The 115,343-nt window shown below is 72.6% G+C and carries 86 protein-coding genes and 4 pseudogenes (1 of these 90 cut by a window edge); 30 read left to right on the top strand and 60 right to left on the bottom strand.

What is annotated here, in order from left to right:
- Window positions 1-279 precede the first annotated feature (279 nt).
- Both CP984_RS37100 and CP984_RS37095 read right to left on the bottom strand, forming a co-directional pair.
- Complete coding sequence (locus CP984_RS37100; RefSeq protein WP_003983812.1) at window positions 280-2,163, bottom strand: hypothetical protein; 1,884 nt, start codon at window positions 2,161-2,163, stop codon at window positions 280-282.
- A 280-nt stretch (window positions 2,164-2,443) separates the two neighbouring features.
- Window positions 2,444-3,100 carry a maleylpyruvate isomerase family mycothiol-dependent enzyme gene (locus tag CP984_RS37095; RefSeq protein ID WP_030312049.1) on the bottom strand — a complete coding sequence of 219 codons (657 nt, stop codon included), beginning with the start codon at window positions 3,098-3,100 and terminating at the stop codon, window positions 2,444-2,446.
- A gap of 71 nt (window positions 3,101-3,171) precedes the next feature.
- Between CP984_RS37095 and CP984_RS37090 the strand changes: the two genes are divergently transcribed.
- Window positions 3,172-4,089 (top strand): LysR family transcriptional regulator, encoded by a 918-nt coding sequence (locus CP984_RS37090; protein ID WP_003983810.1) that lies wholly within the window; start codon window positions 3,172-3,174, stop codon window positions 4,087-4,089.
- Window positions 4,090-4,133: 44 nt separating this feature from the next.
- On the opposite strand, the gene CP984_RS37085 is transcribed toward CP984_RS37090, so the two are convergent.
- Together CP984_RS37085 and CP984_RS37080 are read right to left on the bottom strand one after the other, a co-directional pair.
- Entirely contained in the window at window positions 4,134-5,540 is a 1,407-nt protein-coding gene (locus CP984_RS37085) for a lamin tail domain-containing protein (RefSeq protein WP_030177716.1), read from the bottom strand.
- Window positions 5,541-5,931: 391 nt separating this feature from the next.
- Window positions 5,932-6,282 (bottom strand): hypothetical protein, encoded by a 351-nt coding sequence (locus tag CP984_RS37080; RefSeq protein WP_003983808.1) that lies wholly within the window; start codon window positions 6,280-6,282, stop codon window positions 5,932-5,934.
- Between the two features lie 770 nt (window positions 6,283-7,052).
- Here CP984_RS37080 and purB point away from each other — a divergent pair.
- The 3 genes from purB (at window position 7,053) to proP (ending at window position 10,928) form a co-directional block, all read left to right on the top strand.
- Window positions 7,053-8,486: an adenylosuccinate lyase gene (gene purB / locus CP984_RS37075; RefSeq protein WP_003983807.1), complete on the top strand. Its 1,434-nt coding sequence runs from the start codon at window positions 7,053-7,055 to the stop codon at window positions 8,484-8,486.
- Between the two features lie 12 nt (window positions 8,487-8,498).
- Entirely contained in the window at window positions 8,499-9,074 is a 576-nt protein-coding gene (mug, locus tag CP984_RS37070; protein ID WP_003983806.1) for a G/U mismatch-specific DNA glycosylase, read from the top strand.
- 321 nt (window positions 9,075-9,395) lie between these two features.
- Window positions 9,396-10,928, top strand: coding sequence for a glycine betaine/L-proline transporter ProP (proP, locus tag CP984_RS37065; protein WP_197049382.1), 1,533 nt, complete (start codon window positions 9,396-9,398; stop codon window positions 10,926-10,928).
- A gap of 314 nt (window positions 10,929-11,242) precedes the next feature.
- Here the strand turns inward: proP and CP984_RS37060 are convergent, their stop codons facing one another.
- Entirely contained in the window at window positions 11,243-11,695 is a 453-nt protein-coding gene (locus CP984_RS37060) for a hypothetical protein (protein WP_003983804.1), read from the bottom strand.
- Window positions 11,696-11,899: 204 nt separating this feature from the next.
- On the opposite strand from CP984_RS37060, the gene CP984_RS37055 reads away from it, so the two are divergent.
- The 3 genes from CP984_RS37055 to CP984_RS42375 all read left to right on the top strand — a co-directional run bounded on the left by CP984_RS37055 (window position 11,900) and on the right by CP984_RS42375 (window position 14,049).
- Window positions 11,900-13,057 (top strand): ROK family transcriptional regulator, encoded by a 1,158-nt coding sequence (locus tag CP984_RS37055; protein WP_003983803.1) that lies wholly within the window; start codon window positions 11,900-11,902, stop codon window positions 13,055-13,057.
- Between the two features lie 168 nt (window positions 13,058-13,225).
- Window positions 13,226-13,909: an alpha/beta fold hydrolase gene (locus CP984_RS37050; protein WP_003983802.1), complete on the top strand. Its 684-nt coding sequence runs from the start codon at window positions 13,226-13,228 to the stop codon at window positions 13,907-13,909.
- Window positions 13,897-14,049, top strand: coding sequence for a hypothetical protein (locus tag CP984_RS42375; RefSeq protein WP_226048742.1), 153 nt, complete (start codon window positions 13,897-13,899; stop codon window positions 14,047-14,049). Before CP984_RS37050 ends, CP984_RS42375 begins: the two co-directional genes overlap by 13 nt.
- A 49-nt stretch (window positions 14,050-14,098) precedes the next feature.
- Here the strand turns inward: CP984_RS42375 and CP984_RS37045 are convergent, their stop codons facing one another.
- The 3 genes from CP984_RS37045 to CP984_RS37035 form a co-directional block, all read right to left on the bottom strand.
- Window positions 14,099-14,467 carry a VOC family protein gene (locus CP984_RS37045; protein WP_003983801.1) on the bottom strand — a complete coding sequence of 123 codons (369 nt, stop codon included), beginning with the start codon at window positions 14,465-14,467 and terminating at the stop codon, window positions 14,099-14,101.
- 124 nt (window positions 14,468-14,591) lie between these two features.
- Window positions 14,592-15,344, bottom strand: a complete 753-nt coding sequence (locus tag CP984_RS37040; protein WP_003983800.1) for a GntR family transcriptional regulator — start codon at window positions 15,342-15,344, stop codon at window positions 14,592-14,594.
- A gap of 329 nt (window positions 15,345-15,673) precedes the next feature.
- Window positions 15,674-16,561, bottom strand: coding sequence for an RNA polymerase sigma-70 factor (locus CP984_RS37035; RefSeq protein WP_003983799.1), 888 nt, complete (start codon window positions 16,559-16,561; stop codon window positions 15,674-15,676).
- Between the two features lie 252 nt (window positions 16,562-16,813).
- On the opposite strand from CP984_RS37035, the gene CP984_RS37030 reads away from it, so the two are divergent.
- The 3 genes from CP984_RS37030 (at window position 16,814) to CP984_RS37020 (ending at window position 20,902) form a co-directional block, all read left to right on the top strand.
- The gene (locus tag CP984_RS37030; protein ID WP_030177725.1) at window positions 16,814-17,644 is read left to right on the top strand and encodes an alpha/beta fold hydrolase; all 831 of its coding nucleotides are present in this window, start codon (window positions 16,814-16,816) and stop codon (window positions 17,642-17,644) included.
- 128 nt (window positions 17,645-17,772) lie between these two features.
- Complete coding sequence (locus tag CP984_RS37025) at window positions 17,773-19,389, top strand: alkaline phosphatase D family protein (RefSeq protein ID WP_003983797.1); 1,617 nt, start codon at window positions 17,773-17,775, stop codon at window positions 19,387-19,389.
- Between the two features lie 121 nt (window positions 19,390-19,510).
- Window positions 19,511-20,902: a GNAT family N-acetyltransferase gene (locus CP984_RS37020; protein ID WP_003983796.1), complete on the top strand. Its 1,392-nt coding sequence runs from the start codon at window positions 19,511-19,513 to the stop codon at window positions 20,900-20,902.
- 159 nt (window positions 20,903-21,061) lie between these two features.
- Here the strand turns inward: CP984_RS37020 and CP984_RS37015 are convergent, their stop codons facing one another.
- Both CP984_RS37015 and CP984_RS37010 read right to left on the bottom strand, forming a co-directional pair.
- On the bottom strand, window positions 21,062-22,444 hold the full coding sequence (locus CP984_RS37015; protein ID WP_003983795.1) for a carbohydrate-binding protein: 1,383 nt from the start codon (window positions 22,442-22,444) through the stop codon (window positions 21,062-21,064).
- 76 nt (window positions 22,445-22,520) lie between these two features.
- Window positions 22,521-23,603: a LysR family transcriptional regulator gene (locus tag CP984_RS37010; protein ID WP_003983794.1), complete on the bottom strand. Its 1,083-nt coding sequence runs from the start codon at window positions 23,601-23,603 to the stop codon at window positions 22,521-22,523.
- Window positions 23,604-23,789: 186 nt separating this feature from the next.
- On the opposite strand from CP984_RS37010, the gene CP984_RS37005 reads away from it, so the two are divergent.
- Both CP984_RS37005 and CP984_RS42865 read left to right on the top strand, forming a co-directional pair.
- Window positions 23,790-25,484 (top strand): DUF885 domain-containing protein, encoded by a 1,695-nt coding sequence (locus CP984_RS37005; RefSeq protein WP_003983793.1) that lies wholly within the window; start codon window positions 23,790-23,792, stop codon window positions 25,482-25,484.
- 5 nt (window positions 25,485-25,489) lie between these two features.
- Entirely contained in the window at window positions 25,490-26,881 is a 1,392-nt protein-coding gene (locus CP984_RS42865) for a GNAT family N-acetyltransferase (protein ID WP_063604291.1), read from the top strand.
- Window positions 26,882-26,899: 18 nt separating this feature from the next.
- Here the strand turns inward: CP984_RS42865 and CP984_RS36995 are convergent, their stop codons facing one another.
- A complete protein-coding gene (locus CP984_RS36995; protein WP_197049381.1) occupies window positions 26,900-27,730 on the bottom strand; it encodes a class I SAM-dependent methyltransferase in 831 nt (276 codons plus the stop codon).
- Between the two features lie 102 nt (window positions 27,731-27,832).
- Entirely contained in the window at window positions 27,833-28,330 is a 498-nt protein-coding gene (locus tag CP984_RS36990; RefSeq protein ID WP_003983789.1) for a rhodanese-like domain-containing protein, read from the bottom strand.
- A gap of 94 nt (window positions 28,331-28,424) precedes the next feature.
- Between CP984_RS36990 and CP984_RS36985 the strand changes: the two genes are divergently transcribed.
- The gene (locus tag CP984_RS36985; RefSeq protein WP_003983788.1) at window positions 28,425-28,871 is read left to right on the top strand and encodes an Lrp/AsnC family transcriptional regulator; all 447 of its coding nucleotides are present in this window, start codon (window positions 28,425-28,427) and stop codon (window positions 28,869-28,871) included.
- 17 nt (window positions 28,872-28,888) lie between these two features.
- Here the strand turns inward: CP984_RS36985 and CP984_RS36980 are convergent, their stop codons facing one another.
- The 3 genes from CP984_RS36980 to CP984_RS36970 all read right to left on the bottom strand — a co-directional run bounded on the left by CP984_RS36980 (window position 28,889) and on the right by CP984_RS36970 (window position 34,442).
- Window positions 28,889-32,074 carry an AAA family ATPase gene (locus CP984_RS36980; protein ID WP_030177728.1) on the bottom strand — a complete coding sequence of 1,062 codons (3,186 nt, stop codon included), beginning with the start codon at window positions 32,072-32,074 and terminating at the stop codon, window positions 28,889-28,891.
- Window positions 32,071-33,237: an exonuclease SbcCD subunit D gene (locus CP984_RS36975; protein WP_003982889.1), complete on the bottom strand. Its 1,167-nt coding sequence runs from the start codon at window positions 33,235-33,237 to the stop codon at window positions 32,071-32,073. Before CP984_RS36975 ends, CP984_RS36980 begins: the two co-directional genes overlap by 4 nt.
- Before the next feature lie 332 nt (window positions 33,238-33,569).
- On the bottom strand, window positions 33,570-34,442 hold the full coding sequence (locus CP984_RS36970; RefSeq protein WP_003982890.1) for a LolA-like protein: 873 nt from the start codon (window positions 34,440-34,442) through the stop codon (window positions 33,570-33,572).
- 378 nt (window positions 34,443-34,820) lie between these two features.
- Here CP984_RS36970 and CP984_RS36965 point away from each other — a divergent pair, with 378 nt between their 5' ends.
- Window positions 34,821-36,104 (top strand): hypothetical protein, encoded by a 1,284-nt coding sequence (locus tag CP984_RS36965; RefSeq protein WP_003982891.1) that lies wholly within the window; start codon window positions 34,821-34,823, stop codon window positions 36,102-36,104.
- Between the two features lie 87 nt (window positions 36,105-36,191).
- Here the strand turns inward: CP984_RS36965 and CP984_RS36960 are convergent, their stop codons facing one another.
- Window positions 36,192-38,183: an ABC transporter ATP-binding protein gene (locus CP984_RS36960; protein ID WP_003982892.1), complete on the bottom strand. Its 1,992-nt coding sequence runs from the start codon at window positions 38,181-38,183 to the stop codon at window positions 36,192-36,194.
- Between the two features lie 313 nt (window positions 38,184-38,496).
- Here CP984_RS36960 and CP984_RS36955 point away from each other — a divergent pair, with 313 nt between their 5' ends.
- The 4 genes from CP984_RS36955 to CP984_RS36940 all read left to right on the top strand — a co-directional run bounded on the left by CP984_RS36955 (window position 38,497) and on the right by CP984_RS36940 (window position 43,190).
- Window positions 38,497-39,900 carry a DUF5685 family protein gene (locus tag CP984_RS36955; protein ID WP_003982893.1) on the top strand — a complete coding sequence of 468 codons (1,404 nt, stop codon included), beginning with the start codon at window positions 38,497-38,499 and terminating at the stop codon, window positions 39,898-39,900.
- Between the two features lie 307 nt (window positions 39,901-40,207).
- On the top strand, window positions 40,208-41,677 hold the full coding sequence (locus CP984_RS36950; protein ID WP_202480042.1) for an amino acid permease: 1,470 nt from the start codon (window positions 40,208-40,210) through the stop codon (window positions 41,675-41,677).
- 48 nt (window positions 41,678-41,725) lie between these two features.
- Complete coding sequence (locus CP984_RS36945) at window positions 41,726-42,727, top strand: SMP-30/gluconolactonase/LRE family protein (RefSeq protein WP_032921056.1); 1,002 nt, start codon at window positions 41,726-41,728, stop codon at window positions 42,725-42,727.
- Window positions 42,728-42,941: 214 nt separating this feature from the next.
- Complete coding sequence (locus CP984_RS36940) at window positions 42,942-43,190, top strand: WhiB family transcriptional regulator (RefSeq protein ID WP_003982896.1); 249 nt, start codon at window positions 42,942-42,944, stop codon at window positions 43,188-43,190.
- A gap of 79 nt (window positions 43,191-43,269) precedes the next feature.
- On the opposite strand, the gene CP984_RS36935 is transcribed toward CP984_RS36940, so the two are convergent.
- Window positions 43,270-43,800, bottom strand: a complete 531-nt coding sequence (locus CP984_RS36935) for a DinB family protein (RefSeq protein WP_003982897.1) — start codon at window positions 43,798-43,800, stop codon at window positions 43,270-43,272.
- 215 nt (window positions 43,801-44,015) lie between these two features.
- Here CP984_RS36935 and lepB point away from each other — a divergent pair.
- A pseudogene (gene lepB / locus CP984_RS36930) lies at window positions 44,016-44,750 on the top strand (signal peptidase I); the annotation flags it as partial.
- 147 nt (window positions 44,751-44,897) lie between these two features.
- On the opposite strand, the gene CP984_RS41640 reads toward lepB, so the two are convergent.
- From CP984_RS41640 to CP984_RS36920, 3 genes are all read right to left on the bottom strand, one after another.
- Window positions 44,898-45,047, bottom strand: a complete 150-nt coding sequence (locus tag CP984_RS41640) for a hypothetical protein (RefSeq protein ID WP_156100329.1) — start codon at window positions 45,045-45,047, stop codon at window positions 44,898-44,900.
- Window positions 45,048-45,253: 206 nt separating this feature from the next.
- Entirely contained in the window at window positions 45,254-49,483 is a 4,230-nt protein-coding gene (locus tag CP984_RS36925; RefSeq protein ID WP_003982899.1) for a Pls/PosA family non-ribosomal peptide synthetase, read from the bottom strand.
- 395 nt (window positions 49,484-49,878) lie between these two features.
- Entirely contained in the window at window positions 49,879-50,517 is a 639-nt protein-coding gene (locus CP984_RS36920; protein ID WP_003982900.1) for a rhomboid-like protein, read from the bottom strand.
- Window positions 50,518-50,786: 269 nt separating this feature from the next.
- Between CP984_RS36920 and CP984_RS36915 the strand changes: the two genes are divergently transcribed.
- Window positions 50,787-51,137 (top strand): hypothetical protein, encoded by a 351-nt coding sequence (locus CP984_RS36915; RefSeq protein ID WP_003982901.1) that lies wholly within the window; start codon window positions 50,787-50,789, stop codon window positions 51,135-51,137.
- A 140-nt stretch (window positions 51,138-51,277) separates the two neighbouring features.
- Here the strand turns inward: CP984_RS36915 and CP984_RS36910 are convergent.
- The 3 genes and pseudogenes from CP984_RS36910 to CP984_RS36900 all read right to left on the bottom strand — a co-directional run.
- Window positions 51,278-51,538, bottom strand: a pseudogene (locus tag CP984_RS36910) (CHAP domain-containing protein); the annotation flags it as partial.
- Window positions 51,539-51,597: 59 nt separating this feature from the next.
- Window positions 51,598-52,056: an OsmC family protein gene (locus CP984_RS36905; RefSeq protein ID WP_003982903.1), complete on the bottom strand. Its 459-nt coding sequence runs from the start codon at window positions 52,054-52,056 to the stop codon at window positions 51,598-51,600.
- A gap of 216 nt (window positions 52,057-52,272) precedes the next feature.
- Window positions 52,273-52,816 (bottom strand): annotated as a pseudogene (locus CP984_RS36900) (aldo/keto reductase); the annotation flags it as partial.
- A 714-nt stretch (window positions 52,817-53,530) separates the two neighbouring features.
- Here CP984_RS36900 and CP984_RS36895 point away from each other — a divergent pair.
- From CP984_RS36895 to CP984_RS41635, 3 genes are all read left to right on the top strand, one after another.
- The gene (locus CP984_RS36895; RefSeq protein ID WP_003982905.1) at window positions 53,531-54,376 is read left to right on the top strand and encodes a DUF1684 domain-containing protein; all 846 of its coding nucleotides are present in this window, start codon (window positions 53,531-53,533) and stop codon (window positions 54,374-54,376) included.
- Between the two features lie 38 nt (window positions 54,377-54,414).
- The gene (locus CP984_RS36890; RefSeq protein WP_003982906.1) at window positions 54,415-54,819 is read left to right on the top strand and encodes a nuclear transport factor 2 family protein; all 405 of its coding nucleotides are present in this window, start codon (window positions 54,415-54,417) and stop codon (window positions 54,817-54,819) included.
- 83 nt (window positions 54,820-54,902) lie between these two features.
- Window positions 54,903-55,070, top strand: coding sequence for a hypothetical protein (locus CP984_RS41635; protein ID WP_156100330.1), 168 nt, complete (start codon window positions 54,903-54,905; stop codon window positions 55,068-55,070).
- A gap of 284 nt (window positions 55,071-55,354) precedes the next feature.
- On the opposite strand, the gene CP984_RS36885 is transcribed toward CP984_RS41635, so the two are convergent.
- From CP984_RS36885 to CP984_RS36870, 6 genes and pseudogenes are all read right to left on the bottom strand, one after another.
- Complete coding sequence (locus CP984_RS36885) at window positions 55,355-55,903, bottom strand: serine integrase family protein (RefSeq protein ID WP_003982907.1); 549 nt, start codon at window positions 55,901-55,903, stop codon at window positions 55,355-55,357.
- On the bottom strand, window positions 55,792-56,109 hold the full coding sequence (locus CP984_RS42360) for a recombinase family protein (RefSeq protein WP_165417076.1): 318 nt from the start codon (window positions 56,107-56,109) through the stop codon (window positions 55,792-55,794). Before CP984_RS42360 ends, CP984_RS36885 begins: the two co-directional genes overlap by 112 nt.
- 241 nt (window positions 56,110-56,350) lie before the next feature.
- Window positions 56,351-57,343 (bottom strand): aldo/keto reductase, encoded by a 993-nt coding sequence (locus CP984_RS36880; RefSeq protein WP_003982908.1) that lies wholly within the window; start codon window positions 57,341-57,343, stop codon window positions 56,351-56,353.
- A gap of 345 nt (window positions 57,344-57,688) precedes the next feature.
- Window positions 57,689-57,832, bottom strand: coding sequence for a hypothetical protein (locus CP984_RS41630; protein ID WP_156100331.1), 144 nt, complete (start codon window positions 57,830-57,832; stop codon window positions 57,689-57,691).
- Between the two features lie 32 nt (window positions 57,833-57,864).
- A pseudogene (locus CP984_RS36875) lies at window positions 57,865-58,236 on the bottom strand (aldo/keto reductase); the annotation flags it as partial.
- A 287-nt stretch (window positions 58,237-58,523) separates the two neighbouring features.
- Window positions 58,524-58,955 carry a hypothetical protein gene (locus CP984_RS36870; protein ID WP_003982912.1) on the bottom strand — a complete coding sequence of 144 codons (432 nt, stop codon included), beginning with the start codon at window positions 58,953-58,955 and terminating at the stop codon, window positions 58,524-58,526.
- A 404-nt stretch (window positions 58,956-59,359) separates the two neighbouring features.
- Between CP984_RS36870 and CP984_RS36865 the strand changes: the two genes are divergently transcribed.
- A complete protein-coding gene (locus CP984_RS36865) occupies window positions 59,360-60,031 on the top strand; it encodes a hemopexin repeat-containing protein (protein ID WP_030190257.1) in 672 nt (223 codons plus the stop codon).
- Between the two features lie 131 nt (window positions 60,032-60,162).
- Here the strand turns inward: CP984_RS36865 and nirB are convergent, their stop codons facing one another.
- Window positions 60,163-63,048: a nitrite reductase large subunit NirB gene (gene nirB, locus CP984_RS36860; RefSeq protein ID WP_003982914.1), complete on the bottom strand. Its 2,886-nt coding sequence runs from the start codon at window positions 63,046-63,048 to the stop codon at window positions 60,163-60,165.
- 221 nt (window positions 63,049-63,269) lie between these two features.
- Between nirB and CP984_RS36855 the strand changes: the two genes are divergently transcribed.
- Window positions 63,270-64,073, top strand: a complete 804-nt coding sequence (locus CP984_RS36855; protein ID WP_158182436.1) for a sirohydrochlorin chelatase — start codon at window positions 63,270-63,272, stop codon at window positions 64,071-64,073.
- 113 nt (window positions 64,074-64,186) lie between these two features.
- Entirely contained in the window at window positions 64,187-64,435 is a 249-nt protein-coding gene (locus CP984_RS36850) for a hypothetical protein (protein ID WP_003982916.1), read from the top strand.
- A gap of 13 nt (window positions 64,436-64,448) precedes the next feature.
- On the opposite strand, the gene pflA is transcribed toward CP984_RS36850, so the two are convergent.
- Both pflA and pflB read right to left on the bottom strand, forming a co-directional pair.
- Complete coding sequence (pflA, locus tag CP984_RS36845) at window positions 64,449-65,282, bottom strand: pyruvate formate-lyase-activating protein (protein WP_003982917.1); 834 nt, start codon at window positions 65,280-65,282, stop codon at window positions 64,449-64,451.
- Between the two features lie 107 nt (window positions 65,283-65,389).
- On the bottom strand, window positions 65,390-67,648 hold the full coding sequence (gene pflB, locus CP984_RS36840) for a formate C-acetyltransferase (RefSeq protein ID WP_003982918.1): 2,259 nt from the start codon (window positions 67,646-67,648) through the stop codon (window positions 65,390-65,392).
- A gap of 238 nt (window positions 67,649-67,886) precedes the next feature.
- Here pflB and CP984_RS36835 point away from each other — a divergent pair, with 238 nt between their 5' ends.
- Complete coding sequence (locus tag CP984_RS36835) at window positions 67,887-68,756, top strand: universal stress protein (RefSeq protein ID WP_003982919.1); 870 nt, start codon at window positions 67,887-67,889, stop codon at window positions 68,754-68,756.
- A 140-nt stretch (window positions 68,757-68,896) separates the two neighbouring features.
- The gene (locus tag CP984_RS36830; protein ID WP_003982920.1) at window positions 68,897-69,397 is read left to right on the top strand and encodes a pyridoxamine 5'-phosphate oxidase family protein; all 501 of its coding nucleotides are present in this window, start codon (window positions 68,897-68,899) and stop codon (window positions 69,395-69,397) included.
- Window positions 69,398-69,926: 529 nt separating this feature from the next.
- On the opposite strand, the gene CP984_RS36820 is transcribed toward CP984_RS36830, so the two are convergent.
- Window positions 69,927-71,645, bottom strand: a complete 1,719-nt coding sequence (locus CP984_RS36820) for a sensor histidine kinase (RefSeq protein ID WP_003982922.1) — start codon at window positions 71,643-71,645, stop codon at window positions 69,927-69,929.
- Window positions 71,646-71,902: 257 nt separating this feature from the next.
- Here CP984_RS36820 and CP984_RS36815 point away from each other — a divergent pair, with 257 nt between their 5' ends.
- Window positions 71,903-72,595 carry a CBS domain-containing protein gene (locus tag CP984_RS36815; protein ID WP_226048741.1) on the top strand — a complete coding sequence of 231 codons (693 nt, stop codon included), beginning with the start codon at window positions 71,903-71,905 and terminating at the stop codon, window positions 72,593-72,595.
- Window positions 72,596-72,693: 98 nt separating this feature from the next.
- On the opposite strand, the gene CP984_RS36810 is transcribed toward CP984_RS36815, so the two are convergent.
- From CP984_RS36810 to CP984_RS36760, 11 genes are all read right to left on the bottom strand, one after another.
- Window positions 72,694-73,428 carry a response regulator gene (locus tag CP984_RS36810; protein ID WP_003983817.1) on the bottom strand — a complete coding sequence of 245 codons (735 nt, stop codon included), beginning with the start codon at window positions 73,426-73,428 and terminating at the stop codon, window positions 72,694-72,696.
- Between the two features lie 138 nt (window positions 73,429-73,566).
- A complete protein-coding gene (narI, locus tag CP984_RS36805) occupies window positions 73,567-74,286 on the bottom strand; it encodes a respiratory nitrate reductase subunit gamma (RefSeq protein WP_003983818.1) in 720 nt (239 codons plus the stop codon).
- Window positions 74,283-74,939 (bottom strand): nitrate reductase molybdenum cofactor assembly chaperone, encoded by a 657-nt coding sequence (gene narJ, locus CP984_RS36800; RefSeq protein WP_003983819.1) that lies wholly within the window; start codon window positions 74,937-74,939, stop codon window positions 74,283-74,285. Before narJ (CP984_RS36800) ends, narI (CP984_RS36805) begins: the two co-directional genes overlap by 4 nt.
- A complete protein-coding gene (narH, locus tag CP984_RS36795; RefSeq protein ID WP_003983821.1) occupies window positions 74,936-76,690 on the bottom strand; it encodes a nitrate reductase subunit beta in 1,755 nt (584 codons plus the stop codon). Before narH (CP984_RS36795) ends, narJ (CP984_RS36800) begins: the two co-directional genes overlap by 4 nt.
- Before the next feature lies 1 nt (window position 76,691).
- Window positions 76,692-80,405, bottom strand: a complete 3,714-nt coding sequence (locus tag CP984_RS36790; RefSeq protein WP_003983822.1) for a nitrate reductase subunit alpha — start codon at window positions 80,403-80,405, stop codon at window positions 76,692-76,694.
- 123 nt (window positions 80,406-80,528) lie between these two features.
- A complete protein-coding gene (hemG, locus tag CP984_RS36785) occupies window positions 80,529-82,058 on the bottom strand; it encodes a protoporphyrinogen oxidase (RefSeq protein ID WP_003983823.1) in 1,530 nt (509 codons plus the stop codon).
- An 80-nt stretch (window positions 82,059-82,138) separates the two neighbouring features.
- Complete coding sequence (locus CP984_RS36780) at window positions 82,139-83,386, bottom strand: MFS transporter (protein ID WP_003983824.1); 1,248 nt, start codon at window positions 83,384-83,386, stop codon at window positions 82,139-82,141.
- A 167-nt stretch (window positions 83,387-83,553) separates the two neighbouring features.
- Window positions 83,554-84,348, bottom strand: a complete 795-nt coding sequence (gene narI, locus CP984_RS36775; RefSeq protein WP_003983825.1) for a respiratory nitrate reductase subunit gamma — start codon at window positions 84,346-84,348, stop codon at window positions 83,554-83,556.
- A complete protein-coding gene (narJ, locus tag CP984_RS36770) occupies window positions 84,345-85,106 on the bottom strand; it encodes a nitrate reductase molybdenum cofactor assembly chaperone (protein ID WP_003983826.1) in 762 nt (253 codons plus the stop codon). Before narJ (CP984_RS36770) ends, narI (CP984_RS36775) begins: the two co-directional genes overlap by 4 nt.
- Window positions 85,103-86,647 carry a nitrate reductase subunit beta gene (gene narH, locus CP984_RS36765; protein WP_003983827.1) on the bottom strand — a complete coding sequence of 515 codons (1,545 nt, stop codon included), beginning with the start codon at window positions 86,645-86,647 and terminating at the stop codon, window positions 85,103-85,105. The genes narJ (CP984_RS36770) and narH (CP984_RS36765) overlap by 4 nt, the downstream gene beginning before the upstream one ends.
- Window position 86,648: 1 nt before the next feature.
- A complete protein-coding gene (locus CP984_RS36760; RefSeq protein ID WP_003983828.1) occupies window positions 86,649-90,341 on the bottom strand; it encodes a nitrate reductase subunit alpha in 3,693 nt (1,230 codons plus the stop codon).
- Between the two features lie 230 nt (window positions 90,342-90,571).
- On the opposite strand from CP984_RS36760, the gene CP984_RS36755 reads away from it, so the two are divergent.
- On the top strand, window positions 90,572-91,789 hold the full coding sequence (locus CP984_RS36755) for a TIGR04053 family radical SAM/SPASM domain-containing protein (RefSeq protein WP_043977289.1): 1,218 nt from the start codon (window positions 90,572-90,574) through the stop codon (window positions 91,787-91,789).
- On the opposite strand, the gene CP984_RS36750 is transcribed toward CP984_RS36755, so the two are convergent.
- The 16 genes from CP984_RS36750 to CP984_RS36675 form a co-directional block, all read right to left on the bottom strand.
- Window positions 91,767-92,729 carry a GNAT family N-acetyltransferase gene (locus CP984_RS36750; RefSeq protein ID WP_003983830.1) on the bottom strand — a complete coding sequence of 321 codons (963 nt, stop codon included), beginning with the start codon at window positions 92,727-92,729 and terminating at the stop codon, window positions 91,767-91,769. The two genes, CP984_RS36755 and CP984_RS36750, sit on opposite strands and share 23 nt — an antisense overlap.
- Window positions 92,730-92,800: 71 nt before the next feature.
- Window positions 92,801-94,714: a CocE/NonD family hydrolase gene (locus CP984_RS36745; protein ID WP_003983831.1), complete on the bottom strand. Its 1,914-nt coding sequence runs from the start codon at window positions 94,712-94,714 to the stop codon at window positions 92,801-92,803.
- A complete protein-coding gene (locus tag CP984_RS36740; RefSeq protein ID WP_003983832.1) occupies window positions 94,711-95,904 on the bottom strand; it encodes a lactate 2-monooxygenase in 1,194 nt (397 codons plus the stop codon). Before CP984_RS36740 ends, CP984_RS36745 begins: the two co-directional genes overlap by 4 nt.
- Window positions 95,901-96,233: a chorismate mutase family protein gene (locus CP984_RS36735; RefSeq protein ID WP_003983833.1), complete on the bottom strand. Its 333-nt coding sequence runs from the start codon at window positions 96,231-96,233 to the stop codon at window positions 95,901-95,903. The genes CP984_RS36740 and CP984_RS36735 overlap by 4 nt, the downstream gene beginning before the upstream one ends.
- Complete coding sequence (locus tag CP984_RS36730; RefSeq protein ID WP_003983834.1) at window positions 96,230-99,322, bottom strand: non-ribosomal peptide synthetase; 3,093 nt, start codon at window positions 99,320-99,322, stop codon at window positions 96,230-96,232. The genes CP984_RS36735 and CP984_RS36730 overlap by 4 nt, the downstream gene beginning before the upstream one ends.
- Window positions 99,319-100,650 (bottom strand): MFS transporter, encoded by a 1,332-nt coding sequence (locus CP984_RS36725; protein ID WP_003983836.1) that lies wholly within the window; start codon window positions 100,648-100,650, stop codon window positions 99,319-99,321. The genes CP984_RS36730 and CP984_RS36725 overlap by 4 nt, the downstream gene beginning before the upstream one ends.
- Window positions 100,647-100,907 carry an acyl carrier protein gene (locus CP984_RS36720; protein ID WP_003983837.1) on the bottom strand — a complete coding sequence of 87 codons (261 nt, stop codon included), beginning with the start codon at window positions 100,905-100,907 and terminating at the stop codon, window positions 100,647-100,649. The genes CP984_RS36725 and CP984_RS36720 overlap by 4 nt, the downstream gene beginning before the upstream one ends.
- A 4-nt stretch (window positions 100,908-100,911) precedes the next feature.
- Window positions 100,912-101,823: a beta-ketoacyl-[acyl-carrier-protein] synthase family protein gene (locus tag CP984_RS36715; RefSeq protein ID WP_003983838.1), complete on the bottom strand. Its 912-nt coding sequence runs from the start codon at window positions 101,821-101,823 to the stop codon at window positions 100,912-100,914.
- Window positions 101,820-102,785, bottom strand: a complete 966-nt coding sequence (locus CP984_RS36710) for a beta-ketoacyl-[acyl-carrier-protein] synthase family protein (RefSeq protein WP_030177760.1) — start codon at window positions 102,783-102,785, stop codon at window positions 101,820-101,822. The genes CP984_RS36715 and CP984_RS36710 overlap by 4 nt, the downstream gene beginning before the upstream one ends.
- Entirely contained in the window at window positions 102,782-104,140 is a 1,359-nt protein-coding gene (locus tag CP984_RS36705; RefSeq protein WP_030177761.1) for a condensation domain-containing protein, read from the bottom strand. Before CP984_RS36705 ends, CP984_RS36710 begins: the two co-directional genes overlap by 4 nt.
- Window positions 104,137-105,168, bottom strand: coding sequence for a MupA/Atu3671 family FMN-dependent luciferase-like monooxygenase (locus CP984_RS36700; protein WP_003986988.1), 1,032 nt, complete (start codon window positions 105,166-105,168; stop codon window positions 104,137-104,139). Before CP984_RS36700 ends, CP984_RS36705 begins: the two co-directional genes overlap by 4 nt.
- Before the next feature lie 2 nt (window positions 105,169-105,170).
- Complete coding sequence (locus CP984_RS36695; RefSeq protein WP_050498765.1) at window positions 105,171-109,946, bottom strand: type I polyketide synthase; 4,776 nt, start codon at window positions 109,944-109,946, stop codon at window positions 105,171-105,173.
- Window positions 109,939-111,855 carry a non-ribosomal peptide synthetase gene (locus tag CP984_RS36690; protein WP_050498764.1) on the bottom strand — a complete coding sequence of 639 codons (1,917 nt, stop codon included), beginning with the start codon at window positions 111,853-111,855 and terminating at the stop codon, window positions 109,939-109,941. The genes CP984_RS36695 and CP984_RS36690 overlap by 8 nt, the downstream gene beginning before the upstream one ends.
- Window positions 111,852-112,976, bottom strand: coding sequence for a 3-hydroxyacyl-CoA dehydrogenase NAD-binding domain-containing protein (locus CP984_RS36685; protein WP_003985611.1), 1,125 nt, complete (start codon window positions 112,974-112,976; stop codon window positions 111,852-111,854). Before CP984_RS36685 ends, CP984_RS36690 begins: the two co-directional genes overlap by 4 nt.
- Window positions 112,973-114,223 carry a Coenzyme F420 hydrogenase/dehydrogenase, beta subunit C-terminal domain gene (locus CP984_RS36680; protein ID WP_003985610.1) on the bottom strand — a complete coding sequence of 417 codons (1,251 nt, stop codon included), beginning with the start codon at window positions 114,221-114,223 and terminating at the stop codon, window positions 112,973-112,975. Before CP984_RS36680 ends, CP984_RS36685 begins: the two co-directional genes overlap by 4 nt.
- Window positions 114,220-115,343 carry the 3' portion of an aspartate aminotransferase family protein gene (locus CP984_RS36675; RefSeq protein WP_003985609.1) on the bottom strand. The gene runs 151 nt beyond the window's last position, so 1,124 of the gene's 1,275 nt are visible here — the last part of the coding sequence; its start codon lies beyond the right edge, outside the window; it ends in the stop codon at window positions 114,220-114,222. Before CP984_RS36675 ends, CP984_RS36680 begins: the two co-directional genes overlap by 4 nt.

Below are 115,343 nucleotides of genomic sequence, written 5' to 3'. Positions count from 1 at the left end.
AGGCGGATGGGTTCCGAAAAAACGGACCTGCGCCTTCCGTTTGACCGCGAGCTCCAGCCACGCGCCCCCTGGCCCCCAGGCATCGCTCGCGGGGCCCATAGGGCGTGCGTCACGGGCAACTGCCCGCCGTGCGGCCGCCCCCTGAAGAGCGCAGCAGCAGGTGGTACAGGACGAGTCCGCCGGTGTCGGACAGGGCGTGGACGAGCAGGTCGTCATCCGTGAATTCGCGTCGGCTCGCCAGGAGATGGGCCCCGTACGGGGCGGCCGGATGGGAACCGGTTATTCGCGGTCGATCTCCACGGTCGCGGTCCCGCCCGGCGGTATCCGTACGTTCACGCAGGTGTGGACGCTGCCGTGGAGCGCTCTCCGCTGGAACTCGTGCGGCCGTCCGTCGGCCCTTACGGTGCGGTGGTCGCCCGGGAAACGGGCCTGCCACGTGTACGCCTTCGAGGTGGCGTTCGTGAGCGTGGACCGGTGGGTGCCGTCGTGCCGCAGACCGAAGAAGCCGTCGCCGACGGGGATGTTGTCGGCCCGCACCCAGTCGATGTCGCGGGGCAGGTGGGAGCGGGTGCTCACCCTGGCGCGGGGCGCGTCCGGGCGGAATCCCATCAGTCCCTCGACGGTCTGTGAGACGAGGGTGAACGCGACTTCCGGATAGTCGCCGTTGATGCCCTGCGCGGCGACGGGATGGCGGTCGTTGCGGTGGTCGTAGACATGGCGCATCCACTTCCACGCCTGCTCGTCACGGTCGTTGGCGAAGAAGGTGTCCGGCAGATACGTGATCGCCTCGATGTTCACCGGTTTCCCCGCTCCCCCGGCCATTTCATCGATGTAGTCGAGGTAGGCGTCATTGCGCGGCCCCGGCAGCAGCAGACGTTTCATGGGCATGAACCAGCTGTTCTCCCTGCCCCAGCCGGACAGCGGGGCACCGGAGAGGTCATAGGCGCGTGTCATCGCGGCCCCTTGGTTCGCGACCCAGCCGTGATGGAAGTACCTGCGCAGTTCCACTGCCCGGTCGGCATACCGCGCCGCTTGTTCCTCCTCACCCCGGGCCGCCGCGAGGGCCGAGGCGGCCAGATAGGCCCGGTACTGGGAGGCGAACGCGTCGCCTGCCTCGACCAGTTGCTCGCCGCTGCCCTCGTTGTAGCTGGCCGCCCCCTGGAAAATTCCCCGCCCCGTGCCCTCGGCGACACCGTTGGGTTTGAGCCGGTCGTGTTCTTCGACGAATTCCATGGTGGTGTGACGGCAGAAATCCCACATGGCGTCGTCGATGTAGAAGGCGTCACCGCTCCACCGGTACGCCTGTTCCGTCTTCTCCACCAGTTCGAAGGGCGCGGGCACCTCGCGCACGAAGAAGTCGGGGCTGTGATAGTCGATGCTCAGATACGTCCGGGCGTCGAAGTTGTACGCCCACACCGGGTAATACACATGGGCGGCGACCGCCGAAGCGGCGAAAGAGCCCAGCATGGTCTTGTTCTCTTCGATCAGCCCCAGAATCTGGGCTCCGGCGACCTGATGGGCGGTATCGCGCGCGTAGTAACCACTCCGGTGCGCGTACCCGGCCCAGTACGAGGGAGCATAGGCCGCGGTGCCGGAACCGCTGGGCTGCCTCTCGTCCACGTTCAGGGGCCCGACGGTGCCGGGCAAATGAACCCAGCTGTTGGCCTTGCGCTTGGCCCACTCGAACATCTCCGCCAGCAGGGGATCGGAGGACGTGACCCGCGGATCGGCCGGGGCCGCGGGGGACAGCATGACGTCATCCACATTGACCCACGCGCCACCGGACGCGAACACGATCTCCATCCGGTCCCCTTTTCTCAGGGCGACCCGCGAGACGGTGTGGCGGGAATAGAAAGAGCGGTCCGCGACGGCGACCTCACCGGCCGGCGCGCCGTTGACCCGTACCTGGAACGCACCACGCGGCCCGCCCGCGGCGATCCACGCGGACACGTCGTACATGCCCTTCCCGCTCGCGGTGACCACCTGCCGCACCTGCCGTTCCCGCCCGGCATCCAGGTACGCGTTGCAGCGTCCGGTGTGCGGATTACCGGTGGCGACGCCGGTGCCGTCGCCCCAGACCCACCCCTGCTCGCCCTGCTCGAATCCGGGATTGGCCACCGCCAGGAACGACGGGCCGACGTAACAACCGTTCGGTGATGGCACGAGCGAACCGTCCTCTCCTCCGATGGGCCGGCCCGGCCACGCTCCGGGCACCGTGTACGGCAGGCCCGGCGGGCCCGGTCCACGCGCACGCCCCCGCGGCATCACGTCGGCGGCCACGTCCCGCAAGCTAGGGGCCCTGAGCCGCCGCACCGTGCCCGGAAAGGCGGGCCACCACACCAGAGTCGTGGCAGCACCGGGTACGCACAAGACTCCGGGGCCACGAACGCCACCGGCGGGAAGCGGGGACGCGGACGGGCGGAGCCGGTAGCACGGTTTGTGCTCACCCGGCCGGCAGGGTGAAGCGGCTGCTCGGCTCTCCTCGTAGCCGGCTGCCTGGAACCCTGCGCCCGTATGCCAGCAGCAGGAGGTCCTGGGCGGAGCCGTACAGCGGCGAGCCCGAGCCGTACGACCAGTCGAGGTCCTCGGCATACAGCCGCACCCCGTCGAGGTCGGCGCCGAAGAACTTCAGGCTGCTGGGCCGGATCGCGTCGAGCAGGATGCGCAGCCGGTCCTCGGGGACCCGCCGGTCGAGGCCGAGCGCGACGGTGATGTCCAGCCCGTGCACCACGTCGTGGCCGAGCGCCGCCGCGAGCCCGCCGACCGGTGGGGCCCAGGGGTGATCGGCGTTGTCCCGGAGGAAGGCGGCGAGTGCGGCGGTGGAATGGGCGGCCGCGTCCTTGCGCGCGACCCGGTCGGTCATCCGGTGGAGGTTCCCGCGCGCCTTGGCCAACTCGCCGAGCATCGCGGGCAAGCGGAGCCGGAACCCCATCGACATGTGTGCTGCCACCTCACGCACCCGCCATCCCGCACAGAGGCTCTGCCCCTCCCACTGGTCGGCCCGGAGAGTGTCCAACAGGTCGGCAAGTTCGCGGCGTTCCGCCGAAATCGCGGCTCTGATCTCGGACTTGTTCCCTTTGCGCGGTGTCGCGTTCTCCATGTGATCAAGCCTGCCGCCGACAGGGCCATATCTCCAATAGATGGTTCTGCTGGCACCTAGAATCACTGGTTATGGAACTGCGTCAGCTGCGCTACTTCGTCTCCGTGGTCGAGGAGGGAGGCTTCACCCGCGCCGCGGCCCGGCTGCACCTGGCGCAGCCCGGCTTGAGCGCCCAGATCCGCCAGTTGGAGAAGGAAGTGGGGCAGCCGCTGCTCGACCGCTCCGGACGGTCGGTGACACCGACCGAGGTGGGCCGGGCGGTCCTGCCGCACGCCCGTGCCGCACTGGCCGCGGCGGAGGCGGTGCGGCAGACGGTGGACGCGTACACGGGACTGCTACGCGGCCGGGTCACGCTCGGACTGGTCTCCGGCGCCACCGGCCACGTCTTCGACATCGCCGCTTTGCTCGCGGACTTCCACGACGCCCACCCCTCGGTCGAGTTGACGCTCACCGAGGACACCACGGAGCGAATGCAGGCCGCCCTCCTGGCCGGCGAGCTGGACATCGCCATCCTCGGGACGGCGGAAGAGGTACCACCACCGGGAATGGCCTTCCAGACCGTGATCGACGTCCCGCTGGTTGCCGCCGCCGCGCCCAACGTTCCGCTTCCCGACCGTACGTATGGCACGACCATCCCGCTCGCCGATCTCCGCGACAGACCGCTGATCTGCCTGCCGCACGGTACCGGGGTACGCGCGGCACTCGAACGCGGCTGCTCGCAGGCCGGATTCCGGCCCCGCGTCGCCTTCGAGGCGGCCGCCCCGCACGTGCTCGTACGACTCGCCGCGCGGGGCCTGGGCATCGCCGTACTACCTGCCGGGGAGGACGAATCGCCCCTCGACGGGCAACTTCGCACCATGCGGATCGTCCGCCCCGAAATGCGGGCACGCATCGCGCTCGCCTGGCAGGCCACCGGCCCCTCCAGCCCCGCGGCCCGGGCACTCCTCGACCGCCTGCGCGAAGCTCTCCCGAAGCCGCCCGAGACATAGTCCGCACTGCTGCGCGCGGCGCGACCGGCGGGTCGGGGCAAGGGTCAGCAGGTGATGCTGCCCTCGCGCAGTGCGTGGCCGTCGTCGTTGGCGTCGTCGGCCCAGTAGACGGGCTTGGATCCGGCAATGCACTCGTCGGCGCCTGCCAGGGCGAAGCCCTCGTTGTTGTAGTTGGGCATGCCGGTGGGGCGGTTGTAGACGGCGGTGGTGGTGAAGGCGCCGGCCTTGTCGACCTGCAAGGTGCGGTGCTGGCCGCCGCAGGTGTCGTCGCAGACGGCCCACAGGCGGGCGGCCCGGGGTTCCCACTGGAGTTCCATGACGCCACGCATGCCGCTGTTGACGGACGCGACGCGGGTGAAGGCGCCGGAGTCCTGAAGGACGTAACCGTAGATCGTCCCCGTACCTTCGACTCCGGCGAAGAACACGCCCCCACTGTGGGCGCCGTAGCGGGCCGGGTCATAAGCGGCGCCGGTGGAGGCATCCTTGAAGGCGGCCCGGGTCAGGTAGGTATCGGGGACCCAGGTGATGCCCTCGAAGCCGAGGTTGGAGCCGACCGGCGGCAGGTCGGAGGTGAGGTTCCACTCCTTGACGGCGGTCAGCGCGGAGCCGGTGCCGGAGACGTCGTACTTCAGGACGGACAGGCGGCTGGTGCCGGAGACGTCACCGTTGCGTTCACTGGCGACGAAGACGCCGCCCGCGGAACCGTTGCCGGTCACGGTGACGCCCTCGCTGTCGGGGTGCCCGGAGCCGCCGGGGAAGCGCAGGGCCTTGCCGGATCTCCAGCCGCTGCTGGTGTCGGGGGTCCAGCCGCCGGAGCCGTTACGGACCAGGCGCCACAGCTTGCCGCTGTTCTGGGCGCCCCACATGATGTTGCCGTCCTGGTAAAGGCCGCTGAGGTCCTCCCCGAAGACATTGGAAGCGTCAGCGTCCGTCACGGAGTTGCTGCCGGGCCACGGCACGGGCGTGATGCCGTCACCGCCACAGTCGTTTGGGGCCCCCAGCGTCATTACGACCGTCTGGAAGGCCCCGATGCCGTCGGGGCAGCGTGACCAGGAAGGGCCGGAATGCTTGCTCCAGGAGAAACTGTCGACCAGCGTCTTGCCGTCCGGCAGGTACAGACGAGCCTTGTCATCCGCTCCCAGCCCGAACGCGTCGTGGACGTCGAAGGCACGAAAAGCGCCCGCGGCCAGCGTGGTTCCGGAGGCGATCTTGTACTTCGAGCCGTCCTTGTCGTCCTTGAGAATCCAGCCCGAGATGTCGACCGTAGCGGTGCCCTTGTTGTACAGCTCGACCGAGTCCTCGACGTCCCCGGTGGTCACCACTTCGTTGATACGGATGTCACCGGCCGGGGCCGCGCCGGCAGGTGAGGCGACGAGCGCACCGGCCAGTGCCGCCCCGACGGCAAGGAGAGCGAGAGCACGAGGCCGACGGCGCGTACGTAATGCGGTCACGGTATACGTCCAGGGGTCGCGGAGGATGGGGCGGCACGACGCTCCCGACGCAATCCAAACGAAGTGCCTCCTGATGTGCAGACGGCACGTGAACGACGGCAGAACGGTTTGTGGGGAGGTGGGCAGGTGGTTGATGCTGTGGGGCGCCGGGGGCGTCTGATCTTCTCCGCGCGGGTCAGGGGGGAGTCGCGGAAGGGGGGTGGGCCGACCGACCGGTGAACCGGCCCTGGGTCCCTGCGGGTTCGCCGCATCCCATCCTCGCCAAGCCGAACCGAGCCGTGGGCCACTGCCTGGTCCGGCTCGCCGATGTCCTCCGTGCGATCGGGCAGAGCGCCGCTCAGCAGCCGCCACAGGCCCTACGTGCGCGGAACTACGAAGTCACGCTGGAGTATCAGGCGTCGCTGGTGCCGTCGTGAAGGAAGCGTTGCGGGCCTTCGAGGTCGGCCAGTGGTGTTGTCCGGGGCCAGGGGGACTGTTCCTGGCGGCCGCTCCAGGTCAGATGAACAACTGCCCAGCGGAAGGAACGGTCGGTGACACGGAACAGGACGTCGTCGCAGGCTTCGCAGCGTGCCGCCGCGCGGACCCGGGCACCGTGCAGCGGGTGGTCCGGCGGCAGTTCCCGGCGGAGTTCCTGTTCCAGGGCGTGCAGGACGCCGTCATCAGGGACCCACCAGGGGGCGGGGAGCCGGCCGGGATCGTCTGGCGTGGGCGGTGTGGGCAGCACCGTTTCAGTGTGGCCCATGCTTCTTTCCGTTCCGGGCGAGGCCCCACTGGCACGGAGGCCCATGACTTGGCTGAGAGGCGTGGGTGCCTGCAGGGCCCGGCGACAGTCGGGGCACCGGCTCGCAGATCTTCGCGAAACGACAGCTGGAGGCGCCGGGCCTTGGTGCGACGATCGGCGCCGGACGAGTCGCTGCGTCATCTTGCCGGATCCAGCGCCCGGACGGGGGGTGGTCCGAAGCGAGAGGGATCGGAACCAGGAGGGGTCGGGGCGCCGTCGCGCCGCCCCCCGACCGAGCCACGCCGTCGGGCAGTAGCGAGCACCCAGACCATCATCATGGTGCCCGGGCCGTCGAAAGCCAGGCCGATGCCGGCCCCCGGACGCCGCCTCCAAGGGCAGGCCCCGCCGGATGAGCCCCGGCCGCAGGGCGAGGATGTCGGCGACCGGTCGGAAACCCCGGCCCGCTCCGGCCATGATCATTCTGCGAGCTCCCCGCCACCGAAGAGCACGGGCGCGCCATACCACCCGTTCCTTCGGTGAAGGAGTCCGCGCTGCGCGGCCGGCCGATCCGACGGCTCCGGCCCTGGATGAAGGAGTGCCTCAACGCGGAGGGCCACTGCGCCACCATCACCAAGCCCCACACCACACACAAGATCACCAGGACTCACCAGGCCGCGGGCCCCTCCGGTCGCCCCGCCCCCACCCCTTCCAGTTGATCAAGGAAGAAGCCAGTTCCCCAGGTCACAGGGCTGGATGTCGAGGCTGTCACGTGACCAGTAGACTCTCGTCACGTGACTGCCAAGCCCCGCATTCCGAATGTTCTGGCCGGCCGCTACGCCTCCGCGGAGCTCGCCGTCCTGTGGTCCCCCGAGTACAAGGTCAAGCTGGAGCGCAAGCTGTGGCTCGCGGTGCTTCGTGCGCAGAAGGATCTCGGGGTGGAGGTGCCGGAGCAGGCGCTCGCCGATTATGAGCGGGTGCTGGAGAGTGTCGACCTGGCGTCGATCGCCGAGCGGGAGAAGGTCACCCGGCACGATGTGAAGGCGCGGATCGAGGAGTTCAACGCGCTCGCCGGGCATGAGCAGGTCCACAAGGGCATGACCTCGCGCGATCTGACCGAGAACGTCGAGCAGCTGCAGGTCCGGCTGTCGCTGGAGCTGATGCGGGACCGTACCGTCGCCGTGCTGGCGCGGCTGGGCCGGCTTGCCGGTGAGCATGCCGAGCTGGTGATGGCGGGGCGCTCGCACAACGTCGCGGCGCAGGCGACCACGCTGGGCAAGCGCTTCGCGACCGCCGCCGACGAGCTGCTGGCCGCGTACGAGCGGCTGACGGACCTGCTGTCCCGCTATCCGCTGCGCGGCATCAAGGGCCCGGTCGGCACCGCGCAGGACATGCTGGACCTGCTGGGCGGCGACGCCGCGAAGCTGGCGGAGCTGGAGCAGCGGATCGCCGGGCACCTCGGCTTCGGCCGGGCGTTCACCTCGGTCGGCCAGGTCTACCCGCGCTCGCTGGACTACGACGTGGTCACCACCCTGGTGCAGCTGGCCGCGGCGCCGTCCTCGCTCGCCAAGACGATCCGGCTGATGGCCGGCCACGAGCTGGTCACCGAGGGTTTCAAGCCCGGCCAGGTGGGCTCGTCCGCGATGCCGCACAAGATGAACACCCGCTCCTGCGAGCGCGTCAACGGCCTGATGGTCATCCTGCGCGGCTACGCCTCGATGACCGGCGAGCTGTCCGGCGACCAGTGGAACGAGGGCGACGTGTCCTGCTCGGTGGTGCGCCGGGTCGCGCTGCCGGACGCCTTCTTCGCCCTGGACGGCCTGCTGGAGACGTTCCTGACCGTGCTGGACGAGTTCGGCGCTTTCCCCGCCGTCGTCGCGCGGGAGCTGGACCGCTATCTGCCCTTCCTCGCCACGACCAAGGTGCTCATGGGCGCCGTACGGGCCGGGGTGGGCCGCGAGGTGGCGCACGAGGCGATCAAGGAGAACGCGGTCGCCGCGGCGCTCGCCATGCGTGAGCAGGGCGTCGAGCGCAACGAACTGCTGGACAAGCTGGCGGCGGACGAGCGCATCCCGCTCGACCGTGCGCAGTTGGACGCGCTGATGGCCGACAAGCTGTCCTTCACCGGCGCCGCCGCCGACCAGGTGGCCACCGTCGTGTCCCGTATCGAGGAGATCGCCAAGCAGCACCCCGAAGCCGCGGCCTACGCGCCGGGCTCCATCCTGTGAGGTCCCGCTGACATGGGATTCACTCCCGAGGAACTGCAGGCCGCGCGCGGCCGCCTCGTCCCCGACGTGGCGGCGCCCGGCCTGCGGGTGCTTTTCTGTGGCATCAATCCGGGGCTGATGTCGGCCGCCGCCGGCCACCACTTCGCCCGGCCCGGCAACCGCTTCTGGCCCACCCTGCACGCGGCCGGGTTCACCCCTCGCGTGCTGAAGCCCGCCGAGCAGGAGGAACTGCTGGCGTACGGCCTCGGCATCACGAACGTCGTGGAGCGGGCCAGCGCCCGGGCCGACGAGCTGACCGCGGAGGAGTTCCGCGAGGGCGGACGGCACCTCGTCGAGAAGGTGACGCGGCTGCGGCCGCGGTGGCTCGCCGTGGCCGGGGTGACGGCCTATCGGGTGGCTTTCGACGACAAGCGGGCGCAGGTCGGCCCGCAGGAGCGGACGATCGGCGACACCCGGATCTGGGTGCTGCCGAACCCCAGTGGCCTGAACGCGCACTACCCGCCGGCCGCGCTGGCGGAGGCGTACGCACGGCTGCGAGCTGCGGCTTTCGACGAGGAAGCCGAGGAAGGTGACGTCCGGGACGTGTGAGTCCCGCGTTACGGGTAAGGCGTGCGTTGTGTGTAGGACGCACGGGATGGTGGGGCTGTGCGAAGCGTTTGAGCCATTCGGTGGTGTTGTGCCGTACGGGTACGGCCAGTGAGCCGATAAGACGTCAAACGTTGCGTTCGCCCCATTCGTGTCGTTCCTATGCTGGTTATGCCGATTTCGACCTTTGCGTCGATACTCGGAGTTACCGATGTGCCGCTCAGCCCCTAGCGACAGGACGAGATGACTACCGGTCAGCCTCAGCCGCCGCGCGTCCGGCGGAACAAGCGGTCGGACGGAGGAAGAAACTCCGAAACCGACCGGCTGCTGCGCACCCTGCTGCGCCGCCGCAAACGCCAGCTCAGTGTCGAGGAAGTCACCGTCACCGACAGACCGCAGGTGCGCCGCGCGGTCACGGCGGCCGCCCTCGGCAACATGATGGAGTGGTTCGACTTCGGGGTCTACGCCTATCTGGCGGCCACGATGGGCAAGGTCTTCTTCCCGTCCAGCTCCCCCGGCGCCCAGCTCGTCTCCACCTTCGCCACCTTCGCCGCCGCCTTCCTCGTGCGGCCGCTCGGCGGTCTGGTCTTCGGGCCGCTGGGCGACCGCATCGGACGGCAGCGGGTGCTCGCCGCCACGATGATCATGATGGCGATCAGCACCTTCGCGGTCGGCTTCCTGCCGGGCTACGAGTCCATCGGCTTCGCCGCCCCGCTGCTGCTGCTCGTCTGCCGGCTGGTGCAGGGCTTCTCCACCGGCGGCGAGTACGCCGGCGCGACGACCTATATCGCCGAATACGCGCCGGACAAGCGCCGCGGCTTCCTCGGCAGCTGGCTCGACTTCGGCACCTTCGTCGGCTACTCCCTCGGCTCGGGCCTGGTCACCGTGCTGACCGCCGTACTGGGCACGGACGGCCTGGAGAGCTGGGGCTGGCGCATTCCGTTCATGGTCGCCGGGCCGCTCGGCCTGATCGGCCTCTATATGCGCATGAAGCTGGAGGAGACCCCGGCCTTCAAGCAGGAGGCGGAGGCGGCGCGGCAGCAGGCCGAGGCCGCCGGTCCCGACGACGCGCCCGTCGAGGAGGCGCGGCAGTCGGGCAAGGGCCGCCTGAAGGAGATCTTCACGGGGCACTGGGAAGCCGTGCTGATCTGCATGGGGCTGGTGCTGCTGTACAACGTCACCAACTACATGGTGACCTCCTATCTGCCCACCTTCATGACCGAGACGCTGGGCGAGGACGCCACGACCGCGCAGCTGCTGGTGCTGGGCACCATGGTCGTCGTCGCGCTGACGATCACGACCGTGGGCCGTACGTCCGACAAATGGGGCCGGCGCCCGGTGTTCATCGCGTCCAGCGTCGCGCTGGTGGCGCTCTCCTATCCGGCGTTCCTGCTGATCCGGCAGGGCGGGATCCTCTTCCCGGCGTTCGGCTGCCTCATCCTGGGCCTGCTGCTGGTCTGCTTCGCGGGCACCTCCGCCTCGACACTGCCGGCGCTCTTCCCCACCCATCTGCGCTACGGGGCGCTGTCGATCGCGTTCAACATCTCCGTGTCGCTCTTCGGCGGCACCACGCCGCTGGCCGCGTCCGCGCTGGTGGAGGCCACCGGCAGCCATATGATTCCGGCGTACTACCTGATGGTGGCGGGTGTCATCGGCTTCATCGCGGCCTTCTTCCTGCACGAGACGGCGGGCAAGCCGCTGCGCGGTTCCGGACCGATGGTCGAGACCCCGGAGCAGGCCCGTGAGCTGGTGGCCCAGAGCCGTGCCGAGGCCGGGCGCCATGCCCGCGACATCTGGATCCGGCTGCGCCACCCGTGGGCACACCACCGCGACAAGCAGAACAACAGGGAGAAGTAGACCGGGCAGGAACGACGGGACGGCCGCGCCCGTACGGTACGCGCGCGGCCCCCGCACCCGACGGCCCCCGCACGGGTGGCGGGCCCGACAGCCCCCGCACGGGTGGCGGCGACGGTGCGGCCGGCCCACGGCGGGCGGGCGGCACCGTCGCCGCCACCCGTTCCGCGTACGGAGCCCGATGCCCGTACCAAGCCCGATGCCCGTACCAAGCCCGTTCCGCGTACGGAGCCCGATTCCCGCACTGAGTCTGCTCCACGCACAGACCCCGATTCCCGCACCGAGCCCGCTCCGCGCGCAGACCCCGTTCCCGGACCTCAGCGCACCGCATCCGCCCGGCCCACCGCCGCCAGCAGCCGGAAGGCCGGCATCTCCGGCTCGCCCTCCCCCAGCCCGACCGCGATCCACCTCCCGTCGGCGCGCCAGGCGTGCACCCGCGGGACCTGGCCGCACAGCACGTCGAGCGGCGGCCGGACGGGCATGCCCATCGCGACCCGCTCCAGATGGTCCGCCAGGTCCAGCACCTCGGGCTCGCCCCAGCGTAAGCAGAGAGCCGATATGAGTCCCTCCAGCTCGGCGCGGTACTCCCGCGCCGTCTCCTCGACGTCGGCGGGGTCGGCGTCCCACAGCTGCTCGTCGGCGCGCAGCTGGGCGACGTGGAAGCCGGGGCCGCTCTCGACCATGGCGGAGGCGACCGGCTCGGCCGGGAACGCACGGCCGCGGAGGAGGTCGATGGCGGTGAGGTGCTGTGCTGTGGTCGCATGCGTCATGCCGTCAGTAAACCGCCGGGGTCTGACAATTGGCCCCGCGTCAGGCGCCGCCGGGCGCTCCCGGGGCGGACGATCAGCGGGCAGGGGCCGGGCCCGCGGCCCCCGCGCCGCCTCCCGGCCCTCCCCCGCCCGCCGCCCGGGACTCGCCGCACACCGGCTGACCGGCTACGATCCGCCACACACGCAATGCGAGGGAGACGGACGTTGGGGCGGCTAACCGGCGGGGACCCCTCCCTGCTGCGACGGATCAACTCCGCGGTGGTGCTGCACGCGCTGCGCGCCGCCGACTCCCCGACGCTCACCCACCTCGTGGAGGTGACCGGGCTGTCCCGGCCCACCGTCGAGGGGGTCGTCGAGGGTCTGATCGAGACGGGCCTGGTCGCCGAGGCGCCCGCCGACGAGGGCGCCGCCCGCCGCCAGGGCCGCCCGGCCCGCCGCTTCCGCTTCCGTACCGAGGCCGGGCACCTCCTGGGCATCGAGATCGGCCCGCACCGGGTGGCCGCGCTGCTGTCCGACCTCGGCGGGCGGGTCCTCGGCTCCGCGCAGCGCGCGGTCGAGGAGACCGCGCCCGCGGACGAACGGCTGGAGAAGGTGCGGGCCGCGGTGGCAGAGCTGCTGCGGCGGGCGGGCGTGGCCCGCAGTTCGCTGCGCGCGGTCGGGGTGGGCAGCCCCGGCATCGTCGAGGCGGACGGCACCGTACGGCTGGGTACGGCCCTGCCGGACTGGACCGGGCTGCCGCTCGGCGACCGGCTGCGCCGCTCGTTCCGGTGCCCCGTCCTGGTGGAGAACGACGCGAACACCGCCGCCGTGGCCGAACACTGGAAGGGCGCGGCCGCCGGCTCCGACGACATCGTGTTCGTGCTCGCGGGCCTCAGCCCCGGGGCCGGCGCCCTGATCGGAGGGCGGCTGCACCGCGGCTTCGGCGGCGCGGCCGGGGAGATCGGCGCGCTGCACCTGCTGGGGCGCGAGGCCACGCCGGAGAAGCTGCTGTCCACGACCGGGCAGCCGCTGCATCCCCTGGACGAGGCGCAGGTGGCCCGGGTGTTCGCCCTCGCGCGCGAGGGCGACGCGCGGGCCCGGGACGCGATGGATCGTTTCATCCGGCGGCTGGTCCACGATGTCGCGGCGCTGGTGCTCGCCCTCGACCCGGAACTGGTCGTGGTCGGCGGCTGGGCCGCCGGTCTGGACGACGTACTGGAGCCCCTGCGCGCCGAACTGGCCCGCTACTGCCTGCGCCCGCCCCAGGTGGCCCTGTCCGTACTCGGGGAGGCGGCGGTGGCCACGGGTGCGCTGCGGCTGGCGCTGGACCACGTCGAGGGCGAGCTGTTCGCGGTGGAGGGTACGGTCACGGCCCGGCGCTGAGACGGGGCCCGCAGCGGCGGACCCGCCGGCTTACCCACCTGCGCACGGCGCGATGCGCGGGCGTTGTCACACCCCCCGGCTAATGTGCTGAGCAGTCGCCCCGGGACCGGGCCGAGCAGGGCCAGGGGGCCGGTCGTCAGGTGCGCCGCAAGCCATGGAGGCAGGGTCATGAGCGAGGGCCAGGAATCCACCACATACCCGTCGTCCGCGGGGTACGCGCAGGTCAACGGGCTGGACCTGTACTACGAGATCCACGGCACCGGACAACCGCTGGTCCTCCTGCACGGCGGCATGCTCACCATCGACCTGACCTTCGGCGGCATACTGCCCGCGCTCGCCACCACGCGGCAGGTCGTCGCCGTCGAAATGCAGGGCCACGGACACACCGGCGACATCGACCGCGAGTCCACGCTCTCCTGTCTGGCCGACGATGTGGTGGGGCTGCTGGACCACCTCGGGATCGACCGGGCGGACGTCTTCGGCTTCAGCCTCGGGGGCCTGACCGCCCTCCAGCTGGCGGTCACCCGCCCCGAGCGGGTGGACCGCCTGGTGCTCGCCTCCACGCACTACCGGCGCGACGGCTATCACGCCGAAATCCTCGACCCGCACGCCCGCCCCGGCTCCCCGCGGATGCCCACCGAGAGCGACTTCCAGGAGATGTACGAGGCGTACGTCCAGGTCGCGCCCGACCCGGGCCGCTTCGAGGCGTTCGCCGAGAAGCTGCAACCGACGGTGCACGGCTTCGAGGGCTGGTCCGCCGAGACGCTGGCCGCCATGGAGGCGCCGGTCCTCCTGCTGGTCGGGACACCGACTTCGTCCGGCTGGAGCACGCCGTCGAGATGCACGGCCTGATCCCCGGCTCCCAGCTCGGCGTACTCCCCGGCACGACCCACCACAACCTGCCACGGCGCGCCGACCTCGTCGTACCGATGGTGAAGGCGTTCCTCACACCGACGACACCGACGGCGTCGGCTCTATCGTCGGCCGCCTGAGCCACGCACGGCCACGAGGCCCCGGCCGGCGGCGGGAGCAGGCCCGTCCTCAGCCGCGCGACGTGTCGATGACGCAGAACCGGTTGCCCTCGGTGTCGGCGAGCACGACGAAGTCGGGGTCGTCCGGGTAGAGGTCCCAGTCGACCCGCCGGGCGCCCAGGGAAACCAGCCGCTCGACCTCGGCGGCCTGGTCGGCCGCGTCTCCGGCGTACAGGTCCAGGTGGACGCGCGGATGCTCCTGTACGGGCGTCCCGCTCAGTCCGACGGCGATCTGTACGCCGGGCCCGTCCGCGGGCACCAGCACCACCCAGTCGTCCTCGATGTCCTCGCGCGGGACGTACCCCAGCGCCTCCATCCAGAAAGCGGCCGCCCGCCGCACATCCGAAGCACCCAGCACCACCGACCCGACCTTCAGCATGCGGTCATTCTCGCGCAGAGGCGGGGCGGCAGCTGCCACACGGACACGCGTGACGTGGCCTGTTCATACCGGGACAGCAGGCGGACGATGGCGCCGTAGAAGCTGACGGCAACCGAGCGGCGCCCTACCCGGCCAGAACCGGCACCCCCGCCTCGCTCTCGTTGTCGCCGAAGGTGAGGCGGCAGGTGTCGGCGCGGTAGGTGGACAGGGCTACGGCGGCGGTGCGGCCGTCGGTGAAGTAGCGGGTGGTGACGACGAGGACGGGGGCGCCGGGCAGGCGGTCCAGTTCCCTGGCGTCGTCGGCGCGGGCGGAGCCCAGTTCCACGGCCCGGTCCTGGCCTTCCAGTTCGCGCTGCTGGAGCGCGCGGAGCACGGCGCGGGCGCGGGCCGGAGCGTCCGTGCCGGTGACGGCGGCGTCCGGCACCGTACGGACGGGTACGTACAGCTGCTCGGCGGCGACCGGCTGGCCGTGGGTGACGCGGCTGCGGTGCACGATGTGCACGCGCTCGCCGGGCGTCAGCTCCAGCAGGCGTGCCACGGCCGCCGGCACCTCCGACGACTCGACGGCGTCGACGGGCTGCCAGTCGTCACCGGGGGCGCCCGGCCAGGTGTGCCGCGCCGGGTCGACGGCCACGCCCACGCGCGGGGGCGCGACGGTGGTACCCACACCGCGGCGGCGCTGCAGACGGCCTTCCAGTTCGAGCTGTTCGAGCGCCTGTCGCAGCGTGGCCCGGGCGACCCCGAACCGCGCCGCCAGCTCCCGCTCGTTGGGCAGGATCTCGCCGACCGCGAACTCCGAGTCGAGCGCCTCGCTGAGCACGGTCTTGAGGTGCCAGTACTTCGGCTCCGGAGCCGTTTCGAGCTGCGTGGTCCCCACCCTGTCCTCCGCCGTGGCCGTCTTCCCGACGGGGCTGGTCCCCGTCGGCCGCGGGCCTGTCCCTGGCCCCGCACGCGCTCTTCGGATATGAGCGCTTCTTTATTAAAGGTTGTTGCAGTATCCCTGTGACGATATGGCCGCCCCCACCCTTGGTCAAGACCAATGCGCCGATCCGTCGTCGGCCGGCGCCCGGCGGCCGGGGTCGATGCGGTGGTACGGGACGCGCGGCGTGCGGTGGGCCCCGGCCCGTGGTGCGGCAGGTACGGGAAGAGCCGCGGACGGCGTCGGACGACGCCTGACCGCGGCTCTTGCCGCACCTCCTCAGCCACTCAGCCCGCGGCGTCCAGCGCCCCCAGCTTGTCCGGATTGCGAATGATGTAAACGGTCTGGATCCGGCCGTCCACGACATCGACCTGGAAGACCGAGTCGGGCTTGCCCTCGGAGAGCACGAGCAGCGCGATGCCGCCGTTGAGCTCCGTGAAGACGAACTCCGCCGCCGGGATGCCGCCCCGGGCCACGCCGAGCAGGAAGCGGCCGACCTTGTCGGCGGTCTCGATGACCCGCAGCGGCGCCTTGGCCTTGCCGCCGCTGTCGCCGACCAGCCGTACGTCCTCGGCCAGCAGGTGCAGCAGCCCGTCCAGGTCGTCGCCCGCGGCCGCCGCGAGGAAGCGTTCCGTCAGGTCGCGCTGCCGGTCCGGGTCGACCTCGAAGCGCGGACGGCGTTCCTCTACGTGGCGCCGTGCGCGGCCCGCGAGTTGGCGCACCGCCGCCTCGCCGCGCTCCAGTACGGTGGCGATCTCCGCGTACGGGTAGCCGAACGCCTCGCGCAGGACGAAGACCGCGCGCTCCAAGGGCGAGAGCGATTCCAGGACCACCAGGACGGCGAGGGTGACGGACTCGGCGAGGACCGCGCGGTCGGCGGAGTCGGGGGCGGCCGTCACGAAGTCGGTGGCCAGTGGCTCGGGCAGCCAGGGGCCCACGTATGCCTCGCGGCGCGCCTGGACCTGCCGCAGGCGGTCGATGGCCAGCCGGGTCGTGACGCGCACCAGATAGGCGCGCGGTTCGCGTACCTGCTCCCGGTCGGCGGACGACCAGCGCAGCCACGCCTCCTGGACCACGTCCTCGGCGTCGGCCACCCGGCCGAGCATGCGGTAGGCCACGCCCATCAGGACCGGGCGGTGTTCCTGGAAGACATCGGTTGCGGGGTCGGTCTGCACGCCTTCATCCCAGCGGGCCGACCGGTCGTTGTCCAGCGGAAACGGTCGGAAAGAGACGCGTTCGGACGTGGTGTGCGGCACAGAGTGCGCAACGCGCGGACCCGTGCGATCACCACGTCGCCGGAGCACCGTCCCGGCCACCATCCGGCCCCCGCCCGGTCTCCCGAAGAAATCACTACCGCCCAGTAGTCATCCCCGGACTTCGCTGCCATGGTGTCCCTGCCCGTCGTCCCGCCCGAGGAGCCCCCCACCATGGCCGCACCGGTCTCCTTCGCCCGCGTCACCCCGCCGGACCGCCCGCCCTTCACCGTCGCCTACCAGCGCAAGGGATCGGGCCCTCCCCTCGTCCTGCTGCACGGCATCGGCCACCACCTCCAGGCGTGGGAGCCGGTCTCCGACATCCTCGCCGCCTCCCACGAGGTCGTCGCCCTGGACCTGCCCGGCTTCGGCGCCTCGCCCGCGCTGCCGCCGGGCGTGGCCTACGACCTCGACTCGGTCGTCCCGCTGCTGGCCGCCGCGTTCGGCACGCTCGGCCTCGACCGGCCGCACATCGCCGGGAATTCGCTCGGCGGTCTGCTGGCCCTGCAGTTGGGCCGGGTCCGGCGCGTACGGTCGGTGACCGCGCTGTCCCCCGCCGGGTTCTGGACGCAGGCCGAACGGCGGTACGCCTTCGGGGTGCTGCGCGGCATGCGGGCCGGTGCGAAGGTGCTGCCGCGGCCGGCGGTCGGGCTGCTGGCCCGTTCGGCGGTCGGGCGGGCCTCGCTGACGAGCACCATCTACGCGCACCCGGGCCGCCGTTCGGCGTCGGCGGTGGTCGCCGAGACCGGTGCGTTGCGCAACGCGACCGGTTTCGCACCGACTCTGGCGGCTGGGCGCACCGTACTGTTCACCGATGACGTACCGGATATCCCGGTGACCATCGCCTGGGGCAGCCGCGACCGGCTGCTGCCGCGGCGGCAGGGGGTGCGGGCGAAGTACGCGATACCGGGCGCCCGGCTCATACGGCTGCCGGGCTGCGGCCATGTGCCGATGAACGACGACCCGGCGCTGGTCGCCCGGGTCATCCTCGACACGGCGCGCTGAGAGCCGGCCGGGCGGACCGTCCGGCCCGGGCCCGCCCCCTGGAGTTCACCACCCGTTCGGCCGCGTGGCACCGGGCCCCGGTACGAACGGGAGGTCACCAAGATCGGTCGTCACACGGGAGGTTTCACATGGCGCAGGGACCCGGCAGAGCCGTCAACCGGCGGTCACTGCTGCACGGAGCGGCAGCCGGTACCGCGGCGCTCGCCCTCCCCGGCGTCGCCGGCGTAACGGAAGCCAGGGCCGCGTCCCGGGTCGCGGACGCGCCCGCACTGGCGCGCGCCGGGCGGCCGGGTGCCCCGTGGGGCGTGCAGGCCGGGGACGTGACGGCCTCGTCCGGGCTGGTGTGGGTGCGCTCCGACCGGCCGGCGCGGATGATCGTGCAGACCGCGGCGACCGAGTCGTTCCGCAATGCCCGTACCTGGCACGGCCCGCTGCTCGGCCCCGGTACGGACTTCACCGGCACCACCGCGCTGCACGGGCTGCCGTCCGGCGAGCAGATCCACTACCGGGTGGTGCTCGCCGACCCGCACGACCACCGGCGTACGGGCGAGCCGGTCACCGGCACCTTCCGTACCGCCTCGGACCGGCGCCGGGACGGGGTGCGCTTCACCTGGTCGGGCGATCTCGCCGGGCAGGGCTGGGGCATCAACCCGGACCTCGGCGGCTACCGGATCTATGAGGAGATGCGCCGCCGGGACCCGGACTTCTTCCTGTGCAGTGGCGACAACATCTACGCGGACAATCCGATCGAGGCCAGTGTGCGACTGCCCGACGGCCGGATCTGGCGCAATGTGACCACTGAGGAGAAGTCGAAGGTCGCCGAGACGCTGGCGGAGTACCGCGGCGCTTTCCGCTACAACCTGCTGGACGCCAACCTGCGCCGCTTCAACGCGCAGGTCCCCACCATCATCCAGTGGGACGACCACGAGGTGCGCAACAACTGGTACCCGGGCCAGATCCTCGACGACGCCCGGTACACGGAGAAGAACGTGGACGTGCTCGCGGCGCGTTCGCTGCGCGCGTTCCGGGAGTACTTCCCCATCCGTACGCTCCGCTCGGACCGGGGCGGCCGGGTCTACCGGGTGCTGCGCCACGGGCCGCTGCTGGACGTGTTCGTGCTGGACATGCGCACGTACCGCAACGCCAATTCCCCCAACCGGCAGCCCGACGACCGGCAGGGCATCCTCGGCGCCGAGCAGCTGGCCTGGCTGAAGCGGTCGCTGGCGCGCTCCCGCGCGGTGTGGAAGGTGATCGCCGCCGATCTGCCGCTGGGCCTGGTGGTCGCGGACGGCAAGACGGACTTCGAGGCGGTGGCGCAGGGCGATCCGGGCGCGCCGCTGGGCCGGGAGCTCCAGATCGCGGAGCTGCTGCGGTTCATCAAGCACCGGCGCGTCACCGGCACGGTGTGGCTGACCACGGACGTCCACTACACCTCGGCGCAGCACTACGACCCGTCGCGCGCGGCGTTCAAGGATTTCGCGCCGTTCTGGGAGTTCGTGTCGGGTCCGCTGAACGCGGGCGGCTTCCCGGCCGTGCCGCTGGACGGTACGTTCGGGCCCGCGCAGCCCTTCGTCAAGGCGCCGCAGCGGGCGAACGTCTCCCCCGCCGAGAACCCGCAGTTCTTCGGCGAGGTGGACATCGACGGCGACAGCGGCGAGCTGACCGTACGGCTGCGGCAGGACGACGGGCAGGTACTGTTCCGCAAGGTGCTGCAGCCCGGGCGGGTGGGGCAGCCCGGCAGCTAGGCGCCACCTCGCCGGACGGATGAACAGACACACCCGGTCGCTTTGTGCCTCGAATGTCTCCTTTACCCATCGGTCACAGAGCGTTCGCGATCACGCAACACCGGTCGGTGAGGCTGGCCGTATGACTGACGCGACATCTGCCAAGAGTTCCCACCGCCACCACTGGCGGCGGGAGCTGGTCGAGCTGGCGGCCCTGTTCACCGCGGTGGCGGTGGCGGACGCCGTGGCCAACACCATCGCGCACGGCCCGTCCGGGCCGGTGCTGCTGTGCTGCTCGGCGGTCGTACTGATCGCCACGGCCGCGTTCCACACCTGGTGGGCACGCCGCCACGAGAACGCGCCGCCGCCGACCGATACCGGCGCCGCAGCGCCGAGGTCCCCCGGCGCTCCCCAGGAGGAGCGGCGGGAGACGGCGCTGTGGCGGATGCGTACGACCGTACGGGACGAGCCGGGCAGCCTGGCCGCGCTGTGCACGGCGCTGGCCGAGCACCGCGTGGACATCCTGAACCTGCAGACCCACCCGCTGTCGGACGGGACCGTGGACGAGTTCCTGCTGCGCGCCCCCGCCGCGCTGCTCCCCGCCGACCTGACCCGCACGGTCGCCGCGGCGGGCGGCGCGCACACCTGGCTGGAGCGGGCGGACGCGCACGATCTGGTGGACGCCCCCACCCGGATACTCGGCATGGCCACCCGTACGGCGCTGGATTCCGCCGAACTTCCGCTCGCGCTACGCCAGTTGCTGGGCCGCTGCACCATCCGTTCGGTGCCCGCGCGGACCCGGAACGCACAGCGGGACACCGAACCGGTGCCGGAGGAGGGCATTCTCGAAGAGCACACCATGACGTTCCGTGATCCGTCCGGGGGCTCCGTCACCATCGAACGCCCGCACCTTCCCTTCACGCCCACCGAGTTCGCGCGGGTACGGGCGCTCGTCGAGCTGGACGCCCGGCTCGGCCAGCGGGTGCCGCCGCTCCGTGACGTGCTCACGCTGCCCGAGGGCAACCCCATCACGGTGCGCCGCGCGGACCCCTCCGACCTGGCGGCGGCCCGCGCGCTGCACGACCGCTGCTCGGCCCGGACGCTGGCGATGCGCTACCAGGGCCCGGTCGCCGACGCCGAGCGCTATCTGAACCACCTGCTCAGCCCCCGTTTCGGCCGTACGCTCGCGGTCGAGACGGCGTCCGGGCGGCTGGTGGCGCTCGGCCATCTGCTGTGGGACGGCGAGGAGACCGAGGTGGCGCTGCTGGTGGAGGACGCCTGGCAGCGGCGCGGCATCGGCGCCGAACTGCTGCGCCGGCTGGTCCAGATGGCCGCGGACGCGGGCTGCACGAGCGTGTACGCGATCACCCAGGCGTCCAACACCGGGATGGTCGCCACCATGCGCGGCCTGGGCCTGCCGCTGGACTACCAGATCGAGGAGGGCACGCTGGTGATCACCGCCCGGCCGGCCGGGGCGCCCGTACGGCCGGCGGCGGCCCGGACCGCGCCGGACGCCGGACCGCGGACGCAGTGACGGGGCGACCACACGCGGACGACGCAGATACAGGAGTGGGGCCGGCCGGTACGCGAGCGCTCGTACCAGCCGGCCCCGGGCGGTACGGGGACCGGTGCGGATCGGTGCCGTACCTCAGTGGCCTGCGGTGGCTTCAGCCACCGTCGGTCGCCGTGGTTCTCAGACCTGCTCCCAGAGGGACGGTGTGTTCGCCGGTTCCCAGCCGGGCTGGGCCTGGTGGCCCTGCAGGCAGCGGTAGGTGATCCCGTCGTACGTCACCTGGGCGCCCGCCTCGTAGACGGTGCCGGCGGCCCAGGTGGTCTCGCCCGGCTCGCTGGGGCCGGGGTCCTCGGAGCCGCTGGTGCCGGTCTTCAGGGTGAGGCCGTAGCCCTGGAGCAGCGGGTTGATGGGCTGGTAGAAGGTCGTGCCGCCGGAGCTGCAGTTGCCGGAGCCGCCGGAGGTGACGCCCTGGGCCTGGCTGCCGGAGATGAAGGAGCCGCCGGAATCGCCCGGCTCGGCGCACACCGAGGTCCGGGTCACACCGCTGACGGTGCCCTGCGGGTAGGTGACGCTGGTGTTGTGCTGCTGGATGGTGCCGCAGTGCCAGCCGGTGGTGGAGCCGGAGCGGCAGATGGAGGCGCCGACCGCCGCCTGGGTGGAGCCGGCGACCCGTACGTTCTGGCCGCCCTGGCCCTTCACGTACGGCGTGGAGGTCCAGTTGTTGTTGGCGGCGACCCAGGCGGTGTCCCGGCCCGGGAAGGTGGATGCCTGGAAACTGCCCTGGGCCACCTGGTTGTAGCCGGTGGTGGAGGTTCCGGCGCGTCCGCAGTGGCCCGCGGTGGCGAAGCCCTGCTGGCTGCCGCGGGTGATGGGGAAGCCCACGGAGCAGCGGCCGCCGCCCATGTAGTACGCGTCGCCGCCGCGGAGGTCGTAGAGGGGACGCGGGCGTTCGGCGGTGGCGCCCACGTTGACCAGGGAGCGGTCGGCGCCGCTCGAGGCGACGAACGTCCGGGCCGCCGCGGGATCGGCGGCCCGCAGCTGCACCGTGTTCGTCCGGACGTCCACGGCCCACGAGGACGCCTCGGGAGCCGTGCGGTGCTGTGCCGCGCGGTCCAACTTAACTTTGGCCGCGTCCAGTTGGGCGAGCGAGTGGGAGGCGTGGACGGCCCGGGCACCGGCCGCGCGGACGGCCGCGAGGCGCGCGGTGTCGGTGGTGGCCACGGTCAGCGTGCCGGATTCGGTGCCGCTGACCCAGGCGCCGGCGAAGGACGTGCCCAGCGCGTTCTTCAGGTGCCCGGCCACGGCGCCGGCTTCCGCCTCGTTGGCGAGCCGCCGTTCGGCCTGCGCCCGGTTCAGGCCGAGGTCGCGCTGCATCGCCCGGTACACGGCGTCGGACGTGGCACCGACGGACAGGGTCTCGGCGGCCGACCGGTGGGGGGTCCGAGGGGTCGTCGAGTCCGGCCGTATCTGGGCCGCCGCGGAACCGGGCAGCGCGGTCAGGACCAGTGCGCCGACGGTGGTGATGACGGCACACGCGCCCGCTCGGGCGTGTCTGTGGCGCATGGGGGAGGTCTCCTCGGTCTCGGGGGGGGTGGAGGTGCGGAAACCGTAGGAGCCGTGCGGCGGCCCGCAGAAGATGTCAGTTGTCCTTCTGCGGAATGTTATGGATATCTCCCGGAGGACCTGGGTAGCCGGTCGGTTTCGGTGGCCCTGGATCGGCCTCCTCATGGCCGGACGATTGCGGACCGGCGCCGTCCGGCATCGGCCCGGCACCGGCCGCCGTCCGGTGGTCGGCGAGCCACCGCGTATAACTCTCGCTGCGCGCGGCGGCGTCGGCGTGCGCGGCGCGGGCCTGGGCGACGACCTCGGCGGCGGAGTTCGCGGCGGGGGTCGCCGGGTGCCAGCCCACCAGGTGGCGCCAGGTCAGCGGCGTACCGGCCAGGGGTCTGGTGACCATCCCGGGGGTGGGCGGCAGGGTCGCCCTGCACAGGCCCGCGGCGCGGCCGACCTGCACGAGGTGGATACAGGACGCGGTGTCCGTCTCGTACACCCGGGCCGGGGTGAAGCCGGCGCGGGCGCAGGCGAGGGTGAAACAGTCCGCGAAACAGCCGTCGCCCGGCACGTCCGCCCACGCCTCGGTGGCCAGTTCCGCGAGGCCGATCTCGCGCCGTCCGGCCAGCGGGTGGCGGTCGGCGAGCATGACGAAGACCGGGTCCACCGCGATCTCCCGCCAGCTGAGCCGCTGCGGCTCGGGCGCCGGCGCCTCCCCGCAGGCGCCGATCAGCGCGAAGTCCAGGCGTCCGGCGGCGACCGAGGCGGCGATCTCGCGCTCGGACCAGGTGGTGAAGGTGGTCACCGGCACGCCCGGGTGCGCGGTCGCGAGCCGGTCCACCAGGCCGCCCAGCAGCGGGCCGTGGGTGCCGCCGAGCCGGAAGCCGGTCATCCTGCTGCCCGCGCTGCCGAACCGTACGGCCTCCTGCTGGAGCTCGCTGATCGCGGGCAGCACCACGCGCGCCCGCTCCAGCACGAACTCGCCGAGCGCCGTGGGCCGTACCCCGAAGCGCCCGCGTTCGAAGAGCTTGCCGCCGAGGGTGCGCTCGATCCGTTTCAGCTGGGCGCTCAGGGCGGGCTGGGCCAGGCCGAGCTGTGCGGCGGCCTTGGTGAGGCTGCCCGCGTCGGCTATCGTCCGGATCGCCGTTAAATGCCGCAATTCCAGGTCCATTCTGTGAGCTTGGAGCGTCGGCTCCGGCGGGAGCAATAGTCCGGTCCGGACCAATGAAGGCGGCCTTCCGCTCCGGCGGGCCGGGCGCGTTCCCGCGTTCGCCCTGCGCGGACGCGGCGCTCCGGAGGCGGATGTACGGCGCGCTGCTGATGACGTACCGGGGGCTTCCGTACGAGGATGGGGCGCATGTCCCACACCACTGCTTCCGACAGCGCTCCTCTCCCCCGCCAGGTCGCCGACGCCTATGTCGACGCCCTGGTCGAGCTGGACCCCATCACCGGCACCTTCCTCGGCGTCCCGGAGAGTTCGAGCCGCCTGCCCGACTTCTCGCCCACCGGCCAGGAAGCGGTGGCGCAGCTCGCCCGTACGACGCTGAACCGGCTCGCCGAGGCCGAGCGGCGGCCGGGCGCGGACAGCGAGAGCGAGCGGCGCTGCGCCCGGCTGCTGCGCGAGCGGCTGACCGCCGAGCTGGCGGTGCACGAGGCGGGCGAGGGGCTGCGCACGGTCAGCAACCTCCACTCGCCGCTGCACGCGGTGCGCGAGGTCATGACGATCACGCCGGTCGAGACGGACGACGACTGGGCGGCGCTCGCCCAGCGGCTGCGCGCGGTGCCCGCCGCGCTGGAGGGTTACCGCGCCTCGCTGGAGGCGGGCCTGAAGCGGGACCTGCCCGCGGGGCCGCGCCAGGTCGCCACGGTCATCGGCCAGTTGGACACCTGGATCGGTACGGACCGCAGCTGGTTCGCCGAGCTGACCGAGCCGGGCCCCGACGCGCTGCGCGGGGAGCTGAACGCCGCCGCCGCGCTCGCGACCGGCGCCCTCGTGGAGCTGCGCGACTGGTTCCGCGGCCGGTACGCGCCCGCGATCGAGGGCGCTCCGGACGTGGTGGGCCGCGAGCGCTACGCCCGCCTCGCCCGCTACTTCAACGGCGCCGACCTGGATCTGGACGAGGCGTACGCCTACGGCTGGTCGGAGTTCCACCGGCTGCACGCCGAGATGGTCCAGGAGGCGGAGAAGGTGCTGCCCGGGGCGAAGACCCCGTGGGAGGCGCTGGCCTGGCTGGACGAGAACGGCGAGGCCGTGGAGGGTGTCGAGGAGACCCGCCAGTGGCTCCAGGCGCTGATGGACCAGGCCATCGAGGCGCTGGACGGCACCCACTTCGACCTGGCGGAGCGGGTCAAGCACGTGGAGTCGCGGATCGCCCCGCCCGGCGGCGCCGCCGCGCCGTACTACACCAGCCCTTCGCTGGACTTCTCCCGCCCCGGCCGCACGTGGCTGCCGACCATGGGCCGGACCCGCTTCCCTGCGTACGATCTGGTCTCGACCTGGTACCACGAGGGCGTGCCGGGCCACCACCTCCAACTGGCGCAGTGGGCGCACGTGGCCGAGGACCTCTCGCGCTACCAGACGGGGGTGGGCATGGTCAGCGCCAACGCCGAGGGCTGGGCGCTGTACGCGGAGCGGCTGATGGACGAGCTGGGCTTCCTGACCAGCCCCGAGCGCCGGCTCGGCTATCTCGACGCGCAGATGATGCGCGCGGTCCGCGTCATCATCGACATCGGCATGCACCTGGAGCTGACCATCCCGGACGACTCGCCCTTCCACCCCGGCGAGCGGTGGACGCCCGAGCTGGCGCAGGAGTTCTTCGGCCGGTACTCCAGCCGCTCCGCGGACTTCGTCGAGAGCGAGATCATCCGCTATCAGGGCATGCCGGGCCAGGCCATCGGCTACAAGCTCGGCGAGCGCACCTGGCTCCAGGGCCGGGAAGCGGCCCGGCAGCGGCACGGCGCCGACTTCGACCTCAAGGCGTGGCACATGGCCGCGCTGTCGCAGGGCTCGCTGGGTCTGGACGACCTGCTGGCCGAGCTGTCGCGTATCTGAGGCCGGTGGACCGCGTGTTCCTCTTCCCCGGCGATCCGCTGCGCCCCGGCCGCACGGATCCGGAGTTCGCCCGGGACGCCGCCGCTGTACGGGCCATCGGTGTGCGCGGCGCGGTGATCGACCACGAGGCGCTGGTCGCCGGGGACGCGGTACGGGCGGTGGCACGGGTGCCCAGCGGGGCCGGGGCGGCGTGGTACCGCGGCTGGATGCTTCCGTCCGAGCGGTACGCCGCGCTCGCCGCGGCCCTCGGCGAGCGCGGCTGCCTGCTGCTGACCACGCCCGGGAGTTACCGCACCGCCCACGAACTCCCCGGCTGGTACGAGACGTTCGCCGACCTCACGCCGTACAGCCGCTGGCTGCCGTGCGCGCCGGGACAGCCGCCCGGCGAGGCGGAGCTGGCCCGGCTGGCCGCGCCGCTGGGCGGCGGGCCCGCCGTGGTCAAGGACTGGGTGAAGTCCCGCAAGCACGAGTGGGACGAGGCCGCGTACGTCCCGGACACGTCCGACACCGCGCGCCTGGCCGCGGTGGTCAACCGGTTCGTGGACTTGCAGGAGGAGTTCCTGACCGGCGGCGTGGTGCTGCGCGCCTTCGAGCCGTACGGGACGGCGGGCGAGGCGCGCGTGTGGTGGGTGGACGGCGAGCCGGTGCTCGTCGGGGCGCACCCGGATACGCCGGGGCAGTATCCGGTGCCGGACCTGTCGGCGGTCGCCCCCGTCGTACGGGCAGCGCTGCGCAAGCTGGGCTGCCGGTTCGTCACCACGGACCTGGCGCGGCGCACGGACGGCGTGTGGCGGGTGATCGAGGTGGGCGACGGGCAGGTCAGCGGGCTGCCCGAGGGCGCGGACACCGGCACGCTGGTCGAGGCGCTGGCCACGGCCGGTGCGGGCTTTCCGCTGACGCTGGCGGCGGGCCGGGTGGTGCTGCGGCCCGTACTGCCGACCGCGGCGGCGCGGCTGGCGGACGGCGGCGGCCTCGACGACCGCCCCGGTGGGCCGGTGTGGGTGGGCGGACGGCCGCCGGAGGCCACCGCCTCCACCGCCGCCGCCGTCGCGCAGTCCGTCACACTCGGGCCGTACTGCCCCGGCTGGGGCCTGTTCACGATCACCCGGGCCGACGACGGTACGGCCGTGGGCTCCATCTGCTTCCACGGCCCTCCGGACGACGAGGGCGAGGTGGAGATCGGCTACACGCTCTGCCCCGCGGCGCGCGGCGAGGGCTGGGCCACGGAGGCGACGCGCCTGCTGGCCGACTGGGCGTCCGGCCGCCCCGAGGTCCGTACGGTACGGGCGGTGACCGAGCCGGCGAACATACCGTCGCAGCGGGTGCTGGAGCGGGCCGGGTTCGTGCCGTCCGGCGACCGGGGCGGGCTGCGGACGTATGTGTTCGCGGAGGCGTGATTCCTCCGCGGGCCCTGCTCACTTCTCGGCGCTGTGAATTTCGTACCGCCAGAACGCCCGGTGCCGCCAGAATTCGACGGCGGACATGGAATTCACGGCGTACCGCTCCAGCCCCACCGCCCGGACCGCGGCGTACGGCAGTCGCGCGATGACCGCGAAACTCCGGAGCATCGGCCACATGCTGCGGGAAATGTCCTCGACCCGCCGGACGGAGAATCCGGCCTCCGCGGTGAGGCGTTCCAGCGTGCCGTGCACGAAACGCTGGAACGACGGCATCGCGGCCCAGTCGTTCAGCTGCCGGAAGGTCTCGGCCGCCGGCCCGGGCATCCGGGTCGGCACTTCCCTGGCGTACTCGAACATGACCAGCCGGCCGCCCGGTTTCAGCACCCGGTGGAACTCCCGCAGCACGGTCTCGGCCTCCGCCGCGTGCACCAGAGTCTCCATCGTGTAGACGGCGTCGAAGCTCTCGTCGGGGAAATCCAGTACCGCGTAGTCCCCGTGCGCGAAGGTGAGCAGCGGGTCGAGGCCGCGGCGGCGGGCCCGGCGCCGGGCCTCGGCGACATGGGCGGCGACCAGGTCCACGCCGTCGATCCGCAGACCGAAGCGGCCCGCCAGCCGGGCGGCCACGTCCCCGACACCGCACCCGGCGTCCAGCACCCGCGCGCCGGGCGGCTGCGCGAGCCGCTCCCCCAGGACGTCCTCCATGCGGCGCAGCGCCTTCGGCCAGTTCCAGGGGGAGTCGTGCTCGCGGTAGAAACCGAAATGCTTGGTGCCGTGCAGGAAGAGGCGATATCCGAGCCGTGATCCCGGCTGCCGGTAATAGCGGACGACGTCGCGTTCGTTGTTCACATCCGGCACCATGCCAGCGGGAACGGGACCCGCACACCGCTTCGGCGCCGGAAACCCTCTTCCGGGTTGCTTCTGCCTTTTGTCCGGCGCGCCCGCGCGGTGTCAGCAGCCGCAGTCCCCGTCACCGAGGGGCGCGGTGAGCGGGTCGGGCGCGTGCTGTTCGCGTCCCTGCGCCGTCTGTACGGCGTGCCCTTCGCGTATCCAGTACTCGATTCCGCCGAGCATCTCCTTGACCCGGTATCCCCGCTCGGCGAGGGCCGCCGCGGCGCGGGTGGCGCCGTCGCAGCCGGGGCCCCAGCAGTGGACGACGACGGGGACGGCCGGGTCCAGGAGCTTGGCGGCGTGCTGCGGGATGGCGGCCGTGGGCAGGTGCAGGGCGTCGGCGATGTGTCCCTGGTCCCAGGATTCGGTGCTGCGGACATCGACGAGGACGAAGCCGGGGTCACCGCCGGTGAGGGCGGCGTGCACGTCGGCGGCGTCGGTGTAAAAGGCGAGCCGGGCCGCGAAGTAGGCGGCGGCCTCGGCGGGAGCGGCGGGCGGTGTCCGCAGGACGGGGGAGACGGCGGGCGGGGCGTCGGGGGAAACAATCGGTGTGGTCATGCGGATGAATCTATGGTCACGGCACGGTGCCGAGAAGTAATGATCACCGGCAGAAGTCTTGATCCGCCGGGGATTCCACTGCTAGACACCTCGCATGACCGACTATTCCCCCGACGCCACCGACTGGCGCATTCTCGACGTCCTCCAGCGCAACGGCCGCGCGGGGTACGCCGAGCTGGCCCGCGCCGTGAACATGTCCGCGAGCGCGGTCACCGAGCGCGTCCGGCGCATGGAGGAGGCCGGAGTGATATCCGGGTACGCGGCGGTGATCGAGCCGGAGGCCATCGGGCTGGGGGTGCTGGCGTTCGTCCGGCTGCGCTACCCGAACGGCAACTACAAACCGTTCCACGACCTGCTGGACTCCACGCCCGAGATCCTGGAGGCGCACCACGTCACGGGCGACGACTGCTTCGTCCTGAAGGTCGCCGCCCGCTCGATGAAGCATCTGGAGGAGGTGTCGGGCCGGGTGGGGGCGCTGGGGTCGGTGACGACCAGCGTGGTGTACTCCTCCCCGCTCCCCCGGCGCCCGATCAGCCACTGAGGGGCCGCGGCCCCGGTTCAGTCCTGTACGCGGTGGCGTACGGACGATCCGGCCCGGTCCTTGACGACCTCCAGCTGGGCGGGGATGCGCTGCCGCAGGTCCGCGACATGGCTGACGATGCCCACGCTGCGGTCCCGTTCGCGCAGCGAGTCCAGGACGTCCAGCACCTCGTCCAGCGTCTGTTCGTCCAGGCTGCCGAAGCCCTCGTCGATGAAGAGGGTGTCCAGGCGGGTGCCGCCCGCCTCGTCGGTGACGACATCGGCGAGGCCGAGCGCCAGCGCGAGCGACGCGAAGAACGTCTCGCCGCCGGAGAGGCTGGCGGTGTCCCGCTCGTGGCCGGTCCAGGCGTCGATGACGTGCAGCCCCAGGCCGGAGCGGCGGGCGCCGCCGGCGCGCTCGTCGGAGTGCACGAGCGTGTAGCGGCCGGAGGACATCCGGTGCAGACGCGCGCTGGCGGCCGCCGCGACCTGTTCGAGCCGCGCGGCGAGGACGTACGACTCCAGGCGCATCCGCCGTTCGTTCTCCGCCGACGTACCGGCGGCGAGCGCGGCGAGGCGGGCGACACGCTCGTACTCGACGCGCAGCGGGGCCAGCCGCCGGGCGTCGGTGTGGGCCTGCGCGGCCAGCCGGTCCAGTTCGGCGCAGCGTTCCTCGGCGGCGGCGCAGGCGGCACCGGCGGCGCGCAGCCTGCGCCCTGCCGCGTCCAGCTCGGCGCGGGCCCGGTCCGGTTCGGCCGGCGGGAGCGCCGCCGCCGCGATGCCCTCCGGGTCGGCCAGCTCGGCTTCCACGGCGGCCGATTCGGCTTGGTAGCGGTCCAGGCGCTGTTGCAGGTCACGCCAGTCGGCGTCGTTCAGCAGCGCGTCTGACGCGGCCTGCGGGGTGTCGAATCCGGCACGGTAGGCGGCGTCGGACAGGTGGGCGTCGGCTTCCTTGAGCCGTTCGGCGCAGGCTTCTGCGGTACGGGCAGCGGCCGCGGCCTCGGCCAGCAGCGCGACCTGCCGCTCCAGGCGCCGGGCCCGATCCGCGACGGTCGCGCAGTCGCCGCGCGCCTCGCTCAACTCGGTTTCGATCGAAGCGAGTTCGCGGTCCAGTGCTTCCCGGTGGGAGGTGCGGGCGGCGGCGCGGCGCTCGGCCTCCTGCTGCTCGGCGCGGCGGCGCTCGTACTCCCGCTCGGCGCGGGACAGCGCTTCACGGGCGGCGTGCAGACCGGCGCCCGCGGCCCGTTCGCGCGCGTAGGAGTCGTGCAACTCGTCGGCTGTACGCGCGAGTTCGGCGACCGGCGTGTCCCCGGCTGTCGCGGTCGCGGCGGCCAGTTCCTCCTTCAGTGCCTGGCGGGCGCGCTCCGCGTCCTGGCGTACGGCCTCGGTCCGCCGGTAGGCGTCCAGTGCGGCTTCCTCGGCCATACGGTCCACGTGCCCGGCTTCGGTACGCGCCGGAGCGGGGTGCTCGGTGGCCCCGCACACCGCGCACGCGGCGCCGTCCTCCAGCCCGGCGGCGAGTTCGGCGGCGATGCCGCGCAGCCGGCGGTCCTTGAGGTCGAGCCAGTGTTCATGGGCCGCCGCCGCGCGTTCCCGGGTGCGCAGCGCCTCCTCGTCGGCGGCCCGCACCTCGTCCGCGAGCCGGTCGCGGCGCCGCGCGGCGTCCAGGCGCTGCCGGGCCGGGTCGAGCTGCGCGTGGAGCTGTTCGGCGCGGGCAGCGGCCTCCTGTGCGGCCTCGATGCGCCGCTGGTGTTCCCGGTGCGCCGGTTCCCAGTCCGCGAGCCAGGCGGTGGCGTCGAGCAGCGTCTGCTCGTCGGCGCGCGCTTCCCGTTCGATTCCGGCGCGCTCCCGGCGGATCTCGGCGGCGCGACCCTCCGCCCGGCGGGCCGCCGTCAGCGAACCGAGGTCCTGCCGCAGCTCGCGTTCCAGCGCGGCGAGCCGTTCGCCGTCCGCGCCGGCGAGGTCCGGTGGCAGCTGGGAGCGGGCGCTCCGCTCGGCGGCCTGCGCCGTCCCGTGCTCGCGCCAGGCGGCGTCCCGCAGGGCCAGCGCCGGGGCGACCTCGGAGGCCGCGCGGGCGCGCGCCAGCCGCTCCCGGGCGCGGTCCCGTTCACCGGCCCGCGCGGCCAGTTCGCCGGCGCGCCGCCGCGCCTCGGCGTACCGGCGCTGGAGGCGGTCCCGTTCGCGCTCCTCGTCCGCCCGCGCGCGGGCCGCGGCTTCCGCGCTCTCGGCGGAGCGTACGGCGAGCCGGGCGATCGTGTACCGCTCCCGTGCGGTGGAGCGGGCCACGGCCGCCCGTACCAGTACGGCTTCGGCGAAGCCGGGATCACCGGGGCCCGGCACCCCGGCGGCGGTCCTCGCGTCGGCTTCGCGTCCGTACTGCCCCGGTACGACCGCGGTCGCGGTGGCCGTCGCCCCGCCGCGCGCCGCGCCCGTACCGGCACGCTGCGCCGTACGGCCCGTACCACTCCGGCGGCCGGACCCGGCAGCTTCGGGCGCGCGTCCCGGCACCGGATCTTCGAGGTCGGCCGGCTCCCCCGCCGCCTGGTCCATCCGGTGGGCGAGCGCCAGCAGCCGGTCGTCGCCGGCGGCGACCCGGTCGGCGGCGGCCTTGCGGCGGGTGGCGAGCTGTTCTTCGAGCGCCGCGAACCGGCGGGTGTCGAAGAGCCGGCCGAGCAGCCGGGCACGGGCCTCGGCGTCGGCCCGCAGGAAACGCGCGAAGTCCCCCTGCGGCAGCAGGACGACCTGGCAGAACTGCTCCTTGCTCATGCCGAGGAGCTGGCCGATCTCCTCGCCGATCTCCTGATGGGAGCGGCTCAGCGCCTTCCAGTGCCCGGCGCCGCCCCCCTGGCCGTCGCCGTCCGTCACGTACTCGCGCAGCCGGCTCTGCGCCTTCTCCCGGGTCGTGCCGGTCCCCCGCTTCTTCGGGCGGGGCTGCTCCGGCAGCCGGGTGACCTCCAACCGCCGCCCGCCCACGGTCAGTTCGAGGACCACCTCAGTGGGCGTCAGCGGGTCGGCGAGGTCGCTGCGCAGCGCCTGGCCGCTCTGCCGGGTGCCCGGCACGGACCCGTACAGCGCGAAGCAGACGGCGTCCAGGATGGAGGTCTTGCCCGCGCCGGTCGGCCCGTGGAGCAGGAAGAGACCGGCCCGCGCGAGCCGGTCGAAGTCGATGGTCTGGGTCCGGCCGAACGGGCCGAAGGCCGTGACCGACAGCCGGTGCAGCCTCACCGCGCCACCTCCCGCAGCACGTCGTCGACGCGTACCTCGTCCAGGGCCGAGCGCAGGACGGCCCGCTCCTCGTCGTCCACGGCACGGCCGGCCCGTACGTGCTCCACGAAATCCTCGGCGATCTCCTGGTCGCTGCGCCCGCGCAAGCGCTGCGCGTACGAGGCCAGGGAGCGGGCAGGGCCGTCCTCCGGCTCGAAGGCGAGGCTGAGGATGTGCGGGAACCGCCCGGCCAGCCGGGCCATCGGCTCGTGCGGGCGCGCGGCGTCGGTCAGCGTCGCCTCGACCCACGCCTCCTCGTGCCGGGCCAGCGCCGGGTCCTCCAGCAGGTCGGCGAGCCTGCCGCGGACACGGGCCAGCGGCCGGGGCACCGGGCAGTCCAGGCGCTCGGCCCGTACGGCGCCCGCGGCGTCCAGCTCCACGAGCCACATGGACTTGCGGTGGTGCTCCTCGGAGAAGGAGTAGGCGAGCGGCGAGCCGGAGTAGCGGACCCGGTCGGTGATCGTCTGGCAGCCGTGCAGGTGCCCGAGGGCCGCGTAGTCCACGCCGTCGAAGACCGCGGCGGGTACGGACTCCACGCCGCCGACCGTGATGTCGCGCTCGCTGTCGCTGGGGGCGCCGCCGGTGACGAAGGCGTGCGCGAGCACCACCGAGCGGGTGCCCGCCGGGCGTCCGGCGAGGTCGTCGCGCACCCGGTCCATGGCCGCGCCCAGCACCTGCGCGTGGTCCGCCCGCCGGGCGCCGAACTCCTCCTTGACCAGGGCCGGTTCCAGGTACGGCAGGCCGTACAGGGCGACCTCGCCGTGCGCGTCGCGCAGCACGACCGGGTCGGCGCAGGCCGCCGGGTCGGTCCGCAGGTGGATGCCGGCCTGCCGCATCAGCCCGGAGCCGACGCCGAGCCGGCGGGCCGAGTCGTGGTTGCCGGAGATCATGACGGTGGGCACGCCCAGGCCGGCGAGGCGGTGCAGCGCGTCGTCGAACAGCTCCACGGCGGCGAGCGGCGGTACGGCGCGGTCGTAGACGTCGCCCGCGACGAGCACCGCGTCGACGTTCTCCGTACGGGCCGTCTCGACCAGGTGGTCGAGGAAGGCGCGCTGGGCGCCGAGCAGGTTCACGCGGTGGAACGAGCGGCCGAGGTGCCAGTCGGAGGTGTGCAGAAATCTCAAGAGACCGCCTCGACCCGCACCGCTGCCACTCCTCCGCTCCCGTGGCCCGCACCTGCCCCGTACGTCGCCGCCGCCCGGTCCTGCCGGTCGGCGGCCCCGCCGGCGCCGCCGGACACCGCGTTTCCCACCCGCCTCAGTCTGCCACCCGCACCACGGGCCGGACGACCTCACCCCGCGACGGCATCCGTGGCCGCCTGTGATGCGGCTCACTTTCGGGGCGTCGGCTGCACAGCCGGACGCGCAACCAATCGCACAGCCGGACACACAGAAGCCGAGGGCACCGGATCATCATCCGGCGCCCTCGGCGGACTCCCGCGTCAGCCCCTCACCCCTCAGGACTGCGTTGCACCCTGCTGCCCTTGCTGCGCCTGTTGTGCCGCTTTGGCGGCCTTGTCCGTGATGTCCACGGTGTCCTTCGCGGGCGGCGCGGTGACCTTCACGTCCGTACCGAAGTCGCTGAACTTCAGCGTGGTGGTGACGGCGGCCCGTGCGCCGCTGTTGCCCTGCTGGCCGGTCCTGGGCCTGACCTCGACCTTCTCCTGGCGGACCCGGCCCTGCCCGTCGAGCCACACGTCGAGCGGCAGCCGGTCGCCGAGCTGGGCCCGGAGCTGCTTCGCCTGCTGCGCGTTGTCCTTGGCCAGCTGCGTCACGTCGACGGACACCTTGTAGTGGGTGGTGGCCGTGCCGTCGACGGTCTCGGTGCCGACCTTCTTGACGTCCTTGTCGCTGATGCCCTTCATGTAGCCGAAGGAGGAGGTCGGGTCCTCGTACTGCGAGCTGCTGCCGGTCTGCCGCAGCAGCTTCTTCACATCCACCTTCAGCCACGACTTGCCCTGCGGCAGCTGCTCGCGCTGCGCGGCGGGCGGCTGCTGGTAGAGGATGCCCTCCACCGTCCGCTGGTGTATCTGCTGGTTGCCGGTCAGCAGCACCATCTCACTGCTGCCCTTGGCCAGGTCCACCACGCCCGACCCGCGGACCTCGGCGTTCTTCCCGCCGCTCTGCGCCTTGGTGACCAGCGTCATCTTGGCGGTCCCGGCGCTCGTCGTCTTCTGGTGCGCGGCCCGTACCGCCTGCGGGCCGTCCGCCGCCCCGCCCGGCGCGGCCGGGGACCCGGACTGCTGGTCCGAGGACTTGCCCGATGCCTTGTCGTCCGCGCCACCGCAGCCGGCGACGGCGGCCAGGGACAGCGTCCCGGCTGCCGCCACCGCTAAGAGACGCGGACGTGTGCTCGCTGTTCTCACTGTGACCTCCTGGTCGGAAATCCCGTGCGGGCCGACGCTCCCCCGCGCGTCATGGGGCTGCGAGTGCCCCGCGGTACGCGGATGAATCGCGGGAGCCGGTCCGGCGGGAAGCGAGGCGGGCCGTACGACGCCCCGGAGACTGCGTGGCGGCACGCTCGAACACGAGGTTGCCGAGAATGAGTTCGCCGTTATCCCGACGGCGTTTCCCGGCCGTACACCCCTGTAATTCAGCCAGCGCCGCGTATGGCCTGAACACCGTCGAACACCCCTTCCGCAATTGACGGCATCACATGCCGCGGGCAGCCTTGCGTGCACCGAAACAGCGACGAGATGGGGACGCGAGTGACCGCCAACGGTAATGGCAAGTCCGCCGACGAACCGTACGTCATCACCGGCCGGGGGAAGGACGCCGCCCCCGCGAACGCCTTCTCCCTGTTCGCCGATATCAACTACAACGTGGGAGGGCCGCGCACCAAAATCCTCGTCATCCCGGTCAACGGCACAGCCAACAACTTCAGCGACTACGGATTCGACCAGAGCGACGACGGGGTGAGCAGCGTCGTCAACAACACCGACCGGGACAACATCCTTTTCACGCGGACCAACCAGGGCGGCTCGCAGCTGCCGGTGTCCGCCAACTCCTCGGTCACCGACCTGACGCGGATCCCGCTGTCCGGCAGTTCCACCGGCACCTGGAACGACCAGGCCCAGTCCGCGCTCGCCTTCAACAAGCCGGTGCCGCTGCCGGTGTTCACCGCTCCCCGGCCCAGCGCCCAGACCCAGGACCGCCGGCAGGCCGTCCAGGGCAAGGCGGCCCCCGACGTCCAGCAGGTGCTGCTGTACGAGGGCGCGAAGCCGCTGGGCACCTGCCCGGTCAAGGACAGCGTGTGGGAGTACACCCCGGACACCGACTGGCCGCTCGGCCAGCACGACCTCTCCGCCATCGCCGTGCGCGACGACGTGCAGTCGGGCAAGGCGCCCTTACGTTTCTACGTCACCCTGCCGACGCCCGTGGTGGACATCAGGTCCCCGCAGGAGGGCGCCGAGGTGGACAGCGGCGCCACCGTCGACGGCGTCGCGTTCAACGCCGACACGGTGCGGCTCACCGAGGGCGGCAGTCCGCTCGGCAGCGTCAGGGTGACCACCAACCTCTGGAGCTTCGGCCGCGAGGGCGGCTGGCCGCCCGGAAAGCACAGCGTGACGGCGACCGCCGTCAGCGGCAGCCAGGAATCGGAGCCGGACACCGTCGATTTCACGGCGGCCAACAAGAATCTGAAGGTCGAGTTCACTTTCAACTCTTCCTGGCAGGACTGGCAGACCCACAAGTACATCCACTCCTACGACGTCACCCTGTACGCCGGAGAGACCGATGTGAAGCACTGGAACGTCGGATTCGGCCAGCTCCCGGACGGTTCGGTGCTGGCCCCGGAATTCGAGGCGAGCTTCTGGGGGCTCATCATCAGTGACGGCTCGGACGGAAATGTCGTCCTCGGTTCGCCTCCGGAGGGCGTGCACATCGTCCCGGCGAAGGGACATCTGACCCTTCGCGTCCTGGTGCTCATTCCGACGCAGGAAGACGCGTACAAGAAACTGTACGGCCTTTTCGCGAAGTCACTGACGGATTAGCCGCGGCTGCGCACGGACGCGATCGCGGGGTTCCGGACCGGGTGGTCCGGGGCCCCGCGGTTCCGCTGCCGCGCGACCGCCGATCCGCTAATCCGCGGTCTTCGGGTGCCCTTCGCCATCGGCGGCGTCGCGCCTCCCGGAGCCGTCCGGTACGACGGTCGCGTACTGGGCCGCCTGAATCTCGTAGAGGGACCGGTAGTGGCCGCCGGCGAGGGCCATCAGCTCGGTGTGGGTGCCCTGCTCGATGAGGCGGCCGGCGTCGAGGACGTAGATGAGGTCGGCGCTCGCGGTGGCCGCGAGCCGGTGGGTGATCAGCAGGACGGTGGTGCCCCCGCCGGTGAGGGCGCGCAGGGCCCGGAACGTCTCGATCTCGGCCCGGGGATCAAGTGCGGACGTCGGCTCGTCCACGACCAGGAGCGCCGCTTCGCGGTAGCGGGCGCGGGCGCCGCCGAGGCGCTGCCACTGCCCGCCGGAGAGCTGGGTGCCGCGTTCGAAGCCCTTGACGACCAGGCTGTCCCAGCCGTGCGGCAGCGCGGTGATCATGTCCGTGGCGTCCGCGCCGTCCGCGGCCCGCTCGACGCGCCACTGGTCGAGCCGCTGGTCGCTGCGGCCGATGTGGACGTTGGCGCGGGCCGTCATCGGCCAGTGCGGGAAGTCCTGGGCCAGCAGCGCCACTTGACCGAAGACGGCCTCGCGGTCGGCGTCGCGGGTGTCGGTGCCGTTCCACAGCAGCCGCCCGTCGCCGGGCAGGTACAGGCCGGCGACGAGCTTGGCCAGCGTGGACTTGCCCGAGCCGTTGGCGCCGACCAGCGCCACGACCGTGCCGCGCGGGATGGTCAGGTCCACCTTGTCCAGGGCGGCCGAGGCGGCGCCGGGGTAGGTGAAGGAGACCTTCTCCAGGCGGACCTCCTCCAGCGGCCCGGACAGCGCGTCCCCGCCCTCGGGGATGGCGTGCCGCTCGGCGAGGGTGCAGGCATCCTCCCAGTCCTTGAGGTACATGGCCTCCTCGTAGAGCCGGTTGAACTGCATGACCAGCGCGAGCAGGCCGGCGCTGGAGGTCCGCACGGCGATCACGGCGGTGCCCGCCACGGCCAGCGGCATGCCGCCGCCGATCAGCAGGAGCCACAGCACGCCGTAGGCGCCCAGCGCCGCCAGGCCCGAGCCCGCCGAGGCGACGGTCTGGGTGGCGGCCTCGGCGCGGGCGAGCCGCTGCTGCTCGCGCTCCATCGTGCGGGACATGTCCGCGTACGCGTCCACCAGCAGGCGCCCGGCGCCGTGCACCCGGATCTCGGCGGCGCACGCCTGGTCGGTGAGCTTCTGGGTGATGACGGAGATGGCGCGGCGGTGCTCGATCCAGGTGTGCCGCGAATCGTACTGGCGGCGCGCCGAGAGCACGGCGCTCCACCCCTTCGGCGCGGCGACCAGGAAAAGCATCAGGACCAGCAGCGGGTGCAGCAGGAACAGCACCCCGGCGGCGGCGATCAGGCCGATCAGCGCGTTGAGGACGAGGATGGAGGAGCCGAGCATCATCCGGATCGAGTCGGTGCCGAACCGGCCGGCGTCCAGGGCCCGGTGCACCTTCTGGTCCTCCAGCGCGGCGAGTTCGACGCGGATCACACCCTGGTAGAAGCGGGCCGTGCAGACGCGCTCGATCTTCGGTTCCAGCTGTCCGGACGCCGCCGTGGACACCGCCGACAGCAGCGACGAGAGCACCGCGACGACGGCCACGGCCGCCAGGGCGGGCAGCGCCTGGCGCAGCCGCGCGGGCGTGGGCCCGGCCGCGAACAGCGCGACGAGCACCTGGTTGGTGGCCACCAGCGTGAAGGCGCGCAGCACGCCCTGGCCCCCCTCGGCACCGAGCAGCGCCAACAGCGCGGAGCGGTCCTCGCGCCAGGCGGCCCTGGCCACGGTGCCCATCATGGCGGGGAACTGCCGGGCCATCGCCCACAGCCCCATCCGCAGCAGCGGCATCTCGTGCCGCGTGAACGACAGGTCGTAGCGCAGGGCGCCGCCGAACAGCACCCGTTCGCTCTCGGACACCGGCAGCCCGGCGCGGGGCCTGACGCGGCGGCTCTTCATCGTCCCTCCGGGCGTGCGGCGGGTGCGGTACGGGTACGGGCGCCCCGGACGGCGCATGCGGGCGGGCGGGCCCGGGCGGGGTCCGGCCCGGTCGTCGCCGTCGCGGCATCCTTCATGGCTGCTCCTCCGGCTTCGGTCGTCGTGCCTGCTGCTTGCCCCGTCCGGCACGCCCCGGCACGCCCGCCGTCCGACCCGGCGGCCCCCTGCGCCGACCGGGCCGCACCGGCCACCCCCACCGGCCCCCGCCACGCCGGGTAATACGATTTCCAGCCACAACCGATCGTCACCGAAGTCTTACGGGGGTCTCTTTCACGTGTTCGGAATCGTCCGGCCCTGTACCCACCGCCTCTCCCAGGGGCTCAAGGCGGAGTGGATGGCCCACCTGTGCGGGTTGTGCCTCGCCCTGCGCGCTGATCACGGGCAGTTCGCCCGGGTGGTCACCAATTACGACGGGCTGATCGTGTCCGTCCTGACCGACGCCCAGACCGGCCGGGTGGCGGAACGGCGCCGGACCGCCGGGCCCTGCCCGCTGCGCGGCATGCGCACCGCCTCGGTGGCCAAGGGCGAGGGCGCCCGGCTGGCCGCCTCGGTCTCGCTCGTGCTCGCCTCGGCGAAGATCCGTGACCATGTCGCCGACCGGAACGGGCTGCTGCGCCGCCGCCCGGTGGCCGCCGCCGCGCGCAAGGTCGCGGCCGGCTGGGACCGGGCCGGTGCGCGCACCGGCGCCACGCTCGGCTTCGACACGTCCGTCCTCGTCGACGCGGTCGACCGGCAGGTGGGCATCGAGGAACTGGCGGGCCCCGGCACGCCGTTGACGGTCATCACCGAGCCGACCGAGACGGCGACCGCGGCGGCCTTCGCGCACACCGCCGCGCTCGCCGGACGGCCCGGCAACGCCGCGCCGCTGGCCGAGGCGGGCCGGCTCTTCGGGCGGCTGGCCCACCTGCTGGACGCGGTGGAGGACCGTACAACGGACGCCGCCGAGGGCGCCTGGAACCCGATCACCGCCACCGGCGCCTCCCTCGCGCAGGCCCGCCGGCTGTGCGACGACGCGCTGCACGGCATCCGCCTGGCGCTGCGCGACGTGGAGTTCGCGGACTCCAAGCTGGTCCACGTCCTGCTGGTGCACGAGCTGCGGCGGTCGGTGGACCGGGCCTTCGGTACGGGGACCTGCGCGCATCAGGGGCACGGGGCGGGGCCGTACGAGGGTCAGGCCGGGAACCCGTACGGCAACGGGTACGGGCCGGTCCAGCCCGGTCAGCCCACGCCCGGCTACGGGCAGGCGCCGGCCGGTGCCCCGTACGCCCACGGTCCGCAGCACCTCAACGGCCCGCAGAATCCGTACGCGACGGGCGGGCCGGTGCCGCCCGGGGGCGGCTCGGGTGCGGGCTACGGCGGCGGGCCGGGCGGTTCCGGGGGCTCTGGCGGGTCCGGGGGCTCCGGGGGCCAGGGCGGCGGTTTCGGGGGCGGCGGGATGCCGAACTTCACTCCCCAGCCGCCGAAGAAGCCCCGGGGCCTGCTGGCCGGCTGCGTGGTCGCCGTCGGTCTGTGCTGCACGTGCCAGGTCTGCTGCGCTTCGGAGTACGAAGGAGCGTGGTCGCGCAAGAAGCGCGAAGGCTGGTGCCAGGAGTGCTGCGACAGTTGCGACTGCTGCCCGGACTCCTGCTGCTGCGACGGCTGTGACTGCTGCTGTGATGGGGGCTGCTGCGACTGCTGATCGCGTAAGCACCACTGCCCGGCCTTCTCGTTCCACCCCCGTTGCGTCGCTACGCCCCCGTAGCGACGCAACGGGGGCGGGCGTACGTGCCGACGCCACCGGACAAGGACCGGCCACCTACGAGGACCGGCCAGATATCCGGACATCCGGCCGGAAGATCCTCGACACACACGCCTCCCTGGCCCTTTCCTTGCGCCAACGGCCCGTCCATCCCGTAATGGAGGCAGCTTCCGTGACGCGTACAAGGCAACTCCGCCGGGACGGCCGGACACCGTCCGGCTCCCCCGCCCCGGACGATCACGACGTCCTGCGCACACTGGGCTACACCCCGGTGCTGAAACGGCGGATGGGCCCCTTCGCGAACTTCGCCAGCTCCTTCTCCGTGATCTCCGTCCTGTCCGGCTGCCTGACGCTGTACGGATTCGGGCTGGCCACGGGCGGACCGGCGGTCATGATGTGGGGCTGGATCGGTGTCGGCATCATGGTGATGTTCGTCGGCGCCGGCCTGGCCGAGGTCACCAGCGCCTACCCCACCTCCGGCGCACTGTACTTCATGGCCGACCGGCTCGGCGGCAAGCGCTGGGGCTGGTACACCGGCTGGCTCAACCTCCTCGGCCTGCTCGGCGCGATCGCCGGCATCGACTACGGATGCGCCCTGTTCGCGGGCGCGTTCGCCGGCCTCCAGTGGGGCTTCGAGCCCACCCCCGGCTCCCTCATGGTCATCTACGTCTGCGTCCTCGCCCTGCACGCGGCCCTCAACCTCTTCGGGGTACGCCTGGTCGGCATCCTGAACTCGGTCTCGGTGTGGTGGCATCTGGCCGGAGTCGCCCTGATCGTGGGCGTGCTGTGGCTGGTGCCGTCCCGCCACCAGCCGGTCTCCTTCGTGTTCACCACGTTCGTCAACGAAACCGGCTGGCACAGCACGCTGTACGTGGCGCTGATCGGCCTGCTGCTGGCGCAGTACACCTTCAGCGGGTACGACGCCTCGGCGCACCTGAGCGAGGAGACCACCGGGGCCCAGGTGAACGCGGCCTGCGGCATCGTCCGCGCCATCCGCTGGTCCTGGGTCGCCGGTTTCGTCCTGCTGGCCGGGCTCACCTTCGCCATCCAGGACTACGCGGGCGTACGGAACACGCCGACCGGGGTGCCGCCCGCGCAGATCTTCCTGGACGCGCTGGGCGTCAGCGGGGCGAAGGCGCTACTGCTGGTGGTGATCGTCGCGCAGCTGTTCTGCGGCAACGCGGAGGTGGCGGCCACCTCGCGCATGGTGTTCGCGTTCTCCCGCGACGGCGCGCTGCCCGGCTCCGCCTGGTGGCGCCACGTGTCGCCGCGTACGGGCACCCCGACCCGCGCCGTCCTCCTGTCCGTCGCCGTCGCCCTCGTCCTCGCCCTGCCCTCCCTCTACTCCTCGGCGGCGTACGCGGCCGTGACCTCCATCAACGTCATCGGCATCACCCCGGCCTACGCCATCCCCATCTATCTGCGCCTGCGTCACCGCCACAGCTTCCGCCCCGGCCCCTGGAACCTGGGCCGCTGGGGCGTCCCGGTCGGCTGGGTGGCCGTCGTCTGGGTGGCCTTCGTGACCGTCCTCTTCTGCCTGCCGCAGTCCGCGCCCATTTCCCTCGCCACCTTCAACTACGCGCCGGTGGCCCTGCTCCTCGTCCTGTCCCTGGCCACCGCCTGGTGGGCCGTATCGGGCCGCCGCACGTACGAACTCCCGCCCGCCGCCACCGAACCCCCGGCCCCGCGGCAAGACGTGGACCGGACCGCCCCCTGACCGCCCGCCCCCTGGTACGGGCCGTCGCACCCGGGTAGTCAGGGGGGCATGGCCAACACACAGCAGACGAACCGGATTCCCCTTCCCATGCCGCCGCTGCGGGCGGTGCCGCTGGACGGGAGAGGCCCGGAGGACGTGGTGGTGGACGCGGTCGGGCGGGTGCTGACCGGGGTGGAGGACGGGAGGGTGCTGCGGCTGGACCTCTTCCCGAAGGAACCGCAGGGCACGGTGGCCGGTGTGCCGCGGGCCGAGGTGATCGCCCGCACGGGCGGCCGGCCGCTCGGGCTGGAACCGCTGCCCGACGGCGGTGTCCTGGTGTGCGACGCGCGCCGGGGCCTGCTGCGCGTCGATCCGTCCGACGGTACGGTCCGCACGCTCGCCGACACCGTCGATGGTGCCCCGCTGCGCTTCTGCAGCAACGCCACGGCGGCTGCCGACGGCACGGTCTACTTCAGCGTCTCCAGCCGCCGCTACCCGCTGGAGGACTGGCTCGGCGACATCCTGGAGCATTCCGGCACGGGACAGCTGGTCCGGCTGCGCCCCGGCGGCAGGCCGGAAGTCGTCCTGGACGGGCTCCAGTTCGCCAACGGCGTCGCGCTGGCGCCGGACGAGTCCTTCGTGACCGTGGCGGAGACCGGTTCGCGCCGGCTGACCAGGCTCTGGCTCACCGGACCGCGGGCAGGACAGCGCGACGTACTCGCCGGCGATCTCCCCGGCTACCCCGACAACATGTCGCGCGGGTCCGGCGGCCTGTTCTGGGTGGCGCTGGCCGCACCGCGCTCCACGAGTCTGGAGCGGCTGCATCGCGGCAAACCGGCCCTGCGCCAGGCCGTGGGAAGCGTGGCCCGGCACGTCCGCCCGAAGCCGGGCCCGCTCACCGGCGTCCTGGCGCTCGACGCCTCCGGCCGCATCGTCCACGACCTGCGCCGCCGCAGTCCCGACTACCGCATGGTCACCAGCGTCCACGAGCACGACGGCCACCTGGTCCTCGGCAGCCTCCACGAACGCGCCCTGGCCGTGTGCGCATTCCCTTCCGCATCACGCGGTTGAATCCCGCCCGCCAGGGAACCCGGGACACCCAGGCTCCACGTGCGGTCCCGTTCACCAGGGCGCCGCACCGGCCGACCACCAGAGCCCGCCGCCCCTTTGGCGCCGGGCCGGCCGGTGTGCCGCCCCACCGCGCGGATCCGGCCCGGTGCGCGCCGCCGCGGAGCCTGCGGAATCCGACAACAATCTCCTGGCGACTCGGCGAGGGAAAGCAGACATGGAGTGGTGGGAACAAGCGGCGTGCCTGGACGAGGACCCGGAACTCTTCTTCCCCGTGGGAGTAACGGGCCCCGCCGCCCAACAACAAGCGGACGCCAAGGCGGTATGCCGACAATGCCCGGTGACCGCCGAGTGCCTCGAATGGGCACTGGAGACCGGCCAGAACTACGGGATCTGGGGTGGTACGGACGAGGAGGAGCGCCGGAAACTGCGCAGCCGCCGCCAACGGAAGCGCTGGGCGGCTTGAGGGGCTGCGGCACTGTGGGACTTCTCCGTGATTGCGGGTGCCGCAGGCCCCGGCCGGTGCACAGAATTCCGCCCGGCGGCTATTCGCCGATGGTGCCGTCGGCGAGTTCGCGTGCGACGTCCAGATGTCCGGCGTGCCGGGCGTACTCCTGGAGGAGATGAAAGAGAATCCACATCAGCGTCGGGCGGTCTTCATCGGCCGGAACATGGCCACCGAGCGTGGCGGCGCTGTCCTCCAGCCGCGCCCCGGCGACGATGAGACGGGAGCGGGCGCACTGCTCCAGGAAGAACGTCCTGATGTCGTCGAACGTCTCGGTCGGCTCGACGTGCCACGGTTCGTGGCGGACCTTGACGTCGCCCCAGGGCTCTTCGACGGGTTCGCCCGAGAACCCCCACCGCAGCCAGCGCAGTTCCACGTAGGCCAGGTGTTTGAGCAGGCCGAGCGGCGCCCAGCCGGAAGGCAGCCGGCTGTTTCGCAGCTCCGCTTCGGACATTCCCTCGAGTTTGCGCAGTACGGCGTCCCGGTAGAAGTCGAGATAACCCGTCAGCAGCGCGCTCGGGTCACTGAGGGTTACCGGGGGCTCCGGTGGAGGTTCGATTCTGTGGACCACGCAGGGACATTAGGCCGCACCGAACCGTTCTGTCCATACATTTTTTCTTACGGTGCAATCGTCACTTTCTTACGGTGCGGGCCGTCATTCTCGTGGTAGGCCACCGGTTGGCCATCGCATAGTGTTGACCCTCTTGGGACGTATGCGAGGACGACCGGAGGTCACGTGAGCGCTCGGACCGGAGAGCAGGACGGTGGGTCCCGCACCAGGATGCGGGCGGCGAGGGCGGGAAATCCAAGGGAAAGCAGCGCTCCTTCTGGAAGGAACTGCCGCTGCTCGTCGTCATGGCCCTCGTACTGGCGCTCCTGATCAAGACCTTCCTGGTCCAGGCGTTCTCCATCCCCTCCGACTCGATGCAGAACACCCTCCAGCGCGGGGACCGGGTTCTGGTCGACAAGCTCACGCCCTGGTTCGGCGCCGAGCCGGGGCGCGGCGAGGTCGTCGTCTTCCGCGATCCGGGCAACTGGCTGGAGGGCGAGCCCGCCCCGGAGCCCAACGCGGTCCAAAAAGTCCTCGGCTTCATCGGCCTGATGCCGTCGGCCGACGAGAAGGACCTGATCAAGCGTGTCATCGCGATCGGCGGTGACACCGTCGAGTGCCGGCGGGGCGGGCCGGTCAAGGTCAACGGCAAGGCGCTGCACGAGCCGGACATCTTCCCCGGCAACAGCGCCTGCGACGACAAGCCGTTCGGGCCGTTCAAGGTGCCGGCGGGCAAGCTCTGGGTGATGGGCGACCACCGCCAGATGTCCTCCGACTCCCGCTGGCACATGGACGACCCGAAGACCCACGGTTTCGTACCGGTCGGGGATGTCGTCGGCCGTGCCGTCGTCGTGGCGTGGCCCCTCAACCGCTGGGCGACGCTGCCGGTCCCGGAGACCTTCGACCAGCCCGGCATCGACGACCGGCCCGCGACGGCCGCCCCGGGCGTTTCACCGGCTGTTCCGCGGTAGCCGGGGCTGGAGTTCTCCACAGCGTGAAGCCGGGGCTTACGGGCCCCGGCTTCGCGCTGCAAGACGGCTGCCGCCGGTCATCCCGAAGCGCCGCAGATGCACGCCCAGCTGCCGTCGCGGCTCTGGATGACCCGGGCGCCGCACCGGCTACAGCTCATCGGTGTTCTCGTCCTCGAGCGCGACGGCTGCCGCGCCGACCAGGAGGGCGATGGCGGCACCCGTTGCCACGACGGCGAGGGCGATGCGCAGCACCGGGCGCTTGGGCCGTCGGGCGGGCGGTGTGGCCTGCGGGGCCATGACGGCTCCCTTCGTGAGAGGTACGGTCCGGGGCCTCGGACGTGGCCGGGGCAACTGGAGACGCCGGTCCCCGGCACCTTAGGCAGCACTGTGTTGCAGCCACCCCGAGAGCATGTATCAGCCACCTCTCGGTCGTCGCGCAACAACATCACAGACACGTGAAGCAGTCCCTGAACTCGCAAGCCCCACCGCCGTCCCGGATCAGGTCAGGAGGCGCGGCGCGCCACGAGGGCCCTCCCGCTACCCGACGGCAGAGCCTCCGGTGTCCCGTCACGCGGCGGCAGCACCGCGCCGTGGCGTTCACCGGCGATCGGGTTGCCCGCCCACCGGGTGCCGGCCGGAACGCTCTCGCCGCGCATCACCAGGGACGCCGGCCCGACGGCGGCCTGCTCGCCGACCGTACTGCCCGGCAGCGCGATCCCGTGCGGGCCCAGTGAGGCGCCCGCCGCGAGGTGTACGGCGTCCAGCCGCATGATCCGGTCGTGGAACAGATGCGTCTGCAGCACACAGCCACGGTTGACGCTGACGCCGTCCCCGAGGGTGACCAGATCGGTTTCCGGCAGCCAGTACGTGTCGCACCACACGCCGCGCCCGATACGGGCTCCCAGGCTGCGCAGCCACCAGTTCAGCACGGGCGTGCCGGTGAAGGCGCCGGCCATCCACGGTACGGCCAGTGATTCCACGAACGTGTCGTACAGCTCGTTGCGCCACACGAAAGACGACCACAGCGGATGCTCGCCCGGCCGGAACCGTCCGACCAGCAGCCACTTGGAGGCAGTCGCCAGCAGCGCGGCCAGCAGGGCGCAGGGCAGCAGCAGCGCCCCGCCCAGCAGTGCCGCCCACCCGAACCCGCCGTCGCTCAAGGCGTACTGCTCACCGATCAGTACCGCTTCGGCCAGCATCACCGAGCACATCAGCGGCAGCACCCGGCACAGCTCGACGGCCGCCCGCGCCAGCACCAGCCGGCGCGGCGGCTCGAAGGTGCGGCCCGGGTCGGCGGACGTGGGAATCCGCGGCAGCGGTAGCGCGGGGCGCCCCAGCCACGACGAACCGGGCTTGCTGTGCGCGGGCGCATCCGACAGCACGCCGATCAGCGCCTGGTCCGGGACCTCCCGGCCGGGGCCGACGATCCCGGAGTTGCCGACGAACGCCCGCCGTCCGACACGTGCGGTGCCCAGACGCAGCCAGCCGCCGCGCAGTTCGTACGGTGCCACCAGGGTGTCGTCGGCGAGGAAGGCACCGTCCGCGACGGTGAGCAGGGACGGCAGCGGCAGCACGGTGGAGATCTCGGCGCGCCGGCCGACCCGGGCGCCGAGCAGCCGCAGCCACATCGGGGTGGCCAGGCTCGCGTACAGCGGGAAGAGGCTGCTCCTGGTGCCGTTCAGCAGCCGGGTGACCAGCCAGGCACGCCAGGCCACCGGGCCGCGTACCGGATACGTACCCGGCCGGATGCCGCGCCCCAGCAGCCGGACCACGGCGGCGACCAGCAGAATCCAGCACACCGTGGTGACGACGGCGATCGCGGGGGCCGCGGCGAACAGGCGCAGTGCCGCGTCGGAGAGCGTCGCGCAGTCGCGCACCAGCACGTAGACGCCGGCGAGCGCGGGCAGTGCGGCCAGCAGCGGCAGTACGGGCAGTACGCCCAAGGTCAGTGCGTAAGCGGCGGCCCAGCGCCGGGAGCGGGGCGGGCGGGAAGCGGGCCAGTCGCTGCCCGCCGTACGCGCGTCCTCCTCCTCGGCGGGCCGGGCGGGCGAGCCGGCCCAGGCTTCCCCGGCGGGTGCGATGCCGTCCAGGCAGCCGCCGGGCGCCAGTTCGGCGCCGGGGCCCAGCACGGCGCCGGGCATCAGCGTCGAGCGGTGCCCCACCCGGGCACCCGCCCCCACGGAAACGGCACCGACGCGAAGCACGTCCTGGTCCAGCCACCAGCCGGACACATCGGCTTCCGGCTCCACGCTCGCGCGCTCGCCCAGCTCGGCCAGCCCCGTCACCGGGGGCATGGCGTGCAGCGCCACATCGGCGCCCACGCGGCAGCCCAGGGCCCGTGCGTACAGCCGCGCCCACGGCGTGCCCAGCAGCGCGGGCACCCCGAACGCCGCCACTGTCCGCTCGGCGGTCCACAGCCGCAGATGGACCCGTCCGCCCCGGGGGTACGTGCCCGGGGTGATGGAGCGGGTGAGCACACGGGCGGCCAGCGCGCCGATGACGAACCGGGACGGGGCGCTCAGCAGCACCAGCCAGCCGGTGAAGACCACCCACCAGGAGGTGTGCGGCGCCCAGGTCTGCGGGGCCAGCAGCCCGAGTACGTTGTCGGCGGCGGCCAGCCCGACCGCGACGCGCAGCCCGGTCAGGCCGTACAGAAGGGTCTGGACGACGATCTGGAAGGCGCCGGTACGGCGCGGCACGACGCCTGCACGGCCGGGGCCCGTACGTCCCGGGCCCGTCTCTCGACGATCTGTTTGTCGTTTGTCGAGCCCCTTGCCGGGGCCTATCGCTTCGGCTGCACTGTCGTGGGTTCTTCCGTTGCCGGTGGCCTCCGTACCGGCGGGTGCCAGTGTCTCCAGGTGTGCGGCCATTTCCCGTAGCACCGGTCGCCGGTAGAGGTCGGCCACCGAGATGCCGGGGTAGTCGGTGCGCAGCCGAGAGGCCAGTTGGGCGGCGCTCAGGCTGCTGCCGCCCAGAGCGAAGAAGTCGCTGTCCGCGTCGGGCCGTACGCCCAGCAGCTCTTGCCATGCGTCGGCGAGGCGAGCGGCGGTGCCACGGAGAGCATCGCGCGGTGCGTCATCCTCCGCGGCTCCCCTGCTCTCCTTCTCCGCGTCCGGGCCTCCGGAGGCCGCCACGGGCAGTGGCCAGGGCAGCGCGTCGCGGTCCACCTTTCCGGAGGTACGGGTGGGCAGCTCGGCGACCTCGGCCAGTACGGGCACCAGCGCGGCGGGGAGCCGGTCCGCCAGGACCTTGCGCGCCGACTCGGGGCTGAAGCCCGTATCCGTACCGGGCCGGTCCTCCGTCACCACGTAACCGACCAGGATCCGCCCGCCGGACGGGGTGGTCCGCACCGCGGCGGCGGCCCCGCGGACTCCGTCCAGCCCGGCCAACGCCGCGTCGATCTCCCCCAGTTCGATCCGCCGGCCGCCCACCTTGACCTGGTCGTCGACGCGTCCGACGTAGACCAGCCCTTCGGGTTCGGCCCGTACCACGTCTCCCGTACGGTAGGCACGCCGCGCGTCGAGCGCCGGGCAGGGGCCGAAACGCTCGGCGTCCTTGGCACGGTCGAGATAGCGGGCCAGGCCCGCGCCGGCGATGACCAGCTCGCCCTGGGCGCCGTACGGTACCGGCGCTCCGCCGCCGTCGACGACCGCCAGGTCCCAGCCGTCCAGCGGGAGTCCGATCCGTACCGGCGCTCCGGGAAGCATGCGCTCGGCACAGGCCACGACGGTGGTCTCGGTCGGCCCGTAGGTGTTCCACATCTCGCGGCCCGGGGTGGCGAAGCGCTCCACGAGCCCGGCGGGGCAGGCTTCGCCGCCCACGATCAGCAGCCGTACGGCCGCCAGGGCCTCGTCCGGCCACAGCGCGGCCAGCGTCGGCACCGTGGAGACCACCGTGATGCCGCGCTCGACCAGCCACGGCCCCAGCTCATGGCCCGCCTTCACCAGCGAACGCGGCGCGGGCACCAGGCACGCGCCGTTCCGCCAGGCCAGCCACATCTCCTCGCAGGAGGCGTCGAAGGCCACGGACAGTCCGGCCAGCACCCGGTCGCCGGGCCCCAGCGGCCGGCCGCCGTCCCGCAGAAACAGCTCCGCCTCGGCGTCCACGAACGCCGCGGCGGCACGGTGGGTGACGGCGACGCCTTTGGGCGCGCCGGTCGAGCCGGAGGTGAAGATGATCCAGGCGTCGTCTTCCGGGGACGCGGTGGGGGGCGCGGTGGTGCCATCGGGCGGGGAAGCGGTGGGTTTCGGGGAAGCGTTGGCATCCCCGTCGGCCGCCGTGAGCCGTGGTTCGGCCGCGCCGTCGAGCACCGCGCACACTCCCGCCTCGCGGAAGACCGAAGCCGCCCGTTCGTCCGGGTCGTCGGCGTCGACCGGCACATAGGCGGCACCGCTGCGCAGCACGGCCAGGATGGACAGATACAGCTCCGCCGTGCCGGAGGCGACCCGCACTCCGACCCGGTCACCGGGCCCGATGCCATGCGTCATGAGGACATGGGCACGTCGGCCGACCTCCGCCGACAGGGCGCGGTAGTCGAGCACCTCTCCCCCGGTGTCGAGGGCGGGCGCCTCGGGGTGAGCGGACACGGAGGCGTCCAGCACATCGAGCAGGGTCCGCGGCGGGTGGGCCGGGGCGCCCCGGAAGACCGCCGCACCGGACCGGCGGGGCGCACCGGCTTCCGGCGGTTTCGTATCCGCGGGAGGGCGGGTGAACAGGGAAGGGGGCAGGAACATCGAGAGCCTTTGGTTCAGCGTGCAGACGGTCGAATGCCCCTGTGGGCATCCGACCGTATAGAGAGTTCACGCCGAGGCGGCGTTTACAGTTCCGCACCAACATTCTGCAAAATGTGGTCCGATTCCGCCGGAGTGGCGCGACCACGAGACCAGCGGCGGCATACCACGAGACGCATCCAAGAGCGGGCAAAGAATAAGAACCGTTCTTAGAAACGTTCGCTATGGCCGCTCATGGGAAGGTGAGGAATTCTTACGCCGGCCATACAGAAGGCAGGTCTCGCTTTCCGTCCCCGGGGAATGAGACGACCCCTGGCCGAGGGATGGGACGGCGCCGGGGGCCGCCCCCTGCCGACCAGTCGGACAGCTCGGTGTTGCGACCGCCCGGAGGGCATGTATCAGCCGCTTCTCGACTGTTCCACGAAGGCGTTACACGCCCCGGAATCAGCCGGGCGGCTGCTGCTTCGCCCGGCAGGCCCGTCCCGGAGCCAGCGGGTACGCGAGGCCAGGACGCCGAGCCCCAGTGCCACCAGGTGCCCCGCATCGGCCAGTTCCTGGTTGACCGTCCACGCGACGGCCAGGATCACGGCCAGGGCCGGCAAGCCGTAGCGCCGGGCGCGCTCGCCGCCCAGGGCCAGCAGGCACGCGACGGTGGCCACCAGGCCGTAGCTGATGCCGACGTCCTTCATACGGGCCAGGGCGCCCGGCATGTGCGCGAGCCGCATCAGCCACACGACGCCCTGCGTGAGCAAGGTCGCCGCCACATGCCCGAAGAAGAAGACACCCAGACCGCGCGCACTGCCCCAGCGCCACTCGGCGCGTCCGAGCGCCGCGGCCACCGCGCCGATACCGAGCAGCACGGGAACCCCGTCGACCACCAGGCTACTGGTCAGCAGCGTCCACCACTCACCGCCTTCGAGGTGGTGCACATTGCTGCTGTTGTGACGGATGAAGCGCTCCTGCTTGTGGGGCGACTGGGCGGCCAGCCAGGCGGCGGTGGCGGCGAGCACCATGACGTACAGCGCCGTCGCCGGCAACCTCGATACCGGGACCCACGGCCGAATCCTCACCGTGCTCTCGTCCTCCGCACCTTGCCCTCCCGCAATTGCCCATCGGCAGTTGGCACAGCCATGTTAGAGGACATTTCCGAGAGCGCCTTTCCAGTCGTCGCGCGAAGGTGCGACAAGGCCGCGCAGCCAAAGTGACGCATGCCACGCAACCATCCCGCCGCCTCCCGTCATCTACCCGGCCAGACATCATCCGCTTCTCCACCGCGTGGACCCGACCGCCCAAAAGAAAGCACCGCATGGAGCTCACCAGCAAAAAAGTGCTGCTCCTGGCCGTACTGTCCGCGGCAGCACTTTTCGTTCTCACCGTCTGGCTGTGGCCGCGCCTGTCCAAGCGCTCCTGGCGCTCGGTCCTCGGCCGCGTCGGCCTCTTGCTCGCAACCCAGCTGGCGATCTTCCTCGTGATCGGCCTCTGCGTGAACCAATCGATCGGCGCCTATGCGACGTGGGCGGATCTGCTCGGCGAAAACAAAAAACCCGGCACGGTGACCCATTACAGGACCGGCCCGAACGGCACCGAGCTCAAAGCACTCGGCACCGCATACGAGGGACCCGCGGGCGCACCCGCGAAAGCCCCCCACAGGTCATGACGACGCCGGACGCGCCGAGGCCGGTGGCCCGCCACTCCGGGAACGCGGCGGGTCACCTGCGCCCGGTCAGTCGGCCGCCGAAGTGACGTAATCGCTGATCTTCTGGGCGCTGTTGGCCCAGCTGCCGACCTTGTAGGAGCTCAGGTGCGGGTGCTCACGCTGCCCGGGGTGCCCTGGTTGCCGCCCACCACGGTGATCTTCGAGCCGGAGATCCGTACCACGTTCGCCACGTGGTCGTCCGCGACGGTCGCGGTGTGCTGGTTGTAGCGGATCGCGTCGCCGGCCTTCGGTTTGGAGTGCCTCGGGGCGCACTTGGTGAAGCTGGACGCCAGGTCGTCGAGCTTGTGCATCTTGCCGCCGTCACCGTTCTTCCACCACACCCAGCCGGCGAAGTCGGCACACCAGGCGTGCGCCTCGGTCCGGGTGAGGCTGTGGCCGGCTCAGCGCCACGGTCGGCGGATCACTCGCCCACCACCGTGGTGGTCACTTCGACAGGAACCGACAACGAGTTGGCGATGTAGCACGCGCGGTGAGCCCGTTCAGCCACTTCCTGGACCTTGGCCGCGTCGGTTCCGGCAGCCACCGTGACGGTGACCGCCAGGCTGATCGTTCCGAGGCGTGCGGGAGCGTCCGTCAGGTCGAGGTGGCTGGTCGCTTCGTCGTCGTACGACAGCACATCGATACCGGCGCGGGCGGCGGCACCGAGGAACGACAGCATCTGACACGACGAGGCGGCCATGACGACGAGTTGTTCGGGATTGAGCCGCCCGGCGTCGCCCCGGAACGCCGGGTCCGCGCTCAGTGCCACCTCCGCGTCCGCGGGTGGTGCGGTGGCGACGTGGTCACGGGAGTAGGAGCGGATGCCGGCGGCGGTGGAACCGTTCCAGTGCAGGTGGGTGGCGTAGGTGTGCGGACTCATGGCTGGACGGTAGACGCCGGTTCTTTCGGGGGACGCCGAAACGTCGGCGTGCTGCCGGTGGTGGCCGCGCACCGGCCGAGGGCCCTCGGCCGGTGGACGTCGCAGGCGGCCGGCCAGGGCCGGCCACCTCGGCGAACCGGCCCCACCAGGTGCGCACGGCGTAACGTGCGCACCCGCCGATCAGCAGAAGGGGATCGGCATCCCGCGGGGTCTCGCTCAGGCGTTCTCGTGGTGGAGTGCGTCCAGGACAGCGAGTTCGTCCGCGGACAAGGGCAGAGCACCGGCGGCCACGTTCTGGGCGAGATGGTCGAGGCCGCCGGTACCGGGGATGACCAGGACGTGGGGCCCCTGGTGCAGGGCCCACGCCAGCCGTACCTGGGCCGCGCTGACTCCGTGGGGGGCGGGCGATGGCGCGCACCTCCCGGCTGTCGTCGGCGGTCGCGCCCCCTTCGCGTCCGGGGCCGGCGATCGAGCAGAACGGCACGAACGCGATGCGCTGCTCACCGCAGTTGCGCAGGAACTTCTTCTGCTCGGGCGATGCGCCCATCCCGTACATGTTCTGTACGCAGACCACCGGTGCGATGGTCCGGGCCTCGGCGAGGTGGTGGGGGCGGACGTTGGACAGGCCCAGGTGGCGGATGAGGCCGGCCGCGCGCAGTTCGGCGAGTGCGCCGAAGCGTTCGGCGATGGAATCGATGCCGACGATGCGCAGGTTCACCACGTCCAGGTGGTCGCGGCCGAGCTGGCGCGGGTTCTCCTCCGGGTGTGAGTAGTTGACGTACGGGGGCCCCGGTGAGAACGAGCACGATTCGGTCGGCACGAGGGTGCTGATCCGGTTCTCGTACTCGCGGCGGGCCTTGCCCTGGGCCGGGACCGTGGGCACGCCCTGGCCGCCGTCGAGCGGTTGGCAGAGGGCGAGGAGCCGGCAGCGCACGGTCGGGACTGCGGTGACGCGCAGGGTATAGCCCTGACCGCGCCGCACGACTACCCCCTGAGCGAGCGCTGCGAGCTCGGCGGCCTCCAGCTCGGTGGCGCGGAGGAAGTCGGCGACCTTGCCCGGCATGTCGAGGGTGACCAGCATCTCCAGGGCCGGGGCCTCCGCGATGGCGGTGTCGCGTCCGGCGACATGGCGGCGACCGCGTCGACGCCGCCGCAAGTTCCCGGGCCAGTTCAGCACATCGCGCGGCCCCCGGAGATCGTGTTCTCCAGGGTGATGTCAGAGCGCGATCACCAGCACGGCGCCCTTCCCGCATTTGCCGTAACAGCAAGCAGCTTTGCTTATGTTCCCGGGGCGAGCGAACCATCCGAACCATCGACACGACCGGTCGGACCGCGACGGTCGGGCGTGCGCGGAGACGCGCCACATGACGGCATGCGGCGACCATCGACCGGCCGTCGAACCGGTCGGGGTTCCCGGCCGGCGGTAAGTCCTGACGGCGGTCGCGGGTGACCGCCGCCTACAGAGGAGAACACAGTGTCCAGCGATTGCTTCGGTAGCGACGGCGCGTTGACCGGGTACGACAAGTGGCGCCAGAGCCGATGGGAGGAGATTGCGGGCCCGGAAGGGAAAGCGAGCCTGATCGCCCATCGGCCGATCACGGAACCGGGGCAGGAAGTCCCCGAGGTTCCGGGACGGTGGACGTCCACCGGCTTCTCGGGAAGCCTGACGCTGACCGCGGCCCGGGCGGAGGACGTATCCGTCGATGGCCACGCCGTGGACGGCACGGTGGAACTGACCAGCGCCAGCCGCCTGTCCTTCCCCGGCGGGCGGCGCGGCACCATCGAGGAACTGCGGGGAGCCCATGCCCTGGCCGTGTGGGATCCGGCTGCGCCCACCCTCGTCGGCCTGCGCGAAATCGAGGCGTGGCCGTGGGACCCGGCCTGGGCCGTCAAGGCGGAGTACCGCCCGGCGGACGCCGGACGCCTCCTGGAGGTGACCCGGCTGACCAGCCCCAGCATGCGGGACACCCTCCCGGCCCCTGGTGACTTCGTCTTCGATCTGCAAGGCGAGCGGCACACGCTCCGGGCGTTCGATGTGGGCAGCGACACCCTGCTGATCACGTTCACCGACGACACCAGCGGCACGGACACGCCCGGCATGGGCCGGTGGCTGATCCTGCCCCGGCCCCGGCACACCACGGATACGGCCCGTATCGACTTCAACCGGGCCTTGATTCCCCACCACGTGTTCTCGGCGGCCTTCCCCTGCCCCCTGCCGCCCCGGGAGAACCACCTCCCTCTACGCGTCGAAGCGGGAGAGCGCGCCCCCGTCTTCGAAGAAGAAGCGGCCCCCGGCACCACAACCGGTCCCGCCGTCTGACACCCGCCGCAACCGGCACACCCCGAAAGGAAGAAACAATGACACCCGACCAGGACCTTCGCGCAGCAGCGGTGCACTACCTCCGGCAGTGGGAGGTACGGGACTACGCCACGATGCGATCCCTGTGCACCGACACCGCCACCGTGTGGCACAACGACGGAAGCGGTGACCAGCCGATCGACGAGAACATGGAACTGCTGAAGAAGCTGGCCGCAGACGTCGACACACTTCGGTACGACATCGTGCGGCAGTTCCAGGACGGCGACGAAGTGCTCCAGCAGCAAGTACTCCACCTGACCATGACCGACGGGTCCCGCAGTGACGTACACGCGGCGATGTACTTCCGGTTCGACGGCGGCCTCATCGACCGCATCGAGGAATACTTCAACGTCGTACCGCTCAACGAATCTATGCCGTCGTCCGGCTCGCCCGAACAGCGCTGATCGCGGCCGCTCCCGCCAAGCGGTCGGCTGAGGCAGGGCTCCGGACGCAGCACCGGCCTGGGCCCCTCGCCACCGAGCCCGTCGTGCATCAGCTGCATGGCGGGCCCGGCGGCCGGTGGGTCGACGGTGTCGCCCAGGAGCTGGAGCTTCTTCCGCCGGGCGGCCACCTCCGGGTGCGGCCGTTCACCGCCGTCGATCCGGCCTTGGCGCGCCGGGCAGCCCGGCAGGCCGCCCGGCTACGGGGTGGATAATGCACAGCTCACGCCCGTTGCCACCCCGGTATCCAGCGTCATTGCCGTCCGGAGCGTCAGCCCTCCTCGCCGGTGGCCACCTCCACGATCGCCCGTTGGGCCGGCCGGAGCTCCGTCTTGTCCAACGCGTCCGGCGCCGCCTTGAGGTTGAGGGGCGCGGCCCCGGTCGGGGTCCAGCCAAGGTGAGCCCAAAAGCCGCCACGGGATGATCTTGCGGTAGGCGGCTGGTCCGTCCCGGCGTCCTATCTCTGGCCCACGGTGCACAGTGTGCCGGGGCTCGCTGGTTACTGGTCGAGGTTGCTGACGCGGTTCGCGTACTCGCGGTGGGCCTTGCGCTGTGCCGGGGTCGCCGAGGTGCCGGGAGTGCCGTCGAGGGACTGGCAGTGGGCGAGGAGCTGGCGGTGTACCGCCAGGATGGCGCTGACGCGCAGGGTGTAGCCCTGGCCGCTCCCTACGGTCACGCCCTCGTCGCTGACGCCGTGGTCGCGTGCGAGGGCTGCGATGGAGCGGCCCTCCAGGTACGCGGTGCGCACGGCTTCGGTCTTCTCGGTCGCCACGGCAGGGCGTTGGCCGCCCTTGCTGCCCTTCGCCTCGGCAGCCCGGAGCCCGTCGTACGTCAACCCGCGTTGGAGGTCACGCTGGAGTTCGCCGGCGTCGGCAAGGGCCTGCACCATGAACTTCACGGTGGATAGCAGCCCTCCGGTACGCGGGTGGCGAGCGGTCAGGTCCATCGCGGAGAACGCGTCGTCGTGGATGCGCAGGGCGACCTGGTCGCGGTGGAGGACGTCGAGCACGTCGAGGATGCGGCCGGTGCCGCGCACGAGACGGAACATCTCGGAATGTGCACGGTGTCGCCCGGCCGTGCGTAGGTGAGCAGTTCGCGGAACTTCGGCCGCTGGAGGGGGTGGAGGCGGCTGGAGGTGCCCGGGTCCTCCTCGAGGACGACCGGATCCTCGATCCCGGACTCGTCCAGGACGAGGTTCTGCCGGGCGGTCGGCTGCTGGTCGGTCGAGACCCTCTTGTAGACCAGGTTCGCCATCGAGGGCCCCTTCCGTGCGGCGGATCGTAGCTGAGCGTCGGCGTGCTCGCGGTGGGCGCGGACGGGTAGCGAGCGCTGGTCTCCTACAGCGAGATCGCCCCGCGCCGGTGCGCGATCCTGGCCGTCGAGCAGGACGGGGCACCGCCGGCCCGGTCCCGGCTGGTCGTGACGGCGAGGTCACCGGTGGGCGCGACGTCAACGACGTCGTCGCGCTGGACGTCGTGCGCGTCGAGCCCGCCGGCTAGCCCCGAGCGACCTCAGCGGTGTGTGCGGGGGTGTAGCGCTCGCCCGTCACCTGGTCGCTCAGCGGGTCCAGCGCGGCCAGCGCCTCGGCGTCCAGGGTGAGCTCCAGCGCGGCCGCGTTCTGCTCCAGCCGGGCCGGGCTGCGGGTACCCGGAATGGTCGCCACCGCCACCCCGAGCCGCTCGGTCTGGGCGTACACCCAGGCCAGCGCCACCTGGGCGGGGGTGGCACCCAGCCGGTCGGCCACCTCGCGCACGGTCTGCGCGATCTTCTCGTTGGCCTCGCCCGCCTCGCCGGCGAAGCGGGGGTTGGTGCGCCGGAAGTCCTTCTCGCCCAGTGCGGAGCGGTCCAGGGCGCCGGTCAGGAACCCCCGCCCCAGCGGCGAGTACGGCACCAGCCCGACCCCCAGCTCGGCCATCACCGGGGTGACCGCCTCGACGTCGCGGGTCCACAGCGAGTACTCGCTCTGCACCGCGGTGATCGGGTGCACCGCGTGCGCCCGGCGCAGCAGCTCGCCGTCGACCTCGGACAGGCCCAGATGACGGACCTTGCCCGCTTCGACCAGCTCGGCCATCGCCCCGACGGTCTCCTCGATCTCCACGTCCTGGGGCGGGCGGTGGGCGTAGTACAGGTCGATCACCTCGACGCCCAGCCGCAGCAGCGAGGCGTCGCAGGAGCGCAGCACGTAGTCCCGGGCACCGCGGATGCGGCGTGCCCGGTCGCCGGCACTGCGGTCGATGCCGAACTTGGTGGCCAGCTGCACCTGGTCCCGGCGGCCGTGGATGGCCCGGCCCACCAGTACCTCGTTGTGCCCGGTGCCGTAGGAGTCGGAGGTGTCCAGGAACGTGATGCCCAGCTCCAGGGCCCGGTCGATGGTGGCCATGCCGCCGTCCCAGTCGGCGGCGCCGTAGCTCTCGCTCATCCCCATGCACCCCAGGCCCATCGCGCTGACGGTGAGACCGGGCGAGCCGAGCGTGGTTTTGGTGATCATGCGCGGATCCTCCTTCTGCCCGGCGGACCGGGCGGTACCTTGAGCACTGACGAACGCCTCGGACGCTAGGACTTGGAGCGCGCTCGAAGTCAAGCCGGAGGACCGGCCCCCGCCGGCGGGGCAGGCGCGGCGGGAGCGGGTGAGGGTGAAGCGGTCCACCGACAGCCGGTCGCCGCAGGGCCCGGACACCACGTATTTCCCGGCCGTCTTCACCAGCGGGTGCAGCGGCCCAGCGGCCGGACCTTCGTGCGGGCCATGGTGTTCTCTTCTCTTACCGGTCCCGGGTATCTGCGCGGGACCTCCGCTTCGACAACGAACGGCCCGACAGGTCGGGTGCGTCGCCCATCACTCCTCGTCTTCGCCATCCTCGACGGCGTCCGGGTCCCGCAGCAGGCGCAGGCCCTGGCCGGGCCCGCCGGCCTTGATGTTGAACAGGTAGCAGCCCAGGAAGTTGATGTGCGTGTGCTGGCCGACCAAGATCAATCTCACCGGTATTTCCTGTACGCCAACTACTCACACCCGTCCTCGATCTGGCCGCGCAGCTGCTCGGGGGTGGCGTGCGGCAGCCACCGGCCCGACGGGTCGCGCCCCGGTCCGACCTTGGTGGTGATCACGAGGTGTCCGGGTAGGGGGCCAGGGCGCGGTTGATCAGCTCGTTGGCGGAGCGCAGCGGGGCGAAGTAGAACGCGGCCGTGTCGATGTGGTTCACGCCGAGCTCGACCGCGCGGCGCAGCACGCCGATCGCCTGGTCGCGGTCGCGCGGGGCAGCATCGGGCGCGAACGCCTCGCCGTGCTGCGGCAGGCGCATCGCACCGAACCCGACCCGGTGGACCGTACGGTCGCCCAGCTCCCAGGTGCCCCGATGCCGCCGCGGTGATCGTCTGTGTGGTCATGGGGAGATGTTCTCCCCACGCCAGGCCGGCCCGCCATGGATCAGCACGCGCGAAACCATCGAGGAGTGGTCAGCCCGACAGGCCGGCGTTCTCGACGAGCGATCCGGCACAGATACGGTGCGCCGTCTCGCCCATGGAGGGGAAGCCGCGCCCGGCTCCCTGCTGCCGGGGTCCGCCACCGCGCATCCGGACGACGCCGCCGGCCCCGCACCCCCACCTCATGCCGGCAGGAATACGGGGCCGCTTCTACGATCCGGGGCCAGGGGCCTCAGTTCCTCAGGGCCGGGTCAGCGGACCTGTACCTTCACCACGTCCGAAGCCCTCATCCGCACGGGGTGGTTGTCGCTCGGGCTGTTCAACGCGTACAGGACGGCGCGGATTTCCAGCGTGCCGCGCTGCGTGCCCTTCGTCTTGGCCGTGGCCTGCGCCTCCGACCCTCCCCGCTCTACCGTGGCGCCACAGGCCAGCTGGTGCCATGCCTTGCCGGCGGTGCGGTCCTCCAGGCAGATCCGCATGTAGGAGGCCGCGTCGTCGTTCCCCTGCGCGGTGACCGTGAAGGTCTTGCCGACCGCCGTCGAGCTCGGCGCCGTGACGTCCACGCTGCCCTTGGCGTGTGCGGGTACGGCGGCCAGCGCCACCGAGGCCAGCCCCAGCGCGGCGGTCACGGCCACGCGGCGGCCGCTCAGCCTCTTGGTCCCGGTTTTCGTCGTCCTGGTCATGGACTTCCCTTCCGTGGAGCTCCCCCAAGCCGCGTCCACTGAACATGTCGTCAATCACTCATGGTGTGACGGCCGAGAAGGAAGTGACGCCCGAAGGCGTCCGTCCCCCCTTGCCAACCGTCCAGATGAGCGGATCACCCCGCGGGTTGCGCCGGATGGGCGCTTTTACAGTTTCCAGACGGTTCAGGGGGGCCTGGGGCACGCGGGGGAAACGCGAGGCAGTGGAGGGGGTTTGAGTGGATGTGGCATGGCTCGATCCGAATGGCGGAGTGATGAGGAATGAGCCGATCCGTGATGGTGGCGTGACACGACCGTAGTGGGCTGGCAATGTGACGTGACGAGCTCGAAGAGCCGCCGGCCGGCAGGCGTGCACCAGACCCATCGACCGCGAGAGGGTGTGGAACGTGGCAGAGCAGACCGCTTCCCCCGGTTCCTTCTACCGGCGTATCGACGCCGTGGTGCGGGCCAAGGGCAACGACCCCATCACCTGGGTGCTCAAGGACAACTCCTACGTGCGCTACGACATGAAGGAGAACCACGGCTTCGACGGGTATCCGAAGCTGATCGAGGGCAACTGGCCCGGCCTGGTCGACTCCTTCGGGCGCGGCATCGACGCCGCGCTCAACCGCCGGGACCAGCCGCAGGTCGTGTACCTCTTCAAGGACAGCCAGTACGTCCGCTACGACCTGGACTCCGACAAGGTGGAGCCGGGCTACCCGCTCAGCATCGCGGAGGCGTGGAAGGGGCTGCCGCCGGACTTCCAGCTCGGCATCGACGCGGCGGTCAACCACCAGAGCGACCCGAACGTCAGCTGGTTCTTCAAGGACGACCTGTACATCCGCTACGACGTCCCCAACGACAAGCTCCTCGGCGGGCCGACGCCCATCCTGCGCGGCTGGCGCGGGCTGCCGGAGAACTTCCAGCGGGGGATCGACGCGGCCGTCAACTCGGTGCTCGACACGGACAAGGTGTACCTGTTCAAGGACGACCAGTACGTCCGGTACGACCTGGTCAGCGACAGGACCGACAGCGGCTACCCGCTGCCGATCGAGGGGAACTGGAACTTCTTCAGGTGACCCGCGCGACATGACGCGCAGGCGCCACGACGCCCCGTCCGGAGGGTTTCGGACGGGGCGTCACCGCGGTGGCCGGCGGCTCGGGCGGACCGCCGCCCCCCGGCCCCCGAACCTTCACCCCATCCACCGGCTCACAGCACCCGCACCCCCCGCACATCAAGCCGCTGGCTCTCGTCGTCCAGGCAGGCGCCCGTGCGCAGGTCAAAGCGTTGCTTGTACATGGGTGAGGTGACGACCGGGGTGCCGTCGACCGCGCCGTAGATGCCGCGGGAGATGACGTCAGCCCGGGAGACGGGGTCGGTGTCCGAGACGGCGAAGAGTTCGCCGTCCGGGGAGCGGAAGAGGGCGATCGGGTCCGGTTCGTCGCCGACGCGGACCGGTATGCCGCGGCCGGGTTCGAGTTCGTCCAGGAGGCAGACGGACCGCCAGTCGCCGTCGTGCGTACGGACCTGGACGTGGCCGGGGGCGGCCGGGCCTGCGGGGGCGGGGTAGGCGCTGGTGAAGCGGCGGAGTTTGGCCGGGTCTTCCAGGACGGCCCGCCATTCGTCGCGGTAGGCGTCGACGTGGCGCTGCATCTGGGTTTCCAGTTCTTCGGCCAGGCCGAGGCTGTCGTGCAGGACGACGTTTCGTATGTGGTCGATTCCGCCGTCGATGCGCTCCAGCCAGGCCGCGGTGCGTTCCAGGCGTTCCGCGGTGCGGATGTAGAACATCAGGAAGCGGTCGATGGTGCGGATCAGTTGCGTGTCGCTCAGGTCCTGGGCGAGGAGGTCGGCGTGGCGGGGCTTGGTGCCGCCGTTGCCGCCCACGTACAGGTTCCAGCCCTTCGCGGTGGCGATGACGCCGACGTCCTTGCTCTGGGCCTCGGCGCATTCGCGGATGCAGCCAGAGGCCGCCAGCTTGAGTTTGTGCGGGGAGCGCAGTCCGCGGTAGCGCAGTTCCAGTTCCACGGCCATGCCGACGGAGTCGCGCTGTCCGAAGCGGCACCAGCGGGAGCCGGCGCAGGATTTCGCGGTGCGCAGGGATTTGCCGTACGCGTGGCCCGATTCGAGGCCGGCGTCGACCAGCCTGCGCCAGATGTCCGGCAGCTGGTCCACGGTGGCGCCGAACAGGTCGATGCGCTGGCCGCCGGTGAGTTTGGTGTACAGGCCGAATTCGCGGGCGATTTCGCCGAGCACGATGAGGTGCTCGGGGCTGATCTCTCCGGCGGGCAGGCGGGGCACCACGGAGTAGGTGCCGTCCTTTTGGAGGTTGGCGAGGAAGAGGTCGTTGGTGTCCTGGAGGGCGGCCTGTTCGCCGTCGAGGATGTGGTGCAGGCCGAGTTCGGGGCCGAGGGTGGCCAGGAGCGAGGCGACGGTGGGGCGGCAGACCGCGCAGCCGTGCGGCGGCTTGCCGTCCGGACCGGGTACGCCGTACTCCTTCGCCAGGCGCGTGAAGCTGTCGATGCCGGTCACGCGGATGATCTCGTACAGCTCGCGGCGGGTCTGCGTGAAGTCCGGGCACAGTCCGCCCGGTCCCGCCTCGATCCCCTCGGCCGCCAGCTGCGCTTCCATGATGGAGGTGACGGCGCCGACGCAGCCGCCGCACTGGGTGCCGGCGCCGGTGCACTTCTTCACCGCGGCCAGGTCGTGCGCGCCGCCGCGTACCGCCTCGCGCAGGGCTTTCTTCGTGACGCCGTTACAGGAGCAGATCACCGCGTCGTCGGGCAGCACCGCCGTGGTGTCCACCGGGCCCGATCCGTCGGCGGGCAGCAGGAAGGAGGCGGCCGGGCCGGGCAGCTGGGCGCCCACGAAAGGGCGCAGGGTGCCGTACGCGTCCGCGTCACCGACCAGGATGCCGCCCATCAGCTTGCCGTCCGGGCCGAGCACCAGCTTCTTGTAGACGCCGGAGCCGGAGTCGGCCCACAGCACCGAGCCGCCGGCGTCCGGGGCGAAGGGATCGCCGAAGGAGGCAACGTCCGCGCCCAGCAGTTTCAGCTTGGTGGAGGTGTCGGCGCCGGTGAAGCCGTTCTCCGCGCCGGTGAGGGTGTCCGCCAGGACTTCCGCCATCCGGTAGCCGGGGGCGACCAGGCCGTAGACGTTGCCGTCGGCGGCGCGGGCGCACTCGCCGAGCGCGTAGATCTCCGGTACGGAGGTGCGGCACTGGGCGTCGATCACGACGCCGCCGCGGTCGGCGACATCCAGGCCCGCAATCCTGGCGAGTTCGTCGCGGGGCCGTACGCCCACGGAGAAGACGATCAGGTCGGCCTGCACGCTGCCGCCGTCCGACAGCGACAGACCGCGCACGCGGCCGTCGGCGCCGGTCCACACCTCGGTGATCGCCGCGTCCGTGTGCACATGGACGCCCATCGCCTCGATGGTGTGGGCCAGGACATCGGAGCCGCCTCGGTCCACCTGGCCGGGCATCAGCCGGGGCGCGGCCTCGACCACGCTGGTCTCCAGGCCGAGCGAGCGCAGGGCACCGACCGCCTCCAGGCCCAGCAGTCCGCCGCCGATGACGGCCGCGGTGCGGGCGCCGCGTGCCGCTTCCTGGATGGCCCGGACGTCCTCGACCGTGCGGTAGACGAAGCAGCCGGGCGCGTCCCGTCCGGGGACCGGCGGGACGAAGGCGTAGGAGCCGGTGGCCAGCACCAGCGCGTCGTAGTGCCAGGCCGCACCGCGGCGCGTGGTCACCGTGCGGGTGGCGGCGTCGATGGCGGTGGCGGGGTCGCCGAGACGCAGGGTGATGTCGTGGCGTTCGAGGAAGTCGGGGTCGGCGAGGTCCAGGTCCTCCGGGGTGGTCCCGGTGAACAGCGAGGACAGGTGTACGCGGTCGTAGGCGCGTCGCTCCTCCTCGGCGAGGATCACCACGCGCCACCGCCGACCGTCCCCGGGAGCGTCCGGGCCGTCGGCTCCGCCGGGGCCTTCCGTACTGTCCGGCCCGGCGAGCGCGTCCCGTACGGCCAGCTCCTCCAGCAGCCGCTGGCCGACCATGCCGTGGCCGACGAGAACGAGAGTGGGCCGGTCGGTGGATGACACCATGAGAGCACTCCTGCCAACTGCTGGGCGCCGGGACGCGTTTTCCGTATTCCCCCGCCTGCCGCCCGAAGCCCGCGCCTTCCCGGGCCGCAGCGACTTCAGGCTATGCCCGCTGTGCGCCCGTACCCCGCGCCGAACGGCCTTTTGATCCGGGCCGGTCGTCCCTGTGGGTCCGGGACCGGCGGCGTCTTATGGCGGCGGTAACGCGCCATTACGGTGGCGGCATGGCGTCCTTTCCCCCGGTCCTGATCGCCGCTGCGCACGGCAGCCGTGAGGCCCGAGCGCAAAGGGAAACGGGCCGGTTGCCGGCGGAAATCCGCGCGCTGCGTCCCGCGCTCCGGGTGGAAAGCGCGTTCTTCGATTTTCACGGGCCCACGGTCGACGAAGCCGTTGCCGCGCTGAGGGGAACACCGGCGATTGTGGTGCCTTTGCTGCTGGGCGCGGGCTTTCATTTCACCGTGGACCTGCCCGCTCTGCTCGGGCCCGCCCGCGCCGCGAAACCGCTGGCTCCGCACCCGCTGCTGACCGAAGCGCTGACGTACCGTCTTGAGGAGGCCGAGGCGCGTGCCGGATCTCCGGCGGACGCCGTGGTGCTGGCTGCCGCGGGCTCGCGCCGGCCCGGCGGAAATGACGGCTGCTACGCCGTCGCCCGGCACCTGAGCAGGGCGTTGTACGTCCGGCGGGGCGAACCCGTTCCGGTACGGCCTGCCCTGCTGTGCGCCGGTCGCGAGGAGGACCGGTCGCTGGCCCGTACGGCACAGGATCTGCGCGCCGAGGGCCGTACCCGTATCGCGGTCGTCCCCTACCTGATGGCTCCGGGGCGCTTCTCCGACTATCTGGACGCGGAGGCCGAGCGTACGGGCTGCATGTGCACGGCGCGCCCGCTCGGTGCCCAGGCTGCCATGGCCCGCCTCGTTCTCGCACGCTTCGACGCGTGCGCCCGGCTCACCACGGCGGGGAATCCGGCAGATGCCGGAGTGGTCCGATGGGGCGTACCAGGCGTGTCGGACAAAGCCGGGTGTCGTTGACCCGGAAAAGCCCGATCAGGCCGGCCGGCCGTTCCAGAAAAGGATGAACGATGCGTGTCTTGCGTCCAGTCGTCGTAGCTCTCGCGGGGCTCACCTTCGCCGCGACTCTCCCCATGGGCGAAGCGTTCGCCGCGAAAGGGTCGTTCATCTGGCTGGGACCGAAAGGCACGCCGTATCTCGTCGAGAATCCGCCGAACGGCCGGTGCCTGACGATGGGACAGCACGCGCAGGCTCCCCGCAACGCGACGAAGACGCCGGCCGTCCTTTTCCCTGGCAAGAAGTGCAAGGGGCGGCCCATTCCGCTCGCCCCGGGTAAGCAGGCACCGCGCAGCACGACCTTCTCCAGCGTGCGGTTCGGCTGACGAAGCTCCGCGCTCACACCGCCGTCAGGCCGGCCCCTTCGAAGATCTCCCGTGCCGTCGCCAGTTCCGGCGCGGTGGGCGTCGGGGTGTCCCGCAGGGTGAAGTCCATGCCGAGGCGTTCCCACTTGGAGGCGCCGAGTTTGTGGAAGGGCAGTACGTCCACGCGGGTCACGTTGCCGAGCGAGGCGGCGAAGGATGCCACGCCCTCGATGTTGGCCGGGTCGTCGGTCAGCCCCGGGACGAGGACGAAGCGTACCCACACCTCTTTGTCGAGCCGGGCGAGCCGCCGCGCGAAGTCCAGGGTGGGGCGGAGCCGTTGGCCGGTGAGGCGCTGGTAGAGGCCGGGGTGCCAGGACTTGAGGTCCAGCAGGACGAGGTCGGTGTCCCGCAGCAGCGCGTCGGTGGCGCGGGCGCCGAGGTAGCCGGAGGTGTCCAGGGCGGTGTGCAGGCCGAGTTCGTGCTTGAAGCGGTGGAGGAGTTCGCCCGCGAAGACCGGCTGGAGGAGCGGTTCGCCGCCGCTGAGGGTGGTGCCGCCGCCCGCGGCCCGGATGAACGCCTCGTATTTCGCCGCCTCGGCCACCATCGCGTCGGCCGGAACGCGCTTGCCGTCGCGCATCTTCCAGGTGTCGGGATTGTGGCAGTACAGGCAGGCCAGGGGGCAGCCGGCCAGGAAGGTCACGAAGCGGGTGCCGGGCCCGTCGACGCCGGTGGACAGGTCCCAGGAGTGCACCGAACCGGCCATCGGGCGGTGCTGGACCGCGGCGGCCGGGGTGGCGGCCTCCCGGGCGGTCACCCCGGCGAGGGGCGGGGTGCGTACGGGAATCCCGGTCCCGAGCGAAACTGCCATGTCAGGTCCTCCTGAGGGGGTGTCTCCCAGGTGCGGGCGAGGAGAAGGACACGGCGCCGGTACCGGGGTGAGGGCCCGGCACCGGCGCCGTGGGCCGGGGAGCGGGGTCACAAGGCCCCGTGGAAGGTGCGGTTGATGACGTCGAGCTGCTGCTCACGCGTCAGCCGCACGAAGTTCACCGCGTAACCGGACACCCGGATCGTCAGCTGCGGGTGCTTCTCGGGGTGCTCCATGGCGTCCTCCAACGTCGCCCTGTCGAGGACGTTGACGTTCATGTGGAAGCCGCCGCCCGCCGTGTAACCGTCCAGTACGCCCGTCAGGTTCGCGATCCGCTCCTGCGCGGTGCGGCCGAGCGCGTCCGGCGTGATGGTGTTGGTCAGCGAGATGCCGTCCTCGGCATCGTCGTACGGCAGCTTGGCGACCGACAGCGCGGAGGCGATGTAGCCGTGCTCGTCGCGGCCGTTCATCGGGTTGGCGCCGGGCGCGAAGGGAGCGCCCGCCGGGCGGCCGTCCGGGGTGGCGCCGGTCTTCCTGCCGTAGACGACGTTGGAGGTGATGGTCAGCACGGACTGGGTGTGCACGGCGCCGCGGTAGGTGGGGTGCTTGCGCACCTTCTGCATGAAGGTGTGGACGATGTCCTTCGCGATCTGGTCCGCCCGGTCGTCGTTGTTGCCGTACGCCGGGTAGCTGCCCTCGGTCTCGTAGCTCGTGACCAGCCCGGTCTCGTCGCGGACGGCCCGCACCCTGGCGTACTTGAGCGCCGACAGCGAGTCCGCGGCGACCGACAGCCCGGCGATGCCACAGGCCATGGTGCGCAGCACGGTGCGGTCGTGCAGGGCCATCTCGATGCGTTCGTAGGCGTACTTGTCGTGCATGTAGTGGATGACGTTCAGGGCGTGGACGTATGTCTCGGCCAGCCACTCCAGCATCGCGTCGTAGCGCTCGGCGACGGTGGCGTAATCCAGGTAATCGCCCTCGACCGGCTCGAAGCCCGCCACGACGGTCTTGCCGGTCACCTCGTCCCGGCCGCCGTTGATGGCGTACAGCAGGGCCTTGGCGACGTTGACGCGGGCGCCGAAGAACTGCATCTGCTTGCCGACCGCCATGGCCGACACGCAGCAGGCGATGGCCGTGTCGTCGCCGTACTTCGGGCGCATCAGCTCATCGGACTCGAACTGGAGGGCCGAGGTGTCGATGGCGACCTTCGACGCGAACTCCTTGAAGCCGCCCGGCAGGCGCGGCGACCAGAAGACGGTCAGGTTGGGCTCGGGGGCCGGGCCAAGGTTGTAGAGCGTCTGGAGGGCGCGGAAGGTCGTACGGGAGACGAGCGGGCGGCCGTCCTCACCGATCCCGGCCAGCGACCAGGTGACCCAGGTCGGGTCGCCGGAGTACAGCTCGTTGTACTCGGGGGTGCGCAGGAACCGCACGATGCGCAGCTTGATGACGAAGTCGTCGATCAGCTCCTGCGCCCGCCGCTCGTCGAGGACACCGCGCTCGATGTCGCGCCGCAGGTAAATGTCGAGGAAGGCGTCGATGCGGCCGATCGACATGGCCGCGCCGTTCTGCTCCTTCACGGCGGCCAGATAGCCGAAGTAGAGCCACTGCACGGCCTCGCGGCCGGTGGCGGCCGGCCGGGAGATGTCGTACCCGTACGAGGCGGCCATCGCCTTCAGTTCGCGCAGCGCCTTGATCTGCTCGGCGATCTCCTCGCGCTCGCGGATCACGTCCTCGGTGGGCCACTGCGCGTCGGCGTCGGCCTTGGCGGCCTGCTTGTCCTCGATGAGCCGGTCGACGCCGTACAGCGCGACGCGGCGGTAGTCGCCGATGATGCGGCCCCGGCCGTAGGCGTCGGGCAGGCCGGTGATGATGCCGGCGGAGCGGCAGGCGCGGATCTCGGGCGTGTACGCGTCGAAGACGCCGTCGTTGTGGGTCTTGCGCAGCCGGGTGTAGATCTCCCTGACCGCCGGGTCCGGCTCGTACCCGTACGCGGCGAGGGCGCCCTCGACCATCCGCCAGCCGCCGTTGGGCATGATGGCGCGCTTGAGCGGGGCGTCGGTCTGCAGGCCGACGATCAGGTCCCGCTCCTCGTCGATGTAGCCGGGCGCGAACGCGTCGATCCGCGACGGGGTGCTGACGTCCACGTCGTGGATGCCCCGCACCCGCTCGTCGGGGAACATGCCGAGCAGCTTCCGCCACACCGCGGTGGTGCGCTCGGTGGGGCCCGTGAGGAAGGAGGCGTCGCCCTCGTACGGGACGTGGTTGCGCTGGACGAAGTCGCGGACGTCGATGGTGTCGCGCCACGGACCGCCGTCGAAGCCCTCCCAGGCCGTGCCGTCGGTCGTCTTCTCCAGGGGTGTGGCGGTCATGGTGCGCACCTTCCGAATCGCTGTGCCTGCGCTCGCCTCCATTGCACTCCCGCGCACCGTCTCCCCAGGTCGGCGATGGTCCCGACCCGAAGGCCGAAGGGCCCTCGGCGGGCGGTGGGCCGCGTGTCGGAAGGCCGTTGGTCCCCGGGCGCGGGACCTTGGGACCGTCCCCGCGGTGGCCGTGGAGCCCGGACAGTGGGGACCGGACGTACTTCCGTGCCCGCCTCAGGAGGCCACCATGCCCGGCACCGTCACCGTCGGACTGGACGGAACCGACCACAGCCTCGCCGCCGCCGACTGGGCCGCGGCCGAGGCCACCCGCCGAGGCGCGCGCCTGCGGCTGGTTCACGCGTGGGTCTGGCGCCCCATGGAGGCGCTGGTCGCGGCGGACGAGGAAGTGCAGCGCCGCTGGGCCACGGAAGTGCTGCGCCAGGCCGCCGCCCGGGTGGCGGAGGGCTTCCCCGAGCTGCCGGTCAGTACGGAGATCCTGGCGGACGAGCCGGTCGCGGCCCTGGTCGCCGCCTCCGCGGCGGCGGACCTGCTGGTGCTCGGTTCGCGCGGGCACAGCACGCTGGTCGGCTATCTGCTCGGCTCCGTCGGATTGCAGGTGCTGCGGCAGGCGGCCGGTCCCGTCGTCCTCGTACGCAGCCCGCGCCCCGACGACGCGGCGCGACCGCGTGACGAGGTGGTGGTGGGCGTGCAGGACGTACGGGAAAGCGATCCGGTGCTGGGATTCGCCTTCGCGGCGGCCGCGGCCCAGGGGACGAGCCTGCGAGCGGTACGGGCCTGGAATGTGCCGCCGGTCGTGGTGTGGGGCGGCGAGACCATGCGGGCGGCCGACGACGCCGGCGGGCTGGAGCCGCTGGAGCGCAAGCGGCTGGCCGATGCCGTACGGCCGTGGCGGGAGCGCTTTCCGCAGGTGGAGGTGGTCGAGCACGTCGAGATGGGCGGGGCGGGGCAGGTCCTGCTGTCCGCCGGAGCGCGGGCCCGGCTGCTGGTCGTGGGGCGCCGCAGCCCGGGCCGGCACGACCTGAGGAGGATCGGCGCGGTCGCGCACGCGGCGCTGCACCACGCGGCGTGCCCGGTGGCCGTGGTGCCCCACCCGTAGGACGGGAACAGCGGACGGCCTTGCGCACATGCCCCCGACCGGGGTCCGTTCGGCCCTGTTCTCGCGATCCCGCTTCGGGGAGGCTGGCAGGCAGGCAACGAGTGCCCGGACGAATGCCGCCGGAGCAGAGGGTGTGCAGGATGAACGACGAAGACGCTCAGCAGGTCGAGGAACTCCGTGAACCGGTGGCTCCCCGGGGGATGCAACAGTTGCCCCGGGGTGAATCGCTGCGGCTGCTGGGCAGCGTCCCGCTCGGCCGGCTCGTGTTCACCCAGAACGCCCTGCCGGCCATCCGGCCCGTCAACCACCTCATGGACGGCGAGGACATCGTCGTCCGGCTCAACGACGGGGCGACCCTGACCTCGATCGCGCCGCCCGCGGGCGAGGCGGGCCTGGTGGTGGCCTACGAGGCCGACACCATCGACCCGCGTACCCACCTGGGCTGGAGCGTCATCGTCACCGGCTACGCGCGGCTGGTCGCCGACCCGGCGCAAGTGGCCCGCTACCAGAACCTGTTGCGGCCATGGGTGCAGCAGACCATGAACGGCGTCCTGCGCATCCGGCCCGACCTGGTCACCGGCTTCCGACTGGTGGCACAGCCCGCGGTCGCGGTGTGCGCGGCGGGGGGACGGCGGAGCTGAAGTCCGGGCGCCGTTTCGAAGCGGCCAACACGGCCGCCAACGGCGCCCACCCCCGGCTCCGTCGGCCCTGCATCGACCGGACCATGGCGCCCGGTACTGCCGTACGGGCAGGCTGTCGGGGTGCGCACACTTCGGCAGGCAGCCGAGCGCGAGTTGCGCGAGAAGACCGGGTGGGCCGACATCGAGGCCACCGACGCCGTGCTGTGCCGGTGGGAACACGACTTCACACGGGCCGGAATGCCGGCCCGTCAGCATGAGGAGATCTTTCTCGCCCGGGCCCCCGCCGGGACCCGGGCGGTGACGTTGCTGCCGCGCATGCGGCGGACAGGATCATCCGGTGGCACTGGTGGTCACCGGGCGAGCTGTCCGCCGGCCGCGAGCCGGCATGGCCGCCGCAGTTGGGCGAACTACTCGCCGTCGTACGGGAATCCGGTGCGCCGCCGGCGCCCGTCGACCTCGGTTAGTCCCGAACGGGACCGTCAGCGGGGGCTGACCCAGGAGGGCTCCGGAGCCTTCCTTAGCAGGCCCGTCACGCCTCCCCGGCCAGCGGTGCCCGCCACACGATCCGGCTTCCGCCGTCGTCCGGGGTTTGGATCTCCATCGTTCCGCCCACGCTTTGGGCCCGTTCCGCCAGGTTGCCCAGCCCGCTGCGCCGGCCGCCCTCCGGGATGCCCCGGCCGTTGTCCGTGACGGTCAGGGCGACCTCGTCGCCGGTGGCCTGGAGTGCCACCTCGACGCGGGTCGCGTGGGCGTGGCGGGCCGCGTTGCTCAGCAGTTCGGTGAGGGCCGCCACGACGTGGTCGGCGACCTGGGCCGGTACGTCCGTGTCGAGCAGGCCCTCCATGCTCAGCCGGGGCGGGAAGCCCAGCGCCGTGCCGGCCTCCCCCACGGCGCGCGCCACCCGGGCGCGCAGGCTCGGGCCCGCGTCCTCCTCCCGGATCCGCAGACCGAAGATCGTCGACCGGATGATCTTGATGGTCTCGTCCAGGTCGCCCACCGCCCGGGTGACCCGCTCCGCCGCACCGGCGTGCTCGACCAGCCGGGCCGCGCTCTGCAGCGTCATGCCGGTGGCGAACAGCCGCTGGATGGCCAGGTCGTGCAGGTCTCGGGCGATCCGGTCGCGGTCCTCCAGCAGGGCCAGCTGTTCGGCGTCGCGCCGGCGCTCGGCCAGCTCCAGGGCGAGGGCCGCCTGCCCGGCGAACGCGTGCAGCGGCTCCAGCTCCTCTTCGGTGAAGACCGGCTCCCCCTCGGCACGCGCCAGCAGGAGGACGCCGCGTGCGGTGCCGCGCTCGCTGCCCAACGGCACGGCCACCGCGGGACCCAGGCCGTCGAACCGGCGGGGCCCGGCGGCGTACCGGTCGTCGGCCGCCAGCCCGGACGTGGTGACCGGCCCGCCCGACTTGAGGGCGGCGCCGGACAGCGTGCCGTCGGCCGGGACGACCAGGCCGCTGCGCTTGTCGGGGTTCCCGCCGAGCGCCAGCTCGACGATCAGGTCGCCGGTGTCGTGCATGGGCACGCACACGTCCGCGAGCTGCGCCCGGGTGATCTCCTGCGCCCGGCGGGCGATCAGCTCCAGGACCTCCAGGCGGGGAATGCCGGACAGCAGGCTGTTGGTGATCTCCGCGCCCGCCTTCAGCCAGCGCTGCTGGCGCTGCGACCCCTCGTAGAGCCGGGCGTTGTCGATCGCCACGCCGGCCGCGACCGACAGCGTGGAGATGACCGACTCGTCCTCCGCGTCGAAGTCGTGCCCGCCGCGCTTGTCGGTCAGGTAGAGGTTGCCGAAGACCTCGTCGCGCACCCGGATCGGCACGCCCAGGAACGTGCGCATCGGCGGGTGATGGGCGGGAAAGCCGTACGACGACGGGTGGGCGCTGAGGTCGGAGAGCCGCAACGGCTCGGGGTTGCGGATCAGTTCGCCCAGGATGCCGTGTCCGGCGGGCAGCGGCCCGATCGCGGCGACCTGTTCGGGTGTCAGGCCGACGGTCAGGAACTGCGAGAGCCGCCTGCCATCCGGGCCGATCACCCCCAGCGCCGCGTACTCCGCGTCGACCAGCAGCGCGGCGGCCTCGACGATGCGCCGGAGCACCTGAGGCAGGTCCAGCTCCCGCCCCACCGAGACCACCGCCTCCAGGAGGCTGTGCACCCGGTCCCGGGTCCCGCGCGCCGCGTCGATGCGTGCCTGCAGTTCCTCCAGCAACTCGTCCAGTCGCATCTGCGGCAGCCGCGACAACGACTCCTGCGTGCCCACCGGTCCTCCTTCTTCGCTCCGCCCGCCGTACCCGGTCAGCGTAACCCTGTCCGGACAGCGGCTCCCGCCCGCCGACGTCCTGCGCTCATCCGCTGCCGCCCAGGTCATGCGTGTGACGCAGCGGGCCTGGTGGCCCTCGGACGAAGGCGGATAGGCCCCTGCTCCCCGGCCCCTTCCTCGGCCAGACTCGTCCGGCGGGGGCAGGGTCCGGCATGGCGGCCGGTCCCGTGAGGCACCGACCGAGGGGAGGTATCGCCGTGCAGGACCACACCGTTGCCGAGGTGATGACGTGGGATGTCGTCCAGGCCCGCCCGGACACCCCGGCGCAGGAGCTGGCCCGGCTGCTCGACGTGCACCGGATCAGCGGCCTGCCGGTGGTGGACGGCGACGACAAGGTCATGGGGGTGGTGTCCCGTACGGACCTGCCCGCGCCCCCGGGCGGCCGGGGCGGGAGCCCTGCCGCCCCGCGCCCGGTGCCGCGCCGCCCGGCCGGTACCGCGGCCGCCCGTGGCGCGACCGCGGGCGAGGTGATGACCACTCCGGCGGTCACCGTGCACCCCGAGCACCGTGTGGTGGACGCCGCCCGCATCATGCAGCGCCGGCACGTCGACCGGCTGCCCGTCGTGGACGAGGAGGACCGCCTCATCGGCATCACCACCCGCCGCGACCTGCTGCGGGTCTTTCTGCGGACGGACGAGCAGATCCGGGCGGAGGTGGCCGACGAGGTGCTGGGCCGCGCCCTGGGCGTACCACCGGGCGACGTGCTGGTCTCGGTACGGGACGGCGTGGTGACCCTGCGGGGAACGCTCCCGCACGAGGACGACGTCCCGGCCGCGATCGGCCTGACCTGGCGGGTGGACGGAGTCGTGGGCGTGGTCAGCCGCCTCGTCGCCCGCGCGGGCGGCGACGGTCCCCCGCACACCGGGGTCTTATGGCGGACGCGGGACTGACCGGTCACGCCCCGGCCCGGCCCGGCGCGGCGCAGTCCGGGCCAGGGAGCCGGGGACGGGCCGAGGAACCCCCCGCCGGACCGGGCACCCGGGCCCCGTCAGTGCCGCGGGCCGCCGTCGCGCGGCGACGCGGCGGGGCCCGTCCGGGGTTCCTGGGAGGCCGCGAGCGCCTGGGTGGCGATGACCGCGGCCTGGACGCGGCGCTCCACGCCCAGCTTGGCCAGCAGGCGGGAGATGTTGTTCTTGACGGTCTTCTCCGCGAGATAGAGCCGCTTGCCGATCTCCCGGTTGGTCAGGCCCTCGCCCACCAGCGCCAGGATCTCCCGCTCCCGCTCGCTCAGCCCGGACAGGCCGCCCGGCCGCTCCTCCTGCTTGGGCTCGCCGCGCAGCCGGGCCATGACGCGGGCGGTCGCGCCGGCGTCCAGCAGCGACTGGCCGGAGGCCACCGTCCGTACGGCGTTGACCAGGTCGGTCCCGGTGATCTGCTTGAGCACGTACCCGGCGGCGCCCGCCATGATCGCGTCCAGCAGGGCCTCCTCGTCGTCGAACGAGGTGAGCATCAGGCACACCAGGTCCGGCATCCGCGAGCGCAGCTCACGGCAGACACTGACGCCGTCACCGTCCGGCAGCCGGACGTCCAGGATCGCCACCCGCGGACGCAGGGCGGGCACGCGCACCAGCGCCTGTTCGGCGGTGTTGGCCTCCCCCACCACGGTGAGGTCCGGTTCGGCGTCCAGGAGGTCGTGCACGCCGCGGCGCACCACCTCGTGGTCGTCGAGCAGGAAGACGCTGACCGGTGCCTTCGTCCGGGCGTCGGCCGGGTTTTCCGTCATCACGCAGCTCCGATGTTCCTGATCCGGCCCGCCTCCACAGGCGGCGCCCTGTGCAGCCTGCCGCACACCGGGACCGAAGGGCCAGGGCCGGTCGGCCCTTCTTGCCGCCGCATCCGGGCATGATTCTCCCGGCCGGTCTCAGCGGACGCGTTCCCAGCCGCGCCGGGGTGGCCGCGAGCCCAGCTGCGCGTCGCGGCTGCGGTAGACGATGTACGGGCGGGTGAGGTAGCCCAGGGGCGCGGTGAGCATGTGGACGAGCCGGGTGAAAGGCCAGACGGCGAACAGGGCCAGCGCGCTGAGCGCGTGGAGCTGGTACAGCAACGGTACGCCGGTCATCAGCGCGGGCTCGGGCCGGAAGGAGAGCACCGACCGGAACCACGGGGAGACGGTGGTGCGGTAGTCGTAACCCGCGCCGGCGATGTTGGCGTCGACCGTGGCGGCCAGTCCCAGCACCAGGGCGAGGGTGAGCATGACGTACATCAGCTTGTCGTTGCGGGTGGTGGCGCTGAAGACCGGGCCGACGGTGCGGCGCCGGTAGATGAGGACGGCCAGGCCGCCGAGTGTGCACACACCGGCGACGGTGCCCAGGGCGACGGCGGTGACGTGGTAGGCGTGCTCGGTGATCCCGGCGGCCCCGGTCCAGCCGTGCGGGATCAGCAGGCCGACGACATGGCCGATGATCACCAGCAGGATGCCGAAGTGGAACAGCGGGCTGCCGATGCGCAGCAGGCGGTTCTCGTGGAGCTGGGACGAGCGGGTGGTCCAGCCGAACTTGTCGTAGCGGTAGCGCCAGAGGTGTCCGCCGATGAACACGACCAGCGCCACATACGGCAGCACCACCCACAGCAGGATGCTCATCGGCGGCCTCCCACCGGGTCGGGCAGGTACGAGGGCAGGGCGAAGGGGGCCAGGCCCACCTGTTCCTCGGGCGGGCCTTCGGCGGCGAGCCGGGCGACGGCGGTGCGCTGGTCACCGGCCAGGGGCGGCAGGGTCGCCGACACCGAGTCCAGGACGTGCGCCCAGGGCGCGGACGCGCCGTGCAGGGCCAGCCGGAGGAGTTCCAGACCGGCCCGGTGCTCCAAGAGCAGGCGCCGGCCCGGTTCGGGCTCGGCCGCGGCGAATTCCAGGACGACGGCGAGGTGGTCGGGGAGTTCGTCGTCGGACAGCCGCAGTCCGGCGGCGGCGTAGACCGTTTTCATGCGGAGCAGCGCGACTCCGCGCTTCCGGGTGTCTCCGCAGGCGTAGTAGGTCAGGAACGGGCAGCAGCGCTTCTTGTGGTCGAAGACGCCGACGTATTCCGTGGCCAGTTCCTCGGTCCCGGTCCCGGCCGCGTGGTCGAGGAAGCGGAGCAAGGGGGCGGCTACCGGGCCGGGCAGGAGACGCGCGGTCCGGTGGGCCAGGCGTACGCGCCACGGGAAGTGTTCGTCGGGGTAGGCCAGCAGCAGCGACTGGACCTGCCAGGACGGTTCGCGTACGGGGGCGGGTACGGGTACGGAAGGGTGGTCGGTCACGGCTTCGGCTCGCTCTCGGCGTTCGGATCGCTGCCGTCCACCGGTTCCGTCGGAGGACTCCCCCGGCTTCCGGAGCGGCTTCTGGACCGGCGGGGGAACAGCCCTTGCGGGCTGCCCTTGCCGTCCCAGTTGAGGAGGTTGACGCGGGCTTCCTTGTCGGCCGGGTCGGTGAGGGTGCCGGTGGTCTGGCGGGCGTGCAGCATGCGGAAGTTCTCGACGGCGATCGGCGAGTTCCCGCCCGAGGACTCCCCGAACGGGCCGGAGGTGCCCGCCTCTCCCCCGTCCCCTCCCATTCCCGGCCCGCCCTCGTGATCGAGACTGCAATCGGTGGCCAGTTCCTCCAGCCCGTGGGCCTGTTCGGCGTGCGCGGGCGGGATGACGTAGCGCTCGTCGTATGCGGCCAGGGCCAGGAGGCGGTACATGTCGCACATCTCCTCCTCGCTCATGCCGACCGCCTCGGGAATGGCGGCGTCGGGCTCGCGGCCCAGGTTGATGTCGCGCATATAGCTGCGCATGGCCGCCAGCCGTCGCAGTACGGCGTCGACGGGGCCCGGGTCGCCCGCGGTGAACAGCTCGGCCAGGTACTCCACGGGGATGCGCAGCGCGTCGATGGCGGCGAAGAGGGTGGTGCGGTCCTCCGCGTCGTGCCCGGTGCCGCTGACCGCCTCCACGACCGGGGACAGCGGCGGGATGTACCAGACCATCGGCATCGTTCGGTATTCCGGGTGCAGCGGCAGGGCCACCCGGTAGGTGTTGATCAGCGAATGGACGGGCGAGCGCTGCGCCGCCTCGATCCAGTCGCGCGGGATGCCGTCCCGCTCGGCAGCCGCGATCACGGCGGGGTCGTGCGGGTCGAGGAGGATGCGGCGCTGGGCCTCGTACAGGTCCTTGTCGTCGGGGGTGGCGGCGGCTTCCAGGACGCGGTCGGCGTCGTAGAGCACCAGGCCGATGTAGCGCAGGCGCCCGACGCAGGTCTCGGCGCAGACGGTGGGCAGGCCCACCTCGACGCGCGGGAAGCAGAAGGTGCACTTCTCGGCCTTGCCGGTGCGGTGGTTGAAGTACACCTTCTTGTACGGGCAGCCCGTCACACACATCCGCCAGCCGCGGCAGCGGTCCTGGTCGACGAGGACGATGCCGTCCTCGGTGCGCTTGTAGATCGCCCCGGAGGGGCAGGACGCCGCGCACGAGGGGTTGAGGCAGTGTTCGCAGATCCGCGGCAGATAGAACATGAACGTCTGCTCGAACTGGAACTTGATCTTCTCGGAGACCTCGTCGAGCAGCACGTCCTGCTCGCTGGTCGCCCTCGCCCCGCCCAGGTCGTCGTCCCAGTTCGCCGACCAGGTGATCTTCATGTCCTCGCCGGTGATCAGCGACTTGGGCCGGGCGACGGGCGTGTGCTCCTGGAGCGGGGCGTTGGTCAGCGTCTCGTAGTCGTACGTCCAGGGCTGGTAGTAGGCGTCAAGGGAAGGCAGCTTGGGGTTGGAGAAGATCGTGACCAGCTTCCTGAACCGGCCGCCGGCCTTGAGCGTGAGCCGCCCGCGCCGGTTCAGCTGCCAGCCGCCGCGCCAGGTCTCCTGGTCCTCGTAGCGGCGCGGGTAGCCCTGTCCGGGCCGGGTCTCGACGTTGTTGAACCAGACGTACTCGACGCCGGTGCGGTTGGTCCACGCCTGCTTGCAGGTGACCGAGCAGGTGTGGCAGCCGATGCACTTGTCGAGGTTCATCACCATCGCCATCTGGGCCATGACCTTCATGTCAGTACGTCACCTCCTGGGAGCGGCGGCGGATGACGGTGACCTCGTCGCGCTGGTTGCCGGTGGGGCCGAGGTAGTTGAAGGCGAAGGACAGCTGGGCGTAGCCGCCGATGAGGTGACTGGGCTTGATCAGCAACCGGGTCAGGGAGTTGTGGATGCCGCCGCGGCGGCCGGTGGTCTCGGTGCGCGGCACGTCGATCAGCCGGTCCTGCGCGTGGTGCATGTAGACGGTGCCCTCGGGCATCCGGTGGGTGACGACCGCGCGGGCGGCGACGACGCCGTTGCGGTTGACCGCCTCGATCCAGTCGTTGTCCGCGACGCCGATCTTCGCCGCGTCCTCCTGGCTCATCCACACCGTCGGCCCGCCGCGCGAGAGGGAGAGCATGAACAGGTTGTCCTGGTACTCCGAGTGGATGGACCACTTGTTGTGCGGGGTCAAGTACCGCACGGTGACGCCGAGTTCGCCGGTGGACCCCACCGTGGGCTCGCCGAAGAGGGCGGCCATGTCCAGCGGCGGCCGGTAGACGGGCAGCTGCTCGCCCAGCTCGGCGATCCAGTCGTGGTCGAGGAAGAAGTGCTGCCGTCCGGTGAGGGTGTGCCAGGGCTTGAGGCGTTCGGTGTTGATGGTGAACGGCGCGTAGCGGCGCCCGCCGGACTCCGATCCGGACCACTCGGGGGAGGTGATGACGGGCACCGGCCGGGCCTGGGTGTCGGCGAAGGTGATCCGCTTGCCCTCGTGTTCGGCCGCCAGGTCGGCCAGCCGGGTGCCGGTGCGGGCCTCCAGCGTACGGAAACCCTGGGTTGCCAGGTGCCCGTTGGTGGTGCCCGACAGGGCGAGGATCGCCTCGCAGGCGTGGACGTCGCGGGCCAGCGAGGGCCGCCCGTCGCCCGCTCCGCCGCGTACGGTGCCATTCTGGTGCCGCAGGTACTCCAGCTCGCGGCCGATGTCGAAGGTGACGCCTTTCGTGGTGGCGCCGAGGGTGTCCAGCAGCGGGCCGAGGGCGGCCATCTTGTCGGCGACGGCGGTGTAGTCGCGCTCGACGGGGATCAGCTTGGGCATCGTGCGGCCGGGGACCGGCTCGCACTCGCCCGCCTTCCAGTCCCGTACGCGGCCGTGCGGGGTGGCCATGGCGTCGGGGGTGTCGTGCAGCAGCGGGGCGGCCACCACGTCGGTGGCGGTGCCGAGGTGGCCGGCGGCCAGGCGGCTGAAGGCGCGGGCGAGGGTGTGGAAGGCGTCGAAGTCGGTGCGGGTCTGCCAGGGCGGGGAGATGGCCGGGTTGAAGGCGTGCACGAAGGGGTGCATGTCGGTGCTGTTGAGGTCGTGCTTCTCGTACCAGGTCGCGGCGGGCAGCACCACGTCGGAGTAGAGGGTGGTGCTGGTCATCCGGAAGTCCAGGGACAGCAGCAGGTCGAGCTTTCCGGTGGGGGCCTGCTCGCGCCAGGTCACGTCGCGGGGGCGGACTCCTTCGGGCGCTTCGGTGGCGCGGACGGCGGAGTCGGTGCCGAGCAGGTGCTTGAGGAAGTACTCGTTGCCCTTGGCGGAGGAGCCCAGCAGGTTGGCGCGCCACACGGTCAGTACGCGCGGGAAGTTCTCCGGCGCGTCGGGGTCCTCGGCCGCGAACCGCAGGCGCCCGGCCTTCAGTTCGTCCACCACATACGGGCCCACCTCCTGGCCTGCGGCTTCCGCGTCGGCGGCGAGGGTGAGCGGGTTGCGGTCGAAGGTGGGATAGGAGGGCATCCAGCCGAGGCGCGCCGACTGCGCGATCACATCGGCCGTGGACCGGCCGGCGAAAGTGCCGTCGGCGGAGGCGGCGGTGAGGGTGTCCGCACCGAAGGGGTCGTAGCGGAACTGGTCGGTGTGCAGGTACCAGTAGGCGGTCTGGATCATCTGGCGGGCCGGCCGGTTCCAGTCGGCGGCGGTGGCCAGCACGGAGTAGCCGGTGATCGGGCGGACCTTCTCCTGCCCGACGTAGTGGGCCCAGCCGCCGCCGTTGACGCCCTGGCAGCCGGTGAGGGTGGTCAGGGTCAGAAAGGCGCGGTAGATGGTGTCGGAGTGGAACCAGTGGTTGGTCCCGGCCCCCATGATGATCATGGAGCGGCCGCCGGACTCCTCCGCGTTGGCGGCGAACTCCCGGGCGATACGGGCCGCCTTCTCCGCCGCCACACCGGTGACCGGCTCCTGCCAGGCGGGGGTGTACGGCTCCGCCGCGTCGTCGTAGCCCGTCGGCCACCGGCCGGGCAGCCCCTCGCGGGCCACTCCGTACTGGGCCAGCAGCAGGTCGTAGACCGTGGTGACGGTCCTTCCGCCGACCTGCCGTACGGGCACGCCGCGCAGCAGCCGCCCGGCTTTCCCGTCGGGGGCGTCGAAGCGGGACAGCTCCACCGGCACGGGTGCCTGTCCCCCACCGGCGGCCGTCAGCAGCGGGTCGATGTCACCGAGGTCGAGGTTCCACCGCCCGGCGCCCGACTCGCCATAACGGTGGCCGAGCGTCCCGCCCGGCACCACGGGACGGCCCGTGACGGCATCCAGCAGTACGGTCCTGAACTCCGCGTTCTCGGCCGCCGCGCCCTCCTCGCCGCCCAGGTCGGCGGCGGTCAGGAACTTGCCGGGCGTGTACCGGCCCGGCGCCGACTCGTCCAGGACGACCAGGAACGGCAGATCGGTGAAGCGCTTCACGTACGAGATGAAGGGCGCCGTCTCCCGCTCGACGAAGAACTCCCTGAGGACGACGTGCCCCATGGCCATCGCCAGGGCCCCGTCGGTGCCGGGCCGCGCGTGCAGCCACTCGTCGGCGAACTTCACGTTGTCCGCGTAGTCCGGGGCGACGGCGACGACCTTCTGGCCCCGGTAGCGGGCCTCGGCCATCCAGTGCGCGTCCGGCGTACGGGTCACCGGCAGATTGGCGCCCCACATGATCAGATACCCGGCGTCCCACCAGTCCCCCGACTCGGGCACGTCCGTCTGGTCGCCGAAGACCTGCGGCGAGGCCACCGGCAGGTCCGCGTACCAGTCGTAGAACGACAGCATCACCCCGCCGAGCAGCGAATAGAACCGCGCACCGGCCGCGTGCGACACCATCGACATGGCCGGGATCGGCGAGAAGCCCGCCAGCCGGTCCGGGCCGTACTCCTTGATGGTGTGCACATGCGCGGCCGCGACCAGCTCCGCCGCCTCCTCCCAGGTCGCCCGCAGCAGGCCGCCCCTGCCGCGCGCCGCCTTGTAGCGGCGGGCGCGCTCGGGGTCGCCGACGATGTCGGCCCAGGCCAGCACGGGGTCGCCGAGGCGCTGCCGGGCCTCGCGGTACATCTGGAGCAGCACACCGCGTACGTACGGATAGCGGACGCGGGTCGGCGAGTACGTGTACCAGGAGAACGCCGCGCCGCGCGGGCAGCCGCGCGGCTCGTACTCCGGGCGGTCCGGGCCGACCGACGGATAGTCGGTCTGCTGCGCCTCCCAGGTGATGATGCCGTCCTTGACGAACACCTTCCACGAGCAGGAGCCGGTGCAGTTCACGCCGTGCGTGGAGCGCACGACCTTGTCGTGCGACCAGCGGTCCCGGTAGAAGGCGTCCGCCGCGCGCCCGCCGGTCCGGTACAGCGTGCGCCCGTCGTCCGAGACCCGGGCGCGGGTGAAGAAGCGGCGGCTGTTCACCAGCGCCTCGGCCAGCGGGCCGTCCAGGCCCGTGGACCGCTCCGGATGGGTTCCGGTACTCACCGCGCCACTCCGCTCCCGGGCACCCCGCCCGTTCGGATCGTGATCGGTTCACCGCGAACGGCTTCAGGGTCACTTTCCACGCAAAGCGGGGCAGCCGCACCATGAGTGCGGCGCCGGATCTCCTCACCCGCGGGGGCGGCGCGCGTCGAGCGACGCCGTGACCTCCTCGGCCGCCCGTCCTGCGCCCTCGACACAGCTGGTGATGCCGACACCGTCGTACGCGGCCCCGCAGACCGCCAGCGTGCCGAGCCGTCCGAGGTGCTCCCGCACGCGGGCGATCCGGTCGGTATGGCCGACGGTGTACTGCGGCAGGCCGGTGCCCCAGCGGGTGACGGCAGTGGCGTACGGAACGGCCGCCAGGCCGGTCGCCTCGGCCAGTTCGGCGCGGGAACGGTCCACCAGTTCGGCGTCGTCGAGGCGCAGGGCGATGTCCTCGCCGTACCGGCCGACGGACGTGCGCACCACGGCCTTGCCGGGCGCGTACCGGCCCGGCCACGCCCATTTGGCGCTCAGGAACGTGGCCGCCTTGATGAGGCGCCCGTCCACCGGCGGTACCAGGAAGCCGCTGCCCGGCAGCTCGCCCGGCAGGCCGGAGCGGTCGAAGACCAGGGTGACCAGGGCCATGTCGGCGTACTCGACGGCGCGCAGCGCGGCGGCCGCGGCCGGCACCTCGTCGGCCAGCAGCCGGGCGGCGGCGGGCGCGGGGACGGCGAGCACCACCGCGTCGGCGTCGATCCGGTGTTCGCCGGCGGCGTCCCGTACCGTCAGCCGCCATCCGTGCCCGGTGTTGCGCAGCGTGCGGGCCGCGGTGGCGGTGCGGATGTCCACGCCGGCGGTCCGGCATGCCTCGGCGACGGCCAGGGGGAGCCGTCCCAGCCCGCCCCGTACGCTGCGGAACGGCGGCACGGCCGCCCCGGGCTTCGGCGCCTTCGGCTCCGGGCCGTCCGGCGCCGGTGTGCGCATGCGGCGGATGCCTTCGAGCAGGGACCGCTCCTCGCGGGCGACGGGGAGCAGGTGCGGCAGGGCTGCGCGCAGGGAGATGCGGTCGGCGTGCCCGGCGTACACGCCGCCGAGGAGGGGTTCGACGAGCCGGTCGACCACTTCGCGCCCCAATCGGGCGGCCACGTACCGGCCGACGGCGATGTCGTCGCCCACGTCCGTACGCGGGAGCGTCAGATCCTCGCGGGCGCGCGCGAGGCCGTCGGCGGACAGCACCCCGCAAGCGGCCAGGGAGTCGAGGTCGGCGGGTATGCCCATCATGTGGCCCCGGGGCAGGGGGCGGAGCGCGCCGCGGGTCCACAGTGAAGCCTCCGCCGTGGCCGGAGGCTCCAGTTCCTCCCCCAGCCCGACCTCCTGGGCCAGTTCCACGGCGGACGGCTGCCGTACGAACACCGCCTCGGCCCCCAGGTCCACGGGTACGCCGCCGACCTCCCCGCACAGGAGCTTGCCGCCGAGCCGACCGGCGGACTCCAGCAGCGTCACCCGTGCCCCGGGACCGCTGCCGCCCGCCGCGCCACTGAGGCGGGCGGCAGCGGTCAGTCCGGCGATGCCGCCGCCCACGACCACGATGTGCGGCCGCGTCTCCCCGGGCGCCGGTGCGGAAGGGGCGGGCAGGGCGGAGGGAGCGAGGTGCGGGGTGGTGGGTGCGTTCATCGGGCTGCACTGCCTTTCTGAGGGCGCCTCAGGGGCGCCGTTGTCCGGACCTGCCGAGATTCACCGGGCCGGTTGCGCCATCACGGTGAGGTGCCCTCGGAGGCGGCGGCCCGCCGGACCCGGGTGACGGTGAAGGCCAGGGCCGCGGCCGAGACCAGGGCCAGCAGGAGCAGGCCGATGGCGTAGCTCCCGGAGGCGCTGTAGATCACGCCCATGACCAGCGGGGGGATGAAGCCGCCCAGCCCGCCCGCGGCGCCGACGACGCCGGTGACCGATCCGACCTTGTTCGCCGGCGCCAGCAGGGCCACCAGCGCGAAGGTGGCACCGCTGCCCGCGCCGAGCGCGGCGGCCATGGCCAGGAAGGCGATGGTGCCCACCGGAGCGAGCGGCGGGGTCGCCGCCTGCACGGCGGCCCCCACGACGACGACCGCCAGGGACCCGGCCAGTACGCGGACCGAGCCCATCCGGTCCGACAGCCAGCCGCCGACCGGGCGCATGGCGACTGCCAGCAGGACGAAGCCGGCCATCCGGTTGGCGGCGTCGGCCTGGCCGAGCCCGTAGCCGGTCTTCAGGTAGGTCGGCAAGTAGACTGAGAAGGCGACGTAGCCGCCGAACGCCACGGCGTACAGGGCGGATGCCTGCCAGGTGACGGACAGGCGGGCGATGACGGCGAGACGGCGGCCCAGCGGCTCGGTCGGTACGGTTCGGCCGGGCGCGTCGCGCAGCAGTACGGCGGCCAGCACGGCGTAGACGGCGAGCGCGGCGGCGGTGATCAGGAACGGGTTGGCCATGCCGTGCGCGTCGACCAGCTTGACCGTGGTCAGTGCGCTGATGGCGGTGCCGCCCATGCCCACGCCGAAGACGCCGATCGCCATCCCGCGCCGCTCCGGCGGGAACCAGCGGTTGACGAACGGCACGCCGACGGCGAAGGCCGTGCCCCCGATGCCCAGGAAGAACCCCCCGATCAGCAGCGCGATCAGCGAGGAGTGGCCGGCCAGCCCCAGGTACAGCACGGGCACGATGGTCGCGGCGGACACCAGCGGAAACATCACCCGGCCGCCGAACCGGTCGGTCAGCGCGCCCACCGGGATGCGTCCCAGCGAGCCCACCACGACCGGCACCGCCACCAGCAAGGACTGTTCGAACGAGCTGAGCGCCAGGGTCTCCTTGAAGCGCGGGCCCAGCGGGCTGAGCAGCGCCCACGCCCAGAAGTTGACGGCGAAGCCCAGCGTGGCCAGCGTGAGCATCGTCCAGGGGCGGCCGGCCGGGGAGATGTGGCCCGCTGCCCTCGATGACAGGGTGCCGGTGGTGTCCTCGTGCGGGCGCATGGTGTGCCTCTCGGTCGTGTCGTTCCGCGAACCGGCCGGTGCGGGACCCGGGGTCCCGACGCCATGCGGCTCCCGTCTTGCAGCTTCATCGAACCCGCCCGCCAGGAGACGGGCCATTTTTCGCCGCGCCGCCACGAAGCGGCGCCCGGGGTGTATGGCGGGCGGCTTCACCGGGACGCCTTGGCTTCGGCCGGCCCGCGCCGGGCAGCGGCAGCGGCAGCGGCAGCGGCAGACCGGTCGTTCGCCGGAGCGGCCGTCTTGCGGCGGTAGACCAGGTACGGACGCCGCAGGTAGCCGATGGGGGCGCTCCACACGTGGACGAGGCGGGTGAAGGGCCAGGCCGCGAAGAGCAGGCACGCGCTCAGGGCATGCAGCTGGAGCAGCAGGGGCGCGCCGGAGATCGCCTCGGGCTTCGGTTGCAGCAGGAACAGCCCGCGGAACCAGACCGAGACGGTGGAGCGGTAGTCGTACCCGCCTCCGGCGACGTTGTGGACGACGGTGGCGGCGATGCCCAGCAGCACGGTGGCCGCCAGCAGCGGGAAGAGCAGCTTGTCGCTGGAGCTGGTGCGGGCGCGGATGCGCGGGGCGAGCAGGCGCCGGGCGCACAGCATGCCCAGCCCCACCACCATGGCCGCACCGGCCACGGAGCCGAGGGCCACCGCCACGGTGTGGTACGCGTGCTCACTGACGCCAGCCTTCGCGGTCAGGGACGCGGGGACGGCCAGGCCCACCACGTGTCCGGCGATCACGGCGAACGCGCCGAGGTGGAACAGCGGGCTCCCCCAGCGCAGCCAGCGGTGTTCCAGCAGCTGGCTGGTGCGGCTGGTCCAGCCGAACTGGTCCTTGCGGTAGCGCCAGACGTGCCCGACGGCGAAGACGGCCAGGCAGGCGTAGGGGACGGCGACCCACAGCAGCAGGTCGGTGCCGTCCATGGAGGTGAGTGGGCTGCTGGCGGCGCTCATCGGCGGGCCTCCGAGTCCATCGGGCCGGTCACAGGGGGCATGAGGGTCGGCGGTGCGGGCGCCGGGGGGACGAAGGTGCCGGGCGGGGCGAAGCCGGTGCCGCTGTACGGGTCGAGGCCGACGTCCTCGGCGGGGGGCCCTTCGGCCGCCAGCTTCGCCACGGCTTCCAGGTCGGCGTCGGTGGCCCGGGGCAGCAGGGACAGCAGCGCCGCCAGCAGATCGGCGTAGGGGGACCGCACGTCCGTCAGGGCGTGGTGGATGAGGTCCAGTCCGCGCCGGTGGCGGCGCAGCGGTGCTTCCCCGGCGCGCGGCCCGGCCAGGGCGGCGAATTCGAGGACGACGGGCAGGTGGTCGGGGAGTTCGCCGTTGTCGGCGCTCCAGCCCGCGGCCCGATAGGTCTGGGCGAGGGCGAGCAGGGCCATACCGCGTCGGCGGGTGTCGCCGTGCAGGTAGTAGGTGAGGTAGAGGCTGCTCTTGCGGCGGAGGTCGAAGACCTCCACGTAGTGGCTCTCCAGGTCCTCGGCCGGCTGGGCCGCGAACCAGGTGGTGAAGGCGGCGAGGTGTCCGGCGGCGGCCGAGGGCGGCAGCGCGTCGACCGCAGCGCTCAACGCGGCCCGTTCGTCGGCCAGTTCGGCATCCGGGTACTGCAACAGGAGCGACAGCAGCCGCAGCAGGAGGCCGCGCTGAGCGGGCTCTTCGGGGCCGGGGCGGGCGCGGCGCCCGGATGCCGGGCGGAGGCGGGTACGCAGGGTGCTCATACCGTCCCTCCTGCGCCCGGGGCCGAGGCCCGTCGTCGCAGGGTGGGGAGGCCGAGCATGACCTTGCGGCCGGTGCCGGACGGGTCGCCGTCCACGCTCTCCACGGGGCAGCGGTCCTCCATGGCGCTGAGCGCGGCGGCGTCCTCCTTGTGGGCGGCGGGGACGACGTACCGGTCGGTGTACTTGGCGACGGCCAGCAGCCGGTGCAGGTCCTCGGCCTGCGCGGGCGTGAGCCCCACGGCCTTGAGGGCGCTCTCGTCGCCCTGCTCCCCCAGCGTGCGCTGCCGCATGTGGCTGCGCAGCGCGGTCAGCTTCATGAGCACCCCGGCGACGACGTCGGTGTCCCCGGCGGTGAAGAGGTTGGCGAGGTAGTCCAGTGGGATGCGCAGGCGGGTGACGGCGGCGAAGACGTGGTCGGGGTCCTCGGCGTCGCCGCCCGCCTCGCCGACCGCGTCCAGGACCGGGGACAGCGGCGGCACGTACCAGACCATGGGCAGGGTGCGGTACTCCGGGTGCAGCGGCAGGGCCACCTTGTACTCGCTGATCAGCGCGTGTACGGGCGAGCGGCGGGCGGCGTCGATCCAGTCCTCGGGGATGCCGGACAGCCGGGCGGCCGAGCGGACTTCGGGGTCGGCGGGGTCGAGGAAGACGTTCCGCTGGGCGTCGAGCAGGTCCTTCTCGTCCGTCACCGCGGCGGCCTCGCCGACCCGGTCGGCGTCGTAGAGCAGCAGGCCGAGGTAGCGCAGGCGGCCGACGCAGGTCTCGGAGCAGACGGTGGGCTGTCCGGCCTCGATGCGCGGGAAGCAGAAGGTGCACTTCTCGGCCTTGCCGGTGGCGTGGTTGACGTAGACCTTCTTGTACGGGCACGCGGTGACGCACATCCGCCAGCCGCGGCAGCGGTCCTGGTCGACCAGCACGATGCCGTCCTCGACCCGCTTGTACATCGCACCGGACGGGCAGGCGGACACACAGGCCGGGTTGAGGCAGTGCTCGCACAGCCGCGGCAGGTGGAACATGAAGGTCTGCTCGAAGGCGAACTTCACCTTCTCGGCCAGCCCCCCGCTCAGGTTGGGGTCGCCGGCCGCCGTCTCGCCCGCGCCGCCGAGGCCGTCCTCCCAGTTGGCGCCCCAGGTGATGGAGGTCGGCTTCCCGGTGAGCACCGAGCGGGGGCGGGCGACCGGCACGTCCTGGCCGGCCGGGGCGCTGACGAGGTTGTCGTAGTCGTAGGTGACCGGCTCGTAGTAGTCCTCGATGGCCGGCAGGTCGGGGTTGGAGAACAGCGAGCCCAGGCGCTTCATACGGCCGCCGGAACGGAGCACCAGGCGTCCGCGCCGGTCCAGCATCCAGCCGCCCTTCCACTGCCGCTGGTCCTCGTAGCGCCGGGGGTAGCCGACGCCGGGCTTGGTCTCGACGTTGTTGAACCAGGCGTATTCGACGCCGGTGCGGTTGGTCCAGGTCTGCTTGCAGGTGACCGAGCAGGTGTGGCAGCCGATGCACTTGTCGAGGTTCATCACCATCGCCACTTGGGCCATGACGCGCATGTCAGTACTCCACATCCTGGCCGCGGCGGCGGATCACGGTGACCTCGTCGCGCTGGTTGCCGGTGGGTCCGTAGTAGTTGAAGGCGTAGGTGAACTGGGCGTAGCCGCCGGCCAGGTGCGAGGGCTTGATCAGCAGCCGGGTCAGGGAGTTGTGCATACCGCCGCGCCTGCCGCTGACCTCCGTCTTCGGCACGTTCACCGTGCGGTCCTTGGCGTGGTACATGTACACGGTGCCCTCGGGCATCCGGTGGGTGACCACCGCGCGGGCGGCGACGACGCCGTTGCGGTTGTACGCCTCGATCCACTCGTTGTCCTTCACGCCGATCTTCTCGGCGTCGGCGGTGCTCATCCAGATCACCGGGCCGCCCCGGGACAGGGCGAGCATGTAGGCGTTGTCCTGGTACTCCGAGTGGATGGACCACTTGGAGTGCGGGGTGAGGTAGCGGACCGTCACCTCGGCACGGCCGTCCTCGCCCAGGCGCTCGTCGCCGTAGTGCCGGGCGGTGTTCAACGGAGGCCGATAGACGGGCAGTTGCTCGCCCAGCTCGGCCATCCAGTCGTGGTCGACGAAGAAGTGCTGGCGGCCGGTGAGGGTGTGCCAGGGCTTGCGGTGCTCGACGTTGATGACGAACGGGGAGTAGCGGCGGCCGCCGGTCTCGCTGCCGGACCACTCGTAGGAAGTGATCACCGAGCGGGGCTGGACGCGGGTGTCGGCGAAGGTGATCCGCTCCGCCTCCCGCTCGGCGGCCAGGTGCACCAGGCCGGTGCCGGTCCGCTTCTCCAGCGCCTTGAACCCCTCGGTGGCCAGGCGCCCGTTGGTGGTGCCGGACAGGGCGAGGATCGCCTCGCACATGTCCGAGGCGGTGGCCAGGGACGGCCGTCCGTCCGCCGCGCCGCCGCGCCGGACCCCGTTGGTGCGCCGCAGCTGCTCCAGCTCCTGGTCCGGGTGGACGGTGACGCCCTTCGTGGTGGTACCGAGCCGGTCGAGGAGCGGGCCGACGGCGCGCATCTTGTCCGCCACCGCCGCGTAGTCCCGCTCGACGGTCACCAGCTTGGGCATGGTGCGCCCGGGAACGGGCGCGCACTCGCCGGCCTTCCAGTCGGCGACGATGCCGCCGGGCTGGGCCAGTTCGTCGGGGGTGTCGTGCTGGAGGGGCACGGCCAGCACATCGGTGCGGGTGCCCAGGTGGTCGGCGGCCAGTTCGCTGAAGCGGTCGGCGATGGTCAGGAAGGTGTCGTAGTCGGTCCGTGCCTGCCAGGGCGGTGCGATGGCCGGGGTGAAGGCGTGCACGAAGGGGTGCATGTCGGTGCTGGACAGGTCGTCCTTCTCGTACCAGGTGGCGGCGGGCAGCACGACATCGGAGAACAGGCCGGTGGAGGTCATCCGGAAGTCCATGGAGACCAGCAGGTCGAGCTTTCCCTCGGGGGCCTCCTCGTGCCAGACGACGTCCCGGGGCCGCTTGTCGGGCGGCGTCTCCTCGGAGCGGACCGCCGCATCCGTGCCCAGCAGGTGGCGCAGGAAGTACTCGTTGCCCTTGCCGGAGGAGCCGAGCAGGTTGGCCCGCCATACGGTCAGTACGCGCGGGAAGTTGGCCGGGTCGTCCGGGTCCTCGGCGGCGAAGCGCAGGGCGCCGGAGGCCAGCTCCTCCACGATGTGCTCGGCGACGGGGCGGCCGGCGGCGGCCGCCTCGTCGGCCAGGTCCAGCGGGTTGCGGTTGAAGCCGGGGTGGCCTGGGGTCCAGCCCATACGGACGGCCTGGGCCAGGCAGTCGGCGGTGGCGCGGCCCGCGAAGCGGCCCTCGCCCAGCGGGGAGGCCAGCTCGTCCGGGCCAAAGGCTTCGTAGCGCCACTGGTCGGTGGCCAGGTACCAGTAGGAGGTGCCCGCCATGTGGCGGGTGGGCCGCTGCCAGTCGAAGGCGAACGCGAGGTGCTGGAGTCCGGTGACGGGCCGGACCTTCTCCTGGCCGACGTAGTGGGCCCAGCCGCCGCCGTTGACGCCCTGGCAGCCGGTCATGGTGGTCAGGGCCAGGAAGGCGCGGTAGATGGTGTCGGAGTGGAACCAGTGGTTGGTGCCCGCGCCCATGGCGATCATGGAGCGTCCCTCGGTGCGCTCCGCGTTGCGGGCGAACTCCCGGGCGATGCGGGCCGCCTGCGCGGCGGGGACCGAGGTGACCGTCTCCTGCCAGGCCGGGGTGTACGGCTGGGAGGCGTCCGCGTAGGAGGCCGGCCAGGTGCCGGGCAGCCCGGCGCGCCGTACGCCGTACTGGGCCAGCATCAGATCGAAGACGGTGGTCACCTGCCGGCCGCCGATCGTGCGGACCGGGACGCCGCGCACCAGCACGCCGCCGCCCTCGGTGGGGCCTTCGTCGAAGCGCGGCAGCGCCACGGTGGCCGTCGACTCCGCCCCTTCCAGCAGGCTCAACTCCGGCTCGGTGTCTCCCAGCTCCAGATTCCAGCGCCCCTTCCCCTCCTCTCCCCAGCGGAAGCCGAGCGACCCGTTGGGAATCACCGGCTCGCCGCTGCGGCGGTCCACCAGGACGGTCTTGAAGCGCGCGTGCTCGTCGGTCCCGCCGAGGTCGGCGGCGGTCAGGAAGCGGTCCGGCACCAGGACGCCGTCCCGCTCGCGCAGCGTGACCAGGAACGGGGCGTCGGTGAACCGGCGCAGATAATTCTCGAAGTACGGCGTGGCGCGGTCGACCAGGAACTCCCGCAGGATGACGTGGCCCATCGCCATCGCCAGGGCCCCGTCCGTGCCCGGGTGCGGGGCCAGCCACTCGTCGGCGTGCTTGACGTTGTCGGCGTAGTCGGGGCTGACGGCGACGACCTTGGTGCCGTTGTAGCGGGTCTCGGTCAGGAAGTGGGCGTCCGGAGTACGGGTGACCGGGATGTTGGACCCCCACATGATCAGATAGCCCGCGTTCCACCAGTCGGCGGCCTCCGGCACGTCCGTCTGGTCGCCGAAGACCTGCGGCGAGGCGACGGGCAGGTCCGCGTACCAGTCGTAGAAGGACAGCAGGGTGCCGCCGATCAGCGAGTGGAACCGGGCGCCCGCGGCGAAGGACGCCATCGACATGGCGGGGATGGGCGAGAACCCGGCGACCCGGTCCGGACCGTACGTCTTGACGGTGTGCACCTGGGCGGCGGCGACCAGCTCGGCCACCTCGTCCCAGTCGGCGCGCACCAGCCCGCCCTTGCCCCGCGCCTTCTTGTAGGCGCGGGCCCTGGCCGGGTCGCCGGTGATCTCCGCCCAGGCGGCCACCGGGTCGCCGAGGCGGCGCCGCGCCTCCCGCCACATCTTCAGCAGCGTGCCGCGCACGTACGGGTAGCGGACCCGGCTGGGCGAGTACGTGTACCAGGAGAACGACGCGCCGCGCGGGCAGCCCCGCGGCTCGTACTCGGGGCAGTCCGCACCGATCGACGGGTAGTCGGTGGCCTGGTGCTCCCAGGTGATGATCCCGTCCTTGACGTAGACCATCCAGGAGCAGGACCCGGTGCAGTTGACCCCGTGCGTGGAGCGCACGACCTTGTCGTGGGACCAGCGGTCGCGGTAGAAGCCCTCCCACCGCGGGTCCCCCGTGCCGAAGACGGCGCGCCCGTCCTCGCTGACCTCGCGGCGGTTGAGCAGCCGCCGGCCGGCCAGCGGCCAGCCGCGTCCCTCAGCGGCCGACGGGCCGCTGATTGTTTCGTTCTCCATAAATCGAACGCTAAGTCGCTGCCTCACGGGTCACGGTGGGCGAAGCGTCCCGCGGCGCAGGGCCACAGGACCTCGAATGTTTTCGGCCACCCGGGACCAACGACCCTGCGCGGGGGCCGCACGCCCCGGGCGGCGGGCGTCGGCCCGGCCGCATGCTGGGGGTGATCGAACCGGAGGCACCCGCCCATGCACGACCCCGCCCGTCCCGCTCCGCTCCCGCCCCTCCCCCGGTGAGCGGCGCCCGCGCGGTCCGCCGGCAGCACCAGGCCGTGGCGGACAAGCCGTTCATCGTCATCTGGGAATCGACCCGCGCCTGCCCGCTGGCCTGTGTGCACTGCCGGGCGACCGCGGTGCCCGGCCGCGACCCGCGCGAGCTGGGCACCCGGGCCGCCAAGGGCCTGATCGACCAGATCGCCGCGTTCGGGCGGCCCGCGCCCCTGTTCGTGATCACCGGCGGCGACCCGTTCCAGCGTCCGGATCTGCTGGAACTGATCGTTTACGGCACGCGAGCGGGGGTACGGGTCGCCGTCTCGCCCTCGGGAACCCCCACCCTGACGGCGGCGAACCTCCGGGCGGTGCACGAGGTGGGGGCCGTGGGCCTGTCCCTGAGCCTGGACGGCTCCACCGCCGCGCTCCACGACGGGTTCCGCGGCGTGCCCGGCGTCTTCCGGTGGACCCTGGACGCCTGGGACACCGCCCGCGCCCTGGGCATGAAGGTGCAGATCAACACCACGGTCAGCCAGCACAACCTGCACGACCTGCCGGAGATCGCGGCCCTGGTCCGCGAGCACGGCGTCATGCTGTGGAGCGCGTTCTTCCTCGTGCCCACCGGACGCGGCCGCGACCTGGCCGCGCTCGGCCCCGCGGAGACCGAGGATGTCCTCAACTTCGTCCACGACGTGGGCCTCTCGATCCCCGCCAAGACCACCGAGGCCCACCACTTCCGCCGCGTCGCCCTCCAGCGCGCGGTGCTGGCCGCGCAGGGCGCCGACCACGTCGAGGTACTGCGGCTCGGGCCGCTGTACCGCCAACTCCGCGAGCGCGGCCAAGAGCTGGGCCTGTACGAGGGCGGACGCCGGACCCGCCGCCCGCCCCTGGACGTCAACGCGGGCCGCGGCTTCGTCTTCGTGTCCCACACCGGCACCGTGCACCCCAGCGGCTTCCTCCCCCTCGCGGCAGGCGACGTCCGCACCCGTCCGCTGACGGAGATCTACCGCGAGTCGGAGCTGTTCACCGGCCTGCGCGATGCCGACCGGCTGGGCGGCCGGTGCGGCCGGTGCGAATTCCGCCGGGTGTGCGGAGGGTCGCGTTCCCGGGCGCACGCCGTCACCGGCGATCCGTATGCGGAGGAGCCGTGGTGCGGCTACCGGCCCGGGACGTTCCCGTATCAGCGGGAAGTGGCGGAACTGCTGGGCGGGGCCGGGCCTACAGCTCGCGGCGGAAGGTGACCCGGTCCAGCGAGGGGCCGTCGTAGTCGGTGATCGGGTCGGACGGGGTGAAGCCGAGCGCTTGGTGGAAGGCGATGGAGCGGGCGTTCTGCGGCGAGGTGATCGCCTTGACGACGGTGCGGCCGTTCGCGCGCGCCATGGCGAAGAACCGCTCGTACAGGAAGCGGCCCAGGCCGGTGCGCCGCCAGGCCGGGTTGACCCCGGTGAAGTGGATGTACGCCTCGTCCGGGCGGGACGGAGAGAGGAAGCCGATGACGAAGCCCGCCAGTTCGCCGTCGCGCTCGGCGATCAGGCTGGTGTCGTGGAAGTGGTTCACGAACACCCGGGTCAGGTCGCGGGAGGCGGGGCGGCCCCACCAGTCGTCGACCACCGAGACGACGGTGTCGAAGTCCTCCGGCACCGCCGCGCGCGTCGTGAAGGGCTCCAGGGTGCGGACCTCCGGGGCGCCGAGCTTCTTGCGGAAGGCCACCCGGTCCTGGCCGGGGCCGTCGTAGTCGCCGTGCACCGGCACGCCGTCCGCCTCCCGGTCGCCCGGCTCCGGTTCGAAGCCCATGGCCTGGTGGAAGGCGATGGAGCCGGTGTTCTGCGGCGAGGTGATGGCGCGTACCTCGGTGCGTCCGGCCGCCGCGGCGCGCTCGAAGAAGGCGGTGTAGAGGCGGCGGGCCACGCCCTGCTTGCGCAGTTCCGGGTCCACGCCGACGAAGTGGATGTACGCCTCGTGCGGCCGGTCGGCGGAGTGGAAGCCCACCAGGAACGCCCGCACCCCGGTCTCGTCCTCCAGCACCAGACTGGTGCCGGCGAAGTGCTGGAGGAACAGCCGGGGCAGCAGCAGCGAGAGCTCCCGCGCCTGTTCGGGGGTGCGAGAGTCGCCCCACCAGCGCTGTACGCACTCCACGAGCGTGGTGTGGTCGGTCGTACGGGCCCGGCGTACGTCGTGCATGTCCTGCCTTTCGGTCGAGTTCGGGATCGGTGTCGGTGTCGGTTTCGTCGGGTGCTGTCGGCCCACCGGCGCTACTTCTGTGGCGGGGTGCCGCTGCCCTGGTCCCGGCCGCCGTCCGGGATCACCGGGAGCGTCACCTTGGAGGGGTGCGCCGCGTCGTGCAGCACGGTCTGTTGTGCGGTGCGCCGCTCGGTGGACTCCCCCAGCCAGCTGCCGGTGTTCGGGTTCGGATCGTACTGGGGGTAGTCGCTGGAGGAGATGTCGAGCCGGATGCGGTGGCCCTTCTTGAAGAGGTTGCTGGTCGGCCACACCTTGATCTTGTACTCGTACACCGTGCCGGGGACGATCGGCTTCGGCTCGCCCGGCGACTCGCGGTAACTGGCCCGGACGATGCCGCTGTTGAGGTTCACCGCGGTGCCGTCGGGGTGGACGTCGATGAGCTTGGCGGTCCAGTCGGTGTCCGGTGCCGAGGACCTGGCGTGGAGGGTGACCGTGATGGGGCCGGTGACCTCGGTGTCCTTGGCGAGCGGGGCGCCGGTGTAGACGGCGATGTCGGGGCGCTGTTCGATCTGCTGCTGGTCGTAGGGGCCCTGGGTGCTGATGGCCGCCGTGCAGCAGGAGTGTCCGCCGACGCTGGGCACCGGGTTGCGCGGGTCGTAGGTGTAGTGGTCGGCGGGGGTGTTCCTGGCGGGCGGGGTGGTGGACAGGGTGCCGTCCTGGGTGTTGCCCGTCGCGTGGCCGGTGCTGGAGAGGTAGTAGTCGGTCCAGCGGGTCTGCGGGAGCGGCCAGGAGGGCGCGGTGCGCCACTTGTTCGCGCCCATGACGAAGTAGTCGACGCCGTTCTTGCGGACGCCGTTGTCCTTGCCCTTGAGGTGGTGGTCCCACCAGGCGAGCATCATCTCGTTGACGGGGCTGTTGCCGACCGGGCCGATCTGCTTGAGCAGCGGGGCCGGCGTGCTGGTCGGGCGGCCCCAGCCGGTGTGGTCCCACGGCCCGATGACCAGCCGCTGGTTCGCGCGGGCCGAGGCCGAGCCGCCGCGCTCGGCCATGCCCTGGTAGTTGCGGACCGATCCGTCCAGGAAGGCGTCGTACCACCCGGCATAGTTGAGGACCGGGATGTCGACCTTCCCGTAGTTCTCCTTCGGGGCCCACCGGCGCCAGTAGTCGTCGTACGTACGGTGCTTGATCCAGTCGAAGAAGTACGGGGCGACCTTCGGGTCACCGGGATGGAACGGCTCGAAGCGGTTGTACGGGGCGGTGCCCAGCCACTTCTGCACGTCCTGGTAATCGCGGTTGACCTGGTGGTACGTGTCCCAGTCGCGGCGGTTGGCGGCGGCGGACGGGACGATCTTGCGCATCGCCCACGGGATCACGAAGTTCAGCCGGAAGGCGCCGCCTTCGTAGGTCCAGCCGTCGAAGTAGTCGTCGGAGGTCTTGTCGGGCACGATCGTCTTCAGATGCGGCGGACGCTCCTGGGCGGCGAGCCACTGGGTGGCGCCCACATAGGAGGAGCCGTACATCCCGACCCTGCCGTTGGAGCCGGGCAGCCGGGCCGCCCACTCCACGCTGTCGTAGCCGTCCTTGCCCTCGTTGGCGAACTCGTAGAAGTCGCCGCCCGAGGCGTACTGCCCGCGCACGTCCTGCACCACGACGAGGTAGCAGTGCGAGGCGAACCACTCCGGGGACTGGTAGCTGGAGGGCTGGACCTCGGCCGCCTCCTTGCCGTACTGGGTACGCATCAGGATGACCGGCACCTTCTCCTTGGTGCGCGGCCGGTACACGTCCGCCCGCAGCACGGTGCCGTCCCGCATGCGCGCCCCGGCATCGGTGGTCTTCCCCACCGCGCAGGGGCCTTTGCCGGTGTCCGGCGGCCAGGCGCCGTCCTCGGAGCCCTGCGCCGGTGCAGGCGCGGTCTGGAACGCCAGCGCGCAGGCTCCGGTGAGCGCCAAGGCCGTCCAGCCGGCCTTCCGTGCCCGCCGCTTCACCGCCGCACCTCCCCTCCGCCGCCCGCGTGCAGCGTGTCCGGGCCGATGTCCGCGAGCGTGGTGCACCCGGACAGTCCCATCGTCAGGTCGAAGTCCGCGAGCAGGCCGCGTACGACGTGCTCCACGCCCGCGGCGCCGCCGAGGGCCAGCCCGTAGACGTACGGGCGCCCCAGCAGCACCGCCCGCGCGCCCAGGGCCAGCGCCTTGAACACATCGGCGCCGCTGCGGATACCGGAGTCGAAGAGCACCTCCGTCTCGGTGCCGACCTCCGCCACCACGTCGACCAGCGCGTCCAGGGCGGCGACCGCCCCGTCCACCTGCCGGCCGCCGTGGTTGGACACCACGATGCCGTCCATCCCGGCCCGCACCGCCCGGCGCGCGTCCTCGGGGTGCACGATGCCCTTCAGGACGATCGGGCCGTCCCAGTGCTCCCGCAGGAAGCCCAGTTCGTCCCAGGTGTGCGCCTTGCCGCTGAAGATCGGCAGCCACTGCATGGCCGCGCCCTGCGGGTCCTCCTCGACCGGCCGCTCCAGCCGGGAGCGGAAGACCGGGTCGGACAGCGGGATCGCCACCCCGTCGCCGCGCAGGAACGGCAGATACGCCTGGTCGAGGTCGTGCGGTCGCCAGGCGAGCTGCCAGGTGTCCAGGGTGACGACCAGGGCCGTGTAGCCGGACGTGCGGGCCCGCTTGAGGATGCTGGCGGTCACCTCGTCGTCGTGCGGCCAGTACAGCTGGAACCAGCGCTGCCCGTCGCCGTTGGCCTCGGCGACCTCCTCGATGGTGTGCGAGGCGGCGGTGCTCAGCACCATCGGCACACCGGTGGCCGCGGCGGCGCGGGCGGTGGCCAGCTCGCCTTCCGGGTGGACCTGGGACTGCACCCCGATCGGGGCGAGGACGACGGGGGCGGGCAGTTCGCTGCCCAGTACGGTGGTGCGCTGGTCGCGGGCGGTGGCGTCGCGCAGCATGCGCGGGACGATGCGGTGGCGGTCGAAGGCGGCGCGGTTGGCGCGCGCGGTGGCGCCGGTGCCGGCCGCGCCCGCGATGTACCAGTAGGGCTTGGGGCCGAGGCGGTCGCGGGCCTGGTCCTCCAGAGCTCCGAGGTCGGTGGTGAAGGGCGGGACCGCGTCCTGGAGCCCTCGCACGTAGATCTGGTACTGGTAGTCCGCGTAGCCGCGTTCGGGCGCTGTCATGTGCTGGTGTGCTCCTTCGTCCGTTCTTCCGGTTCGGCGGCCGGCTTTGGGGGCGTGCTGCGGCCCAGTCCGAGCAGGAGCAGGGCCAGTTGCGCGCCGGCCGGGCCCAGCGCCTCCTGGTAGCCGCGCAGTACGGCGTTCTCCCAGGCCAGGTCCGTACGGGGGTGTCCGACGGCGCGGCGCGCGTCCTGGAGGCGGCGGTCCTCGGCGGTGCGCAGGCGGATGAGCCGGGCGATGTCCCGGTCCAGTTCGTGGATGCGGGACCGGTGGCGAGCCGGGCTGTCGAGGCCGCCCACGCCGCCGTTCACCGCGTCGGTCCGCCCGTTCACGGCCGGTCCGGCTGCCGCAGGAGGCGGTGGTACGCGGCGGCCACCCGGGCCACGAACGCGGTGGACACCTGGTCCGGCCGGTGCCCGAAGATCACCTCGGCGCCGCCCGCGCCGTCCGGCCACACCTCCACCTCCAGCTCGTGGACGGCCCGCGGTGCCGGTTCCCGTACGGGCTCGGTTCCGCAGCCCGCCAGCTCCAGGCGCTGCGGCGGCCCCTCCTGGAGCGCGAACATCGTCTGGAAGAGCGGATGCCGGGTCCGGTCCCGTGCCGGGTCGGCGGCCAGCCGTACCACCTCCTCGAACGGCACGTCCTGCGCGGCCAGACCCGCGTGGATGCTCTCCAGGAGGCGGGGCAGCGCGTCCGCCGTGCCGTCACCGGCCGGGCGCATCCGGAAGCAGACCACGTCGATCAGGCAGCCGACCGCGTCGGCGGTGTCCGGGTGGTAGCGCTTGGCGACGGGCGCGCCCACCGCGAGGTCGTGCTGCCCGGTCGCGGCGGCCAGGGCTTCGGCGTAGACCGCCAGCAGCACCGCGAAGCGGGTGCTGCCGTGGTGCCGGGCCCGCTCTTCCAGAGCCGCGTACTCGGTGGCGGAGAGGGTGAAAGTGGGCGCCGCGCCTTCAGAGGGTGTCTTTTCGGGGGACGGCAGGGCCAGCGGCGGCACGCCGGTCAGTTCGTCACGCCAGTACGCGCGCTGCTCCTCGCCGGTGTGTCCGTTCACCTGCGCGCGGTGGCCCGCCAGGACGGCCGCCAGCGGGGCGGGGCGCGGGGCCCTGGGCTCCTCGCCGCGCAGCCGGGCCGCGTAGGCCGCCGACAGGTCCTCGGCCAGCGGCCGCGCGGAACCGCCGTCGAAGGCGATGTGGTGTACGACGATGCCCAGCCACCAGCGGTCACCGGCCGCCGAGGGCACCATGACGCACCGCCAGTTTGCTCCGGAGCCGATGTCCAGCGGCCGGTGCAGCTCGGTGTGTACGGCCGTGAGCGCGGCCGTCTCGTCCCCGGCCGGATCGAGGACCCGTACGTCCACCGGCGCGGCCGGGCCGTCCAGGAGTGCCACCGGGCGGCGGTCGAAGACATAGCGGGCGTGCAGCGACTGGTGCCGCCGGTGTACGTCGTCCGCGGCGGCCCGGAACGCCTCCGGGTCGAAGGCGCCGGTCACCCGCCACAGCAGGACGCAGTGCGCCGAGGTGTCGGACGGGTCGAGCTGCTGCTCGTACAGGAAGCCGGTCTGGACGGGGAGCAGCGTCAGCGGGCCTGTGAGCACGGGCTGGGTGGACTCCCCCGGCTCCGCCTGCCGCTTCTCGATCCACTCCGCCAGGTCGCGTACGGTCGGGCCCGCGATCAGTACGGAGGCCGGTACCGGGACGCCGGTGCGCCCGCCGATGCGGACGCACAGCCGGGCGCCGTCCAGCGAGGTGCCGCCCAGCTCGAAGAACGAGGCGTCGGGGGGCACGTCGTCCGGGTCCCGGCGCAGGATCTCGGCGAAGGCCGCGGTGACATGGGCTGCTGCCGAGCCGTCCACTACGTCACAAAGCCCAGGCGCGTCGGCCCGGCGCCGGGCCGCTTCCGTGCGCGCGGTGATCAGGTCCAGCAGCGCGGCCGTATCCAGCTTTCCGTTGTCGGTCAGCGGGAAGGCCTCCACGGCGGCCAGTTCCCGGGGCACCAGGTACTCCGGCAGCCGCTCGGCCAGCGTGCGGCGCACCGTCTCCGCGCTCACCGGCTCCCGGCCGTCCCGCACCGTGTACGCGGCGGCCAGCCCCACGCACCGCCCGTCCTCCATCAGCGGGACGGCGGCGCACCGGAGCACTCCGGGCACCCGGGCCGCCGCGGCTTCCACTTCGCCCGGCTCGATGCGGTGTCCGTGCACCTTGACCTGGCGGTCGCGGCGGCCCGCGTAGTGCAGGGTGCCGTCGACGGAGCAAAAGCCCAGGTCGCCGGTGCGGTAGACGCGGCGTACGGTGCCGTCCAGCGGAAGGTCGACGAAGCTGCGCGCGGTCTGCTCCGGGTCCGCGAGGTAGCCGCCGGCCAGTCCGGCGCCCGCGACGCAGATCTCGCCGGTGGTGCCCGGCGGGACCGGCCGCGACTCCTCGTCCAGGACGAACACGTCGGTCCGTCCGACCGGGCGGCCCACCGGGATCTGCGTGCCCGGCGCCTGGTCGTCGGCGACATCGGCGGGCGTGATCCGGTGGGCGGTGGCGAAGACCGTCGTCTCTACGGGGCCGTAGCCGTTCACCAGCGTGATGTGGGGGTGCGCCCGTACGAAGCGGCGGACGTGGGCGGGCGAGAGACGTTCGCCGCCCGCCATGAGCTGCCGCAGCCCGTGGAAGCAGTCCGGGTCCTCCTCCACGAGCAGGTGGAACAGCGAGGCGGTGAGCCACAGCGTGTTCACGCCCGCCCGGCGTACGAGGTCGCGCAGCCCGTCCGCCGTCAGGTAGGGCTCGTCCACGAGCACGGAGGTGCCCCCGTTGAGCAGCGCTCCCCACAGTTCCAGGGAGGCGGCGTCCCAGGGCAGCGGGGCGGCCTGTGGCCAGACCGTGTCGGGGCCGAGATCGGCGAAGCGGGAGGCCGGTTCGGCCGTGAACAGCCGTACCGTTCCGGCGTGCGGTGAGAGCACGCCCTTGGGGCGGCCGGTGCTGCCGGAGGTGAAGAAGACGCAGCAGGTGTCCGTCTCCCGTACGGGCACCGGCGGCAGGGGCTGGGCGCCGGCGGCGGCTTCCTCGATGTCCGTGCCGGGCACCCACACCGGGACGGGCGGGGTCTCCTGGTGTCCCGGAGCGGCAGCGATCAGCGGGGCGTCCGCCCGCCTCGTCAGTTCGGCGATCCGGGGCGCGGGCCAGCGGGGGTCGAGGGCCGCGTAGGCGGCGCCCAGTTTGAGGATCGCCAGGAGGGTTGCCACGTAGCGCGGGGAGCGGGGCATCAGGACGGGCACGATGTCTGCGGCGCGTACTCCTGCCGCGGCGAGTTCGGCCGCGTAGGCGTCCGAGGCGCGGTCCAGCGTCCGGTAGCTCACGGTGCGCTCCCCGTGGAGCAGGGCGGTGGCGTCCGGGCGCTCGGCCGCCCGCTGCCGGAAGATCTCGTGTACGGCCGTCATCGTCCACCCCCGGAACCCAGCCGCTGCGGCTCGTTCTCGTACGGATCACTGGTGTGCCGGTCGTCCGGCGCCTCCGGCGCAGCCGTCTGCGCGCTGTCCGACGGGCCGTGCAGCCGCCCGAGCCGCGGCGCCAGGGCCACGCACGCCACACACCCCGCGCCCAGCACCACGGCCAGCAGCCACGGCTGTCCGCCGGTGAGCAGCCGGCCGCCGAGCAGCGGGCCCAGGACCAGGCCCCCCGACATGGCCGCGGAGTAGGCGCCGTTGTACCGGCCGCGTACCGGATCGCTCGCCAGCGTGTTGACGAGGGTGGGCAGTGCCACGGCCAGCAGTGCCTCCCCCACGGCGAACACCGCCAGCGCGCCGATCACCAGCGCGGCCTGTACCGCGGTGCTGCTGCTGACGGTGGCCAGCAGGAGCAGCAGCCAGCTGGCCGCCCAGCTTCCGGCGGTCCCGGCGAGCAGGACGGCGGGCCGGGAGCGGGAGATGCGGGTGACCGCCGCGAACTGGATCAGCACGATGCAGCAGGTGTTGGCCACGAAGCCCCACGCCATGATCCGCGCGTCCATGCCGCGCACCGCGACCAGCCCGGGAATGCTGGACTCCAGCTGCCCGTACCCCACCACCATCAGCGCGACGGTGAAGGCGAGCACCTTGAGCAGCGCGCGGTCCCGGAGGACGACGGCGTAGCCGCGGGGCCCGGCGGCGGGTTCTGCCGCTGCCGGGTCCGGGCGTTCCGGCCCCCGCCCCACCGCGAGGACGAGGACGGCGCCGGCCGCCAGGAACGACAGGCCGTCACAGACGTACAGCAATTGGAAGCGGCCCGGATCGGCCGTCGAGGCGAAGATTCCGCCGAGCAGGCCGCCGAGCCCCACCCCCGCGTTGAGCCCGACGAACTGGAGCCCGAACACGGTGGACCGGGCCTCGCCCGTCACGCTCCGGCCGATGGCGGTGTTCCAGACGGAGAGCATCGCGCCGTACGCCAGTCCGTAGGCCGACCCGGCCAGCACCGCGCCGCCCACCCCGGTGACCAGCGCGAACGAGGCCGTGCCGAGGGCCGCGAGGGCCATCGCGGCGGCGGCCGTGGCGCGCAGCGAGCGGCCGTCGGCCAGCCGTCCGGCCAGCGGCCCGCCGAGCAGCGAGGCCACCGCGATCACCGAGATGACGGCGGTGGCGGCGCCGACGGGCAGCCCGCGCACCCGGGTCAGATACAGGACCAGGAACGGCTGGACCAGTCCGGTGCCCACCGAACTGACCAGGTTGGCGCCCATCACCGCCCGGGTGCGGGGCGGGAGTTGCCGCAGGGCGGCCACAGACTGGATCTTCACGGCCGGGCGGTCTCCTCGTGCCCGGCTCCGTGCGCCGTCACCGCGGCGGTGACGGCCCGCAGCGAGGCGTCCGCCAGCAGCGCGCTCAGCGCCACCGGGGCGCCGAACTCCTCGCGCAGCCGCTGCACCAGGGACATGGCCTGGAGGGACGTGCCGCCCAGGGCGAAGAAGTCGTCCTCCGGGCCGATGGGCGTCCCGGTGTCCAGGTCCAGGATCTCCCGCCAGATTCCGGCGGTCCTCTCCTCTGCCGTCGGCATGTGTTCATTCCTCCACGGGACGTAGTAGAACGGCGGCGGCGTGCACCGCGCTGGTGCCGAGCAGTACGACGGGGGACGGTGCGCCGCCCCCGGCCGTACGGTCGGCGAGATTGATCAGCGGGTCGCTGCCCAGACAGTGCGCGATACGCGGCACGTTGTCCAGGTACACCTGCGAGTCGGCGATTCCGGCCTCGCCCAGGAACGTCCGCAGGGCGTCCCGGGCGAGGTTGCTGGGCAGCACGGCACCGGGCCCCAGGTCGCGGGGCGTCAGCCCCGTCGCTTCCCACAGGTCGGCGAACAAGCCTTGATACATGGCCAGTTGAGCAGACATACGATGGCCCGGCGTGGCAGCCTCGGCAGCAATTCCGCGGGCCCCGCCGAGCACTTCCCAGCCGTACCGCCGCCCGGAGACGACGGCCGCCGCGGCCCCGTCCCCGGCGACCGCCGTGCCGCCCAGCACCACCCGGCCGCCCGGCAGCACCGTACGCACCAGGTCCCCGGAGACCACCAGCACCGTGCCGGACGCGCCCGACCGCACCAGGGACGCCGCGATGTCGAAGGCGGCGATGGCGGTGGAGCAGTCGGCCAGGCCCAGCATCACCGGGTAGGCGCGGCGCAAACCGAGGTCGCTCAGCAGGCCCGCGAGGGCGGTCCTGTCCGGGCCGTCGGCGGGCAGCGACTCGGTCGCGAGCAGCACCGTGTCCACCGTGGCCGGGTCGGTTCCGGAGGCATCCAGCGCGCCGCGCATGGCCGGGCCGAAGAGGTCGAGGATGCCGCCCTCGGCCTCGCGGTACTCGGCGAAGCCGGTGCCCGCGTCCGGTGGTCCGCCCGCGTACTCGGGGAGTTCGGCGACCTTGCGGCGTATCGCGCCCAACTCCGCGCCGAGGCCGTTCACATGGGCCGCCGCCGTACTCATCCCGCCCCCGCCGGCAGCGGGCGCGCGCCCAGCAGCACCGCCGCCAGGTGGGAGATGCCCGCGCCGAGCAGCACGAGGCGGTCCTCCGGGCCGCCCGCGTCCTCCCCGGCGGCCTTGGTCTCCGCGAGCCGGTCCGCGAGGTTGATCAGCGGGTCGCTGCCGAGGCAGTGCCCGATCCGGCCGACGTTGCCCAGCGCGAGCCGGTCGCCGCCGTAGCCGACGTCGGAGAGGTAGATCTCCAGGACGTTGCGCGCGAAGTTGCTGGGCAGGACGGCCCGTACCTCCTCGGGCCGGACCGGGTGCCGCTCCGCGAGCCGGGCGAACAGTTCGCGGTGCGCGGCGATCCGGGCCGCCAGCTGCTGCCGCGCGGGTTCCCCGGAAAGGCTCTCCGGTGCGGCGTGGTGGGCCATGCCCAGCACCGGCAGTCCGGCCGCGGTCGCCGATACCAGGGCGGTGGCGGCGGCGTCGCTGGCGATGGCCGCGCCGCCCGCGACGACGCGTTCGCCGCCGGTGGCGTGGTCGGCCAGATCGCCGGTGACGACCAGGACATGGCGGGCGCTGCCGTCCCGGACCAGGGAGGCCGCGGTGCCCACGGCGGCCATGGCGGTGGCGCAGTCCATCAGGCCGAGCGTGCTCGCGGTGGCGCGGGTCAGCCCGATGTCCTGGAGCAGTTCGGCCACGTCCCGGTGGGCCGTGCGGTCGCGCGGCAGCGAGTCGGTGGCCAGCAGCACGAGATCGACCTCGTCGCCCGGCACCCCGGCCTCGCCCAGGGTGCGCTGGGCCGCGGCGGCCATCAGCTCCACCACCTGCCCGTCCGACCAGTGGTAGGTGTCGAACCCGGCGGCCGGGGCGGTCAGCCGGGCCGCGGTGTCGGGGTCCGCGAGCAGTTCCGGCAGCTCGGTGACGGGGTCGGCGTACTCGCCCAGCTCGTAGGCGGGGGCACACAGCCGTGCGGTGGTCATGCCCGGCCTCCCGCACCGGCCGCCGCCCCGGCCAGGGCCGTGAACCGCTCGGCGAGGCGGCGCACGGTGGCCTCGTCGTACAGCTCGCTGTCGTACTCGAACCAGCCCTCGGTGCCGTCCGGTCCGGGGTAGACGGCCAGTGTCAGGTCGTAGCGGGCGGTGCCCTTGTCGAGGTCGGCGGTGTCCGCGCGGGCGCCCTGGATCTCCCGGCCGCCCTCGCCGAGGTTGTCGAAGACGAAGACGGCGTCGAGGAGGGGGTGGTCGCCCGGCACCCGGGCGGGCCGTACCTCCGCGGCGACCAGTTCGCCCGGGTACGCGGCGTGCCGGAGTCCGGCCCGGGTCGCCGTGCGGACGGCCCGGACGCGGGCGGCGTGCGAGCCGTCGCCCGCGTCCCGCAGCCGTACGGGCAGGACATTGAGCAGGTAGCCGGCCACCTCGGCGGTGCCGGGCCGGTCCCGGCCCGCGGTGAACGTGCCGAGCAGCACGTCCTGCCGTCCGCCGAACTCGGCCAGCGCGGCCCAGGCCACGGCCAGCCATCCGGCGTACGCGGTGGCCGCCTCGTGCTGTGCCGCCGCGGCGATTCCCTCGGTGACGGCCCGGGACACGGTGAAGTCCACCCGGCCGCCCTTGCGCGAGGTGCCGTCGGCGGGGCGGGGCCGGTCGGTGGGCAGCGGCGGCGGCGCGTCGGCCACCTCACCGGCCCAGTACGCGGCCGCTTCCTGGCCCGCCGGGCTGCCGAGCCACTGGCGCAGCTCGCGGGCGTAGTCGCTGAAGGCGGGCGCGGCGGCGGGCTCGGTGTCGGCGGGCCGGGCCAGTTCGTCCAGCAGCAGTTCGAAGGACCACGCGTCGAAGACGAGGTTGTGCACCACGACCAGCAGCCACGCCTCGTCGGGCGCGGGCCCTTCGGCGAGGGTGACCCGCAGCAGGGGCCCGGCCGCCAGGTCGAACGGCTCGGCGGCCAGTTCCCGGGCGAGCCGGTGTGCCGCGTCGGCGTCGGCGCAGCGGGTACGGGCCAGGAGGGGCGGCAGTTCCTCGTGCACCACCGGGCGGAGGCCCGAGCCGCCGTCCTCGAAGGTGGTACGCAGCGCCTCGTGCCGGGCCGCGAAGCCGCGTACCCGCTCGGCGAGCAGGTCGAGGTCCACCGGACCGCCGGTGAGGTGCACGGCCTGGCAGACCACGTCCACCGGGTGGCCGGGCAGCCGCTGCTGGGTCAGCCAGAGGCGGCGCTGCCCCGGGGTCAGCCTCCGCTGTTCGGCGAGCACTTGGGGAATCCGTCCGCGCAGGCGCGCACGCTGGCCGGGGGTGAGGCCGGTGAGCCGGGCGACGAGGTCGGCCCGGCAGGGGGCGGCGGTCATGCGTAGCGCCTCCGGAGTTCGTTGAGGTAGCTCAGGCTCTGCACGACGAGGTCCTCGTCGACGCCGAAGTCGATCAGGCAGGCGATCTCGTTGACGCCCATGCCCTGGAAGCGGTCGACCACCGCGGCGCAGGAGTCCGGGGTGCCGAGCAGCGCACCCTTCTCGAAGTACTTGTCGAAGGCGAACTTGATCAGTTCGTCCTGGTCGTCGGCCGAGATGTCGCGGACGCCGGCGCCCGGCGCCAGGTTCTTCTTCTGCGAGTCGATGACGGTGAAGAAGGAGCGCAGATAGTCGCTGAACGGCGGCCAGACGGTCTCCCTGACCTCGTCCAGGTCGGTGCCGATGAAGGTGTGCAGCATCAGCGTGACCGTGGTGCTGTCCGGGTCGTGCCCGTACTCCTCCAGGGTCTTGTAGTAGACCGCGAGCTTCTCCTCCAGCTCCTCGTTGGTCATGTCGATCAGCGCGGTCAGCACGTTGCAGCCGAGCCGTCCGGCCGTCTCGAACGTCTCCACGCTCTTGGTGCAGGTCAGCCAGATGGGCAGTTCGGGCTGCACGGGCTGCGGGTGCAGCTCCACCTCGACGTGGTTGCCCAGGCCGTCCTGGACGTAGACCGGCGCGCCCTCCCACAGTTCGCGGATGGTGCCCACCGCGTCGAAGGTGCGCTGCCTGCGGTCGGACCAGCCCTCCGGCCGGATGGCGAAGTCCAGCGGGCTGAAGCCGGTGGCCAGGGCGATGCCGGCGCGTCCGCGGGAGAGGTTGTCGACGACGGCCCACTCCTCGGCGACCCGGATCGGGCTGTGCAGCGGGAGGATGACGCTGCCGGCCCGGATCTGGAGGCGCTGGGTGTGCATCGCCAGGCCCGCGCCGAGGACGGAGGGGTTGGGGTAGAGGCCGCCGAAACGGTGGAAGTGCCGCTCCGGGGTCCAGATGGCGGTGAAGCCGTTCTCGTCCGCGTAGCGGGCCGCGTCGAGCACGAAGCGGTATTTGTTCTTCTCGTCCCCGGAGAAGAAGATCAGACTGAAGTCCACGGTCAGCGCTCCTGTTCCTGCCGGTCCTGGCCGGTCGGGCCGTCCTGCCGCACCTCGGCCAGCAGGCGTTCGATGTCGTACGGGTCGAGTGCGGCCAGCTGCGCGGCCAGCGCGCCGATGTCGTCGCCGGTGTCCCCGGCAGACGCGTCGGCCGCCCCCGTACCGGCCTCCGTCCGCGCGTCCAGCCGCTCCTGTACGAGCCTGGCCAGCGCGGCGGGCGTCGGCTCGCCGAGCACGTCGGCCAGCGGCACCTCCACCGAGAACTGGTCCCGCAGGTCCGACAGCAGCCGCACGATCAGCAGCGAGTCGCCGCCGAACTCGAAGATGTCCCCGTCCAGCGGCATGTCCTCGGCGCCGAGCGCGCCGCGCACCAGCCGCGCCACCTGCCCGACGAGGTCGTCCGCCGCCTCCTGCCCTTCGGCGTCGGCCACGGCCGCGGCGGCACCCGCCGTCGGCCGGGCGATCCGCTCGTCGCGCACCCACTGGTCGAGCCGGTGCCCGATGTCCCAGGTGGACACGGCGACATGGGAGACATCGCGCAGTGTCAGCAGGCGGCGGATCGCCTCCAGGCCCTCTTCCGGCTGGATCGCCTTGTCGTCCATGCTGCGGCCGATCGCGGAGATCGCCCGCTTCTCGTCCTGGTGGTGCTGCCACACGTCCCACGCCGCGCTGATCCACACCGTACGGTCCAGGCCGCGGTTGGCCCGCTCGGCGGCGGCGTCCATGAAGTGGTTGGCGGCGCCGTAGCCGAGCAGCCGCAGCCCGCCGAGCACACCGGCCAGCGAGGAGAGCAGCAGCACGAAGTCCACGTCGTGGCCGGACAGCACCTTCTCCAGCGCGATCTGGCCGTGCGCCTTGGGCACGAAATGCCACTCGCACTGCTCGGCGCTGGCCGCGGTGATGGCCCGGTCCCACTGCTCGCTGGGCAACCCGGCCGCGTGCACGACCCCGTGCAGCGCGCCGAAGTGCGCGGTGACCTGGTCCACCGCGGCACGCAGCGCGTCCTCGTCGGCCACGTCGGCGTGTACGAGGAGAGGTTCGCCGCCGCCGTCCTCCAGGGCCCGCAGCCGCTGGATGCGCAGCGAGGTCCCGTCGTCCTCGTCGTGCGCGTCCAGCCAGGCGTCCCACTCCGCGCGGTCGGGCAGCGGGTCGCGGGTGAGCAGCGCCAGCCGGACGCCCGGGCACTCGCGGCGCAGCCACTTCGCGATCGTGGCGCCGATCTCGCCGAGGCCGCCGGTGATGAGGTAGACGCCGTCCTCGCGCAGCCGGGAGGCGGCCTTGGCGGTCCAGTCGGCGCGTACCGGCTCCAGGTCGGCGATCCAGCGGGTGGCGCCGCGCAGCGTGGTGGCGACCTCGGGGCGGCGCTGCCCGGCGAGTTCGGCGGCGAGCGTGCGCAGCGAGCGCTCGTCCACGGCGGCCGGCAGGTCGAAGTGCCGGGAGCCGATGTTGCCGTGCTCCTGGCCGATGACCCGGGCGGCGACGGCGAGCGGCACCAGTTCGGCCGCCGGTTCCGGTTCGGCCGGGCTGACGGCGTAGGCGCCCGCGCTGATCAGGTCAAGCTGCAGCGGCTTGGTGACGCCGTGTTCGCTGAGCGCCTTGACCAGGGCGATCAGGCTGTAGAGGCCGTGCCGCTGGGCGGTCTCGAAGCGCTCCCGGCCGCGTTCGGCGGGCAGCGGGGCGGTGGACCAGGCGTGCAGGACGCGGTCCGGCAGCCGCTCCTCGGCCAGCAGGTCGGCGATGAGGCGGGCGTGGTCCTCCTCGGAGTCCGGCCGCAGCGTCCAGGTGTCGCCGTCCCGCCCGTACGCCGTACCGGCCCGTACGGTCAGCACCTCCCCCGCGCAGGCGTGCGCGGCGAGCCGGGCCGCGGTGCCCTGCTCGTCGGCGAAGAGCAGCACGGGGTCGGCGACCGGCTCGGCGGGCGCGTCGAGGGTGCCGACGGCCTGGCGCCAGACCGGGGCGGAGAACCACTCGTCCAGGGGGAGTTTGCGCACGCCGTCGCCGGAGCCGCCGCCCGCGCCGGTCAGCGTCCCGGTGCCGGGTTCGACCCAGTAGCGGGTGCCTTCGAAGGGGTACGTCGGCAGCGGTACCCGGCGGCGCCCGCGGCCCGCGTAGTAGCCCTGCCAGTCCACCGGCAGGCCGGCCGCCCACAGCCGGCCGAGCGCGGCGGTCACCGCGGTCAGGTCGGCGCCGGCGTCCCGGCCGCGGGCGGCGGAGGTGACGACCGGTACGCCGGTCTCCCGGTCCGGGTGCCGCCGGGTGAAGGTGGCGAGCGTCTGGCCGGGACCCACCTCCAGGAAGACCGGGGGCTCGCCGTCGAGCACGGTGGCCACGTCGTCCGCGAACCGTACGGTCTCGCGCAGGTGACGCCCCCAGTACGCGGGGTCGGTGGCCTCCTCGTCGGTGATCCAGGTGCCGGTCCGGTTGGACAGGAACGGGACCTCGGGGCGGTGCAGCGGGACCTCGCGCAGCAGCTCGGTGAGCGGGCCGACGGCCGGGTCCATCATGGCCGAGTGGAAGGCGTGCGAGGTGACGACCTTCCGGTGGGCGACGCCGTCGGCGGCGAGCCGGGTGGTGAGCGCGCGGACCGCGTCCTTGGGCCCGGCCACGGTGCACACCGCGGGTTCGTTGACCGCGGCGAGCGCGACCTCGCCGTCCTCTTCGAGGTACGGGGCCAGTTCGGCGGGCGGCAGCATGACCGCCGCCATCACCCCGCCGGGCAGCTCGTCCACCAGCCGGCCGCGCTCGGCGATCACCCGCAGGGCGTCGGGGAGCCGGAAGACCCCGGCGAGGGTGGCGGCCACGTACTCGCCGACGCTGTGCCCGATGAGCGCGGCCGGGCGCACACCCCAGGCCATCCACTGCCGGGCCAGCGCGTACTCCACCACGAACAGCGCGGGCTGGGTCAGCCGGGTGCGGTTGAGGTCGTGCGGGGTGCCGGTGTACTCGCGCAGCCGCGGGTAGAGGGCGTCCCGCAGGTCCAGGCCCAGGTGCGGTTCCAGGAGTCCGGCGCACTCGTCCAGTACCTCGCGGAACACCGGCAGGTGCTGGTACCAGCCCTGGCCCATGCCGGGGTGCTGGGCACCCTGGCCGGGGAAGAGCAGCACCACGGGCCGGTCGGCGGGCTGTCCGGAGTCCTGGTGGGTGAAGCGCGGATCGCCGCTGCGGAGCGCGCGTACGGCCGTCTCGCGGTCCGGGACGGTCAGTACGGCGCGGTAGTTGAAGGTGCGGCGGGCGGTGGCCAGCGTGTAGGCGGCGTCCTCCAGGGCGGTGTCGCCCAGCGCTTCGGACGCGTCCTCGCCGGGTGCCGTGGCCTCCAGGTGGTCCGCCAGTTCCTGGCGGGCGGTCTCCAGCGCGGCCGGGGACTTGGCCGAGACCGGCAGCAGTACGACGGGGTCGGCGGGGCGTACCGCCGGGGCGGGCGCCGGAGCTTCCTCCAGGACGACGTGCGCGGTGGTGCCGCCCATGCCGGTGGAGGTGACCGCACAGCGCAGCGGATCACCCTCCGCCCCCGGCTGCCACGGCTCGACCTCCGTCCCGACGCGGAAGCGGGTGCCCGCGACCTCGCACTGCGGGTTCCACTCGGTGAAGTGCGGGGTGGGCACCAGCGTGCGGTGGCGCAGCATCAGCACGCACTTGATGAGCGAGGTGACGCCGGCGGCCGTGCTCAGGTGGCCGAGGTTGGCCTTCACCGACCCGATCGTCAGCGGCGGCGCGCCGTCCACCTGGTAGGACTGCGCGGCAGCGGCCAGTTCGATGGGGTCGCCCATCTTCGTACCCGTACCGTGCGCCTCCAGGTAGCCGACGGTCGCGGGGTCCACGTCGGCCACGGCCAGCGCCTCGGCCAGTACGGCGGCCTGGCCGGTGACGCCCGGCGCGGTGTAACCGACGCGGTCGGCGCCGTCGTTGCCGATGGCCGAGCCGCGCAGCACCGCCCAGACGGTGTCACCGTCGGCGAGGGCGTCCGCCAGCCGTTTGAGGACCACCACGCCGACGCCGTTGCCGAAGACCGTGCCGTCCGCGCCCGCGTCGAAGGGCCGCACCGTGCCGGTCTCCGAGGCGATCCCGTCGGTCTCGTGGCGGTATCCGGCCTCCTGCGGGAAGCGCAGTGCCACCCCGCCGGCCAGCGCCACGTCGCACTCCTGCGCCAGCAGGCTCTGCGCCGCCTGGTGCACCGCGACGAGCGAGGTGGAGCAGGCGGTCTGCACGGAGATGCTGGGGCCGGTGAGGTTGAGGTGGTACGAGACCCGGGTGGCCAGGTAGTTGGGGTCGTTGCCCATCAGCGTGGCCAGGTCCTGGCGCATCCTGGGCAGCGAACCGTTGAAGCCCTGCTCCCCGGTCAGCACGTTGTTCAGCAGATATGTGCTGGACAGCGCGCCCGCGAAGACGCCGATGCGGCCGTCGTACTGCTCGGAGTCGTGGCCGCTGTGCTCCAGCGCCTTCCAGGAGGACTGGAGGAACAGCCGCAGCTGTGGGTCCATCCGCTCGGCCTCGCGGGCGCTGAGGTAGAAGAAGGAGGCGTCGAAGAGGTCCGCGTCCTCGACCGTCGCGGCCCGGCGGACGTAGCGGGAGTCGGCCAGGGTCTTGGCGTCGACCCCGGCGGCGGCGAGTTCCTCCTCGTCCACGTCGCGGATCTGGTCGGTGCCCGCGAGCAGGTTGCGCCAGAACGCGTGGTGGTCGCGGGCGCCCGGCAGCCGGCAGTCCAGGCCGATGACGGCGATCCGTCCGTCGAGGTCGGCGCCGTCCGCCGCGGCGGCGTCGGCGTATGGACGGTCAGTCACTGGTTCCTCCTGCTGGTTGCTGGGGGTGCGGCGGCGGACCGGCGGGGCGCGTGCGGGCCGCGGCCCGGCGGGCACCGCCACGGGCGGCGGTGCGCCTGCGGGCGCCCCGTGCGGCGGCCGCGGCGGAGTCCTCCCGGCCGCTGCCGATGAGCCGCACCAGGCTCCGGATGGTCGGCGCCCGGTACAGGTCGGTCATCCGCAGTCCGGGCGCGACGGTGCGGGTGAGCCGTTCGTGGACGGCGGCCACCCGCAGGGACGTCCCGCCCAGGTCGAAGAAGTTGTCGTCCAGGGAGACCGCGCCGGTGCTGAGCACCTCGCGCCACGCCTCGGCCACGGCCCGCTCCAGCGGCCCGGCACCACGCGCGCCGGCGGCGGGTCCGGTCTCCCGGGCCGCGAGCGGATCGGGCAGCGCGGCCCGGTCGATCTTGTGGTTGGGCGTCAGCGGGAGCGCGTCGAGCAGCACGTACGCGGTGGGCACCGCGTGGTCGGGCAGCACCCCGCGCAGCGCCGCCCGCAGGACGGCCGGTTCGGTACACGCCCCGTCGGCCGCCACCAGGTACGCCGCCAGCTGCCGTTCGCCGAGCCGGTCGGTGAACGGCATCACCACGGCCTCGCGCACCCCGGGCAGATCCTTCAGCGCGCTCTCCACCTCTCCGGTCTCCACCCGGATTCCGGATATCTTCACCTGGTGGTCGCGGCGGCCGATCAGCAGCAGGGTGCCGTCCGCCAGCCGCCGGGCGAGGTCGCCGGTACGGTACGTCCGCCCGTCGGCGACCGCGCCGGGCGCCAGGTAGTCGCTCGCCACGACGATTTCGCCCTCGCCCGGCCCCTCGACCGGTTGCCCGTCGCCGTCCTGGAGCCACACCTGCGTCTCGGCGGCCGGGAAGCCCAGCGGGAAGACGCCGGTCGGCGGCCGGTAGTCGCGGTCGGCGACCCGCAGCAGCGCGCAGGAGCACTCCGTCGAGCCGTACGCCCCGGCCACCCGGCAGTGTGCCGCGAAGGCCCGGCGGGCGGCGTCGAGGTCGGCCAGGTGCAGGGTGTCCCCGCCGAGGGCGAGCATCCGCATGGCGGGCAGCGCGGTGCCCCGCGACTCCATGGCCCGTACGAGGGCGCGGAACACCGGGAGCGTCGAGTGGTAGACCGTGATCTCCTCGGCCGCCATCCACTCCAGCAGGCCGCTGATGCCGAGCGACTTGAGGTCGACGGGGTACAGGGCCGCGCCGTTGAGCAGGGCGGCGAAGGTGTCCTGCACCGCCGAGTCCCAGCTGTAGGCGGACTGGAGGGTGAGCCGGTCCAGCGGGCCGATGCCCAGGCCGTCGGTCCACACCCGCGCGTGGTGCAGCACGTTGCGGTGCAGCTGCGCGACCGGCTTCGGCTGCCCGGTGGAGCCGGAGGTGTAGAGGACGTACGCCTCTCCGTCGGGGTGCGCCCGCACGGCGTCCGCCGCGTCGCCCGACACGAGTTCTTCGTATGCCAACACCGGCTGCCCGTCCGCCAGTTGCCGGGCCGGCGGCAGGTGCTGCTCGGTGGCGACCAGAGCCCGTACGCCCGCGTCCCGCGCCATGAAGGCGAGGCGCGGCTCGGGGTAGGCGGCGTCCAGCGGTACGTAGGACAGTCCGGCGTGCAGTACGCCGAGCAGCGCCGCGATCATCTCGGCGCCGTGCGAGAAGAGCAGCCCGACCCGGTCGCCGGGCCGCAGCCCGGCCGCGGTCAGCGAGGCGGCGATCCGGGCCGCGCGCCCGGCGGTCTCCTGGTACGTCCAGCGCGCCTCGGGGGTGACCACGGCCTCCCGTCCGGGGTGGGCGGCGGCCTGTTCCAGGAAGCGGTGCACCAGGGTCCCGGCCTGCTCGGCGGGCGGGAACGGCCGGTGCCCGGTGGGCACTTCGGAGAGGGGAGCCGTCGTGGTCATGGCGCGGCGCTCCCTTCCGGCACGGCGGCCGGGCCGTGGGCGAAGAGGACGGCGGGGTGCGCGGGCCGCTCGCGCAGCCGCGCGTAGGCTTCGGCGGCCCGCTCCAGCGGGAGGCGCGGCAGCCCCATCAGGGCCGGGCGGATCGCGCCGGAGACGATCAGGTCCAGCGCCCTTTGCAGGTTCTCGGTGACCGTGCCCTCGCCGTCCGGCGCCGTGACCTCGGTCAGCCCGCGGGCGTACGAGGCGTCCCGGTATCCGGCGCCGCAGCGGGCCGCGTACCGGATGTCGAGGTTGCCCAGCTCCACGCTGAAGTCGATGTGCGCCGCGAACCGGCCCACGCCGACCAGCCGGGGGCGCCCCGGGGCCCGGCCCGCCCAGCGGGCGGCCGCCGCGACGGTGGCCCCGGCGTCCCCGGTGCCGCACAGGAAGACGCACCGGCCGCCGTGCCCGTTCTGCGCCGGGTCCGTGCTCCGCTCCGCGAAGAAGTCCTCCCCGTCGGCGGCGGCCAGCCCGAGCGCGGGCGCCGTGCGCAGCCGCTCCGGGCGCAGGTCCAGCAGGGTGGTCCGGGCGCCCCGGGCCGCCGTGATCTGGGCGACCAGCTGGCCGACCATGCCCGCCCCCACCACGGCCACCTCGTCGGCGGGCTCCAGCAGGGCGCGGTCCACCGCGTGCACCGCGGTCGCCGCCAGCCCCGCCACCACCGCGTCCGCCAGGTCCAGGCCGTCCGGGACCCGGCGGCACAGCCGGTACGGCACGGTGACCGCGCCGCTGTGCACGGCCTCGCCCCAGCCCATGGCGATCACCCGGTCGCCGGGCGCGAACCCGGGGGCCTGCGGACCGACCGCGTCCACCACGCCGGCCGAGCAGTAGCCGAGGACGTAGCGCTCGCCGGTGCGGGCCGAGCGGTCCAGGTAGTGCAGTTCGGTGCCCGGGCTCACCAGGCTCCATGCTGCGAGCAGCCGTATCTCGCCACGTCCCGGGGGCTGCCGCAGCACCTCCTCGACAACCGGTTCCGGACTCCCGTGCGCCACCAACTGCCGTACGGGCAACGGATTCACATCACCGAGCACTCCCCCGGCGGAGACCTCCGGCACCCCGCGCACAGCCGCCTCTTCCGTCATCGCCCCGCTCCCTCGCCGTCCCCTGCCCGCACCGCTTCGCCTTGCGGCTCGGGTGCCGCGATCCACCGCTCGTCCGGCACGATCTCCAGTTCCTCGCGGTGGCCCGGTATCGGCCCCAGCGGCACCGGGCGGCCGGAGCGCTCGTACGTGGCGCGCCGGTTGCGCTTGCGCTCCAGGCCGAGGTTGAGGCCCGCCAGGTCCACGGGCTCGTGGGTGAGCAGCCCGCGCTCCCGCCCGGCCGCCACCGCTTCGGCGCCGGCCCGGGTACGGATGAACACCCGGCCGTGCTTGGCCTGCCCTTCGCCGCTGACGCTCGCGGCGAAGATGTTCGGGTCGCCGTCGCTGACGCTCACGTCGGCCAGCCCCGACATCCAGTCCCCGCAGGACAGGCAGCGGTGCGTCTTGTTCCCGGCGAAGTCCCGGACGGCCTGCCAGAACTGCACCTGGTGGTCCACGCCGTCCCGGGTGCGGATGCCGATGTTCCCGGGGTACTCGCCCTCGCGGTAGCGCAGCCGCACCACCGACTCCACCGGTACGCGGGCACGTTCGCGGATCACCGCGGCGGTGCCCTCGGGGCGCGTACTGGACGAGCAGGCGGGCTCGACCAGGAGCACGACCTTCTCGCGTGCCCAGCGTCCGATCTCGGTGTCCATGGCCTGGAGCTTGCGCATCGCCTGGATGTGGCAGGCCACTCCGGACATGGCGACCCGGGCGTCCGGCTCCTCGGTCATGATGCGGCGCAGCGCGCCCAGATACGGGGCGAGCTGGTACGTGGACTGGGCGGTCTCCACCAGTTCGCCGGGGTCGCGGACCACCGCGGGCGCCGCCCGCCACGGCTGCCCGGCGTCCCGCCCCATGGAGAGCACCGCCGTCACGCCCAGCACCCGCATGGCCGTCTGGAGCAGCGCGGTGAGGCTGCCGCCGCTGGCGGACGCCTCGTACACCACGGGGTCCAGCGCGTGCCCGGCGACGACCTCCTCGAAGACGCCGGTCCAGCGCTCGTCGGGGGTGCGGGTGCGGCCGAACAGGCGCTTCTCGGCGGCCGGGGTGCCGGGGTCGGCTCCCGGGCAGACGTCCAGGCAGTCGGTGCACTCCCCGCAGTCGGCGGCGGTCCAGGAGGCCACGGTGAGCACCGGTTGCAGCTCATCGAAGCCGATCACCCCGGCCGGGCAGGCCAGCTCGCAGGCGCCGCACACGGTGCACAGCTCGGGAGCCAGTACGTCCTTCTCAAGCTGCTGGAAGGTCATATGAGGCCGCCGTTCCGGGCGGCCTCGGCCACCGCCGTACCGAGTGTGTCGATCAGGAACCGGTAGCCGTCGTCGTCCAGCAGCGCCGGCGGCACGATCTTGACGCTGGCGCCTTCCGGCCCGCCGCCGAACAGCAGCAGCCGGCCGCGCAGGGCGTTGCCGGTGACGGCGCGCGCCAGTTCCGGGACGGGCCGTCCGTCCCGTACACAGTCGAAGGCGGCCAGGGCGCCGGTCGTACGGACCGCACGCATCCAGGGGTGCCGGGCGGCCAGCGCGTCCAGGTCGGCGCGCAGTCGTTTCCCCAGCTGCTGCGCCCGGCCGGCCAGGTCCTCCCGTACGACCACGTCCAGGACGGCTTCGGCGGCGGCGCAGGAGACCGGGTGGCCGGAGAAGGTGGAGGTCTGCACGCCCGGCGGCAGCGCGTCGACCACCGCGCGCTCCCCCACCACGGCACCGACCGGGAAGCCGTTGCCCAGCGTCTTGCCGAGCAGCGTCAGGTCCGGCTTCTCCGTCATCAGCTCGGCGGTGAACAGGCGCCCGGCGCGGCCCAGCCCGGTGTAGATCTCGTCCAGGATCAGCAGCGCGCCCCGGGAGTGCGCCTGCCGGGCGATCTCGTCCAGCAGCTCCGGCGCCACGTCCAGGACGCCCTCGGTCACCTGGACCGGCTCCAGGATCACGGCCGCGGTGCCGCCGCGCCGGTCGGCGGCGTCCAGCGCCGCGGACAGCCCGGCCGCGAACCCGGCCGCGCCACCGGCCCCCGGCTCCCTCGGATCGGGTAATTCCGCGATGACGACCGGCGCGCGGCCGTCGTCGTTCGCGAACCCGCTGTAGGTCTTGAACTCCGCCCGCCAGGTCAGCCCCAGCGCCCCGGCCGTCTTGCCGTGGAAGCCGTAGCGGAAGCCGACCACGGCCCGGTGGCCGGTGGCCGCGCGGGCGATCTTCAGCGCGGACTCCACCGCCTCCGCGCCGGTCGTGGTGGGCAGCACCGCGGGCTCCGCGTACGGGGACAGCGCGCCGATCCGCCCGATCAGCCGCCTGCGGGCGTCCGAGCCCAGCTTGCAGCCGGTGTGCGCCAGACGCCCGGCCTGGGCGGTCACGGCGGCGATGACGTCCGGGTGCT

Source organism: Streptomyces rimosus (assembly GCF_008704655.1).
In the GTDB taxonomy this organism is placed as follows: domain Bacteria; phylum Actinomycetota; class Actinomycetes; order Streptomycetales; family Streptomycetaceae; genus Streptomyces; species Streptomyces rimosus.
The sequence above is the reverse complement of the archived record's forward strand: the minus strand, read 5'-3'. Positions and strand labels throughout refer to the sequence as shown.

Excerpts from the sequence above, each read along its gene's own strand:
- CP984_RS37095 (WP_030312049.1), bottom strand. The coding sequence starts at position 3,100 with ATGGAGAACGCGACACCGCGCAAAGGGAACAAGTCCGAGATCAGAGCC.
- CP984_RS37090 (WP_003983810.1), top strand. The coding sequence starts at position 3,172 with ATGGAACTGCGTCAGCTGCGCTACTTCGTCTCCGTGGTCGAGGAGGGA.
- CP984_RS37080 (WP_003983808.1), bottom strand. The coding sequence starts at position 6,282 with ATGGGCCACACTGAAACGGTGCTGCCCACACCGCCCACGCCAGACGAT.
- mug (WP_003983806.1), top strand. The coding sequence starts at position 8,499 with ATGGGATTCACTCCCGAGGAACTGCAGGCCGCGCGCGGCCGCCTCGTC.
- CP984_RS37060 (WP_003983804.1), bottom strand. The coding sequence starts at position 11,695 with ATGACGCATGCGACCACAGCACAGCACCTCACCGCCATCGACCTCCTC.
- CP984_RS37050 (WP_003983802.1), top strand. The coding sequence starts at position 13,226 with ATGAGCGAGGGCCAGGAATCCACCACATACCCGTCGTCCGCGGGGTAC.
- CP984_RS42375 (WP_226048742.1), top strand. The coding sequence starts at position 13,897 with ATGCACGGCCTGATCCCCGGCTCCCAGCTCGGCGTACTCCCCGGCACG.
- CP984_RS37045 (WP_003983801.1), bottom strand. The coding sequence starts at position 14,467 with ATGCTGAAGGTCGGGTCGGTGGTGCTGGGTGCTTCGGATGTGCGGCGG.
- CP984_RS37030 (WP_030177725.1), top strand. The coding sequence starts at position 16,814 with ATGGCCGCACCGGTCTCCTTCGCCCGCGTCACCCCGCCGGACCGCCCG.
- CP984_RS37025 (WP_003983797.1), top strand. The coding sequence starts at position 17,773 with ATGGCGCAGGGACCCGGCAGAGCCGTCAACCGGCGGTCACTGCTGCAC.
- CP984_RS37020 (WP_003983796.1), top strand. The coding sequence starts at position 19,511 with ATGACTGACGCGACATCTGCCAAGAGTTCCCACCGCCACCACTGGCGG.
- CP984_RS37015 (WP_003983795.1), bottom strand. The coding sequence starts at position 22,444 with ATGCGCCACAGACACGCCCGAGCGGGCGCGTGTGCCGTCATCACCACC.
- CP984_RS37010 (WP_003983794.1), bottom strand. The coding sequence starts at position 23,603 with ATGGACCTGGAATTGCGGCATTTAACGGCGATCCGGACGATAGCCGAC.
- CP984_RS37005 (WP_003983793.1), top strand. The coding sequence starts at position 23,790 with ATGTCCCACACCACTGCTTCCGACAGCGCTCCTCTCCCCCGCCAGGTC.
- CP984_RS36990 (WP_003983789.1), bottom strand. The coding sequence starts at position 28,330 with ATGACCACACCGATTGTTTCCCCCGACGCCCCGCCCGCCGTCTCCCCC.
- CP984_RS36985 (WP_003983788.1), top strand. The coding sequence starts at position 28,425 with ATGACCGACTATTCCCCCGACGCCACCGACTGGCGCATTCTCGACGTC.
- CP984_RS36960 (WP_003982892.1), bottom strand. The coding sequence starts at position 38,183 with ATGAAGAGCCGCCGCGTCAGGCCCCGCGCCGGGCTGCCGGTGTCCGAG.
- CP984_RS36945 (WP_032921056.1), top strand. The coding sequence starts at position 41,726 with ATGGCCAACACACAGCAGACGAACCGGATTCCCCTTCCCATGCCGCCG.
- CP984_RS36940 (WP_003982896.1), top strand. The coding sequence starts at position 42,942 with ATGGAGTGGTGGGAACAAGCGGCGTGCCTGGACGAGGACCCGGAACTC.
- CP984_RS41640 (WP_156100329.1), bottom strand. The coding sequence starts at position 45,047 with ATGGCCCCGCAGGCCACACCGCCCGCCCGACGGCCCAAGCGCCCGGTG.
- CP984_RS36925 (WP_003982899.1), bottom strand. The coding sequence starts at position 49,483 with ATGTTCCTGCCCCCTTCCCTGTTCACCCGCCCTCCCGCGGATACGAAA.
- CP984_RS36915 (WP_003982901.1), top strand. The coding sequence starts at position 50,787 with ATGGAGCTCACCAGCAAAAAAGTGCTGCTCCTGGCCGTACTGTCCGCG.
- CP984_RS36905 (WP_003982903.1), bottom strand. The coding sequence starts at position 52,056 with ATGAGTCCGCACACCTACGCCACCCACCTGCACTGGAACGGTTCCACC.
- CP984_RS36890 (WP_003982906.1), top strand. The coding sequence starts at position 54,415 with ATGACACCCGACCAGGACCTTCGCGCAGCAGCGGTGCACTACCTCCGG.
- CP984_RS36885 (WP_003982907.1), bottom strand. The coding sequence starts at position 55,903 with ATGTTCCGTCTCGTGCGCGGCACCGGCCGCATCCTCGACGTGCTCGAC.
- CP984_RS42360 (WP_165417076.1), bottom strand. The coding sequence starts at position 56,109 with ATGGCGAACCTGGTCTACAAGAGGGTCTCGACCGACCAGCAGCCGACC.
- CP984_RS36880 (WP_003982908.1), bottom strand. The coding sequence starts at position 57,343 with ATGATCACCAAAACCACGCTCGGCTCGCCCGGTCTCACCGTCAGCGCG.
- CP984_RS36870 (WP_003982912.1), bottom strand. The coding sequence starts at position 58,955 with ATGACCAGGACGACGAAAACCGGGACCAAGAGGCTGAGCGGCCGCCGC.
- nirB (WP_003982914.1), bottom strand. The coding sequence starts at position 63,048 with ATGGTGTCATCCACCGACCGGCCCACTCTCGTTCTCGTCGGCCACGGC.
- CP984_RS36855 (WP_158182436.1), top strand. The coding sequence starts at position 63,270 with ATGGCGTCCTTTCCCCCGGTCCTGATCGCCGCTGCGCACGGCAGCCGT.
- CP984_RS36850 (WP_003982916.1), top strand. The coding sequence starts at position 64,187 with ATGGGCGAAGCGTTCGCCGCGAAAGGGTCGTTCATCTGGCTGGGACCG.
- pflA (WP_003982917.1), bottom strand. The coding sequence starts at position 65,282 with ATGGCAGTTTCGCTCGGGACCGGGATTCCCGTACGCACCCCGCCCCTC.
- pflB (WP_003982918.1), bottom strand. The coding sequence starts at position 67,648 with ATGACCGCCACACCCCTGGAGAAGACGACCGACGGCACGGCCTGGGAG.
- CP984_RS36835 (WP_003982919.1), top strand. The coding sequence starts at position 67,887 with ATGCCCGGCACCGTCACCGTCGGACTGGACGGAACCGACCACAGCCTC.
- CP984_RS36830 (WP_003982920.1), top strand. The coding sequence starts at position 68,897 with ATGAACGACGAAGACGCTCAGCAGGTCGAGGAACTCCGTGAACCGGTG.
- CP984_RS36810 (WP_003983817.1), bottom strand. The coding sequence starts at position 73,428 with ATGACGGAAAACCCGGCCGACGCCCGGACGAAGGCACCGGTCAGCGTC.
- narI (WP_003983818.1), bottom strand. The coding sequence starts at position 74,286 with ATGAGCATCCTGCTGTGGGTGGTGCTGCCGTATGTGGCGCTGGTCGTG.
- narH (WP_003983821.1), bottom strand. The coding sequence starts at position 76,690 with ATGAAGGTCATGGCCCAGATGGCGATGGTGATGAACCTCGACAAGTGC.
- hemG (WP_003983823.1), bottom strand. The coding sequence starts at position 82,058 with ATGAACGCACCCACCACCCCGCACCTCGCTCCCTCCGCCCTGCCCGCC.
- CP984_RS36780 (WP_003983824.1), bottom strand. The coding sequence starts at position 83,386 with ATGCGCCCGCACGAGGACACCACCGGCACCCTGTCATCGAGGGCAGCG.
- narI (WP_003983825.1), bottom strand. The coding sequence starts at position 84,348 with ATGAGCGCCGCCAGCAGCCCACTCACCTCCATGGACGGCACCGACCTG.
- narJ (WP_003983826.1), bottom strand. The coding sequence starts at position 85,106 with ATGAGCACCCTGCGTACCCGCCTCCGCCCGGCATCCGGGCGCCGCGCC.
- narH (WP_003983827.1), bottom strand. The coding sequence starts at position 86,647 with ATGCGCGTCATGGCCCAAGTGGCGATGGTGATGAACCTCGACAAGTGC.
- CP984_RS36760 (WP_003983828.1), bottom strand. The coding sequence starts at position 90,341 with ATGGAGAACGAAACAATCAGCGGCCCGTCGGCCGCTGAGGGACGCGGC.
- CP984_RS36750 (WP_003983830.1), bottom strand. The coding sequence starts at position 92,729 with ATGCACGACGTACGCCGGGCCCGTACGACCGACCACACCACGCTCGTG.
- CP984_RS36740 (WP_003983832.1), bottom strand. The coding sequence starts at position 95,904 with ATGACAGCGCCCGAACGCGGCTACGCGGACTACCAGTACCAGATCTAC.
- CP984_RS36730 (WP_003983834.1), bottom strand. The coding sequence starts at position 99,322 with ATGACGGCCGTACACGAGATCTTCCGGCAGCGGGCGGCCGAGCGCCCG.
- CP984_RS36720 (WP_003983837.1), bottom strand. The coding sequence starts at position 100,907 with ATGCCGACGGCAGAGGAGAGGACCGCCGGAATCTGGCGGGAGATCCTG.
- CP984_RS36715 (WP_003983838.1), bottom strand. The coding sequence starts at position 101,823 with ATGAGTACGGCGGCGGCCCATGTGAACGGCCTCGGCGCGGAGTTGGGC.
- CP984_RS36710 (WP_030177760.1), bottom strand. The coding sequence starts at position 102,785 with ATGACCACCGCACGGCTGTGTGCCCCCGCCTACGAGCTGGGCGAGTAC.
- CP984_RS36705 (WP_030177761.1), bottom strand. The coding sequence starts at position 104,140 with ATGACCGCCGCCCCCTGCCGGGCCGACCTCGTCGCCCGGCTCACCGGC.
- CP984_RS36690 (WP_050498764.1), bottom strand. The coding sequence starts at position 111,855 with ATGACCACGACGGCTCCCCTCTCCGAAGTGCCCACCGGGCACCGGCCG.
- CP984_RS36685 (WP_003985611.1), bottom strand. The coding sequence starts at position 112,976 with ATGACGGAAGAGGCGGCTGTGCGCGGGGTGCCGGAGGTCTCCGCCGGG.
- CP984_RS36680 (WP_003985610.1), bottom strand. The coding sequence starts at position 114,223 with ATGACCTTCCAGCAGCTTGAGAAGGACGTACTGGCTCCCGAGCTGTGC.